This window comes from Brachymonas moutaii (nom. illeg.) (assembly GCF_049977365.1).
Taxonomy (GTDB): Bacteria; Pseudomonadota; Gammaproteobacteria; order Burkholderiales; family Burkholderiaceae_C; genus Brachymonas.
Genome location: NZ_JBNGEN010000001.1, coordinates 683,133 through 796,599, shown reverse-complemented (window position 1 = coordinate 796,599; position 113,467 = coordinate 683,133). Strand labels below are relative to the sequence as shown.

103 protein-coding genes and 4 tRNA genes (2 of these 107 only partly in view) are annotated in these 113,467 nt (G+C 64.3%); 74 read left to right on the top strand and 33 right to left on the bottom strand.

Features of this window, described 5'->3' with window-relative positions; translation table 11 throughout:
- On the top strand, positions 1–450 hold the 3' portion of the coding sequence (locus ACP2WS_RS03630) for a hypothetical protein (RefSeq protein ID WP_374492800.1). Its footprint begins 96 nt before the window's first position; the window shows 450 of its 546 coding nt (coding positions 97–546); its start codon lies off the left edge, out of view; the stop codon is at positions 448–450.
- Positions 451–546: 96 nt separating this feature from the next.
- Here the strand turns inward: ACP2WS_RS03630 and ntrC are convergent, their stop codons facing one another.
- The 3 genes from ntrC to ACP2WS_RS03615 form a co-directional block, all read right to left on the bottom strand.
- Positions 547–2,187: a nitrogen regulation protein NR(I) gene (ntrC, locus tag ACP2WS_RS03625; RefSeq protein WP_426459537.1), complete on the bottom strand. Its 1,641-nt coding sequence runs from the start codon at positions 2,185–2,187 to the stop codon at positions 547–549.
- Between the two features lie 79 nt (positions 2,188–2,266).
- Complete coding sequence (gene glnL / locus ACP2WS_RS03620) at positions 2,267–3,292, bottom strand: nitrogen regulation protein NR(II) (protein ID WP_374492980.1); 1,026 nt, start codon at positions 3,290–3,292, stop codon at positions 2,267–2,269.
- A gap of 261 nt (positions 3,293–3,553) precedes the next feature.
- Positions 3,554–4,081 carry a HugZ family pyridoxamine 5'-phosphate oxidase gene (locus tag ACP2WS_RS03615; RefSeq protein ID WP_426459536.1) on the bottom strand — a complete coding sequence of 176 codons (528 nt, stop codon included), beginning with the start codon at positions 4,079–4,081 and terminating at the stop codon, positions 3,554–3,556.
- A gap of 108 nt (positions 4,082–4,189) precedes the next feature.
- Here ACP2WS_RS03615 and phaR point away from each other — a divergent pair, with 108 nt between their 5' ends.
- Positions 4,190–4,744, top strand: coding sequence for a polyhydroxyalkanoate synthesis repressor PhaR (gene phaR / locus ACP2WS_RS03610; protein ID WP_374492793.1), 555 nt, complete (start codon positions 4,190–4,192; stop codon positions 4,742–4,744).
- Between the two features lie 86 nt (positions 4,745–4,830).
- Complete coding sequence (gene rimO / locus ACP2WS_RS03605) at positions 4,831–6,219, top strand: 30S ribosomal protein S12 methylthiotransferase RimO (protein WP_426459535.1); 1,389 nt, start codon at positions 4,831–4,833, stop codon at positions 6,217–6,219.
- Positions 6,220–6,248: 29 nt separating this feature from the next.
- On the opposite strand, the gene ACP2WS_RS03600 is transcribed toward rimO, so the two are convergent.
- From ACP2WS_RS03600 to ACP2WS_RS03570, 7 genes are all read right to left on the bottom strand, one after another.
- The gene (locus ACP2WS_RS03600) at positions 6,249–8,504 is read right to left on the bottom strand and encodes an FUSC family protein (protein WP_426459534.1); all 2,256 of its coding nucleotides are present in this window, start codon (positions 8,502–8,504) and stop codon (positions 6,249–6,251) included.
- Between the two features lie 349 nt (positions 8,505–8,853).
- Positions 8,854–9,447, bottom strand: a complete 594-nt coding sequence (locus ACP2WS_RS03595; RefSeq protein ID WP_374491551.1) for a response regulator transcription factor — start codon at positions 9,445–9,447, stop codon at positions 8,854–8,856.
- A 215-nt stretch (positions 9,448–9,662) separates the two neighbouring features.
- A complete protein-coding gene (locus tag ACP2WS_RS03590; protein ID WP_374491548.1) occupies positions 9,663–10,331 on the bottom strand; it encodes a site-2 protease family protein in 669 nt (222 codons plus the stop codon).
- Between the two features lie 164 nt (positions 10,332–10,495).
- Positions 10,496–11,131, bottom strand: a complete 636-nt coding sequence (locus tag ACP2WS_RS03585) for an L-threonylcarbamoyladenylate synthase (protein WP_374491546.1) — start codon at positions 11,129–11,131, stop codon at positions 10,496–10,498.
- Between the two features lie 20 nt (positions 11,132–11,151).
- On the bottom strand, positions 11,152–12,057 hold the full coding sequence (locus tag ACP2WS_RS03580) for a 3',5'-nucleoside bisphosphate phosphatase (protein WP_426459533.1): 906 nt from the start codon (positions 12,055–12,057) through the stop codon (positions 11,152–11,154).
- A 50-nt stretch (positions 12,058–12,107) separates the two neighbouring features.
- The gene (locus ACP2WS_RS03575; protein WP_374491542.1) at positions 12,108–12,764 is read right to left on the bottom strand and encodes a response regulator transcription factor; all 657 of its coding nucleotides are present in this window, start codon (positions 12,762–12,764) and stop codon (positions 12,108–12,110) included.
- The gene (locus ACP2WS_RS03570; protein ID WP_426459532.1) at positions 12,757–14,655 is read right to left on the bottom strand and encodes a sensor histidine kinase; all 1,899 of its coding nucleotides are present in this window, start codon (positions 14,653–14,655) and stop codon (positions 12,757–12,759) included. The genes ACP2WS_RS03575 and ACP2WS_RS03570 overlap by 8 nt, the downstream gene beginning before the upstream one ends.
- Positions 14,656–14,913: 258 nt before the next feature.
- Here ACP2WS_RS03570 and dsrO point away from each other — a divergent pair, with 258 nt between their 5' ends.
- The 4 genes from dsrO (at position 14,914) to ACP2WS_RS03550 (ending at position 20,778) form a co-directional block, all read left to right on the top strand.
- Positions 14,914–15,693 carry a sulfate reduction electron transfer complex DsrMKJOP subunit DsrO gene (gene dsrO / locus ACP2WS_RS03565; protein ID WP_426459530.1) on the top strand — a complete coding sequence of 260 codons (780 nt, stop codon included), beginning with the start codon at positions 14,914–14,916 and terminating at the stop codon, positions 15,691–15,693.
- 18 nt (positions 15,694–15,711) lie between these two features.
- Positions 15,712–16,806, top strand: coding sequence for an NrfD/PsrC family molybdoenzyme membrane anchor subunit (gene nrfD, locus ACP2WS_RS03560; protein WP_426459528.1), 1,095 nt, complete (start codon positions 15,712–15,714; stop codon positions 16,804–16,806).
- Positions 16,807–16,846: 40 nt separating this feature from the next.
- The gene (locus ACP2WS_RS03555) at positions 16,847–19,939 is read left to right on the top strand and encodes a molybdopterin dinucleotide binding domain-containing protein (protein ID WP_426459527.1); all 3,093 of its coding nucleotides are present in this window, start codon (positions 16,847–16,849) and stop codon (positions 19,937–19,939) included.
- 230 nt (positions 19,940–20,169) lie between these two features.
- Positions 20,170–20,778, top strand: a complete 609-nt coding sequence (locus ACP2WS_RS03550; protein ID WP_426459525.1) for a hypothetical protein — start codon at positions 20,170–20,172, stop codon at positions 20,776–20,778.
- 21 nt (positions 20,779–20,799) lie between these two features.
- Here the strand turns inward: ACP2WS_RS03550 and ACP2WS_RS03545 are convergent, their stop codons facing one another.
- From ACP2WS_RS03545 to ACP2WS_RS03505, 9 genes are all read right to left on the bottom strand, one after another.
- Positions 20,800–21,846 (bottom strand): M48 family metalloprotease, encoded by a 1,047-nt coding sequence (locus tag ACP2WS_RS03545; protein WP_426459523.1) that lies wholly within the window; start codon positions 21,844–21,846, stop codon positions 20,800–20,802.
- 36 nt (positions 21,847–21,882) lie between these two features.
- Positions 21,883–22,488: a LemA family protein gene (locus ACP2WS_RS03540; RefSeq protein WP_426459522.1), complete on the bottom strand. Its 606-nt coding sequence runs from the start codon at positions 22,486–22,488 to the stop codon at positions 21,883–21,885.
- Between the two features lie 181 nt (positions 22,489–22,669).
- The gene (locus ACP2WS_RS03535; protein WP_426459520.1) at positions 22,670–24,301 is read right to left on the bottom strand and encodes a peptide chain release factor 3; all 1,632 of its coding nucleotides are present in this window, start codon (positions 24,299–24,301) and stop codon (positions 22,670–22,672) included.
- 115 nt (positions 24,302–24,416) lie between these two features.
- Entirely contained in the window at positions 24,417–24,686 is a 270-nt protein-coding gene (infA, locus tag ACP2WS_RS03530) for a translation initiation factor IF-1 (protein ID WP_374491522.1), read from the bottom strand.
- A 9-nt stretch (positions 24,687–24,695) separates the two neighbouring features.
- Positions 24,696–24,956: a hypothetical protein gene (locus ACP2WS_RS03525; RefSeq protein ID WP_374491520.1), complete on the bottom strand. Its 261-nt coding sequence runs from the start codon at positions 24,954–24,956 to the stop codon at positions 24,696–24,698.
- Positions 24,957–25,305: 349 nt separating this feature from the next.
- The gene (locus ACP2WS_RS03520; protein WP_426459517.1) at positions 25,306–25,968 is read right to left on the bottom strand and encodes a histidine phosphatase family protein; all 663 of its coding nucleotides are present in this window, start codon (positions 25,966–25,968) and stop codon (positions 25,306–25,308) included.
- Between the two features lie 38 nt (positions 25,969–26,006).
- On the bottom strand, positions 26,007–27,008 hold the full coding sequence (gene ttcA, locus ACP2WS_RS03515; protein WP_426459516.1) for a tRNA 2-thiocytidine(32) synthetase TtcA: 1,002 nt from the start codon (positions 27,006–27,008) through the stop codon (positions 26,007–26,009).
- 154 nt (positions 27,009–27,162) lie between these two features.
- A complete protein-coding gene (locus ACP2WS_RS03510) occupies positions 27,163–27,573 on the bottom strand; it encodes a dihydroneopterin aldolase (RefSeq protein WP_374491514.1) in 411 nt (136 codons plus the stop codon).
- Positions 27,548–28,381, bottom strand: a complete 834-nt coding sequence (locus ACP2WS_RS03505) for an SDR family oxidoreductase (RefSeq protein ID WP_426459515.1) — start codon at positions 28,379–28,381, stop codon at positions 27,548–27,550. Before ACP2WS_RS03505 ends, ACP2WS_RS03510 begins: the two co-directional genes overlap by 26 nt.
- 151 nt (positions 28,382–28,532) lie before the next feature.
- On the opposite strand from ACP2WS_RS03505, the gene ACP2WS_RS03500 reads away from it, so the two are divergent.
- On the top strand, positions 28,533–29,597 hold the full coding sequence (locus ACP2WS_RS03500) for a class I SAM-dependent methyltransferase (RefSeq protein ID WP_426459587.1): 1,065 nt from the start codon (positions 28,533–28,535) through the stop codon (positions 29,595–29,597).
- A 25-nt stretch (positions 29,598–29,622) separates the two neighbouring features.
- Here the strand turns inward: ACP2WS_RS03500 and ACP2WS_RS03495 are convergent, their stop codons facing one another.
- The 3 genes from ACP2WS_RS03495 to ACP2WS_RS03485 form a co-directional block, all read right to left on the bottom strand.
- Positions 29,623–31,134 (bottom strand): sensor histidine kinase, encoded by a 1,512-nt coding sequence (locus ACP2WS_RS03495; protein WP_426459513.1) that lies wholly within the window; start codon positions 31,132–31,134, stop codon positions 29,623–29,625.
- Between the two features lie 83 nt (positions 31,135–31,217).
- Positions 31,218–31,919, bottom strand: coding sequence for a response regulator transcription factor (locus ACP2WS_RS03490; protein ID WP_374491508.1), 702 nt, complete (start codon positions 31,917–31,919; stop codon positions 31,218–31,220).
- Between the two features lie 503 nt (positions 31,920–32,422).
- The gene (locus ACP2WS_RS03485) at positions 32,423–33,736 is read right to left on the bottom strand and encodes a multifunctional CCA addition/repair protein (RefSeq protein WP_426459512.1); all 1,314 of its coding nucleotides are present in this window, start codon (positions 33,734–33,736) and stop codon (positions 32,423–32,425) included.
- 144 nt (positions 33,737–33,880) lie between these two features.
- Here ACP2WS_RS03485 and ACP2WS_RS03480 point away from each other — a divergent pair, with 144 nt between their 5' ends.
- From ACP2WS_RS03480 to ACP2WS_RS03440, 9 genes are all read left to right on the top strand, one after another.
- On the top strand, positions 33,881–34,723 hold the full coding sequence (locus ACP2WS_RS03480) for an enoyl-CoA hydratase (RefSeq protein ID WP_426459511.1): 843 nt from the start codon (positions 33,881–33,883) through the stop codon (positions 34,721–34,723).
- Between the two features lie 275 nt (positions 34,724–34,998).
- Positions 34,999–35,883, top strand: a complete 885-nt coding sequence (locus ACP2WS_RS03475) for a putative selenate ABC transporter substrate-binding protein (RefSeq protein WP_374491501.1) — start codon at positions 34,999–35,001, stop codon at positions 35,881–35,883.
- Positions 35,884–35,919: 36 nt separating this feature from the next.
- Positions 35,920–36,783, top strand: coding sequence for a phosphonate ABC transporter ATP-binding protein (locus ACP2WS_RS03470; protein ID WP_426459510.1), 864 nt, complete (start codon positions 35,920–35,922; stop codon positions 36,781–36,783).
- A gap of 110 nt (positions 36,784–36,893) precedes the next feature.
- A complete protein-coding gene (phnE, locus tag ACP2WS_RS03465; protein WP_426459586.1) occupies positions 36,894–38,399 on the top strand; it encodes a phosphonate ABC transporter, permease protein PhnE in 1,506 nt (501 codons plus the stop codon).
- A gap of 181 nt (positions 38,400–38,580) precedes the next feature.
- Positions 38,581–38,913, top strand: coding sequence for a DUF3579 domain-containing protein (locus tag ACP2WS_RS03460; protein WP_374491495.1), 333 nt, complete (start codon positions 38,581–38,583; stop codon positions 38,911–38,913).
- An 895-nt stretch (positions 38,914–39,808) separates the two neighbouring features.
- On the top strand, positions 39,809–40,738 hold the full coding sequence (locus ACP2WS_RS03455; RefSeq protein ID WP_374491493.1) for a branched-chain amino acid ABC transporter permease: 930 nt from the start codon (positions 39,809–39,811) through the stop codon (positions 40,736–40,738).
- A gap of 19 nt (positions 40,739–40,757) precedes the next feature.
- Entirely contained in the window at positions 40,758–41,951 is a 1,194-nt protein-coding gene (locus ACP2WS_RS03450) for an ABC transporter permease subunit (protein WP_374491491.1), read from the top strand.
- Positions 41,952–41,966: 15 nt separating this feature from the next.
- Positions 41,967–42,737 (top strand): ABC transporter ATP-binding protein, encoded by a 771-nt coding sequence (locus ACP2WS_RS03445; RefSeq protein WP_426459508.1) that lies wholly within the window; start codon positions 41,967–41,969, stop codon positions 42,735–42,737.
- A gap of 16 nt (positions 42,738–42,753) precedes the next feature.
- Positions 42,754–43,485, top strand: coding sequence for an ABC transporter ATP-binding protein (locus ACP2WS_RS03440; RefSeq protein ID WP_374491487.1), 732 nt, complete (start codon positions 42,754–42,756; stop codon positions 43,483–43,485).
- A gap of 182 nt (positions 43,486–43,667) precedes the next feature.
- On the opposite strand, the gene ACP2WS_RS03435 is transcribed toward ACP2WS_RS03440, so the two are convergent.
- Positions 43,668–44,726 (bottom strand): CDP-6-deoxy-delta-3,4-glucoseen reductase, encoded by a 1,059-nt coding sequence (locus ACP2WS_RS03435; protein WP_426459507.1) that lies wholly within the window; start codon positions 44,724–44,726, stop codon positions 43,668–43,670.
- 153 nt (positions 44,727–44,879) lie between these two features.
- Between ACP2WS_RS03435 and ACP2WS_RS03430 the strand changes: the two genes are divergently transcribed.
- The 9 genes from ACP2WS_RS03430 to tatC all read left to right on the top strand — a co-directional run bounded on the left by ACP2WS_RS03430 (position 44,880) and on the right by tatC (position 50,184).
- Positions 44,880–45,833: an SDR family oxidoreductase gene (locus ACP2WS_RS03430; protein WP_426459506.1), complete on the top strand. Its 954-nt coding sequence runs from the start codon at positions 44,880–44,882 to the stop codon at positions 45,831–45,833.
- On the top strand, positions 45,827–46,609 hold the full coding sequence (gene hisF, locus ACP2WS_RS03425) for an imidazole glycerol phosphate synthase subunit HisF (RefSeq protein WP_426459505.1): 783 nt from the start codon (positions 45,827–45,829) through the stop codon (positions 46,607–46,609). Before ACP2WS_RS03430 ends, hisF begins: the two co-directional genes overlap by 7 nt.
- Positions 46,610–46,625: 16 nt before the next feature.
- Entirely contained in the window at positions 46,626–47,042 is a 417-nt protein-coding gene (hisI, locus tag ACP2WS_RS03420; protein WP_374491478.1) for a phosphoribosyl-AMP cyclohydrolase, read from the top strand.
- A gap of 11 nt (positions 47,043–47,053) precedes the next feature.
- Positions 47,054–47,401, top strand: coding sequence for a phosphoribosyl-ATP diphosphatase (locus ACP2WS_RS03415; RefSeq protein WP_426459585.1), 348 nt, complete (start codon positions 47,054–47,056; stop codon positions 47,399–47,401).
- 84 nt (positions 47,402–47,485) lie between these two features.
- Positions 47,486–47,929 (top strand): DUF4870 family protein, encoded by a 444-nt coding sequence (locus tag ACP2WS_RS03410; protein WP_374491476.1) that lies wholly within the window; start codon positions 47,486–47,488, stop codon positions 47,927–47,929.
- Between the two features lie 65 nt (positions 47,930–47,994).
- On the top strand, positions 47,995–48,354 hold the full coding sequence (locus ACP2WS_RS03405; protein WP_374491474.1) for a histidine triad nucleotide-binding protein: 360 nt from the start codon (positions 47,995–47,997) through the stop codon (positions 48,352–48,354).
- Between the two features lie 127 nt (positions 48,355–48,481).
- Entirely contained in the window at positions 48,482–48,718 is a 237-nt protein-coding gene (tatA, locus tag ACP2WS_RS03400) for a Sec-independent protein translocase subunit TatA (protein ID WP_374491472.1), read from the top strand.
- Between the two features lie 27 nt (positions 48,719–48,745).
- The gene (gene tatB, locus ACP2WS_RS03395) at positions 48,746–49,255 is read left to right on the top strand and encodes a Sec-independent protein translocase protein TatB (RefSeq protein WP_426459504.1); all 510 of its coding nucleotides are present in this window, start codon (positions 48,746–48,748) and stop codon (positions 49,253–49,255) included.
- Between the two features lie 113 nt (positions 49,256–49,368).
- Positions 49,369–50,184 (top strand): twin-arginine translocase subunit TatC, encoded by an 816-nt coding sequence (gene tatC / locus ACP2WS_RS03390; RefSeq protein WP_374491468.1) that lies wholly within the window; start codon positions 49,369–49,371, stop codon positions 50,182–50,184.
- 83 nt (positions 50,185–50,267) lie between these two features.
- Here tatC and ACP2WS_RS03385 read toward each other — a convergent pair whose 3' ends face one another.
- Positions 50,268–51,440: a S1C family serine protease gene (locus ACP2WS_RS03385; RefSeq protein ID WP_374491466.1), complete on the bottom strand. Its 1,173-nt coding sequence runs from the start codon at positions 51,438–51,440 to the stop codon at positions 50,268–50,270.
- A gap of 70 nt (positions 51,441–51,510) precedes the next feature.
- On the opposite strand from ACP2WS_RS03385, the gene ACP2WS_RS03380 reads away from it, so the two are divergent.
- Complete coding sequence (locus tag ACP2WS_RS03380) at positions 51,511–52,269, top strand: Nif3-like dinuclear metal center hexameric protein (RefSeq protein WP_426459501.1); 759 nt, start codon at positions 51,511–51,513, stop codon at positions 52,267–52,269.
- Positions 52,270–52,349: 80 nt separating this feature from the next.
- The gene (gene pdxA / locus ACP2WS_RS03375) at positions 52,350–53,477 is read left to right on the top strand and encodes a 4-hydroxythreonine-4-phosphate dehydrogenase PdxA (protein WP_426459500.1); all 1,128 of its coding nucleotides are present in this window, start codon (positions 52,350–52,352) and stop codon (positions 53,475–53,477) included.
- Between the two features lie 41 nt (positions 53,478–53,518).
- Here pdxA and mscL read toward each other — a convergent pair whose 3' ends face one another.
- A complete protein-coding gene (gene mscL / locus ACP2WS_RS03370; protein ID WP_374491460.1) occupies positions 53,519–53,950 on the bottom strand; it encodes a large conductance mechanosensitive channel protein MscL in 432 nt (143 codons plus the stop codon).
- 163 nt (positions 53,951–54,113) lie between these two features.
- Between mscL and petA the strand changes: the two genes are divergently transcribed.
- From petA to ACP2WS_RS03290, 16 genes are all read left to right on the top strand, one after another.
- Complete coding sequence (gene petA, locus ACP2WS_RS03365) at positions 54,114–54,710, top strand: ubiquinol-cytochrome c reductase iron-sulfur subunit (RefSeq protein WP_374491458.1); 597 nt, start codon at positions 54,114–54,116, stop codon at positions 54,708–54,710.
- An 11-nt stretch (positions 54,711–54,721) separates the two neighbouring features.
- On the top strand, positions 54,722–56,137 hold the full coding sequence (locus ACP2WS_RS03360) for a cytochrome b (protein ID WP_374491455.1): 1,416 nt from the start codon (positions 54,722–54,724) through the stop codon (positions 56,135–56,137).
- A 32-nt stretch (positions 56,138–56,169) separates the two neighbouring features.
- Positions 56,170–56,937 carry a cytochrome c1 gene (locus ACP2WS_RS03355; RefSeq protein ID WP_374491657.1) on the top strand — a complete coding sequence of 256 codons (768 nt, stop codon included), beginning with the start codon at positions 56,170–56,172 and terminating at the stop codon, positions 56,935–56,937.
- A 130-nt stretch (positions 56,938–57,067) separates the two neighbouring features.
- Complete coding sequence (locus tag ACP2WS_RS03350; protein ID WP_374491453.1) at positions 57,068–57,679, top strand: glutathione S-transferase N-terminal domain-containing protein; 612 nt, start codon at positions 57,068–57,070, stop codon at positions 57,677–57,679.
- A gap of 41 nt (positions 57,680–57,720) precedes the next feature.
- Complete coding sequence (locus tag ACP2WS_RS03345; protein ID WP_426459499.1) at positions 57,721–58,224, top strand: ClpXP protease specificity-enhancing factor; 504 nt, start codon at positions 57,721–57,723, stop codon at positions 58,222–58,224.
- 88 nt (positions 58,225–58,312) lie between these two features.
- Positions 58,313–58,388, top strand: a tRNA-Thr gene (locus ACP2WS_RS03340).
- A 168-nt stretch (positions 58,389–58,556) separates the two neighbouring features.
- The gene (locus tag ACP2WS_RS03335; protein ID WP_426459497.1) at positions 58,557–59,144 is read left to right on the top strand and encodes a hypothetical protein; all 588 of its coding nucleotides are present in this window, start codon (positions 58,557–58,559) and stop codon (positions 59,142–59,144) included.
- A gap of 90 nt (positions 59,145–59,234) precedes the next feature.
- Entirely contained in the window at positions 59,235–60,623 is a 1,389-nt protein-coding gene (locus ACP2WS_RS03330; protein ID WP_426459496.1) for a phosphomannomutase/phosphoglucomutase, read from the top strand.
- A 151-nt stretch (positions 60,624–60,774) separates the two neighbouring features.
- The gene (locus ACP2WS_RS03325) at positions 60,775–62,157 is read left to right on the top strand and encodes a 3-deoxy-D-manno-octulosonic acid transferase (RefSeq protein ID WP_426459494.1); all 1,383 of its coding nucleotides are present in this window, start codon (positions 60,775–60,777) and stop codon (positions 62,155–62,157) included.
- Positions 62,158–62,400: 243 nt separating this feature from the next.
- The gene (gene fdnG, locus ACP2WS_RS03320) at positions 62,401–65,487 is read left to right on the top strand and encodes a formate dehydrogenase-N subunit alpha (RefSeq protein ID WP_426459493.1); all 3,087 of its coding nucleotides are present in this window, start codon (positions 62,401–62,403) and stop codon (positions 65,485–65,487) included.
- A 19-nt stretch (positions 65,488–65,506) separates the two neighbouring features.
- Positions 65,507–66,457, top strand: coding sequence for a formate dehydrogenase subunit beta (gene fdxH, locus ACP2WS_RS03315; protein ID WP_374491440.1), 951 nt, complete (start codon positions 65,507–65,509; stop codon positions 66,455–66,457).
- Positions 66,454–67,092: a formate dehydrogenase subunit gamma gene (locus ACP2WS_RS03310; protein WP_374491438.1), complete on the top strand. Its 639-nt coding sequence runs from the start codon at positions 66,454–66,456 to the stop codon at positions 67,090–67,092. Before fdxH ends, ACP2WS_RS03310 begins: the two co-directional genes overlap by 4 nt.
- Before the next feature lie 310 nt (positions 67,093–67,402).
- The gene (fdhE, locus tag ACP2WS_RS03305; RefSeq protein ID WP_426459492.1) at positions 67,403–68,509 is read left to right on the top strand and encodes a formate dehydrogenase accessory protein FdhE; all 1,107 of its coding nucleotides are present in this window, start codon (positions 67,403–67,405) and stop codon (positions 68,507–68,509) included.
- Positions 68,506–69,957 (top strand): L-seryl-tRNA(Sec) selenium transferase, encoded by a 1,452-nt coding sequence (selA, locus tag ACP2WS_RS03300; RefSeq protein ID WP_426459491.1) that lies wholly within the window; start codon positions 68,506–68,508, stop codon positions 69,955–69,957. The genes fdhE and selA overlap by 4 nt, the downstream gene beginning before the upstream one ends.
- Positions 69,954–71,906 carry a selenocysteine-specific translation elongation factor gene (gene selB, locus ACP2WS_RS03295; protein WP_426459490.1) on the top strand — a complete coding sequence of 651 codons (1,953 nt, stop codon included), beginning with the start codon at positions 69,954–69,956 and terminating at the stop codon, positions 71,904–71,906. Before selA ends, selB begins: the two co-directional genes overlap by 4 nt.
- A 39-nt stretch (positions 71,907–71,945) precedes the next feature.
- Positions 71,946–72,041, top strand: a tRNA-Sec gene (locus ACP2WS_RS03290).
- Positions 72,042–72,071: 30 nt separating this feature from the next.
- Here ACP2WS_RS03290 and ACP2WS_RS03285 read toward each other — a convergent pair.
- Complete coding sequence (locus ACP2WS_RS03285) at positions 72,072–72,875, bottom strand: TerC family protein (RefSeq protein WP_374491431.1); 804 nt, start codon at positions 72,873–72,875, stop codon at positions 72,072–72,074.
- A gap of 185 nt (positions 72,876–73,060) precedes the next feature.
- On the opposite strand from ACP2WS_RS03285, the gene ACP2WS_RS03280 reads away from it, so the two are divergent.
- From ACP2WS_RS03280 to ACP2WS_RS03270, 3 genes are all read left to right on the top strand, one after another.
- Positions 73,061–73,972 carry a LysR family transcriptional regulator gene (locus ACP2WS_RS03280; protein WP_374491429.1) on the top strand — a complete coding sequence of 304 codons (912 nt, stop codon included), beginning with the start codon at positions 73,061–73,063 and terminating at the stop codon, positions 73,970–73,972.
- A gap of 152 nt (positions 73,973–74,124) precedes the next feature.
- Complete coding sequence (locus ACP2WS_RS03275; RefSeq protein WP_426459489.1) at positions 74,125–74,559, top strand: glycine cleavage system protein H; 435 nt, start codon at positions 74,125–74,127, stop codon at positions 74,557–74,559.
- A 12-nt stretch (positions 74,560–74,571) separates the two neighbouring features.
- On the top strand, positions 74,572–74,973 hold the full coding sequence (locus tag ACP2WS_RS03270; protein ID WP_426459488.1) for a DsrE family protein: 402 nt from the start codon (positions 74,572–74,574) through the stop codon (positions 74,971–74,973).
- Positions 74,974–75,117: 144 nt separating this feature from the next.
- Here the strand turns inward: ACP2WS_RS03270 and glyA are convergent, their stop codons facing one another.
- The 4 genes from glyA to ACP2WS_RS03250 form a co-directional block, all read right to left on the bottom strand.
- The gene (gene glyA, locus ACP2WS_RS03265) at positions 75,118–76,362 is read right to left on the bottom strand and encodes a serine hydroxymethyltransferase (protein ID WP_426459487.1); all 1,245 of its coding nucleotides are present in this window, start codon (positions 76,360–76,362) and stop codon (positions 75,118–75,120) included.
- Positions 76,363–76,705: 343 nt separating this feature from the next.
- A complete protein-coding gene (locus tag ACP2WS_RS03260; protein ID WP_426459486.1) occupies positions 76,706–77,818 on the bottom strand; it encodes a transglycosylase SLT domain-containing protein in 1,113 nt (370 codons plus the stop codon).
- Between the two features lie 955 nt (positions 77,819–78,773).
- A complete protein-coding gene (locus ACP2WS_RS03255; RefSeq protein ID WP_426459484.1) occupies positions 78,774–79,940 on the bottom strand; it encodes an alpha/beta fold hydrolase in 1,167 nt (388 codons plus the stop codon).
- A gap of 78 nt (positions 79,941–80,018) precedes the next feature.
- Entirely contained in the window at positions 80,019–82,421 is a 2,403-nt protein-coding gene (locus ACP2WS_RS03250; RefSeq protein ID WP_426459483.1) for a plasma-membrane proton-efflux P-type ATPase, read from the bottom strand.
- Between the two features lie 423 nt (positions 82,422–82,844).
- Between ACP2WS_RS03250 and ACP2WS_RS03245 the strand changes: the two genes are divergently transcribed.
- From ACP2WS_RS03245 to ACP2WS_RS03220, 6 genes are all read left to right on the top strand, one after another.
- Entirely contained in the window at positions 82,845–85,925 is a 3,081-nt protein-coding gene (locus ACP2WS_RS03245) for a DUF349 domain-containing protein (RefSeq protein WP_426459482.1), read from the top strand.
- Between the two features lie 359 nt (positions 85,926–86,284).
- Entirely contained in the window at positions 86,285–86,695 is a 411-nt protein-coding gene (locus tag ACP2WS_RS03240) for a DUF1924 domain-containing protein (RefSeq protein ID WP_374491412.1), read from the top strand.
- A 47-nt stretch (positions 86,696–86,742) separates the two neighbouring features.
- A complete protein-coding gene (locus tag ACP2WS_RS03235) occupies positions 86,743–87,345 on the top strand; it encodes a diheme cytochrome c (RefSeq protein WP_426459480.1) in 603 nt (200 codons plus the stop codon).
- Between the two features lie 51 nt (positions 87,346–87,396).
- Positions 87,397–88,131 carry a cytochrome b/b6 domain-containing protein gene (locus ACP2WS_RS03230; protein WP_374491408.1) on the top strand — a complete coding sequence of 245 codons (735 nt, stop codon included), beginning with the start codon at positions 87,397–87,399 and terminating at the stop codon, positions 88,129–88,131.
- Between the two features lie 45 nt (positions 88,132–88,176).
- Entirely contained in the window at positions 88,177–88,842 is a 666-nt protein-coding gene (locus ACP2WS_RS03225) for a response regulator (RefSeq protein ID WP_426459479.1), read from the top strand.
- Positions 88,839–90,314, top strand: coding sequence for an ATP-binding protein (locus ACP2WS_RS03220; RefSeq protein WP_374491404.1), 1,476 nt, complete (start codon positions 88,839–88,841; stop codon positions 90,312–90,314). Before ACP2WS_RS03225 ends, ACP2WS_RS03220 begins: the two co-directional genes overlap by 4 nt.
- A gap of 125 nt (positions 90,315–90,439) precedes the next feature.
- Here ACP2WS_RS03220 and ACP2WS_RS03215 read toward each other — a convergent pair.
- A tRNA-Leu gene (locus ACP2WS_RS03215) sits at positions 90,440–90,524 on the bottom strand.
- A 138-nt stretch (positions 90,525–90,662) separates the two neighbouring features.
- Positions 90,663–90,747: transfer RNA gene (locus ACP2WS_RS03210), tRNA-Leu, on the bottom strand.
- Between the two features lie 51 nt (positions 90,748–90,798).
- On the opposite strand from ACP2WS_RS03210, the gene rnr reads away from it, so the two are divergent.
- Positions 90,799–93,195 (top strand): ribonuclease R, encoded by a 2,397-nt coding sequence (rnr, locus tag ACP2WS_RS03205; protein ID WP_426459477.1) that lies wholly within the window; start codon positions 90,799–90,801, stop codon positions 93,193–93,195.
- Between the two features lie 14 nt (positions 93,196–93,209).
- Here rnr and ACP2WS_RS03200 read toward each other — a convergent pair whose 3' ends face one another.
- A complete protein-coding gene (locus ACP2WS_RS03200; protein WP_426459475.1) occupies positions 93,210–94,916 on the bottom strand; it encodes an NAD(P)H-hydrate epimerase in 1,707 nt (568 codons plus the stop codon).
- A 181-nt stretch (positions 94,917–95,097) separates the two neighbouring features.
- On the opposite strand from ACP2WS_RS03200, the gene rpsB reads away from it, so the two are divergent.
- The 20 genes from rpsB to carB form a co-directional block, all read left to right on the top strand.
- Positions 95,098–95,847, top strand: coding sequence for a 30S ribosomal protein S2 (rpsB, locus tag ACP2WS_RS03195; protein WP_374491398.1), 750 nt, complete (start codon positions 95,098–95,100; stop codon positions 95,845–95,847).
- A gap of 97 nt (positions 95,848–95,944) precedes the next feature.
- Positions 95,945–96,835, top strand: a complete 891-nt coding sequence (gene tsf / locus ACP2WS_RS03190; RefSeq protein ID WP_426459474.1) for a translation elongation factor Ts — start codon at positions 95,945–95,947, stop codon at positions 96,833–96,835.
- A 105-nt stretch (positions 96,836–96,940) separates the two neighbouring features.
- Complete coding sequence (gene pyrH, locus ACP2WS_RS03185) at positions 96,941–97,663, top strand: UMP kinase (RefSeq protein WP_426459473.1); 723 nt, start codon at positions 96,941–96,943, stop codon at positions 97,661–97,663.
- A gap of 45 nt (positions 97,664–97,708) precedes the next feature.
- Positions 97,709–98,269: a ribosome recycling factor gene (gene frr, locus ACP2WS_RS03180; RefSeq protein WP_426459472.1), complete on the top strand. Its 561-nt coding sequence runs from the start codon at positions 97,709–97,711 to the stop codon at positions 98,267–98,269.
- A gap of 88 nt (positions 98,270–98,357) precedes the next feature.
- The gene (gene uppS, locus ACP2WS_RS03175; RefSeq protein WP_374491389.1) at positions 98,358–99,089 is read left to right on the top strand and encodes a polyprenyl diphosphate synthase; all 732 of its coding nucleotides are present in this window, start codon (positions 98,358–98,360) and stop codon (positions 99,087–99,089) included.
- Positions 99,089–99,931 carry a phosphatidate cytidylyltransferase gene (locus tag ACP2WS_RS03170; protein ID WP_426459471.1) on the top strand — a complete coding sequence of 281 codons (843 nt, stop codon included), beginning with the start codon at positions 99,089–99,091 and terminating at the stop codon, positions 99,929–99,931. Before uppS ends, ACP2WS_RS03170 begins: the two co-directional genes overlap by 1 nt.
- Before the next feature lie 18 nt (positions 99,932–99,949).
- A complete protein-coding gene (ispC, locus tag ACP2WS_RS03165; RefSeq protein WP_426459470.1) occupies positions 99,950–101,164 on the top strand; it encodes a 1-deoxy-D-xylulose-5-phosphate reductoisomerase in 1,215 nt (404 codons plus the stop codon).
- A complete protein-coding gene (gene rseP, locus ACP2WS_RS03160; protein WP_426459469.1) occupies positions 101,155–102,519 on the top strand; it encodes an RIP metalloprotease RseP in 1,365 nt (454 codons plus the stop codon). Before ispC ends, rseP begins: the two co-directional genes overlap by 10 nt.
- Before the next feature lie 39 nt (positions 102,520–102,558).
- Positions 102,559–104,901 (top strand): outer membrane protein assembly factor BamA, encoded by a 2,343-nt coding sequence (gene bamA, locus ACP2WS_RS03155; protein ID WP_374491381.1) that lies wholly within the window; start codon positions 102,559–102,561, stop codon positions 104,899–104,901.
- On the top strand, positions 104,901–105,458 hold the full coding sequence (locus ACP2WS_RS03150; RefSeq protein ID WP_426459468.1) for an OmpH/Skp family outer membrane protein: 558 nt from the start codon (positions 104,901–104,903) through the stop codon (positions 105,456–105,458). The genes bamA and ACP2WS_RS03150 overlap by 1 nt, the downstream gene beginning before the upstream one ends.
- A 210-nt stretch (positions 105,459–105,668) precedes the next feature.
- Positions 105,669–106,670, top strand: a complete 1,002-nt coding sequence (gene lpxD / locus ACP2WS_RS03145; RefSeq protein WP_426459467.1) for a UDP-3-O-(3-hydroxymyristoyl)glucosamine N-acyltransferase — start codon at positions 105,669–105,671, stop codon at positions 106,668–106,670.
- The gene (fabZ, locus tag ACP2WS_RS03140; RefSeq protein ID WP_374491375.1) at positions 106,667–107,122 is read left to right on the top strand and encodes a 3-hydroxyacyl-ACP dehydratase FabZ; all 456 of its coding nucleotides are present in this window, start codon (positions 106,667–106,669) and stop codon (positions 107,120–107,122) included. The genes lpxD and fabZ overlap by 4 nt, the downstream gene beginning before the upstream one ends.
- A gap of 16 nt (positions 107,123–107,138) precedes the next feature.
- A complete protein-coding gene (gene lpxA, locus ACP2WS_RS03135; RefSeq protein WP_426459465.1) occupies positions 107,139–107,927 on the top strand; it encodes an acyl-ACP--UDP-N-acetylglucosamine O-acyltransferase in 789 nt (262 codons plus the stop codon).
- 11 nt (positions 107,928–107,938) lie between these two features.
- Positions 107,939–108,772: a glycosyltransferase family 2 protein gene (locus ACP2WS_RS03130; RefSeq protein WP_426459464.1), complete on the top strand. Its 834-nt coding sequence runs from the start codon at positions 107,939–107,941 to the stop codon at positions 108,770–108,772.
- Positions 108,769–109,929 (top strand): lipid-A-disaccharide synthase, encoded by a 1,161-nt coding sequence (gene lpxB, locus ACP2WS_RS03125; protein WP_426459462.1) that lies wholly within the window; start codon positions 108,769–108,771, stop codon positions 109,927–109,929. The genes ACP2WS_RS03130 and lpxB overlap by 4 nt, the downstream gene beginning before the upstream one ends.
- Positions 109,901–110,551, top strand: coding sequence for a ribonuclease HII (gene rnhB / locus ACP2WS_RS03120; protein WP_426459460.1), 651 nt, complete (start codon positions 109,901–109,903; stop codon positions 110,549–110,551). Before lpxB ends, rnhB begins: the two co-directional genes overlap by 29 nt.
- A complete protein-coding gene (locus ACP2WS_RS03115; protein WP_426459458.1) occupies positions 110,548–111,336 on the top strand; it encodes a TrmH family RNA methyltransferase in 789 nt (262 codons plus the stop codon). The genes rnhB and ACP2WS_RS03115 overlap by 4 nt, the downstream gene beginning before the upstream one ends.
- Positions 111,337–111,538: 202 nt before the next feature.
- Positions 111,539–112,717 (top strand): glutamine-hydrolyzing carbamoyl-phosphate synthase small subunit, encoded by a 1,179-nt coding sequence (gene carA / locus ACP2WS_RS03110; RefSeq protein ID WP_374491363.1) that lies wholly within the window; start codon positions 111,539–111,541, stop codon positions 112,715–112,717.
- 10 nt (positions 112,718–112,727) lie between these two features.
- Positions 112,728–113,105: a hypothetical protein gene (locus tag ACP2WS_RS03105; RefSeq protein WP_426459457.1), complete on the top strand. Its 378-nt coding sequence runs from the start codon at positions 112,728–112,730 to the stop codon at positions 113,103–113,105.
- A 22-nt stretch (positions 113,106–113,127) separates the two neighbouring features.
- A protein-coding gene (gene carB, locus ACP2WS_RS03100; protein ID WP_374491359.1) for a carbamoyl-phosphate synthase large subunit crosses the window boundary here: on the top strand, positions 113,128–113,467 show its 5' end (the start). Its footprint extends 2,918 nt past the window's final position; only the first 340 of its 3,258 coding nucleotides appear in the window; it begins with the start codon at positions 113,128–113,130; its stop codon lies off the right edge, out of view.

Here is a 113,467-nt window from a genome sequence, read left to right as displayed (position 1 = left end):
GAATACACCAACAGTGCCGAGCGCATCCGTCAGGGGGGATGTGTAGCCCTGCGTGGCGGCAATGTGACCGTGGTGCGGGGTGGAACGATTCATGGGGTGACGGGGGGCAGTGCATCCGTGGTGCCTGCAGTGGCGAGTCCGCGCATGCGTGCGCAGAGCCGTCCTGCTCCTCTGAGCAACACCCCCACGCCACGGCGCATCGAGGATACGACCCAGCGTACCCGCGAGGCAGGGGCTCGCGCCATTCTGCAGGCCGAGTGGCAGCGCACGACCCAGAAGCTGGCCGATCTGCGCCGGGAATACAACAACGGCGAGCCTGAGCGCATGGGCTCTGAAACGCACAACTACCAGAAGTACCTGGAACGTGTGGCGGGCCTGCGTGCCAGCATCCAGCGTGCCGAGAGCGATCTGGCAGGGCTGCGCCGCGAACTGGGACGTGCGGGCGGGTAAGACTGCGTGATGCAGGGAGAGACTTCGCCTTCCTGCCATGCTCCCTTTGCAGGACGCAACCGCGCTGCAGGCTTTTGACCTGCTGCGCGGTTTTTGTTATTCCAGCCCGAGTTCCTGAATCTTGCGCGTGATGGTGTTGCGCCCGATGCCCAGCCGGTGAGCAGCCTCGATGCGGCGCTGGTGCGTCGAATGCAGGGCCGTGCGGATGAGGGTGCGTTCGCATTCGCCGATGAGCGCTTCCCAGATGTCGTTTCGTCCCTGCTCGAGCAGCAGCTGGGCTGCATGGGCCAGGCCCTGCTTCCAGTCTGTCGCCAGGGTTTGGGTGAGGTCCATCAGGGCATGTCCATCGGTGGTGGGCCAGCCTTGTGGCAGCGACATGGGCTCGGCCACCGGAGCGGAGACGGGGATCACCGTACCGCCTGAGACCGACGGACTGCCTGATGCAGTTGTGTCCGTGCCTTCGGGGGGCAGCGAAGAGCGCAGGGCAGCAGGGGCCGTGTTGAAGGACAGTGCGGCATCGGAGGCTGCCGAGGGGGCCGGGGCGCCTGCAGTGGCCGATTCGGTAAGGACTTCGGGAGGGAGATCCTTGACCTCGACGATCTGCGACGGGGACATGACGGTCAGCCAGTGGCAGATGTTTTCGAGCTGGCGCACATTGCCCGGAAAGCTGAAGGCGGAGAGGCGCTGCATGGCCTCGTCGCTGAGCCGCTTGGGTTCGACGCCCAGCTGCTGGGCACTGGTTTGGAGAAAATGACGCACCAAAATGGGGACATCTTCCCGGCGTTCATGCAGGGCCGGCAAACGCAGACGGATCACGTTGAGGCGGTGGAAGAGATCCTCGCGGAATTCGCCCAGGCGCACGCGGTCTTCCAGATTCTGGTGCGTGGCGGCGATGATGCGGACGTTGGCCTTGATGGCGCTGTGGCCACCGACACGGTAGAAGTGCCCATCGCTGAGCACACGCAGCAGGCGTGTCTGCAGCTCGAAGGGCATGTCGCCGATTTCGTCGAGGAAGAGGGTGCCGCCTTCGGCCTGTTCGAAGCGTCCACGGCGCTGGGCCTGTGCGCCAGTGAAAGAGCCTCGCTCGTGGCCGAAAAGTTCGCTTTCGAGCAGGTCCTTGGGAATGGCGGCCGTGTTGATGGCGACGAAGGGGCCCTTGGCGCGGGGGGAATGGCGGTGCAGGGCACGGGCCACCAGCTCCTTGCCCGTGCCGCTCGCACCGGTGACCAGCACCGTCACATGGCTCTGGCTGAGGCGGCCGATGGCGCGGAACACATCCTGCATGGCAGGGGCCTGTCCCAGGATTTCCTGGGGCATGACGTTTTCGTCGGCCTCTTCGGTGAATTCCTCGCGCTGGCTTTCCTGGGCGGCACGGCGAATGAGCTCGACGGCCTTGGGCACATCGAAGGGTTTGGGCAGGTATTCGAAGGCACCGCCCTGAAAGGCCGATACGGCGCTGTCAAGGTCGGAAAACGCCGTCATCACGATGACGGGCAGTGCGGGCAGGCGCTCCTGCACGCGGTTGAGCAGGTCCAGTCCCGAGAGGCCCTCCGGATCCGGCATGCGGATGTCGCTGACCAGCACCAGGGGCTGGCCATACTGGGCGGGCTTGTCGAGTGCGGCCAGCACCTGGCTGGGGCACGAGAAGCTCGTCACGGGAAGCTGGTCGCGCGCCAGCGCCTTCTGCAGCACGAAGCGGATGGACTCGTCGTCATCCACGATCCAGATTGATTTCATTGTCACCTTGGCCTCGCAATCCTGTGGCATTTTGCACAATTATGGTGCATATCGGTGCGATGCCCTGGCGGCTCCAGGACTAGAGCAGGGGAATCAGCACCCGGAATATGGTCTGGCCAGGCTCGCTTTCGCATTCGATCAGGCCGTGATGCTGCTGCACGTAGGTTTGTGCGAGCGTCAGGCCCAGACCGGTTCCGTTGGCGCGACCGGTGACGAGGGGGAAGAAGATCTGTTCAACAATGTCAGCCGGAATGCCTGGTCCGTTGTCGATGACAAGCAATTCCAGTGCCAATTTATGGCGCTGTTTACCCAAGGTAACCTGTCGGGCTACCCGCGTGCGCAGGGTGATGCGTGCATCACCGCGCGCAATGCGTTCTCCCAGGGCCTGTGCTGCGTTGTGGGCGATGTTGAGCACGGCCTGGATGAGATGTTCCCGGTCTCCGCGGAATTCGGGGATCGAGGTGTCGTAGTCGCGCACCACGGTGAGGCCATGCGGAAATTCGGCGACGATGAGTGCGCGCACCCGTTCGCAGACTTCGTGGATGTTGACTTCTCCCAGAGTGGGGGCGCTCCGATGTGGTGCGAGCAGGCGGTCTACCAGGGCCTGCAGGCGATCGGCTTCGCGGATGATGACCTGGGTGTATTCCTTGAGTGCCGGATCGGGCAGATCCATTTCGAGGAGCTGGGCTGCGCCCCGCAGGCCCCCCAGGGGGTTCTTGATTTCGTGGGCCAGGCTGCGTACCAGGGTCTTGTTGGCCATGGACTGGGTGACCATGCGGTCTTCCCTGTCATGACGGACCTGGGCTTCGAGCGGGAGGAGTTCGACGATGACCTGATCCGGATCGTCGGTCTGGGCGACCACGACGTGCACGGGCAGGGGGTCCTGCCCCTGGCGCATGAGCCGGGCTTCGTAGCGCAGGGCGGCGTAGTCGTTGCTGCTGGCCCCCCGGATGGCCTGCAGGAGTACGCCGGGGCGGGCAAAGAAGCTGGCCAGAGTGGTGCCCAGCAGGGTGTGGCGGGAGTGGCCCAGTGCGTCTTCGAGAGCCGCGTTGGCGAACAGCACGGCACCTTCCGGATTGACCACCGATACGAGGGTGGCCAGCATGTCGAAAGGGGCGTAGCGTGCTTCGAGTACCGGATCGGTGGGAACGGTGACCACGGGAGCGCCCGGAGGACGCAGTTGCGGGGACGGATGACGGGGCAGGATTTCGGAATGGGGAGGACGCGTCTCCCGGCGACCAGGGGGGCTCGATCTGTTCATGGACGGGATGGTAATGCAGAACCCCGGGATTGATACAGCTTGTAACAGCATATCCTGCCCGATCCGTGGGGCATGTGTCGTTGTCCCCACGGGTCTTCTTGCTCCTCAGGACTGGGGCGGAGCGGAGGCGAGCGCGAGGGCTGTGCGCAGGATGCCCTGCAGGGTACTGGCGTCAAGGGCGTGCGCCTTGCCGAAGCCGCCGTTGAGGCTCGCGGATTCGGGTGTCAGGCGCCAGAAGGCGAAGTCGGCAAAGTCGACATAGAGGGCTGCCTTGGGCTGCCAGGCCACGAAGGCGTCGCGGTGGATGGGCTTGTCCACATCCGGGATGCGCACGGCACGGCAGTCGACGCTGATGCGGGGGTGCGCCAGAGGGTCCCCGCTGCCGGATTCTCCCAGAAGCAGGCAGCAGCGCGGGTCATGCGACAGTGCGGCGAAATGCGCGGACAGGCCGGAGATCAGGATGAGGGGAATGCCCTCGGCATCCCGGCCCACGGCCACCCGGCTCACCTGGGGCCAGCCGTTGGAAGGAGACAGAAAGGCGAGGGCGCCCTGATGGGCATGAGCGAACAGGGAGGCAGCCAGGGACAGGGCCCGATCATCGACGGGTGTGAGAGCTTCTTGGCGAGAGCGCATGGTCAGGAGCAGGAAGAGGAGGGCAGAAGGGGATCAGGGCATAATCGGCACACACAGCGAGGGAGACACCCCCTCATTTCCGGGCACCGCACGATCCACGAGAAGTATATGGCGACCACCTCCAGCAAGACCCCCTCCACCTCTCTGCCCGAGCAGGCAGAAGCCGATCAGCCCAAGAGCGTGGACGAAGGACACCTCCGGATCATCAAGAAGTACCCGAACCGCCGGATGTACGACACCGAGACCTCCAGCTACGTGACGCTCGCCGAGATCAAGGCGCTGGTGATGGCGGGGATCCCCTTTGTGGTGCGTGACGCCAAGACGCAGGATGACCTCACCCGCAGCATTCTGCTGCAGATCATTCTGGAGGAGGAGGCTGGGGGCAGTCCGCTGTTCAGCGAGACAGTGCTTGCCAATCTGATCCGGTTCTATGGACACACCATGCAGGGATTCTTCGGAGCCAGTCTGGAGAGCAATATCCAGGCTTTTGCCGACATGCAGAAGAAGATGATGGAGATGGCGCCCGGGTTCGGGGGGCGCGATGCATGGCAGAAGATGATGCACATGCCCATGCAGGGCATGCAGCAGATGCAGGACCAGATGCAGCGGCAATACCAGAAGAGCCTGCAGCAGTGGCTGGCGGCCTTCCAGCCCAAGCGCTGACCGGGCAGGTGCTGCGGCGCGGGCACCACAAGGGGGTGCAGCGGGGCAGATGCGTGCCGGGCTGCAAGCTGCGACAATAGCGCCCCATGACTGCACCGCAAGTATCTTCTACCCCCAAGATCGGTTTTGTGAGCCTGGGCTGCCCCAAGGCACTGACCGATTCCGAGCTCATTCTGACCCAGCTTTCTGCCGAAGGCTACGAAACCAGCAAGACCTTTGCAGGCGCCGATCTGGTGATCGTGAACACCTGCGGTTTCATCGATGATGCCGTCAAGGAAAGTCTGGACACCATAGGCGAGGCCCTGTCGGAAAACGGCAAGGTGATCGTGACGGGATGTCTGGGCGCCAAGGCGGGGCATGTCGGGGACAATCTGGTGCGGGAAATCCATCCCAGCGTGCTGGCCGTCACGGGCCCGCATGCCACGCAGGAAGTGATGGAGGCCGTGCACCAGCATCTGCCCAAGCCGCATGATCCCTTCATGGATCTCGTGCCGGGGGGCTTTGGGGTGGCAGGCGTCAAGCTCACTCCCAAACACTATGCCTACCTGAAGATCAGCGAGGGCTGCAACCATCGCTGCACGTTCTGCATCATTCCAAGCATGCGCGGAGACCTGGTGAGCCGTCCCGTGGGAGATGTGCTGCGCGAGGCGGAGGCCCTTTTTGAAGGGGGTGTCAAGGAATTGCTGGTGGTGAGCCAGGACACGTCTGCCTATGGCGTGGATGTGAAATACCGCACCGGCTTCTGGAACGGTCGACCCGTGCGCACGCGGACGTTCGAGCTGGTGCAGGCGCTCGGCGAGCTGGCACAGCGGCACGGAGCCTGGGTCCGGCTGCACTATGTGTATCCCTATCCGAGCGTGGACGAGATCATTCCGCTGATGGCGCAGGGCCTGGTGCTGCCTTATCTGGATGTGCCATTCCAGCACAGCCATCCGGAGGTGCTGCGGCGCATGAAGCGTCCTGCGAGCGGCGAACGCAACCTGGAGCGTCTCCAGAAGTGGCGGGAGCTGTGCCCCGAGCTGGTCGTGCGCAGCACCTTCATTGCCGGTTTTCCGGGGGAGACGGAAGAGGAGTTCGCCCATCTGCTCGATTTCGTGCGGGAGGCGCGCATTGACCGGGCCGGCTGCTTTGCCTACAGCCCGGTCGAGGGTGCAGCGGCCAATGACCTGCCGGGTGCACTGCCCGATGCCGAACGGGAGGCGCGGCGTGCCCGCTTCATGGAAGTGGCGGAAGAGGTATCGGCTGCCAAGCTGCGCGAGCGCGTGGGCATGACCATGCAGGTGCTGGTGGACAGCGCCCCGAATCAGGGCAAGAAGGGGGCGGTGGGCCGCAGCTATGCCGATGCACCGGAAATCGACGGCATCGTGCGCCTGCTGCCTCCGCAGAAGATCAGCAAGATCCTCAAGGTCGGGCAGTTCACCCAGGCCCGCATCGTGGCGGCCGAGGGACACGATCTCGTGGCCATGCCCATCTGAGTCCAGGGGGCTGGCGGAGTGGGCCGTGCTCAGGCCGATGGGGGCGCGGTGGTGGATGCGGGACCCTGGAGTACCCGTGAGGCTCTTGCCGCCAGCGGAATCAGGCTCAGGGCGTCAGTCTGCAGGGAGCGAATGCGCTGCTGGAGCACTCTGCGCAGATGTTCGCTGCTGCCGGGCAGCGCGTCGGCGGTGAAGGCCATTTCTGCAGGTGAGGAGGGGGACGTGGCCCCTGAAGCTGTCTGGGAGGCTCCCTGCAGCGTGGTGCAGGCCTCGGTCAGTGCCTGGGTCGCCAGGTCCATGGCGGCAGACAGCTCGGTGCGGTAGCTTTCCTGTTGCGGAAGTTCGGGGTGTCGGCGCAGCATCATGCGCAGTGCCGCAACGTGGGACGTGATGAGGTAGGTGCGCACCAGCAGCTGATTGATCTGCCGCACACCATGCTGCCGATGGCGGGGCTCTTCGAGCATGCGCAGCAGTGCGGCATTGACACCGGCGATCTGGTCCAGGAAGCTCTTGCGGGCCAGACGGTAGTTTTCGTCGTCCATGGGGTGGTCGAGCAGCAGGCCACGACTCTCGTCCAGATAGAGGCGCGCGCTGCCGAGCATGCGGCGCAGCAGGGAGGGCAGGGCCTGGCGTTCCCAGTTGGGAAGCACGAAGCTGAAGATGCTGGCGATGAGCACGCCGATGCCTGTGTCGGCCAGCCGCTCCACGGCAATGCCGGCACTGCCGCCATGGTCGATGAAGTGCAGCAGGATCATGACGGTGAGCGTGGCGGCGGTGGCCGTGTAGAGATAGCGGATCTGCACAAAGGTGGCCGAGGTGGTGAGCGACAGGTACAGAATGACCAGCAGCGCCACTGGGCTTCGCACCCACCACAGCACCACACCCGCAAGCGCGCAGCCCAGCACGGTACCGAGCATGCGCTTGGCACGACGTTCCCGGGTCAGGGCGTAGCTGGGTTTCATGATGATCACGATGGTGAGCATGATCCAGTACGCGTGCGAGGCATAGGGCAGCAAGTCGCCGATGACGAGCGCGGTGGCCATGGCCAGGGTGATGCGCAGGGCATAGCGACAGATGGGGGATTGCAGGCTGAGGTTGTCGAGCAGCAGGGTGCGGCCCAGGCGTGGGCGGGAGACGAAAAGCCGGAGGTCGAGCGCGGGGAGGTCCACCTTCTGCAGCCGCGTGGCGGCGTGCAGTTCCCCGATGCAGCGGACGATGTCGCCGATCTTGACGAAGGCCGAGCGCAGCTGCGTGAGCGCCTCGGCAGGCATGGTGTGGGCCTGCACCTGCTGGGAGAGCAGGTGCAGTTCGTACTCCAGGGCACGCTGTTCGGCTGCGTAGCGTACCGGGCTGGACGACATGCGGTCGCGGGTGAGGGCATAGGCGATGGCTTCGAGATCGCGCATGGTCTTGAGCACCATGTCACGCAGGAAGATCAGCACATCGCCCTGGCCAAAGTAGAAGCGCAGGGCGGCGTAATCGGTGTGGGTGGACATCACCTGCTCATACAGGTCGAGCATGCCCAGATGGATCTGGATGAGACGGTCGTCGCCCGGATCCTGCTGGGGCTGCAGCACCATGTCGCGGGCGGCCTGCTGCTTCTCGGCCAGCACCACCTGCTGGCGGATGAGGGCGGTGTACTGGCTGTCGAGATCGGTGGCTGGATCGTAGAAACCAGCCTTGATGTCGAGATAGCGTGCCAGCTCGAACAGGCATTCGGCGAGCACCTGCTGCTTGACGCGGTGGCGCTGGCGGGTGGAGACAGCCATGGCATAGGCGAAATACAGGATGCTGCCGAGCAGGAAGGCCGCGGAGGTGCGCAGCGCCTCGTGGGGGGTACCGCCATGGGCGATCGACAGCGTCATGGCCAGCAGCATGGAAAACTGGATCGGCATGGCGCGCTTGCCATAGAGCAGCACGAAGGCCGAGGCAAAGGTCAGCAGCAGGGTGACGGCATCCTGGGCGAGAGGATGCGGCTGGAGCAGACCCACTGCGCACGAGGCCAGGGTATTGAGCAGCAGCGAGACGGCCAGTTCGCGCATCTTGCTGCGCAGGGGGCCGGTCTGGTCGACGAGGGCAAGGCAGGAGGCTCCGAAAGCCATGGCCAGTGCCAGCCCGAGAGGCAGCAGCCACAGCGCGGGCAGGGCCACTGCCAGAATGCCGCTGCTCGTGCGCAGCCCCGTGGACAGGTAGTGGCTGTACCAGAAGGTGCGCCGATCGAGCGCATAGCGCATGGGGCCGCGCAGGTCGGGAGTGAACAGGGTAACGAGCCGGTCGCGCAGCATGTCGGGAAAAAGGGCGGAAGGCGGGAGAGGGGTGGAGTTCCGGTCTGCACGGCAGGGGTGGCTCCGCATGCTTCAGGGGCATCCTGCGGAACAGGGAGGGTACAGACGAAAGATGCTTGTATTGTGAATGTATTAAATACTATGAAAGATTATTCGTGTTTTTATTATCCATTTGGTGAATGGACAAAACACTTTCGATGTGCAAGAGGGGCTCTGAAAATGCAACGATTCTATGCGACATAATCAAACGAGCATGCTATTCCCTCTCGGCGATTCAGGGGGGTGAAGGGATTATTCAGGCATGAAAAAGGAGCCTGTGCAAGGCTCCTGGGAGGATGAATATATGGCGTCAGGCCTTGATCAGGCCGTTGGCGCGTGCGATGTGGATGGCCTGCGTGCGGCTCTTGACGCCCAGACGGCGGAAGAGGCGCCAGAGGTGCACCTTGACGGTGTGCTCGCTGATGCCGAGGCGTTCGGCGATGTCGCGGTTGCTCAGGCCTTCTTCGAGGGCGGCGAGCAGCTGGGTCTGGCGCTTGGAGAGTTTGCTGTTGGCGAGATCGTTTTCTTCGATCGTGCTGTCGGGCAGCAGCATGGTACGCAGGGCTGCATACAGATCGCGGGTATCGACAAGCTTGGAGATGTAGGCATCAGCTCCGGCTTCGAGGCAGAGACTTTCGCATTCCTCGGCAGCCTGGTCGGAGATGACCACCAGCGTGGTCATGGGGAAGTGGTGCTTGATCTCGCGGATGCCGGAGAACCCGAGGGTGTCGCTGAGGGTCAGGTCCAGGCAAATGGCTTCCGGTTGGCCATGGGTCTTGACGGCCTCTGGAATGCTGCCCACGCGTTCGAGTTCCACGATGTCCTCGCCGGGGCGCAGACGCCGGACAAGACTGGCGAGTGCCTCGCGATACAGGGGGTGGTCTTCAACGATGAATAACGACATATTTCCAGAATCCGGAACAGTCGGAAGCGCCGGATGAAAGAGTAAATCGAATCTGCCTGGGCAGCTGCATGCAATTACGAATGGATGTAATCATAGCTTCAAATCTGTTTACATCTCCGGCAGCATGCGTGTGCTTTGTGCATATTGTGGGGCTGTCAGGCAAATTGGCGACGTATACGACTTTCATGTTGATACAAAAGTGTGTAGTCGCCGGCTCAGCGCACCAATATGGAAAGCGGGCTCAGTATCAAATCCACCACGGCATAGGTCAGGTTCATGAGCGGATACATCCACAGGCGCGAGGCGATGCCGGTCACCACGAGAGCCATGACGATGAAGAAGCCGTAGGGTTCGATCTTGGAATACTGCCAGGCGAGACGGGGAGGAAGGAGCCCTACCACGATGCGTCCGCCGTCGAGCGGGGGCATGGGAAAGAGGTTGAAGACGAACATGACCACATTCACCAGGATGCCGCCCTTGCACATTTGTAGAACGAAGGGCTCATGAAGACCCAGTCCGGCACACAGGTACAGTGCGGCGCCCCAGAGGATGGCCTGAGCCAGATTGGAGCCCGGTCCCGCCAGGGCGACCCAGACCATGTCGCGCTTGGGGTTGCGCAGCTTGCCGAAATTGATGGGCACCGGTTTGGCGTAGCCGAACAGCAGGGCGCCTCCGGTGAGCAGGTAGAGGACGAGCGGCATGGCGATGGTGCCGATGGGGTCGATGTGCCGCAGGGGATTGAGGGTGACGCGCCCCAGGTTCCAGGCGGTGTTGTCGCCCAGGTAGCGCGCGGCGTAGCCATGGGCGGCTTCGTGCACCGTGATGGCGAACAGGACCGGAATGGCGTAGAGGGTGATGGCCTGGATGGTTTGGGCAAGGTCCATGGGGAGGAGTGGCAAAAGGGAAAGGGGCAGGAAGGAGGCCGTGGCGATGAGGGTGGGGGCAGCGGCCTGGTGCATTCCTGCTGCGGCCTCGGTGCCGGCCTTTGTCGGGGCAGGCGCTGGTGCGCGCCTGTGCTGTGCAGTACCGGAGAGAGGCCCTGCCGAGTTTACATGCCGAGACGTGCCGGGTCGCCTGCGCCCTCTCGCACGAGCTCGGGGGCACCGCCGTGGCCCATGGGGGTGAGGTCCACCACGGTGACGGCCTGGCGCGGGCAGGCGCCGGAGTCGATCACGCCGCCGAGTTCATGGTCGAGTGCGTCGAGGATGGAATCGGCGTCGTGGAAGGCTTCGTCCGAGTCGGGCAGCAGCAGGGTGGTGGCGAGCAAGGGGCCGCCGTGTTCGGCCAGCAGGGCCTGCAGGGCATGGTGTTCGGGCACGCGCAGGCCGATGGTCTTGCGCGAGGGGTGGCTGAGCCGGCGCGGGACTTCCTTGGAGGCTTCGAGGATGAAGGCGTAGGGCCCCGGAGTGCCCTGTCGCAGCAGCCGGTACTGGCGATTGTCCACGCGGGCGTAGTTGGCAAGCTCGCTCAGATCCCGGCAGAGCAGGGTGAGGTGGTGCTTGTCGTCGAGGCCGCGGATGTGGCGCAGGCGGTCGGCGGCGGACTTGTCGTCGAGATGGCAGGCCAGGGCATAGCCCGAGTCGGTGGGCACGGCAAGTACCTCGCCCTTGTCGAGCAGGGCGCATGCCTGGCGCAGGAGCCGGGGTTGTGGATTGTCGGGGTGGATCTCGAAGAGCTGGGCCATGGGCAGAAGGAGAGGAGGGATCAGGCAAGTACCCGGCCTTCGGGCAGGGCGATGCGGGAGGCGAGTCGCTGCCACACGGGAGTGAGGTGCGCATCGAGCGGGGGCAGCGTGCCGAGGTCGAGCCGGCTCTCGCGGGGGGAGTGGAAATCGCTGCCGCGCGAGGCGAGCAGGTGGCTTGCAAGGGCACGGTCGCGGTAGCGCAGGCATTCGTCGGGGGTGTGGCTGCCGGTGACGACTTCCACCCCTTCGCCGCCCAGCGCGCAAAACTGGTCGAAGAGCGCATCTTCCTGCAGGGGAGGGAACCCATAGCGGGCAGGGTGGGCGATGACGGCGATGCCGCCTGCGCCACGGATCCAGCCCACGGCATCTTCGAGGGAGGCCCAGCGGTGGGGCACGAAGCCGGGTTTGCCTTCGGTCAGGTAGTGGTGGAAGACGTCGCCCATGTCCTTGCAGATGCCCCGCTCCACGAGGAATCGGGCAAAGTGCGAGCGGGAGATGAGGTCGGGGTTGCCCACGTAGTGCAGGGCGCCCTCGAAGGCGCCGGGGATGCCTGCCTGGGCGAGCTGCGCAGCCATGTCGCGGGCGCGGGCCTCGCGCCCGCCACGGGTGCGTCGGAGTCCTTCGACCAGGGTGGGGTTTTGCTCGTCCACGCCGAGGCCCACGATGTGGACGGTTTTGTCGGCCCAGGTGATGGAGATTTCGACGCCGGCAAGGAAGGGCAGGCCCAGCGCGAGGGCGGCGGCACGGGCGCGGGCAATGCCGCCCACTTCGTCGTGGTCGGTCAGCGCCCAGAGCTCCACGCCCTTGTCGTGGGCATGCTGGGCTAGCCATTCCGGAGACTGGGTGCCGTCGGACACCGTGGAGTGGCAGTGCAGGTCGGCATTGAGGCCGGCGGAGAGGGAGAGGGGGGCAGAAGAGGGCACCATGTTGCAGACCATTGTATGCAGATCGCGATGGGCCCGGGTGACAGGGGTGGTCAGTCGTCGAGGGCCTCGGGATCGGCGTGGAACATGATGCGTGCCAGTTCGGCAGCGCTGCCGATGTCGAGCTTGTCCATGACGCGCTGGCGATGGATGTGGACGGTCTTTTCGCTGATGTCGAGCGTCTGGGCGATGGCTCGGTTGGGGAGGCCGCGGGCCACGAGCCGGGCAACTTCGGATTCGCGCGGGGAGAGCCGGGTGAGGGCGTCATGGGCCTGGCGCGTGCGGCGGCCTCTGTGCAGGGCTGCGGCGCGCTGGCGCAGGGCGGCACCGATGACGTCGAGCAGATGCTGGTCGCGGAAGGGTTTTTCCAGAAAGTCGAAGGCGCCCTGCTTCATGGCCTGCACGGCCAGTTCCACGTCTCCGTGACCGGTGAGGAAGATGACGGGGATTTCTTCGGGATTCCAGCCGCGTGACACCAGGGCACGGAGCAGCTCCAGGCCGCTCATCTGAGGCATGCGAATGTCGAGCAGCAGACACCCGAATGTGTCCTGGGGCGAGGGGCAGGCGGCCAGAAAGTCGGCTGCGGAGGCGTGGGGTGTGACCTGCCAGCCCATGGATTCCAGCAGGAAGACCAGGGAGCGGCGGAACGGCGCGTCGTCGTCGACGACGTGCAGGTGCCAGTCGGGAGCAGGAAGGGAGACGTCATGCATGGCGGGAATCCGGGGCGGGAGAGGGCGGCGTGTCGGGGGTGTCCGGCAGGGAAGGCAGGGGCAGGCTCAGGGTGAAGCGCATGCCCCGGCTGCCGGGGAGGGGGTCTGCGGGGGTGGCATCGAGCCGGCCGCCGTGGGCCTCGGCGATGCCGCGGCAGATGGAGAGTCCCAGGCCGAGGCCTTCCGGTTTGGTGGTGAAGAAGGGTTCGAAGAGATGTGCCCGTGTGTCGGCATCGAGCGGCTCGCCGTCGTCGATGACCGCAAAGTGGGCATGGCGGGCGTCTGCCCACAGGCGCAGGGTGAGGGTCTGGTGGGCGGCGGGCAGCAGGTGGGTGACGTCGTAGGCGTTCTTGAGCAGGTTGATGAGAACCTGCTGGATGTGCAGGGCGTCGACTTCCACGCGCAGGTCGGGGGGGAAGTGGTCTTCGATGTGGATGGCCGGTGGGTGGGGCAGCATGCCGCAGAACAGCGCGATGGAGTCGCGCGCGATCTGCGACGGCGAGGCCAGGGTGCTGCTGCCGGGACGCTTGCGGGCGAAGTGGCGAATGCGGGCGATGATGTCGCCCGCGCGTTCGGCCTGCTCGGCCATGGCGTCTGCCGCTTCGCGCACGGCGGAGTCGTCGAGACGGTGGTGGTCGACGCGCAGGACCAGGCTGCGGGCGTAGTTGGCGATGGCGGCCAGGGGCTGGTTGAGCTCGTGGGCGAGCGTGCCGGAGAGCTCACCGAGCATGGACAGGCGGGCCAGGTGGTCGGCCTGTTCCTGGCTCTGGCGCACGCGCTCCTCCAGGGCCTTGCGTGCGTCGAGGGCATGGCGCAGGGCGGCTGTGCGCAGGTGGATGAGGTGTTCGACATGGACGGTGTAGAGAATCCAGCCGCACACCAGCGCGAGCAGGGCAGCAAGCCAGGGCCAGTAGCGGCGAGCGAGGCTCAGCAGGGTGGGTTCCGGCAGGCGCGCATAGGGGCCGATGTGCAGGGTGCGGAACAGTTCATGCACCGACTGGTAATCGGAGGGGACGGTGAAGCTGAGTCCGTCGCGGGGGGCTTCCATGCCGAGCAGGCTGGCAGTGACGGCGCGCGCCAGGGGCTGGGGTGTGCTGCGCAGGGTGGCGATGGGCCAGTCCGGGTACAGCGGGGTGGAGGTGGCGCAGTGCGAGCCCGGCAGGGTCTGTGGGGCGACCACGCGCAGGCGGCTCTGCCACTCGGGGTGGGATTCGAGCAGGCAGGTGCGCAGCACGCCGGCATCGGCGCGGCCGCTCAGCACGGCTTCGGCCACGCGCTCCATGGGCAGGCCGGTGGACAGGAGGGTGTCCTCCTCGGACAGGGTGATGTCCAGTGGCTGGAGCGCTCCGGCCAGGATCTGGTAGCCCGAGAAGGCTTCGGTGCCGACGATGGCGACGGTGAGATGGCGCAGGTCTTCGAGCCGCTGCAGGCCCCGGGCCTCCCGGCGGACCACGACAGCGGAGCCGATGGTGCCGGTGCGGGGACTGGGGGAGGCGCTGCCGCGCGAGGTGTCGAGCGTGAGCAGGCGGGTGACGCCGTAGCTGCTTTCGAGCTCCACGTACTGACCTGGGTTGGTGAGCACGAACTGCAGCGTGCCGGCGCGGACGGCACGGGTCAGGCCCTCGTGGTCCAAGGGCAGCAGCACGAAGTGATAACGGGGCAGGGCATGGTTCAGGTAGCGTGCCACCGGGCTCCAGTCCTGTGGGGGCTCGCTGCGCGTGAAGGCCAGCACACCGATGCGTACCTCGGGGCGCTGCTCGGTCGGCGCGGAAGCCGGGACCGCCGCCTGCGCCAGGCACCCCGTGAGGACGAGCAGAGCCGCCACGCCCAGGCGCTGCCATGCGAGGGGCACAGGATGCGGATCGCACCGGAGCGACAGAAGCCAGGCCATGCAGCAGCCAAAAAGAAGGGGGAGCATGAAGGCGATTCTAGGAGGAGGGGCGCTGCTGGCGCCGTTCCCTGTGCCGCTGGCAGGGGCAAAAGGGCGGCGCAGGCGGAGGACGCGGGTTTGATCTGGCGCAACAAGCATGTCGATACTGCGGCGGAATAGGGAAAACCGTCTATTCCGATGGGAACTAGCGCAGATGCGGCAGGGGCAGGGAGATTCCTACAGTCGGGGCAAGGTTTTGAACACGACGGAGGATCTTTCATGCACCAGCTCACCCCAGACCATGCCGCGGAATGCGTGCCGCGCGGCGAGGAGAATGCGCGCGTGGCCTCGCGCCGCAGCTTTCTGCGCGGCATTCCGGTGGTGACGGCGGCCGCCGTGGCAGCTCCCGCCCTGCAGGCTGCGCCCACGGCCAGGCACCACTGGGCCATGCTGGTCGATGTGCGCAAGTGCATCGGCTGTCAGGCGTGTACCGTGGCCTGCATCCAGGAGAACGTGGTGCCGGAGGGCAGCTTTCGCACCATCGTGTCGACCTACAGCGTGAAGCTCACCGATGCCCCGGCGCGGCAGCCGGCCGGCACCTATGTGCTGCCGCGCCTGTGCAACCACTGCGAGAACCCACCCTGCATTCCGGTGTGTCCGGTGGGGGCGACCTACAAGCGCCCGGACGGCATCGTGGTGGTCAACAGCGACCGCTGCGTGGGCTGTGCCTACTGCGTGCAGGCCTGCCCGTACGACGCGCGCTTCATCAACCACGACACCAACAAGGCCGACAAGTGCACGTTCTGTGTGCACCGCGTCGAGGCAGGGCTGCTGCCGGCCTGTGTGGAAACCTGTGTAGGCGGGGCACGCATGTTCGGCGATCTCAATGACGCTCATGGCGAACTGCGTCGCACGCTCGATGCCAACCGGGATCGCCTCAAGGTGCTCAAGCCCGAGATGGAAACCCACCCGCAGGTGTTCTACATCGGGCTCGATGAGCGGTTCGAGGGCAAGGTCGAGGGCGAGGGCACGCTGTGGAAGCCCCGCGCCCACGCGTGAGAACGAGGAGATGTCGAGATGAACACGATCGTCGAAACCGTCAACGTGACGCGCGCAGTGGCATGGCTGCCCTGGGCGGTGCAATATTTCTTTCTGATCGGGCTGTCGTATGGGGCCTATCTCTTGTCCCTGCCGGGGGTGGCTTTCCGCCGGCCGGGCTGGCAGGTGCCTTCGCGGCTGGCGCTGCTGGCTGCGCTGGTCTGCGGGCTGTGTGCGCCGGTGGCCCTGCTCTCGGACCTGCACCAGCCGGGGCGGTTCTGGCATTTTTACGCCTATTTCACGCCTTCCTCGTGGATGTCGTGGGGGTCGTTCTTCATTCCGGTCTATCTCATGGGGCTGCTGCTCTACGCATGGCTGGCGTTCCGGCCGCTGCTGCAGCAGCACGCCGACGCCCGGGGCCGGTTTGCCTGGGCTGCCCGCTGGCTGGCAGTGGGCGGACATGAAAGCCGTGGCCCGCTGCTCATGGCGGCGCTGCTGACCCTGGTGGGTGCGGTGCTGGTGGCGGTGTATACGGGAGCGGAAGTGATGGCCGTGCGGGCACGGCCCCTGTGGCACACGCCGCTGCTGCCGGTGCAGTTCTTCCTCACGGCCGTGGCGGGGGCGCTGGGGCTCGTGATGCTGCTCAACCGCTTTGGGCCGTCCCGACACGATGCTGCTCTCAACCGGCGCATGGCATGGGGCGTGGCCTGGCTACTGCTGGCTTCGCTGGGGGTGGGACTGGTGTGGCTGGTGCTGGGCATGACGGGGCTGTCTGCCAACGATGCCGAGGCGCTGCGAGAGGTTGGGCCATCGCAGAACTGGCAGACCGTGGCGATCTGGGCAGTGGGTGCCACGGGGCTGGCCTGGTGGCTGGGGTGGAAGCATCCCGATGCCAGCCTGCTCATCGGGCTGCTGGCCCTGCATTCGGCCTGGATGGTGCGCTGGGCCATCTTCATCGGAGGCCAGGAAGTGCCCAAGACCGGTGCCGGCTACTACAGCTACCAGCTCCCGCTCGGCCCGGACGGCCTGCTCGGGATCGTCGGGACGGCAGGGCTGTGGGTGTTCATCTTCATCGTGGTGACGAATGTGCTGCCACTGGATCGGGTAGGCCGGGCCACCCCTGGGCAGGTCTGAACCACCGCCTGCATGGACTGGAACAAGTAGGAGTTTTCTCATGAAAAAGATCGAACGCCGCGACCTGATCGCTGCCGGTGGGCTGGCTGCCTTCGGAGCCGGTTTTTCCGAAACGCTCGAACGCATGGCCGACGGCCTGCTGCACAAGCAGCCCGAGCGTGACCACATTGCCGGACGCGCTCCGGAGCCCGAATTCACCGTCGATCCCGCCACGGGCGCCCTCAGGCTCAATCCGCGCCAGCAGGTCAGCTACACCGCCTGTCTGGGCTGCACCACCATCTGCGGAGTGCGGGTTCGGGTCGACAAGGAAACCGGCAAGGTGCTGCGGGTGACGGGCAACCCCTACAACCCGCTGTCGACCAACCCCCATCTGCCCATGAAGGCATCGGTCAAGGAAAGTTTCGTGAGTCTGTCGCGCTTTCGCGACCAGGGGCTCGACGGGCGCTCCACGGCCTGCGGACGTGGCAATGCGGCCATGGACCAGATGGACTCCCCCTTCCGCGTGCTCACCCCGCTCAAACGGGTGGGGCCGCGCAATTCCGGTCGCTGGGAACCCATCAGCTTCGAGCAGCTGGTGCGTGAAGTGACCGATGGGGGCGATCTCTTCGGCGAAGGCCATGTGGATGGTCTTGCCGCCCTGCGGGACCTGCACACGCCCATCGACCCGCAGGCCCCCGAGCTGGGGCCCCGCGTGAACCAGGTGGCCCTGATGTCGAGCGTGGAGGAGGGGCGGGTGTCCTTCGTGCGCCGCTTCATCAACCAGTCCTATGGCAGTCTCAACTACGTGCAGCACGGCTCGTACTGCGGGGGGGCCTATCGTTCGGGATCAGGAGCACTGTTTGGCGATTTCAAGGCGATGCCGCACGCCCGGGTGGACATTCCCAGCGCCGAGTTCGCCATGTTCGTCGGAACGGCACCGGCCAATGCCGGCAATCCGTTCAAGCGCACCGGCACGCTGCTGGCCAAGGCCCGCACCGAGGGCCAGCTGGACTACGTGGTGATCGACCCGGTGCTCACCAATGCCGACAACCGCGCCGTGCCCACTCGCAGCCACTGGGTGCCCATCCGTCCCAATACCGATGGGGCGCTGGCCATGGGCATCATGCGCTGGATGTTCGACAACGACCGCATCAACAGCGACTATCTGGCCCATGCCAACCTCGCCAGCGCGCAGGCCGCCGGCGAGCCTTCGTTCACCAACGCCACCTGGCTCGTCATCACCCAGGAAGGCCATCCGCGCAAGGGCCACTTCCTGCGCGGCACCGATCTCGGCACCGTGCAGCTCGCCGAGGAGGATCGCTACAAGGAACAGGACCCCTATTACGTGCTGGGCGCCGACGGACTGCCTGCCGATGCCGCCACCTTCATGGGGCCGGCCCCGCTGGCCGTGACGGCACCTGTGGCTGTGGCGGGCAAGCCGGTCGAGATGAAGACTTCGCTGCAGCTGCTCCGGGCGTCGGCACAGAAGATGTCCGTGGCCGAGGCGAGCCAGATCACCGGCATCCCGCAGGACATCATCACCGCCTTGGCGCGCGAGCTCACCAGCCACGGGCGCAAGGCCTGCGTCGTCAGCCACGGCGGCATGATGGGCAGCAACGGCTTCTATGCTGCCTATGCGCTCATGACGCTCAACGCCCTCATCGGCAACCTCAACTACCAGGGTGGATGGGCCTACGGCGCGGGGGGCTTCAAGTACGCAGAGGAAGGCCCCCGCTACAACCTCTCGACCTTCCCGGGGCAGATCAAGCCCCGTGGCATACCCCTGGGCCGCAACGCGCCCTATGAGAAAACCAGCGAATTCAAGCGTCGCAAGGAAGCGGGCCAGAACCCCTATCCTGCCCGCGACCAGTGGTTCCCCAACGCCTCGGGACTCGCCACCGAATGGCTCACCGCCGCCATGAACGGCTATCCCTATGGGCTCAAGGCGCTGATGCTGTGGAGCTGCAACCCGATGTATGGGGTGCCGGGGCTGCGCACCCTCATCGAGAAGCCGCTCGCCGATCCCCGGCGCATTCCGCTCATCATCTCGATGGATCCGCTCATCAACGAGAGCAACGCCTTTGCCGATTACATCGTGCCCGACAGCATCATGTACGAGAGCTGGGGCTTCGTGGCGCCCTGGAGTGGCGTGTCCACCAAGTGCATGGTGGCGCGCTGGCCCGTGGTGGAGCCCCGCGCCGCCAAGACCCCCGACGGTCAGCCAATCGGGGTGGAAACCTTCCTGCTGGCTCTGGCCCGCAGGATGCACCTGCCCGGCTTCGGCCCGCAGGGCATGAGCGACGCTCAGGGCCACCCCCTGCCGCTCGAACGTCCCGAACACTGGTATCTGCGTGCAGGCGCCAACATTGCCTTTGGCGGCAAGCAGCCTGTGGGAGATGCCACCGACGAGGACATCCATCTCTCCGGCGTCGACCGGATCGCCCCTCTCCTGCATGCCAGCCTCAAGGAAGACGAGTGGCGCAAGGTCGCGTTTCTCTACACCCGTGGCGGCCGCTATCAGCCTGCTGGCCAGTCCCATGACGAGGAACGCGCCGACTGGCAGACCTGGCGCTTCGACAAGCCCCTGTGGCTCTGGAACGACCAGCTTGGCACCTCGCGCAACAGCCTCAACGGCAAGCGCCACAGCGGCTGCGCCACCTGGGTTCCCCCTTCGTTTGCCGATGGCACTCCGCTGCGCCAGATCTATACCCAGCAGGAATGGCCGCTGCTGATCGTGAACTTCAAGTCCGCCCTGCAGAACTCCTACAGCATTGCCACCAAGATCACCCGCGTGCATCCGGAAAACCCGGTCATCGTCCACCCCGTCGATGCCCGCAGGGCCGGGCTGCGCACCGGAGACCAGGCGCGCCTGCAGACGCCGGCAGGAGCGGTGAAATGCACGGTGATCGTGCATGAGAGCGTAGTGCCCGGCACCATGGCCATCGAGCACGGCTTTGGCCACCGCGAGCTCGGTGCCCGTGCCCACGTGCTCGGCCACGAGCGTCAGCCCGACCGCCCCGATCTCGGTGCCGGCGTGTGCGTCAACGAACTGGGTCTGGCCGATCCCACCCGGGGAAGTGGCGTGGTGTGGGTCGATGCCGTCTCCGGCACCGCCGTGCGCAACGGCATTCCGGCCCGTATCGCACGGCTCTGACGCACGCACCTGCCGCCCTTCATGGCCTTGCATGGGGGCAAGTCTCCACACCTCTGCCGGGGAGGCCTGAGCGTCCTCCTCCGGCTTGCCGCAGGCCTTTCCCGGTGCCTGCGGCTTTTTTGTGCGGTTCGCAGAGCCGGAGCACGCATCGGATGGGGGCAGGTCGAGGATGGGCCGCGAACAGGCCTACACTAGCCGGTTCGATCAACGCATACACAAAACGGGAACGCATGGATCACTGGAGTCTGGGCCTGCTGCTGGTGGGGATATGGATGGCGCGAGGGCATTTTCAGCGCAAGCGTGTGGCAATCCTGGCAGGCCATCTGCAGCACTACGAGATCGAGAAGCTCATGGAGTCCCTCATCAACGGCTACTTGCGTGCGGCAGGCGAGCACGATCCCGAGCGGCAGATGCAGCTCTGGCGGCGGCTGGAACCCGTGGAGGCTGCCCTGTGCAGCCAGTTCGACCGCTTTGCACGGGAGTTTGCCCAGGTGGGCGAGAGCGATGCGCGCGTCTCCCCCTGGGGCGTGCCGGGACTCGATCTCCTGCTGCCGGGGCAGGGGTTCGACGTGCGCCGTCTCTTCGAGCTGCACGCCCAGGGGCTGCGGGTCGCCTCCACCCATGCCGATACGGACACCGCGGCCCAGCGCAAGGCACAGGCCTACACCATGACGGCCGAAATGCTTCTGATGCAGCACACCTGCCACTGGTATTGCCGCTCCCGGGCCGTGGCCAGTGCCCGCATGGAAATCCGGCACCAGACTCCCTGGCGGCAGGTGGTGGAGCACGTCGGTCCCGTCACCCGCAGGGCCTATCTGGAGCTGGTCGGGCTGGCCTGATGCCGTTGCTGGCGGGACGTCTCAGGCGGGCATGTAGCCGTAGATGCGGCGGATGCGTTCGTCGAGCGGGGGGTGGCTGCTGAACCAGTGTTCGAGCCTGTGCTGCCAGCCCTGCGTGAGCGGCTCGGCCAGCAGCATGTGCGTGATCATGGGCTGCTGGCGCATGTAGGCGTCCACATCCCACAGGGTGTCGTCGTCCGCATCGTCCTCCACGAAAGGCGATGCCCCATCCTGCTGACGGAATTGCTGCGAGCTGATCTTGAGCAGCACCCCGCCGAGCCCGGCAGGGTTGCGGGTCCACTGCACGGCGCGTGCGTCCGCCAGAAATTCCCGCTGCCGGGAAACTGCCGCACACAGCAGCCGCCCGGCCACCCAACCGGCCGATCCCACGATCATCACCGGCAGGCCAAACAGCGCCCGCATCGCGCTGCCCCGTTCGTCGGCACGGATCTGGGCCAGCGCCTGTCCGAAGCGAAACACCATCTCCAGCCCGAACACCATGCCCGCAAGCCGGGTATTGAGGCGGGTATCCCCCTCGGCAATGTGGCTCAGCTCGTGGGCCACCAGTCCCTGCAGTTCCTCGCGGGTCAGGGCGTCGAGGGCACCGTCGGTGACGGCAATGGCGGCCTGGCGTGGTTCGAGCCCAGCCGCAAAGGCATTGATGGCCCACTGGCGCGGCAACACCATCACCGCCGGCATCGGCATGCCGGCCGCCACCGTCATCTCGTGCACGGTGTTGCGCAGCCGGACTTCTGTCGGGTGCTGGTCATCGAGCAGCAGCTCGCGTGCGCCGCAGCGGCGTGCAATGGCTGCCCCTCCCCGGGAGAGGTTGCTGCTCTCGATCCACCATCCCCCGAACACGAACAGCAGCACGAGCCCGGTATTGACCTGGAAGAAGAAGGGCGGCAGATAGGTCTGGCGGCTGTGCAGCAGGTGCGACAGCGCCCACCACACCAGCATCAGCCCCCCGTTGACCGCCGTCAACAGCAGCAGCACCGTGAGTCCGAACGCCAGCAGCAGGCGGCTGGTGGCCTGCCGGGCACTGCGCTGGTGTTCCAGAAAACGCATGGCGGTATGCGGACTCCGACCTCTGCCCGAGCGGGCTCAGACAGAGGAGCCGGAGAAGTTCACCCGGGGCGCATCGCGTTCTTCGGGCCGCTGGATGCTTTCGAGCATCGGCAGCAGCACAAAGCCGAACAGCCTGGCCACCACCGTGCTCGGAAACTGCACCACGGCATTGTTGTAGTCCAGCACGCTGTCGTTGTAGGCCTGGCGCGCAAAGCCCACTGTGTTTTCGGTATGGGTGATCTCTTCGGCGAGGTCGCGCATGGTCTGGTCGGCCTTGAGCTCGGGATAGGCTTCGGCCACGGCGAGCAGCTGGGTGTAGCGCCCCTGCAGCAGGGCCTCCGTCTGACCCAGCGCGGCAGCGGCCTGCGCGCTGGCAGGCTGACGCTGAAGTGCCTGACGGGCATCGCTGGCGGCATTGCGCGCAGCGGTAACTGCTTCCAGTGTCTCGCGCTCGTGCGCCATGTACTTGCGCGCCACCTCGACCAGATTGGGGATCAGGTCGTAGCGGCGCTTGAGCTGCACGTCGATCTGCGCGCGGGCGTTGGCAGTGGCATTGCGCAGGCGTGCCAGCTGGTTGTAGAGCGCCACGATGCCCAGCAGGGTCAGTGCCACCAGAAAGAGAAGGATCACGGTGAGGGACATGGGACTCCTTTGTCAGTCGCTGTGATGAGGGGCATGTGCCTGCTCCGTCTGCACTCTCTGTGGAGCCGGACACGGCAGGGTCTGTACCCATTGTGCCATTGCCCGACAGACTGCAGTCCTGTCGGGCAGGGAAACGCGGCCCGTACGCGACACGTCCGGGGCCTGTGCACGTATCCGTCTCTCAGTGGGCGCTGTCGAGCGTCAGCCCCGCGTGTTCGCGCAGCGGGTGGAAGTGGATGCGCGGGAAGCGCTCCTGTGCCAGCCGCACGTCATAGGGGCTGGTGCACAGGTAGGCCAGCGCATCGGCCGCATCGTGGGCCATGCGGGTGGGGTAGGCGTCGGTGAAGGCGCGCAGATCCTGCGGTGTGTCGGCGGAGATCCAGCGCGCGCCGGTGTACTGGCATCCTTCGAGGCGCACGTCGCAGTCGTACTCGGTCTTGAGCCGGTGCTGCACCACTTCGAACTGCAGCTGTCCCACGGCACCGAGCAGCATGTTGCCGCCCATGTCGGGCTTGAAGACCTGGATGGCACCTTCCTCGCCGAGCTGGGCCAGCCCCTGCTGGAGCTGCTTGGTCCGCAACGGATTCCTGAGCACCACGGTCATGAACATTTCCGGCGCAAAGAAGGGCAGGCCGGTGAACTGCAGGTTGGCGCCATCGGTGATGGTGTCGCCGAGCTGCACCCCGCCATGCGTGGTGAAGCCGATGATGTCGCCCGCATAGGCCTCGTCCACGGCTTCGCGGCGCTGGCTCAGGAAAGTGACCACGCTGGTGGGGCGCAGCTCCTTGCCGGTGCGCTGTACCCTGAGCTTCATGCCCGGGGTGTACTTGCCGCTGGCCATGCGCACGAAGGCGATGCGGTCGCGGTGGTTGGCGTCCATGTTGGCCTGCACCTTGAAGACCACGCCGGCAAAGGTCGGGTTTTCCGGCTGGATTTCCTTGTCCTGCATCTGGCGGTTGACCAGCACGTGGCTGACCCGGGGCTGGGGTGGCGGGGCCAGATCGACGAGCGCGTCGAGCACTTCCATCACCCCGAAGTTGTTGACCCCGGAGCCGAAGAACACGGGCGTCTGGCGACCGGCCAGAAAGGCGGCATGGTCCCATTCCGGCGAGGCGCCGGTAGCGAGCTCCATGCTTTCCTCGGCGTCCAGAAAGGCCTGGCCGAAGCGGGCGATCAGGGTGTCGCGCTCGGTCAGCGGGATGGTCTCGAAGTCCTGCGGGCGGCGCTCGCTGCCCGACTCGAACACCGTCATGGCCCGGGTGCGCAGGTTGATGATGCCGCCGAACGTCTTGCCCTGACCCACCGGCCAGGTCATGGGCACGCAGGGCATGCCCAGCTCGCGCTCCACCTCGTCGAGGATGTCGAGCGGATCGCGCACTTCGCGGTCCATCTTGTTGACAAAGGTGATGATGGGTGTGTCGCGCTGGCGACACACCTCGATCAGGCGGCGGGTCTGGGCTTCCACGCCGTTGGCCGCGTCGATCACCATGAGGGCTGAGTCCACGGCCGTGAGCACGCGGTAGGTGTCCTCGCTGAAGTCCTTGTGTCCGGGCGTGTCGAGCAGGTTGATGACATGGTCGCGGTAGACCATCTGCATCACGCTCGATGCCACCGAGATGCCGCGCTGCTTCTCGATCTCCATCCAGTCGCTGGTGGCGTGGCGGCTGGCCTTGCGGCCCTTGACGGCGCCGGCAATCTGGATCGCGCCGGAGAACAGCAGCAGTTTCTCGGTCAGCGTGGTCTTGCCGGCGTCGGGGTGGGAGATGATCGCGAAGGTGCGGCGGCGGCGGGTTTCGGAGGCGAAGGAGGACACGGCGCGGAAGAAGGGGAGTCTGAAACGGCAGGAGCCGCTGTGGGCGGCTCCTGGGGGGAAGTGCTGATTTTATCAGCGGGGCATGGTCTGCGGACAGGCATGCCGCGTGCGCAGATCAGTACCGGCGGCGTGGGCCCGGAGCGGAGGGGCCGCCCGGCTTGCGCGGTTCCAGGAAGCGGAACGTGATGCGGCCGCGGGCCATGTCGTAGGGCGACAGCTCCAGCGAGACGCGGTCGCCTGCCAGGATGCGGATGCTGTGCTTGCGCATCTTGCCGGCGGTGTAGGCAATGAGCTGGTGGCCGTTTTCGAGGGTGACGCGGTAGCGTGAATCGGGCAGGACCTCGTTCACGATGCCATGCATTTCAATCAGTTCTTCTTTGGTCATGGGATGCAGTCAGAGAGAGGAAATCGAAAGGGGAGCGGGCGTGGCTGCACCGGGATGCAGGTGTTCCAGCCCTTGCGCCAGAGCGTAGGCCCAGGCGGCAGCGGAAGTGAGAAAAAGCGGCTTGAAGCGCATGACCGTGTCATGCGTCGAGGTTCCCTGCCCACTGCGGATGGAAACGGAGGCGGCATATTGGCCGCACGACGTGGGACGGGAAGAGGGGGTCAGGACGTAGCGTCCTACCGAGAGAGTACGAGGAAAATGAAGATTCAAGAGAGAGTCAGAGTCTGCGCGGATCGTCGGGGGAACGGCACTTGTGGTGCCTGGCCTGACAAGGGCGCTTCAGTGTCGATAAAGGAAGGATTGTCCCACGGAGCATGCCGTTGTGGGAGCCGAAGGGTCTGGAACCGGAGCCTGGAGCGCGAGGCGCTCGCTGAGGACGGTGGACAGAATTCCAGTTTGTCCACCTGGGCGGCCGGCGGTGTCGATGCACGACCGGGCCCCTGCACATTGGGCATGCAGCCTGAGCATGCCAAAAGCCGTGCCATTATCGCCCCTTGTGCCGTTTTTGACAAGATGCCCTCCTTTGCAGGGCAGAAGGGGTGGGCGAGCAGGCGGTGATTCAGCGCACGCTGCTGTCGTGCAGCGGGCCTTCGGCCATGTCGTCGAGGTGACGGGTGTCGCCCCAGCCTATGAGGGTAAGGCCATCGGGTGTCCAGAGCAGGCGGTTGATGGCGCAGTTGGGCAGGTACCAGGTGCGCGCAGCCTGCAGTCCCTGCCGCGTGGCAGCGCGGTACAGGATGTCGAGCACGCCACCGTGGCTGACGATGGCGACATGCTGGCCGTTGTGCCGCGCACCGATGGCGTTGACGGTGGCCACGATGCGCTCGCGCAGGGTGAGCAGGGATTCTCCGCCCTCCGGAGGCGTCCAGTCCGGGGTGCGCTTGCGCCAGTGCATCGAGTCCTGCGGGCGCTGCACCTCGAAATCGAGGAAGGTCATGCCCTCGATGCTGCCGAAGCCGCGTTCGCGCAGGGCGGGCAGCGGGGTGACGGGCGCCTGATGGGGGGCAGCGATGATGCGGGCGGTCTGTTCGGCCCGCTGCAGGTCGCTTGTGTAGACCGCGTGGATCGGGCTGTCGGCCAGGGCTTCCGCCAGGTGTTCGGCCTGGGCTACGCCTGTGGCATCGAGCGGAATGTCGGTGTGGCCCTGAATGCGGCGGGCGGCATTCCAGGCTGTTTCGCCATGGCGGATCACCAGCAGTCGGGTTGCAGCAGCGGCGGTCATGTTTCGATGGTCTCCTTGCGCAGCGAGCGCAGCCGTGTTCAGGCTCCGGGCTCTTCGCCTGTCCACCCAGCGGGACCGCGGGGAGTGGTTTCGGGGAGCTGGATCACGGAAGCGGCAGGGAAGGATTCTTCGTCGAAGGCCTTGTCGCCGTCGGCATCCGGGACGCCGGTGGTGCGCAGGTGCTCGAAGTCATGGAGGGCGCGGTCCATCAGGTGGCTCGGCACCACGTTCTGCATGGCGTGCAGGATGCGTTCGGTGCGGCCGGGGTATTCCTTTTCCCATTCGCGCAGCATGTGGCCGACCTGCTTGCGCTGCAGGTGTTCCTGGCTGCCGCACAGGTTGCAGGGGATGATGGGAAATTCGCGGTAGTCTGCCCAGCGCTGGGTGTCGGCCTCGCGCACGTAGGCCAGGGGACGGATGACCATGAACTCGCCGTTGTCGCTCACCAGCTTGGGCGGCATGCCCTTGAGCTTGGCGCCGAAGAACATGTTGAGGAAGAAGGTGGCAACGATGTCGTCGCGGTGGTGGCCGAGTGCGATCTTGTTGCAGCCGAGGCGGCGCGCCACCGTGTACAGGATGCCTCGGCGCAGGCGCGAGCACAGGCTGCACATGGTCTTGCCTTCGGGGATGAGGCGCTTGACCACGCTGTAGGTGTCCTGGGTCTCGATGTGGAAGGGCACGCCGGTGCCTTCGAGATAGGCGGGCAGGATGTCGGGCGGGAATCCGGGCTGCTTCTGGTCGAGGTTGACGGCCACGAGCTCGAAGCGCACCGGGGCGCGGCGCTGGAGCTTCTGCAGGATGTCGAGCAGGGTGTAGCTGTCCTTGCCGCCGCTCACGCAGACCATGACGCGGTCGCCTTCCTCGATCATGCGGTAGTCCACGATCGCCTGTCCGGTGAGGCGGCACAGGCGCTTTTCGAGCTTGTGCATCTCGCGCTTGCGGCGCGAGACAGCCGGATCGGCAGGAGCATCGGTGGAAGACACAGCCGCATCGGGGCCGGTCACGGGGGCATCGGGGAGATCAAGGGAAAGGTCGGACATGGTCACAGGCACGCAGGAAAGGAACAGCACTGCGCTGAGGGGAGCGCAGCCGGGGCACGGACAGGCGATCGGGCTTCGGTGGCATTGTAAGAGCCCGATCCCGACCCCGCAGCGGGCGGGAAATGGGGACGAAAAGACAAAAGGGGGCTGGGGGTCAGGCCTCGGCTGCCGGCTTGAGCATGAACACCTCCACTCCCACGGCATCGCAGTCGGGGTATACGTCGGGCTTTTCGGTGGAGACGCGCACAGCCTGCACCTTGGGGTGCTGCAGCAGCGTGCGGGCCACGTCGTCGCAGAGGGTTTCCTGCAGCTCGATGTGTCCCGAGCCCACGCGGGCGGCGATGGTGCGGCGGATGAAGTCGTAGTCCACCACTTCGTGGATGCGGTCGGCCCGGGGAGTGGACTGGCTCAGGAGCACGTACATGTCGACGTTGACGCGCACGCGCTGCGGTCCACGCTTCTCGAATTCGTGCACGCCGATGTTGATGTGCACGTCGTAGTTGCGCAGGAACAGGCGGCGGCAGGTCAGGGCGAGGGTTTCAGTCCAGCTTTGGGGGGAGGTCATGATGGGAGAGATGGGATTGGAGCAGGTCGTCGACCACGAACATGATGTCGCGTGGCAGGGGCAGCAGGTGCTGGCCATTGTCCACGCACAGGGTGCTGCCGGTGATGGCGGGATTTTCCGCCAGAAACAGGCAGGCCCGCGCCACATCGGCCGGGTCGAGCGGGCGCCGCATGAGGTTGGCCTGGCGGGCGGCGGCAAAGTTGGCTTCGCTCTGGGGGCCGCTCACGAGCATCAGCCCGGGTGCCACTCCGCAGATGCGGGCACGCGGGGCCAGGGCCTGCGCCTGCAGGGATACAGCACGCTCCAGCGCGAGCTTGCTCACGGTGTAGCTGAAGTAATCGGGGTTGAGGTTATACACCTTCTGGTCGAGGATGTGGATGGCCACGCAGCTGCCGGCGGGCGCATCGTCGGGATGGGTGGCGGCCATGCGGCGGGCCAGGTCGAGCGGAGCCACCAGGTTCACTTCGAGCTGGCGGCGGGTGAGGGGGGCCGTGAAGTCGTCCCCGGTATCCGGCTCGAACAGCGAGGCGTTGTTGACCACGGCCTGCAGGGGGCCATGGGCGGCCTGCAGACGGGCGATCAGGTCGGCACGCTGGGTGGCATCGGCAAGGTCGGCCTGCACCGGTTCCACGGTGTGGCCCTCTGCGACCAGGCGCTCCTGCAGCGCATGGGCCTCGTCTGCGCTGCGCTGGTAGTGGCACCATACTTTCCAGCCAGCGCGGGCAAAGGTGGAGCACAGCACGGCACCCAGACGCACGGCGCCGCCGGTGATGAGAACATGGGGAGGGGCATGCAGGGCAGAAGACATGCCGCGATTATGCGGGGTGCGGCAGACACGGCGCGGCGGGTGAGGCGAAGGGTGGTAGATTCGCGGGATGTCGTCGTTCTCGCCTGCTTCTTCCTCCCTTTCTCCCTCTGTGTCTTCTTCCGGTGCCGCCGTGCCCGAGCTGCAGCAGCTCATGCGCGAGGAGGCACGCCGTGCAGGGGGCTGGCTGTCGTTCGAGCAGTTCATGCATCTCGCGCTCTATGCGCCCGGGCTGGGGTATTACGCCCATGACAGCGCCAAGCTGGGCAGGCTCCCGGACGACGGCAGCGATTTCGTGACGGCGCCCGAGCTCAGTGCGCTGTTTGGGCAGACGCTGGCTGTACAGGTGGCTGAGGCACTCGTGCGCACGGGTACCCGCGAGCTGTGGGAGTTCGGCGCCGGCAGCGGAGCCCTGGCGGAACAGGTGCTCGATGCGCTGCAGACGCAGGGGGTGGAAGTGACCGCCTACCACATCGTGGATGTGTCGGCGAGCCTGCGGGAGCGTCAGCAGAAGCGGCTCGCACGGTTCGGCGACCGGGTGTGCTGGGAGCGGGAGCTGCCGGCCCGCATGGAAGGGGTCGTGCTGGGCAATGAGGTGCTTGACGCCATGCCGGTGCGGCTTCTCGCGCGCACCGGGGGTCTATGGCACGAGCGGGGCGTTGTCTGGGGCGAGGGCACGGCCAGCTGGCGGTGGAGCGACCGCCTGACCGATGCGCGCCCACCCTGCGAGGTGCCGGGCAGTGGGGACTATGTGACGGAGATTCACCCCCAGGCCGAGGCTTTCATCGCGACGCTGGGGCGCCATCTGGTGCGCGGGGCGGCCTTTTTCATCGACTACGGCTTCGGTGAGGGGGAGTATTACCATCCGCAGCGTCACATGGGCACGGTGATGTGCCATCAGGCCCATCGTGCCGATGATGATCCGCTGGTGGCCGTGGGAGCCAAGGACATCACGGCGCATGTCGACTTCACGGGCATCGCCGTGGCAGCACAGAACGCAGGCTTCGAGCTGCTGGGCTATACCACGCAGGCCTGGTTTCTGCTCAATGGAGGCATGGCGCAGCGCATGGAGGCGGCGTCCCTGCCCGAACGCGCCATGGCGCAGAAGCTTCTCATGGAGCACGAGATGGGGGAGCTGTTCAAGGTGATCGGGCTGTGCCGGGGTGAGCCCTGGCCAGCCGTCGGCTTTGCGCGCGGAGACCGCACCCGCATGCTCTGATTCTGGGCATGGGGCGCCTTGGCTTTCAGCTGTCGGCCGGGGTGATGGGGCGCAGTCCGGCGGCGCGGCTCACGGCGTGGCGCCAGCGGGTATCCGGGATCGAGGAGTCCTCCATGCCCGAGGCGGTTTTGCCAAATACGGGGATCGCCATGGAAATGCGCAGGCCATGCGGGGTGAGGAGCCTGGCTCCTACCGTGGCCCGGTGCAGATCGGCCACCCGCCTGACCAGTGCCAGCCCCAGTCCGCAGCCGCCCGGCATGTTTTCATCCGCACGCCAGAAGCGCTCGAACAGCTTGCTGAGCGATTCAGGCGGTACGCCCGGACCGTTGTCCTCGACTTCCAGCAGCACGCAGGGCACGGGGTTTTCCACGGTCGGCATCCAGTCCATGGCCGGAGCAGACACCTTGACGGTGACGAGGGTGCCGGGGCCGGTGTAGTGGATGGCGTTGTCGATCATGTTGCCCAGTGCCTCGCACATCAGGGTGGGGTTGCCCCATACCCTGGCGTGTTCGTCCCCCTCGTAGCCCAGATCGACGGCGCTTTTCCAGGCCCGGTCGTTCCATTCGGAGGCGACCTTGCGGGCCAGTTCGGCCAGGTCATAGTGTTCCATGCGGCAGCTCGCGGATCCTTCCGTGCGGGCCAGTGCCAGCATCTGCTGCACCAGGTGGGCGCTGCGCTGGGCGGCGTTATGCATCTTCACGATGCGCTGGCGCATCTTTTCTGGGTCATTTTCGTTGAGCGCCAGCTCGGCCTGGCTGATGAGGCCGGCCATGGGCGTGCGGAGCTGGTGCGCGGCGTCGCCGATGAAGCGTTTCTCGCTGTTGACGTTGTTCTGCGCCTGGCTGAGCAGGTGGTTGAGTGCACGCAGCACGGCACGCACTTCGCGCGGGGCCTCGCGCATCACCACAGGGTGCAGGCTGCCTCCCGGTACGCCCTTGATCTCGCGGACCAGGCGCTGCAGGGGGCTGAGCTTGCGGCGGATGCTCCAGGCCAGCACCAGACTCTGCACGACTGCCACCACGAGCAGCGGCACCATCAGGAAGGTGACCAGCCGTGCTGCATAGGCATTGGAGAGGGCATCGGGCCGGGCCATGACAATTTCCAGCGAGTCACGGCCGCCCGACAGAGGAACACGCACGCAGGCCATCCGCCAGCTCTCTCCGTCGATGAACACGGTCGAGTGACGCACCTGACGGTCTGCAGGCGTATGGGCGATTGCCTGTTTCTGGTTCGAGGGCAGGGCAAGGTCTCCCGTGGAGCTGCCGTCCGACAGCCGGGTGACCCGATAGAGAAAGCGATGGGTGGCAGTGGTGGCGCGGAGAATGCTGATGGTGTCTCCGAGCGAAAGAAGGCCGCTGTTGAAGAGCTCGGCCCGCTGGGCCAGCGCCTGCAGCTGCCGTTCCTGAATATGGTCGATCTCGTTGCGCATGAACCAGAGCGCCACCACCGAAAAGCTCAGCAGACCCGCCAGCCAGATCAGAACCTGGGAAATCACCAGACAGCGCAGCAGACTCTGCAGGATGGACGAGCGTTTCATGGCAGCAGGAGCTATGGCACAGAACCCGCGAACGGGAAGGACGGAAAATGGCAGCAAGGGCAGGCATTTTCCGCCATGGGAGGCTATTCCGTCACCTGCAGGGTATATCCCAGCCCGCGCACATTGCGGATCTGGATGGTCGAGCTGGCGAGCTTGCGGCGCAGGCGATGGATGTATACCTCCAGTGCGTTCGAGCCGCCTGCGGTGGAGGGAGCCTCGCTGTCGTGCTGCCAGACGGCCATCACATCTTCGCGGCTGATGACCTGCCCCTTGCGTGCCACGAGCAGGGACAGCAGCGCCCATTCCCGCTGTGTGAGGTCGAGCGCCTCGTCACCCAGCCAGGCCAGGGGAAGCTGCGAGTCGAGGCGCAGCAGCCGGCCATGTCCTGCCGTGACCTCCAGGCTGCCCACAAAGGCCGGCAGCCGCGAGCGGCGCAGCAGGGCTGCCACGCGGGCCTGCAGTTCCTTCATGTCGAAGGGCTTGGCGAGGTAGTCGTCCGCACCGGCATTGAGGCCGGACACGCGGTCGTCGATGTCGTCCCGAGCGGTCAGGATCATGATCGGCAGTGCCCCGAAACGCTGCCGTGCCCACTTGAGCAGGCTCAGACCATCGAGGACGGGCAGACCCAGATCGAGCAGCACGCCATCGAAGCGCTGCAGCTCCATCAGCTGCTGCGCCTGCAGTCCGTCGGCTGCCACGGTCACGCTGTGCCCGGCATGGGCAAGCTGGTCTTTGAGCGCATCGCGCAGCAGGGCATCGTCTTCGACAATCAATAGATGGGACATGAGGCAAACAAGGTTTCTACATTCGGCAGTGCCTGACTGTCGTCCGTTGGCCCTCCGGGCAACAGACGTGCGCAATGCATGCCAGAGATCACCCAAGCCTGCGCCCTTGCCCTTACCTCCGCATCCTGAGAAACAGCGGCCGGACGAGATCAGGCTCCGGGCATCCCGGCCTGAGCACCAGGTGTGATGGCAGTGCAGGAACTTCCGTCAAACGCCGTCATGCATGCGCCTCGTTTGGGGAAATCCCGCATATCTCGATCCACTTTGACAAAAAGGACGCAAGTATGCATCGAAATATGCTGCCAACCCGCATATTTTGCGCTTATTTCAGCAATAAATATGCTTGCACGCAACGTTGAGAGGCATAACTTCGCTCGCCTGCACGTTTCTTGCAAGCCCTGGCAACATTTCTGCAACGAAACACGGGTAACCTCAGCCGTCCTGCGCTGTGTGCGGTGGCTGCAGGGGAGGCGGGCGAGCAAGCCCGTCAAGGAAGATCGCCTTCAGCCTGCGGCAGGCGGACGGTCAGGGGATGGCAGCTGGTCGGTCAGCAGATGCACGCGTGCCGCTGTCAGCCGCTCGCGGATGCACGCGCCCAGCGGCCGTGCAGGGGCCTCCGGGGCTGCCATTTCGCGCTGCACGGTGCGTGCAAGGGCGCCGGCATCGAGCGTCAGGAGAATGCCCAGGGCGTCTAGCAGATAGCGTCCCTGTGGGTAGTCATCTTCGGCATGCCCCTGGCGTCCCCGTGCGTCGCAGGCACAGGCGAGCACGATGGAGCGGAAGCGCTGCGGCTGCCGGAAGGCATCGCAGCGTTCCAGCAGGGCGACGAGATCTGCCGGCGTGCTGTGCAGACAGCCGTGAATGTGGCCATGCTCCCGGGTCACGACCTCGGCCAGTTCGCGGCAGTGCACCGGAACCCGCAGCCGCTGGCTGAGGATGCGCACGCGCACCAGACCGGCGGCCTCGTGACCGGGATGGTGGGGCCACGCCGTGCGGGGCGTGTCGGCCTTGCCCAGGTCGTGACACAGGCAGGCATAGCGCACTTCCAGTGGAGCTCCCAGACGGGCGGCCATGTCGATCACGCGCATGACGTGCAGGCCAGTGTCGATCTCGGGATGATGCTGTGCGCTCTGCGGCACACCCCACAGGGCATCGAGCTCGGGCAGGATGCGGGCCAGTGCACCGCAGGCACGCAGCACCTCGAACATGCGCGAAGGTGCACTTTCCATCAACCCTCGGCTGACTTCCTGCCAGACCCGTTCGGGCACCAGGTGATCCACCTCGCCCCCAGCCACCATGTCGCGCATCAGGGCCATGGTTTCCGGTGCAATCGAGAAGTCGGTGAAGCGTGCCGCAAATCGTGCGATCCGCAGGATGCGCACAGGGTCTTCCGCAAAGGCGGCTGTCACATGGCGCAGGATGCGCGCTTCCAGGTCGCGCTGGCCACCGTAGGGGTCGATGAGTCGCCCCTGTGCATCGGAGGCAATGGCATTGATGGTGAGGTCGCGCCGCGCCAGATCCTCTTCGAGCGTCACCTCGGGCGAGGCGTGCACGGCAAAACCGCGGTAGCCGTGCGCCGTCTTGCGCTCGGTGCGGGCCAGGGCATATTCTTCCTGCGTGTCCGGGTGCAGGAAGACCGGAAAATCCTTGCCGACGGGGCGGAAGCCCCGGGCCACCATGGCTTCGGGCGTGGATCCCACCACCACCCAGTCGCGGTCTTTCTGCGGCAGGCCCAGCAGGGCATCGCGCACGGCACCCCCCACGACATAGACCTGAAGAAGCGGGGTGGACGAGGAGGCAGAGAGAGAATCGATCATGGAACGATGGTACCGGACATCGTCCAGGCCCCACGCTGCATGTCTGTTGCGGCAAGGGCTGGGGTGGTGTTTCCACCAGAGAGGAAGGGCCCGGGCGTGCGCTATGGTGGGGGTTCCTCCTTCCCTGGCCTCCGGAACCTGTCCATGCCCCTCGAAGACGCTTCTCTTTCTTCCCCGCCGCAGTCCGATGTGTCGCCTCCCTGGGTCGAACGACAGATCCGGGACGGCATCTGCACCCTGTGGCTCAACCGGCCACTTCAGTACAACGTGCTGAGCGAGGGCATGCTCGATGCGCTCGATGCCGCGTTCAGGGATGTGGCGGCCGATCCCGGCATCCGCTGCGTGGTGCTCGCCGCACGGGGCAAGGCATTTTCCGCCGGGCATGACCTGCGCGAGATGCGGGCACAGTACCGGCTCGACTACTACCGGCGGCTTTTTGCACGCTGCTCGGCCACGATGCAGACCCTCATGGCACTGCCCGTGCCGGTGATTGCCCGGGTGCAGGGCATAGCCACGGCCGCCGGGTGCCAGCTGGTGGCGAGCTGCGATCTGGCCGTCGCGTCGGAGTCGGCACGCTTTGCCGTCTCCGGCATCCGGGTGGGGCTGTTCTGTGCCACGCCTGCGGTGGCACTGAGTCGCAATGTGGGAACCAAGCGTGCCTTCGACATGCTCAGCACAGGGCGCTTCATCGACGCCGCCACGGCCGAGGACTGGGGGCTCGTCAACCGCGCCGTGCCCGACGAGCAGCTCGACGAGGCCGTGGCTTTCTACACCACGCAGCTGTGTGCCAGGAGCCCGGCAGCCCTGCGACGGGGCAAGGCCATGTTCTATCGCCAGCGCCAGATGCCCCTGCAGGAAGCCTATGCCTTTGCAGCCGAGGCCATGGCCCACAACATGATGGAAGCCGATGCGGCCGAAGGCATCGATGCCTTCTTCGAGCAGCGCACACCGGTATGGGGACAGCCGAACGGGGGCTCCAGGCGCTGACAGGGCCACAACAGCCTGCTGGACGAGTCCCTGGCCCTTGGGCCAGGGTTGCCAGCCGCCTGCAGAGCATGCAGGTGGACGGGGAAGAGCCCATGGGCAGGTCAGGTGCTGTACGGTGTGCTGCACGGGATGGCCAGCCTTTTTATAATTCCCCCCGGTCTTGGGCCCGGAGTCCGCCATCGGAACATGGGTGCAACATCGCTGGTTTTTTCTTCTTCGCGTAAGCCGTCCGGGATCCGCCGGATGGTGGCTGTCGTCCAAAACGGAGTCCTTCCATGTCCTTTTCCGCATCGCGCCGCCAGGCGCTGCTGGGCAGCGCTGCCCTTGCCTGTGCTTCCCTGACTTCCCTTGCTGCGGCGCCTGCCGTGGCCGCACCCAATGTGCTGCGTGTGTCGGCCATTCCCGACGAATCTCCCACCGAGCTGCAGCGCAAGTTCGCCCCTCTCGGCAAGTATCTCGAAGCCCAGACCGGCATGAAAGTGCAGTTCGTCCCGGTGTCCGACTATGCGGGTGTCGTCGAGGCGCTGGCCACCCATCGGCTCGACATGGCCTGGCTGGGCGGCTTCACCTTCGTGCAGGCCCGTCTGCGCACCCACGGCAAGGTGGTGCCCATCGTGCAGCGCGCGGAAGACGCCAAGTTCACCTCCCGTTTCATCACCACCGACCCTGCGGTGCACAAGCTCTCCGACCTCCGGGGCAAGACCTTCGTCTTCGGTGCGCCTTCCTCCACGTCGGGCAGCCTGATGCCGCGCTATTACCTGCAGCAGGCCGGCATCCATCCCGAAAAGGATTTCAAGACGGTTGCCTATTCCGGCGCCCATGACGCCACCGTGGCCTATGTGGCTGCAGGCAAGGCCCAGGCCGGCGTGCTCAACACGTCGGTATGGAGCAAGCTGGTGGAAGAGAAGAAGGTCGATCCGGCCAAGGTGCGCGTGTTCTACACCACGCCTCCCTACCATGACTACAACTGGACCGTGCGCAGCGATCTGAGCCCGGCGCTGATCCAGAAGATCACGCACGCCTTCCTGCAGCTCAATCCCGCACGCCCCGCGGATCGCCAGATCATGGAGCTGCAGCGGGCCAGCAAGTTCATTCCCACCACGTCCTCGAACTACGACACCATCGAGAAAGCCGCGCGCAGTGCCGGCCTGCTGAAGTAAGCCATGGGCACGGGGCACTCCCCGGCGTCCGATCCTGTGGCCTCTCAGACTCCCGCCTTCCAGCTGGAAGGAGTGGGGCTGACGCGGGCCAACGGCTATCGGGCCCTGGACGGGATCACGCTGGCAGGGCGACGCGGCGAATGCATCGCCCTCATCGGGCCCTCCGGAGCCGGCAAAACCACACTCCTGTCCGTGCTCGGCACGGCACAGGTGCCGACCGACGGAGCGGTGAGGGTGCTGGGGCAGGCTGTGCCTGCAGGCGCTTCCGACCGGCGCCTGCGCGCTCTGCGCAGTGCGATCGGCATGGTGCACCAGGCGCCTCCGCTGCCGCCGCGTCAGCGCGTGGTCACGGCGGTGCTGGCGGGCCGGCTGGGCCTCTGGCCCTGGTGGAAGTCACTGGCTTCGCTGCTGTATCCCCTCGACATCGCCGGCGCGCGAGCCGTGCTCGACCGTGTGGGACTGGCCGATCGGCTCTTCGTGCGCTGCTCCCAGCTCTCGGGAGGGCAGCTGCAGCGTGTGGGCATTGCCCGCGTTCTCTATCAGGAGCCTGCGCTTTTGCTGGCCGATGAGCCGGTATCGGCACTCGATCCCGTGCTTGCGCGGGCCACAGTTGACCTGCTGGTGCAGGAAGCGCGTGCGCGCGGCGTGACGCTGGTAGCGAGTCTGCATGCCGTGGATCTGGCGCTGGACCGATTCGACCGGGTGATCGGACTGCGTGCCGGTCGGGTGCAGTTCGACCTGCCGGCTGCAGCCGTCGATGCGGCACGGCTGCAGGCGCTGTATGCCACCGAGGCTTCGACCACCACGCTTCCTGCCCCGATGGCGGAGGGGGCTGTCGATGGCAGCGATGCTTTCGTGTGTGATGGCGGTGCCGCCGCCGCTTTGCCGCCATGCTGTTGAATTCTCCTTCTTCCCCCCAGCCGGCTGGGTCGAGTCTGACGCCTGCCCATTCTTCGGCGCAGCGCGACCCCGATGCCTGGCGGCGTCTGCTGGGGCTGGTCATCGGGGCGATGGTGCTCTGGCCGCTGTGGCGAGGGGCGCATATCCGGCCTGCAGACCTGTTCGATCCCGCCAATGTCCAGGCCATGGGGCATTTTCTGTCCGGGTTTCTTCCGCCCGACGTCAGCCCCGACTTCCGTGATCTGCTGTGGCAGTCCACCCTGCAGACATTGGCCATCGCCAGCTGCGGCATGCTGGGGGCCTGGCTGCTGGCGGTTCCCCTGGCCTATGTCGTGACGGCAGCCGCCCGGACGCGCTTCACGCTCCACCCTTTCAGCCGGGCCCTGCTCACCATCTTGCGGGGCGTGCCGGAACTGGTCTGGGCGCTGCTGTTCGTGCGCATCTTCGGGCTGGGGCCGGCGGCCGGCGTACTGGCGCTGGCGCTCACCTATGGCGGCATGCTGGCCAAGGTGTATGCCGACATTCTGGAGTCGATCCCGCCGCAGCGCGCGCTGGTGCTGCGCCATGCAGGAGCGCCCCGCAGCATGGCGCTGCTGTACGGTCTGCTTCCGCAGGCGTCGCGCGAGCTGGTCTCCTACACCGTCTATCGCTGGGAGTGCGCCATTCGCGCCTCGGTGGTCATGGGCTTCGTGGGCGCCGGCGGTCTGGGGCAACTCATGGATCAGGCCATGAAGATGCTCGACGGCGGACAGGCCGCCAGCATCCTGCTGGCCTTCATGGTTCTGGTGCTGATGGCCGATCTGGTCTCCCTGATCCTGCGTCGCTGGATGGATGCCCCCGCGCAGCCGCGTGCCTGGCCCATCGGCTGGCGTACCCTGGTGTCCCTGGGGGTCATCGGCTGGGGTCTGGTGGCGAGCTATCGGTTCCTGGAGCTCGATCCGGCTCCCCTGTGGAGTGCGGATGCCGCGCAGTCGGTGCAGGAATTCCTGACCGGGTTCTTTCCGCCCGATCTCTCGGCAGACTGGATGCGGCAGATAGTCAAGGCCACGTGGGAAACGCTGGCCATGTCCGTCATGGGGACACTGATTGCCGCAGTGATCGGGTTCGGACTGGCCTTGCTGCGCAGACAGCGGGGCTGGATGGGAGCTCCGCTGGCCGTGACCCTGTGCAACATCCTGCGTTCCGTACCCGAGGTGGTCTGGGCCACGCTCACCGTGCTGGCTGCAGGACTGGGGGCCTTTGCCGGCACCCTGGCCCTGGCGCTGCACACGGCTGGAGTGCTCGGACGCCTGTATGGAGAAGCCCTGCAAAACGCGACCCCGCAGCCTGCGCAGGCCCTGCGGGACAGCGGTGCGGGCGGCGGCATGGCCTTTCTGTATGGCACCTGGCCGGGAGTATCGGCGCAGCTCATGTCCTATACCCTCTACCGCTGGGAGATGAATATCCGCATGGCGGCAGTGCTGGGCTTCGTGGGGGCGGGGGGACTGGGGCAGCAGCTCTATGTCGAGCTCTCGCTGTTCCACCAGGATCGGGCCTGCACGGTCATCATGGCCATGCTGGCGCTGTCCATTCTGGTCGACGGACTCAGCACCTGGCTGCGCAGGCGCCTTGTCTGAAGGCGAGGCCTCCCTTCGGCGCGCAGCATGCAAGCACCCCACTGCAGCACTTGGGCTATGACACCTTCCGTCAGCCTGGGTAAGGGCGATTGAGTAAAATTGCCAGCTTCAGTCGATCCCTGCCTGCTTCGGGTTCAAGGCATTTCAGAGCCTGCGTCAGCCTTCATTCATTGCCCGCCCCATGAACTCCCCCCATACCGCAGAAGAAGTCTTCATTCTTGGTCTCACCCAGGAGGGGCGGACCTTCCGCCCCAGCGACTGGGCCGAGCGTCTCGCGGGAGTCATGAGCCAGTTCCGTCCCCAGGGCAGTCTGCCGCGGCAAGGCGGCCATCTGGTCTATTCGCCCTGGTGCACGCCCAATGTCATGAACGGCGTCAAGTGCATCATCGTGCAGCGCGAGCTGCAGGTGCACGAACCCATGGCCTGGGATTTCGTCATGAATTTCGCACGGGACAACCGCCTCCAGATCGTCGACGCCTGCCTGCTGCCGGATCAGCCGGGCGCATCGGCCTGATTCTTCGCTTTCCTCACTCTTCCTTCACCGAGTCGCTCCGTCTTGCATGCTGAACTGCGGCTCGGCACTGCCGTGCAGAAGTGCGGTGCAGTGTGCACCTGTCTGGTGCCAGAACTGATGGAGTTCCATTCCCTCGCGTTCCGGGCTGACTCCCGTCTGTGCATGCCTGCCGCGGCCACCAGAAGCGGTGACACGACATCCGCTGCCTCCATTGCTGGGCTATCGCCCTCTCTGTTCCCTCGGCCTGATCGGAGCTTCGGCTCGGCCTTTTATGGCATCGGGTGATACCCCCCGGAGAGGCATGGTGCAACCCGTGCATGCACGCGGTCTGCCGCTGGAGGCAGTCAAGTGCAAACGTAAGATTGCGTTCAGTTTCAAAATATCAGCAGCACGCACCTGCTTTTCTTAACCGGAATTCCTTGCGGCCCGGCGGCAAATTGCAGAGCGCTGCGCGTCTGTGCATGGCCCATGCGGAGTTGCGCCCGACAGCGCCTTCTGGCCGTGGCAGGCTGCTCCCCTCGGTACGTGGTGACCGTGTGGCTGCCGCTGCCGTGAACCCCGGTGCAACCAGATCCTCGCAAAGTTAACCAGATTGCAGGGTTGGCACGATTCCTGCTGTGGTGAGTGGCGCGGGGAGTTGCGTTCTTTTTTTGCACCCATTCTCTCAGTGTGTTCGGTTTCTATGGAAAACCCGAAGCGCTGTGCATGTTTGTGGTGCATGCAAGGAGTGCAAGTTCGCTACAATGCGCCCCACCAGTGCTGGTTGTAAGGTATTTGAAACAATTACATGCCAGTTGTTTCGTTGATCGTGAAAACAGGTTCCAAAAAAACTGTTGAGCGGTTGCTGTGTTGGATCTGGCCCGCACACCCGATGGGCCGGAAATGGAGCATCTACATGGATATCTTGCTGCAACAGGTCATCAACGGCCTCGTGCTTGGCAGCATGTACGCCTTGGTGGCCTTGGGCTACACCATGGTGTACGGCATCATCAACCTGATCAACTTCGCCCATGGTGAAGTCCTCATGGTGGGGGCTCTCACGAGCTGGTCAATGATCGGAACGATGCAGAAGAGCATGCCGGACTCTCCCGGCTGGCTCATCCTGCTGATCGCCACGGTGATTGCCTGTGTCGTGGCCGGGCTGCTGAATTTCGTGATCGAGAAGGTCGCGTATCGTCCTCTGCGCAACAGCCCCAAGCTGGCCCCGCTGATCACCGCCATCGGCATGAGCATCCTGCTCCAGACGCTGGCCATGATCATCTGGAAGCCCAACTACAAGTCCTATCCGACCCTGCTGTCCACGACGCCGCACCACATCGGAGGGGCCGTGATCACGGTGACGCAGATCACCGCGCTGGCGGTGACGGCGATCTCGCTGGCCATCCTCATGTACCTGGTCAACATGACCCGGCTCGGACGGGCCATGCGCGCCACGGCCGAGAACCCCCGTGTGGCTTCGCTCATGGGGGTGCGGCCCGATACGGTCATCTCTGCCACCTTCATCATCGGCGCCGTGCTCGCAGCCATTGCCGGTGTCATGTTCGCGGCCAACTACGGCACGGTGCAGCACACCATGGGCTTCCTGCCCGGGCTCAAGGCCTTCACGGCAGCCGTGTTCGGCGGCATCGGCAATCTGGCGGGGGCAGTGGTCGGCGGTTTCCTGCTCGGCCTCATCGAATCCATCGGTTCCGGCTACCTGGGCCCCCTGACGGGGGGCGTGCTGGGGAGCAACTACACCGACATTCTTGCCTTCATCGTCCTGATCGTGACCCTGACCCTGCGTCCTTCCGGTCTGCTGGGCGAGCGGGTGGCCGATCGCGCCTGAGCCACGGAGAAATCTCACCATGCAGACCACCAAAAACAAACTCCTGGTATTCCTGCTCTCCGCAGTCGGCCTCATCGTGCTGCCGCTGGTGCTGCAGGGCTTCGGCAACGCCTGGGTGCGCATCGCCGATGTCTCGCTGCTCTACATCATGCTGGCTGTCGGCCTGAACATCGTCGTGGGCTATGCAGGCCTGCTCGACATGGGATATGTGGCCTTCTTCGCCGTGGGGGCCTATCTGTTCGGCCTGCTGGCCTCGCCTCACCTGACCGAGACCTTCCCGGCCATTGCGGCCATGTTCCCGAACGGGCTGCACCTGCCGCTCTGGGGCGTCATTCCGATCTCGGCCGCCCTGGCTGCCTTCGCCGGGGTGCTCCTGGGGGCACCTACGCTCAAGCTGCGCGGAGACTATCTGGCCATCGTCACCCTGGGATTCGGTGAAATCATCCGGATCTTCATGAACAACCTCGACCAGCCCGTCAACATCACCAACGGTCCCAAGGGCATAGGGCAGATCGACGCCGTGACCGTGTTCGGCTATCCGCTGTCGCAGTCCCTCACGCTCGGGGGCTTCACGATCCAGTCGGTGACGCTGTACTACTACCTCTTTCTGGTGCTGGTGGTGTTCATCGTGGCCATCTGCTATCGCCTGCAGGATTCCCGCATCGGACGCGCCTGGATGGCCATACGCGAAGATGAAGTGGCCGCCAAGGCCATGGGGCTCAACACCCGCAACCTCAAGCTCCTTGCCTTCGGCATGGGCGCGAGCTTCGGCGGGGTGTCCGGCTCCATGTTCGCAGCCTTCCAGGGCTTTGTCTCGCCCGAGTCATTCAGCCTGATGGAATCCATCATGATCATCGCCATGGTGGTGCTGGGCGGTCTGGGACACTTGCCGGGGGTCATCCTGGGGGCCGTGCTGCTGTCTGCGCTGCCAGAGGTGCTGCGTTATGTGGCCGATCCTCTGCAGGCCATGACCGATGGGCGTCTCGATCCGGCCATCCTGCGTCAGCTGCTGATCGCGCTGGCCATGATCATCGTGATGCTGGTGCGTCCGCGTGGCCTGTGGCCCTCTCCCGAGCATGGACAGGCTGCCGCCCCCGAGCCGGTCGGCAAGATCCAGCCCGAGACGGCACAGCAGAATCCTCCGGGCATCGACTTCCCGTCCGACGCAGTGCCCGAGACGACCGAAGTCCGCCAGTTTTCCGTCAATCCCTGAGGCGCAGAGACCATCATGAGCAAGACGATTCTCGACGTACGCAATGTATCCAAGCGGTTTGGCGGTCTTCAGGCATTGAGCGATGTGCGCCTGCATATCGAGCAGGGTCAGGTCTATGGCCTCATCGGCCCGAACGGTGCCGGCAAGACCACCTTCTTCAACGTGATCACTGGCCTGTACACCCCGGACAGCGGAACCTTCGAGCTCGGCGGCAAGCCGTACGAGCCCACCGCCGTCCATCTGGTGGCCAAGGCGGGCATTGCCCGCACCTTCCAGAACATCCGTCTGTTTTCCGACATGACGGCCCTGGAAAATGTCATGGTGGGCCGCCACATCCGCACCCGTGCCGGGGTAATCGGAGCCATCTTCCGCACGCCTGCCTTCAAGGCCGAGGAAAAGGCCACCCGCGACCGTGCCCGCGAACTGCTCGACTATGTGGGCATCGGGCGCTATGCCGACTTCCGGGCCCGCACCCTGAGCTACGGCGATCAGCGCCGGCTCGAAATTGCCCGTGCGCTCGCCACCGATCCCGAGCTCATCGCGCTCGACGAGCCTGCTGCCGGCATGAACGCCACCGAGAAGGTGCAGCTGCGCGAACTCATCGACCGCATCCGCAAGGACAACCGCACCATCCTGCTCATCGAGCATGACGTGAAGCTGGTGATGGGGCTGTGCGATCGGGTCACCGTGCTCGATTACGGCAAGCCCATTGCCGAGGGTGCACCTGCCGAAGTGCAGAAGAACGAGAAGGTGATCGAAGCCTATCTCGGCCCCAACAACCACTGAGCACAGGATGACCCAAATGACGACAGCGACGAACAGCGACGTATTGTTGAAGGTGAAGGGGCTCGAAGTGGCCTATGGCGGCATCAATGCCGTCAAGGGCATCAGCTTCGAGGTGTACGGCAAGGAACTGGTGTCGCTCATCGGCTCGAACGGAGCCGGCAAGACCACCACCATGAAGGCGATCACCGGCCTGCTGCCGATGCGCGCAGGAGACATCGAGTTCCTGGGCAAGAGCATCCGGGGGCGTGGCGCCTGGGATCTGGTCAAGGACGGCCTGGTCATGATTCCCGAAGGGCGTGGCATTTTCACGCGCATGACCATCACCGAGAATCTGCAGATGGGCGCCTTCATCCGGCACGACAAGGCGGGGATTGCCGAGGACATCGAGCGCATGTTTGCGCTCTTTCCCCGTCTCAAGGAGCGCAAGGACCAGCTCGCAGGCACCATGTCCGGTGGCGAGCAGCAGATGCTGGCCATGGCTCGCGGCCTCATGGCACAGCCCAAGCTTCTGCTGCTCGACGAACCCTCCATGGGCCTGTCCCCGATCATGGTGGACAAGATTTTCGAGGTGGTCGATGACGTGCACCGACAGGGCGTGACCATGGTGCTCGTGGAGCAGAACGCCAGCCGAGCCCTGGGCATTGCCGACCGCGGCTATGTCATGGACTCGGGCGTTCTCACCATGACGGGCGATGCCAGGACCATGCTCGACGATCCCAAGGTGCGCGCCGCCTATCTCGGCGAATGACACCCTCGCGGAGGGCGCGCCGTTCCTGCATGTGAACAGCACGCGCGCTTCCCGCTGTCCCCAACGCAAGGCCCGGCATTTCTGCAGAGGAGTGCCGTGCCTTGCCCTGTGGGATATGTGCGATGCAGGAGAAAGACGCAGGTCATCTCACTCCTGCGATGCGATTCGCCTGCGCCTCTCGATCACTCTGCCGTGGCTTCCGGGGCCGTCTGCTTGTCGCGCAGCGACGTGAAGGCATCTGCATGGAAGCGGTCGTCGGCCAGTCCCGCTTCCTGCACGCAGCGGGCGTGGGCAGCCTGAACCATGGCCGGCGAGCCGCACACATAGGCATCGTGGTCGTGCATGTCGGGCACATCCGCCAGCATGGCATCGAGCGCCAGCCCGGTACGTCCCTGCCATCCATCCTCGGGCTGGGCCTCGGAAATCACGGGCACATAGCGCACATGCGGATGCGCGCTGCAATAGTCGAGCATCCACTGGTGCATATACAGGTCAGCCGGACGGCGGGCGCCCCAGTAGAGCACGGCGGCGCGCGGACTGTTCTGGTGAGCCATCTGTTCCAGAATCGCCTTGACAGGAGCAAATCCGGTCCCGGACGCCAGAAACAGCAACGGACCGGCACTGTCATCGCGCAGGAAGAAGCTGCCATAGGGGCCTTCGATGCGCAGGATTTCCTTTTCCTTCATGCTGCCGAAGACATGGTCGGTGAACTTGCCTCCCGGCATGTGACGGATGTGCAGATCAATGCGCGGCAGGGCCGGATCGACCTCATGGGGCGCCGTGGCCATCGAGTAGCTGCGCCGCTGCCCATCGGCGAGCAGGAAGTCGATGTATTGGCCCGCATGGTATTGCACGGGCACATTGGCAGGCAGCTGCAGTGTGACCCGCATCACGTCGGGCGAGAGCTGTTCGAGGTGCATCACCCGTACCGGCATCTTGCGCACGGGGAACGCTCCTTCCGAGGTCACCTGGCGCGATTCCAGCACCAGATCGCTCCGGGGCAGCGCACGGCAGGTGAGGATGTAGCCTTCTGCGGCTTCCGCATCCGACAGGGCATTCTTCTGATAGGGGCGGTGTTCCACCTCGCCACTGAGCTTGCGGCATTTGCACGACCCGCAGGCTCCATCCTTGCAGCCGTAGGGCAGCCCGATGTTCTGCCGTATGCCGGCATCCAGCACCGTTTCGTCCGCAAGCACCTCGAACTGACGACCACTCGGCTGTACGTTGACCTGAAAACCCATTTGGGATCACGCTCCTGATATATAACAACGGCAGAACCCTGCGGCAAAATCCTCGACACGCGGGACCTTGCCCATTGCTCCGCACTCCATACAACGGACCGGGGCAGGATCTCCGCTTCCTTCACCTGCCCCTCACGCCTATTATCTCCGACCATGTTCAGCCTGTATCCCGTGCGGCCAGCCCTTCCTGCCCGATTCCGTCGTCCCCGAGTGCTCATTGTGGGCTGCGGGGATGTGGGTATCCGGCTTGCCCGTCTGCTGGTGGCCCCTGCGGCCCATGGGCCGCGCGCAAGGGTGCTTGTTCGCGATCCTTCGCAGGTCCCTGCACTGCGGGCACTGGGGGTAACGCCCCTGCAGGGCGATCTCGATCGGCCTGCCAGCCTGCGGCGCCTGGCCGGGCTGGCCCAGTGGGTCGTGCACCTTGCCCCACCTCCTTCCCATGGGGACAACCGAGATGCCCGCACCCGGGCGCTCGTGGCAGCCCTTCGGCGCCACGGGGCTCCCTCCCACTGGGTGTATGGCAGCACAAGCGGTGTCTACGGCGATCGCCGGGGACAGTGGACTCCGGAAACCACGCCCCTGCAGCCCCTGACGGCTCGCGCCCGGCGCAGGGTGGATGCGGAGCAGGTACTGCTGCATTGGGCACGACAGGCCCTGCAGGTCCCTGCCATGCAGATCCTGCGCATTCCCGGCATCTATGCGCCCGACCGTGAAGGCGGCACACCGCGTTCCCGCCTGGAACGAGGGACTCCGGTGCTCTGTGCCGATGAGGATGTCTACACCAACCACATCCACGCCGATGATCTTGCGCGCGCCTGCCGCATCGCCCTGTGGCGCGGCCGTTCCCTGCGTACCTACAACGCCAATGACGATTCCGTGAGTACCATGGGGGCGTATTTCGACATGGCTGCCGATCTGTATGGTCTGCCCCGCCCGCCCCGCATCACGCTGGAGCAGGCGCGTGAGCAGCTCTCTGCCGTCTCCCTGAGCTTCATGCAGGAATCCCGGCGGCTCGACAATACCCGCATCCACCGCGAACTCCGGCTCGCATGGCACCACCCGACCCCCGCCGAGGGGCTCCGCACCGTACAATCCTCCGCATGTTAGCCAAACGCATCATTCCCTGTCTGGACGTCACCGGCGGCCGCGTCGTCAAGGGCGTCAATTTCGTCGAACTGCGAGACGCCGGTGACCCCGTCGAGATCGCTGCCCGCTACAACGAGCAGGGTGCCGATGAAATCACCTTCCTGGACATCACCGCCACCAGCGACGGCCGCGATCTCATCCTGCAGATCATCGAGGACGTGGCCAGCCAGGTCTTCATTCCCCTGACGGTAGGAGGGGGCGTGCGCACCGTCGAGGACGTGCGTCGTCTGCTCAACGCAGGCGCAGATAAAACCAGTTTCAATTCGGCGGCCATCGCCAACCCGCGCGTCATCCGCGAGACCTCCGAGCGCTATGGTTCGCAGTGCATCGTGGTCGCCATCGACGCCAAGCGCCGCACCGCGCCCGACGAGCTCGCGGCTCGGGGAGAGGGCTGGGACGTCTACAGCCATGGCGGACGCCGCAACACCGGACTCGATGCCCTGGAATGGGTACGCAAGATGGCCGATTACGGAGCCGGAGAAATTCTCCTCACCAGCATGGACCGCGATGGCACCAAGAGCGGCTTCGATCTGGCCCTGACCCGTGCGGTCAGTGATGCCATCGATATTCCCGTCATTGCCTCCGGTGGCGTGGGATCGCTGGACCATCTTGCCGAGGGCATCCGCGAAGGCGGAGCCGATGCCGTGCTGGCTGCCAGCATCTTCCACTATGGCGAATTCACCGTGGGCGAGGCCAAGCGGCATCTGGCTGCCCAGGGCATTCCGGTCCGCCTCTGAACAGGAAACCCTGCGTATGGATACTTCTTCCACCTCCCTTGCCCCTGCCTGGCTCGACGCCGTGCGCTGGGATGACAAGGGCCTCGTACCTGTCATCGCCCAGGAGCGCGACAGTGGCGACGTGCTCATGTTTGCCTGGATGAACCGCGAAGCACTGGCCAAGACTGCCGAGCTGGGCCGGGCTGTGTACTTCAGCCGCTCGCGCCAGCGTCTGTGGTTCAAGGGTGAAGAGAGCGGCCACGTGCAGATCGTGCACGACATCCGTCTCGACTGCGACAACGACGTCATCCTGCTCAAGGTCACACAGACGGGGCACGAGCCCGGCATTGCCTGCCATACCGGGCGACACAGCTGTTTCTTCCAGAGTCTGCAGCAGGGTGCCTGGCAGGCCGTCGATCCGGTCTTGAAAGACCCGCACAGCATCTACAAGTGAGTCCCATGAACATGTCCGTCACAGACACGCTGGCCCGGGTGGCCGACGTCATCGAATCCCGCCTGCCTTCCCATGGAGGTGATCCGGGGCAGAGCTATGTGGCCCGTCTGTTCCAGAAGGGGCCCGATGGTTTCCTCAAGAAGGTCGGAGAAGAAGCCACCGAAACCGTCATGGCCGCCAAGGATGTGAGTGCCGGCGGCGACAAGAACAAGCTCGTGTACGAAGTCGCCGATCTGTGGTTCCACACCATGGTGGCGCTCGCCTATTACGGATTGCGCCCGGAAGACGTGGCACGCGAGCTGGCACGACGCGAAGGCGTGAGCGGCCTGGTGGAAAAGGCCAACCGTACCGCGTCCTGATTTCACGCGGGTACGCATCTTTCTGACGCGGTGCGGCACAGTTCCGCACAGTCCAGCACAGTTCACTTTACGCAGGAGAGCTTCATGAAGGATGACATCATCGACGTGCAGGCCCGTGAATTCCGTGCGCAGCCTCCCGAACAGGGGGGCACCGGGTCCCAGGCGCAGACAGGCGCTGACCGGCTGGATCGGCTTGTGTCCGTGGGGTGGGTCAGCTATGTGCTCCATCTCATTGTGGCCGTCTCGGCTGTGCTGCCCGGCACGCAGGTCGGAGTCGGGTTGCTGATCGTCGCCTTTGTGCTGGATCTGGTCATGCGGGACGATGCCGCCGGCACCTGGCAGGAGAGCCATTTTCGCTGGCGCATCCGTACGGTGATCTGGGCGGCCCTGTGGTATGCCATCACCGCACCTCTCTGGATCATGCTCATTCCCGGCTGGGTGGCGTGGAGTCTGGTGTCGATCTGGTTCCTCTATCGCATCGTTCGGGGCATGGTCTGCATGCGGGATGGGCGGCCTGTACTTCCCTGATGCAGTTTTGTCATTCCAGGGTGGCGTGTTCCACGCCATTTCCTTTCTCTTCCTCTTTCATTGCCATGACACACGATCCGGACTGCATTTTCTGCAAGATAGTCGAGGGCCAGATTCCCTCCAGCAAGGTCTACGAGGACGAGGACGTCTACGCCTTCCATGACATCCACCCCTGGGCGCCGGTGCATTTCCTCATCGTGCCCAAGCGACACATTCCGTCCATGGCACAGCTCACAGCGGAAGATGCCGCTCTCATGGGCAAGATCATGACCCTCGCCCCGCGCCTGGCGATGGAGCAGGGCTGCGAGCCCTATCCCCAGGGAGGCTTCCGCATCATCATCAACACGGGGGAGCACGGTGGACAGGAGGTTCAACACCTGCACGTGCACGTCATCGGTGGCCCTCGTCCCTGGCTCAAGGGCTGAACAACCTGGATTCCGCACCATCTGCAGGGCGGAGCGCCTTGACGCGTGCAAAGGGCAGTGCAGGGGAGCCTGCGCATCCGGGCCTGCCCCATTACAATCCCCTCATTGATTCTGCTAGGAGAGCGACATGGGTTCTTTTTCGATCTGGCATTGGCTCATCGTGCTGCTGATCGTGGTGATGATCTTCGGTACCAAGAAGCTCAAGAACATCGGTTCCGATCTCGGAAGCGCCGTCAAGGGCTTCAAGGAAGGCATGCGCGATGGCGAAACGCCGGCTGCCGATCAGCCCAAGGTCACTGCGGACTCTTCCGCTGCCAGCAATGCGGCACGCACCATCGATGTCGAGGCCAAGAACAAGTCCTGAGTCTTCGGGAGCCGGGGGTAGGCGGACGTGATCGATCTGGGTATTTCCAAGCTGGCGCTGATTGGCGCGGTGGCGCTCATCGTCATCGGGCCGGAGCGTCTGCCTCGCGTGGCACGCACTGTGGGCACGCTGCTCGGGCGCGCGCAACGCTACGTGAACGACGTCAAGTCCGAAGTGGCTCGCACCATGGAAATGGAAGAGCTGCGCAAGATGAAGGATTCCGTCGAGCAGGCTGCTCACGATGTCGAGCAGTCCTTTCATGCCACTGCCGGAGAGATGCAGGCGGGGCTGGAAGGCACCGAAGGCGCTGCGCAGTCTCCTCTGCCGACCGGTGCTGCCGCGGGCAGTGCCGCGAGCGGGATGTCCTGGGCCGATGTGGGGCACACCGCCTACCAGCCTCCCCGCAAGAACTGGCGCATCAAGCGCACCGCCATGCCGCACTGGTACAAGACACGGCAGGGCGTGCGTACCCATGTGCAATCGGGGGCGGCCCGGGTGGCGCGCTTCCGTCCACGCAAGCCCACGCCCCGCGTGTAAAGGCAGGGCCATTCCGCGCCGCTTCCATGCATCCGTGTTTCCTTGGCGCAGACTTCTCTGGCGCGTCCTTCTGGCGGCGCCAGCCTTCATCGTGACTGATTGACCCTTCCACTATGGCAGATCCTTCCCAGGAAGACGAACTCACCGGCTCCGAACAGCCTTTCGTCGAACACCTCATCGAGCTGCGTGACCGTCTGCTCTACAGCCTGTACGGCATCGCGGCCGCTGCGATCGTGCTGGCGATCTATCCGGGGCCGGATGGGCTGCTCAACTTCATCGCGCACCCCATCCGCGCCCACATGCCGCCCAACGCCAGACTCATCGCGGTGGATGTGTTCTCGCCCTTCTTCATTCCCCTGAAGGTGCTCATGATCGTGGCGGTGCTGCTGGCTCTGCCATGGGTCATGTACCAGCTGTGGTCCTTTGTGGCGCCAGGCCTCTACAGGCACGAGAAGCAGTTTGCACTTCCCCTCATCATCTTCGGGAGTTTCCTGGCTTATTGCGGCATTGCCTTTGTGCAGTTCTTCGTGCTGGACAAGATGTTCACCTTCATCCAGCGCTTCACACCGGCTTCCGTGGCGGCCACTCCGGACGTAGCTTCCTATGTAGAGGCCATTCTGTCGCTGTACCTGGCATTTGCACTGGCATTCCAGGTGCCCATCATCGTCATGCTGCTGGTGCGCTTCGAGATGGTCACGGTCGAGAAGCTGCGGGCGTTCCGGGGCTACTTCGTGGTGGTGGCCTTCATCGTGGCTGCCGTGGTGACTCCTCCCGATGTGATGTCGCAGCTGGCACTGGCCATTCCCATGTGCCTGCTCTATGAAATCGGCATTCTGGGAGCGCGGTGGTTCTCGCATGTGGGCCGTGCTCCCGAAGACGCAGAAGAAGCCCAGACTTCTGCGTCGACCGACGTCACGACAGGCAAGTAGGTCCACGTTCCGTATCCAGGATTCGGCGTTCTGCCCAGCGACACTGCAAGGTGCCGAACGTCAATCCGTAGGGTAGGGGCTTTCTATTCCGTCACTCCTGGAGCGTTCTGTATTGCTGCCTTGGGCGGCCGAGGCCGCTGCTGGATCGTGACCTGCAGCACCACCGTCGCTCCCTTGCGCATGACCCCGAACGGGGCTGTCCTGCCCGGCTTCAGGCCCGAAACGGTGGACAGCAGACTCTGCACACTGTCCACCCGGGAGCCATCGACCGTGGTGATCAGGTCCCCCGGAAGCATGCCGGCACGGGCAGCCGGTCCGCCCTGGATGACCCCCGTCAGCAGCACGCCACTGCCCTCGGGGACATGGAAGGTGCTTGCCATCTCCGGAGTCAGGTCGGACGGTTCCACGCCGATCCAGCCCCGCGTCACATGCCCGTCGCGAATGATGCCTTCAAGCACCTGGCGTGCCGTGGCGGCAGGCGTGGCAAACCCTATGCCCATGTATCCCCCGGTGCGGGAATAGATGGCCGTATTGATGCCGATCAGCTTGCCATGGATGTCGACCAGCGCACCACCGGAATTGCCCGGGTTGATGGCTGCATCTGTCTGGATGAAATCCTCGAAGGTGTTGATGCCCAGCTGGCTGCGGCCCAGCGCGCTCACGATGCCGCTCGTCACGGTCTGGCCCACTCCGAATGGATTGCCGATGGCCAGCACGGGGTCTCCCACCTGCAAGGCAGTGGAGTCTCCGAAGGCAATGGCAGGCACCTGTCCGAGATCGATCTTGAGCACGGCCAGATCGGTATCAGGATCGGTTCCCACGGTGCGCGCATTCGCATGCCGTCCATCATTGAGGACCACTTCGATGGTCCGCGCCTCCTGCAGCACATGGTTGTTGGTGAGGATGTAGCCGCGCGGGTCGACGATCACCCCGCTGCCCACTCCGGAAAAGATATCGTCTTCGCCGTCTTCGCTCGATGCCGCAGCAGCAGGAGGCGACAGCCTGTCTCGACCGTCCCCCGTGCGCTGATCGGGATTGGTGATGATGCTCACCACCGCAGGCGAGGCCGTGCGTGCCGCGCTCCGCAGCGTTTCGGGGGGAGGCTGATGCGAGGAGGGGGTCACTTCGATGGGAGCAGATGCTCCCGATGTGCGCGCCATGCCGCCAAGCCATTGCGGACGCATCGCCGCCACGACCAGATACACGGCGAGAACCACGGTCACGACCTGCGAAAATAACAACCAAAGACGTTTCATGACCGGAAGGTGACGGCAAAACGGGGCCGTGCTTCATTCACAGACGCCCCTCTTTCAGGAAGGAGAATTCATGCACCGCAATGAACTGCTGCAGACGTTGGACCAGATACTGCAACCAGGCGGCTTCCGCGATTATGGCCCCAATGGACTGCAGGTCGAGGGCAGGGCGCAGATTCGTCGGCTGGTGACGGGAGTCACGGCAAGCCGTGCACTCATCGAGGCGGCCATCGCGGCAGGAGCCGATGCCCTGCTGGTGCACCATGGCCTGTTCTGGCGTGGACAGGATGGTCGCGTCACTGGCTGGATGAAGGAGCGACTCCGGTTGCTTCTGCAGCATGACCTCAATGTGTACGCGTACCACCTTCCCCTGGATGCGCATCCTGAGCTTGGCAACAATGTTCAGCTGGGGCAGCAGCTCGGTCTGCGGGTGGACGAGCGAACGGGCGAACAGAACCTGCTTTGTCTTGGGGAGCCGGCCGGAGACGTGTTTCCCAGCGCAGCCCTGTTTGCCCAGCACGTGGAGCGCGTGCTGGGCCACCGTGCCCTGCTGGTCGAGCCTTCAGAATCCCACCGTTCCGTACGGCGCGTGGCGTGGTGCACGGGAGGCGGGCAAGGGTATTTCGAGGCAGCCATCGCAGCAGGAGCGGATGTGTATCTGACCGGCGAGATTTCCGAGCCCCAGGTGCACTATGCACGGGAATGTGGGGTGGCGTATATTGCCTGTGGGCACCATGCCACCGAGCGCTACGGCGTACAGGCACTGGGGCGTGCCGTTGCCGACCTGCACGGGCTTGAGCACCAGTACATCGAAATCGACAATCCGGCATGACCGGTGCGTCACTGCCGTGAAACTTCCCGAACTGTTCCCCTATGCACGGGGACGTCTCGTACCCGTGCTGTCAGAGACTCATGCAATCTTCCTCGCCTTTCATTGCGTCGGCGTTTGCCGAACCTCCCATCGTCATCAGCATGGGGGATCCAGCCGGCATCGGCCCAGAGATCATTGTCAAGGCCTGTGCCGCACGGCCAGAACTTTTTCGGGATGCGGTGGTGGCGGGCGATCGACGCATCATGGAGCGCGCACTTGATGTCTGCAGGCGTCATGGCCTTCCATCCCAGAATATCCCCCGTCTGGTGCCTGAAAATGAAGCGCCTCGGCAGGGCCTGGCAGGGCAGCCGATCCTGCGTGTGTCGCAGGTGGGAGAGCCGTGCTCCGACTTGCCCGCATGGGGACAGGTGCAGTCCCTGGCAGGCCACATGGCCGCGCAGGCCATTGAGCATGGAGCGCGAGGCGTGCTCCAGGGACGTTACCGTGCCCTGGTCACCGCGCCCATCCACAAGGAGGCGCTGGCCCAGGCAGGATATCCATGGCCGGGGCATACCGAAATGCTGCAGGCGCTGGCCGCGGAACATGCAGGGGTTTCCGTGTCCGACATGCCGGTGCGGATGATGCTGGCCAATCCGGATCTGCGCACTGTCCTCAACAGCATCCATGTCAGCCTGCGCCAGGCGATCGAGGCAGTGACAGCTTCCCAGGTCGAGGAAACCCTGCGCATCACCCATGATTTTCTGGCGCGTACCGTGGCGCGGCAGGCCCATCGCCCTCCGAACATCGCCGTGGCGGGGCTCAACCCCCACGCTGGAGAGGGAGGGCTGTTCGGCACCGAGGAGCAGGAGGTGATCATTCCTGCGGTGGCGCGTGCGCAGGCCTTGGGCATGCATGTGCATGGTCCCTATCCACCCGACACCGTCTTCATGCAGGCCCATGCTGCTGCACATGCACCGATTCCGTTCTGTGACGTCGTGATTGCCATGTACCACGACCAGGGACTGATCCCTGTCAAATACCTCGGAGTGGAGCAGGGCGTCAACGTCACGCTCGGCCTCCCGCTTGTGCGCACCAGTCCAGACCATGGCACCGCCTTCGATCTGGCGGGGACTGCCAGGGCCGATGCGCAGAGCCTGTTGGCTGCACTGGACATGGCACGCATGCTGAGTGCCTCGGACTTCTCACCGGCACACGGCGCGGGGAGCTGAAAAGCGCCCGCTTCCTTGTACGGCAGCGGGCGCAGAGGGCATCACTGGCGATTCAGGCTGTCGCGGATCTCACGCAGCAGAACCACTTCTTCCTTGGGCGCCTCGGGTGCCGGAGCGGCCTCGGGTTCGGCGTGCTTGAGGCGATTGATCTGCTTGACCATCAGAAAGATGATGAAGGCCAGAATGAGGAAGTTCACCAGAATGGTGATGAAGTTGCCGTATGCGAAGACCGGTACCCCTGCTTTCTGCATGGCGTCGAGCGTGTGTGGAGTTCCTGCAGGAACCGTGCCCAGCACGACGTAGAGGTTGGAAAAATCGATCTTGCCGATCACCATGCTGATCACGGGCATGATGATGTCCTTGACGAGGGAGTCGACGATCTTGCCGAAAGCCCCCCCGATGATCACGCCGACCGCGAGGTCAACGGCATTTCCTTTGACGGCGAACTCCTTGAATTCATTGAGCATTCCCATATCGAACCTTTCTGGATGAAAGCAGTGTGAATGGTGGGAGTATGGCATACGGAGGTTGGGGCCTCCTTCCCGGGCTACATTGAATTACAGACTGTCACTGAGCTACAATAACAAGGTTAACCCTGCTGTGAACATGCGTAACAGTACATCTTGAGGATTCCCTATGAGTGATACACCAGTGGACGCCAGTAAACGCACCTGGCTGATTGCATCGGGCTGTGCCGGTGCAGTAGGAGCGGCCGGCGTTGCCGTGCCCCTGATCAGCAGCTTTGAGCCGTCGGAGCTGGCAAAGGCTGCTGGTGCGCCCGTGGAGGCCGACATCTCCGACATCAAGCCCGGCGAAATGAAGACCGTGGAATGGCGCGGCAAGCCCGTGTGGATCCTGCGTCGCACGCCCGAGATGCTGGCATCGCTCAAGAAAGACGAAGCCCAGCTGGTCGATCCCCAGTCCGATCGCACCAACATTCCCACCCCCGAATACGCCAAGAACCAGTGGCGTTCGCGCAATCCCGAATTCATGGTGATGATCGGGATCTGCACGCATCTGGGCTGCTCCCCGAATTCCAAGTTCGCGCCAGGTGCGCAGCCGTCGCTGCCCACCGATTGGCCGGGTGGCTTCCTTTGCCCCTGCCACGGCTCCACGTTCGACCTCGCAGGTCGCGTGTTCAAGAACAAGCCCGCACCGGACAACCTGGAGGTTCCTCCCTACATGTTCCTGTCCGAGACCAAACTGCTCATCGGCGAAGACAAGAAGGCTTGAGGTGACACAACATGGCTGAATTCAAAGAAATTTCTCCCAATGCACCGGCCGGCGCCAAGCTGACGAACTGGTTCGAGAACCGTTTCCCGACCATGTTCTCTGCCTACCGCGTGCACATGTCCGAGTACTATGCGCCGAAGAACTTCAACTTCTGGTACATCTTCGGCTCCCTGGCACTGCTGGTTCTGGTGATCCAGATCGTGACGGGGATCTTCCTCGTCATGCACTACAAGCCCGACGCACGCCTGGCGTTCGCCTCGGTCGAGTACATCATGCGCGACGTGCCCGCAGGCTGGTGGATCCGCTATACCCATTCCACGGGGGCTTCGGCCTTCTTCGTGGTGGTGTATCTCCACATGTTCCGCGGTCTTCTGTACGGCAGCTACCGCAAGCCCCGCGAGCTGGTGTGGCTGTTCGGCTGCGGCATCTTCCTGGCGCTGATGGCCGAAGCCTTCATGGGCTATCTGCTTCCCTGGGGGCAGATGTCCTACTGGGGTGCACAGGTGATCGTGAACCTGTTCTCCGCCATTCCGTTCATTGGTCCGGATCTCTCCCTGCTCATTCGCGGTGACTATGTGGTGAGCGACGCCACGCTGAACCGCTTCTTCAGCTTCCACGTCATTGCCGTTCCGCTGGTGCTGCTGGGCCTGGTGGTGGCTCACTTGCTGGCCCTGCACGATGTGGGTTCCAACAACCCTGACGGTGTCGAGATCAAGCAGGGTCCCAAGGGCAACCGCTGGTCCGCCACTGCGCCTGCAGATGGCATTCCCTTCCATCCCTACTACACCGTCCATGACATCCTGGGCGTGGCCGTGTTCCTGTTCGTGTTCTGCGCGGTGGTGTTCTTCGCTCCCGAAATGGGCGGTTACTTCCTCGAGTACAACAACTTCATCCCGGCTGATCCCATGACCACCCCGCTGCATATTGCGCCGGTCTGGTATTTCACCCCGTTCTATTCCATGCTGCGCGCCATGACGACCCAGATGGTGTATGTGGTGATGGGCATTACCGTAGTGGCAGCCCTGTTTGCGGTCACCAAGTGCAAGCTCTCCGCCATTGCCAAGATGGTGACGGTGGGTGGCGCTGCGGTGCTGTGTGTGCTGTTCCTTGCCATCGACGCCAAGTTCTGGGGTGTGGTGGCCATGGGTGGTGCCGTGATCATCCTCTTCTTCCTGCCGTGGCTCGACAACAGCCCCGTCAAGTCGATCCGCTACCGTCCGGACTGGCACAAGGTGGTCTATGGCGTGTTCGTCGTCGACTTCATCGCGCTGGCCTACCTGGGTGTTCAGCCGCCCTCTCCGGTCTACCAGTTCATCTCCCAGGTCGGTACCCTGATCTACTTTGGTTTCTTCCTGCTCATGCCCTGGTGGAGCCAGCTGGGTGATCCCAAGCCCGTTCCGGCTCGTGTCACCTTCAAGCCCCACTGAGAATGAGCACAGGAGAAAGCATCATGAAACAAATCAAGAATGTGATCGCTGGCCTGCTGTGCGCAGCCGGCATGCTGGGCAGTGTGGCGTATGCCAACGAAGGGGGCGACATCAAGTGGGACAAGGCTCCGGTCGACAGTTCCAACCTGCCCTCGCTGCAGAACGGTGTCAAGCTGTTCGTCAACTACTGCCTGAACTGCCACTCCGCGAACTTCATGCGTTACAACCGTCTGAAGGACATCGGTCTGAGCGACCAGCAGATCAAGGACAACCTGATCTTTACCGACCAGAAGGTGGGTGAGACCATGTCCGTGGCCATGACGCCCAAGCAGGGCAAGGCATGGTTCGGTACCACTCCTCCCGATCTGACCGTGATTGCCCGTTCCCGTGCAGGGGCTGGCCGTACCGGTGCGGATTACCTCTACACCTATCTGCGCAGCTTCTACCGCGATCCCAACAGCCAGACCGGCTGGAACAACACGGTGTTCCACAACGTGGCCATGCCCAACGTGCTGTGGGAACTGCAGGGCGAGCGCAAGCCGGTATTCCACACCGTCAAGGAAGGTTCCGGTCCGGCAACCGAGGTGTTCACAGGCAAGTGGGAACAGGTCAGCCCGGGAACCATGGATCCTGCCGTGTTCGATCAGAACGTCGGTGACCTGGTGAACTACATGCAGTGGATGGCCGAGCCGGCTCAGAAGACCCGCAAGACCATCGGGATTTTCGTGCTGGCTTACCTTGCGATTTTCGGGCTCATCGCCTGGAAGCTCAATCGTGCCTACTGGAAGGACGTGAAGTAAGCACGTGAGGTCAATCCCTCGCAGTCTGCGGGGGACAGGAGAGTGGGCGCACCGGCACTGACGGTGCCCACTCTTTTTTGGTTTATAGGCTGTCATGCCCCATGGCAGCGCAGAAAGGGACTTTCCCATCATGATGGTTCTGTATTCCGGCACTACCTGCCCCTTCTCTCACCGTTGCCGATTCGTGCTGTTCGAGAAGGGCATGGACTTCGAGATCCGCGATGTCGATCTGTACAACAAGCCCGAGGACATCAATGTGATGAACCCCTACGGGCAGGTGCCGATTCTCGTCGAGCGTGATCTGATCCTGTATGAATCGAACATCATCAATGAATACATCGACGAGCGTTTTCCGCATCCCCAGCTCATGCCTGGAGATCCGGTGGACCGCGCGCGCGTGCGTCTGTTTCTGCTGAACTTCGAGAAGGAACTCTTTACGCACGTCTCGGTGCTGGAGGATCGCAGCATCAAGGGCAACGACAAGGCACTCGACAAGGCACGCAACCAGATCCGCGATCGCCTGACGCAGCTGGCGCCTGTGTTCCTCAAGAACAAGTACATGCTGGGAGACAATTTTTCCATGCTGGATGTAGCCATTGCACCGCTGCTGTGGCGCCTCGACTACTATGGCATCGAGCTCAGCAAGAATGCCTCTCCGCTGCTGAAGTATGCGGAGCGGATTTTCTCGCGTCCTGCCTACATCGAAGCGCTCACGCCTTCCGAAAAGGTCATGCGCCGCTGATTTTTCGTGGCTTTCCACTTCCCTGACTGAAGGATCCTCCCATGTCCCAACCTGCCTTGACATCCACGCGTCCCTACATGATTCGGGCATGGCACGAGTGGTGTTCGGACAATGGGCTGACTCCCTATCTGCTCGTGAAGGTGGACCATACGGTCTCGGTCCCCCGTGAGTTCGTGCATGATGGCGAGATCGTGCTCAATGTCGGCATGGATGCGACTGGAGGCTTGAGCCTCGGCAACGAGGAGGTGCGTTTCAAGGCACGCTTCTCTGGCAAGGTGCGCGAAATCATCGTTCCTGTGGAGCGGGTGCAGGCCATCTATGCCCGGGAAACCGGGCAGGGCATGGGTTTCGAGGTGGAGGATGCGCCGGATGACGGTCAGTCCTCCTCTGAGCAGCCCTCGCAGCCATCCACGCTGGAAGTGCATGGGCATGATCCGATGGGAGGTGATGAGCCGCAGGCTGATGCTTCGTCTCCTGCAGCTGGAGAGGGTGGCATGCAATCGACGCCTGCCCGCAAGGTCAGCTCCCTGCGTGTGGTGAAGTGAACACCTGCATCATTTCTTCGAATGAAGTGCCATCTGGCATCAGGCAGGGTGCAGGACGTTGTCCTTTCTTCCCTATAATGCACGCGTTGCCGGTTTAGCTCAGTTGGTAGAGCACCCGCCTTGTAAGCGGTAGGTCGTCAGTTCAAATCCGACAACCGGCACCAGCGATCGCTTCGATCAAGCCCTGCAGACCTCGGTCCTCGCGGGGCTTTTTCATGTCTGTTTCCGAAGTGTGGGAGTCACTGTCTTGACCAGCGAGGAAGTTCCATCTTCCCTGTGAGGCTCTGGTATGTCTATGATGCCTGTCACGGACATTTCAGGATGGAGACACCATGAAGCGTTTTCTGGCTTTGGGAATGATGTGGATGGGGCTGTTGCCGGGGGTGCAGCCGGGATATGCACAACCCATCTATCGTTGCGGAAACTCCTATTCGACCGAGCCGCGGTGTGCAGCGCCCAAGGCGATGGATGCGGCGCCGGTTTCCACCTACAGCAACGAGCCTCCTGCCGGGACCGTGTTTCTGTATCGCTGCAGTGCCTACAGCGGAGGAGGTTTGTTCTGGTCGTTGCGCCGATGTGCCGATCAGGCGGGGCTGACGACTGACATCTTCAGCGTTCCTGCGGCAATGTCCTTCCAGGATCAGGTGGTCTATGCACAGCAGCAGTGGCAGGCGCGACAGCCGGCTCCCGAACCTGTCACCGCGGTTGCAAGAGGATCTTCTGCATCGCAGACAGGCCGGGGCGCGGTGGTGGTGCAGGGAGCACAGGCTTCCTGGCATGACCGGCAATGCCGTGCACTGGACGCGCAGATCCGCAATCTGGACGCCATGGCGCGTCAGGGCGGAGGGCCGCAGAAAATGGATCACATCGCACGCCAGCGCAGGGAGGTGCGTGACCGCATGTTCCGTTTGCACTGCTGAGAAATGGGGAGGGGAATGTGTGCCTGTGAGCGCAGAAACAGGATTTTTGGCTGATTACAATGGAGAAGTTATTCCTTCCGTAATCGAATCATGCAAATACCTGCTTCCATCTTCAAGGCGTATGACATTCGTGGTGTGGTGCCTTCCACACTGGATTCCGACATGGCCCGCGCCCTGGGGCGGGCTTTCGGGACCCGGGCCATGGCATTGGGCAGCCGCAGCGTGGCCGTGGGCCGCGATGGACGGCTGAGTGGCCCGATGCTGGTGGAGGCGCTCAAGCAGGGGCTGCAGGAGACGGGTGTCGAGGTGATCGACATCGGCATGGTGACGACTCCCATGCTGTATTTCGCAGCCCATACCGAGTGCGACAGCGGCATTCAGGTGACAGGCAGTCACAATCCCAAGGACCACAACGGCTTCAAGATGGTGCTGCAGGGACGTGCCATTCATGGAGAGGAGATTCAGCAGCTGCGCACCCTCATCGAGGAGGAAAGCTGGAACCTCCAGCCCGGAGGCCGTGTGCGGACGGTGGATGTGTTTCCGGCCTATCGCGACCGCATCGTGAAGACCATCGCGCTGGCGCGTCCCATGAAGATCGTGGTGGATTGCGGCAATGGTGTGGCAGGTGCCTCGGCACCGGAGATTTTCCGCGGGCTGGGCTGCGAGGTGCAGGAGCTCTACAGCGAAGTGGACGGGAATTTCCCCAACCACCATCCCGATCCCAGCAAGCTGGAGAATCTGGAGGATGTCAAGCGGGCGCTGCGCAACTCGGACGCTGAACTGGGGCTGGCCTTCGATGGCGATGGGGATCGCCTGGGCATCGTCACCAAGGACGGGCACGTCATCTATCCGGATCGTCAGCTCATGCTGTTTGCACGTGATGTGCTGTCGCGCGTTCCAGGGGGCACCATCGTGTTCGATGTGAAATGCACGCAGCAGCTTGCGCCCGCCATCGAAGCAGCAGGTGGGCGTCCACTCATGTACAAGACAGGGCATTCGCTGGTGAAGGCCAAGATGAAGGAGCTCGATGCCCCACTGGGTGGCGAAATGAGTGGCCACATCTTCTTCAAGGAGCGTTGGTACGGCTTTGACGATGGCACCTATGCCGGGGCGCGTCTGCTCGAAATCCTGAGCCATTCCGATGATCCTTCGGCGGTGCTCAATGCGCTGCCCACCAGCTGCTCCACCCCGGAAATCAATGTGTCCTGCGCCGAGGGCGAGCCCCACCGTGTGGCCGCCGAGCTGCTCCCGCTGGCCGAAGAAGCATTTGCAGGGCAGGCGACCATCACGGGAGTGGATGGTGTGCGCGTGGACTGGGAGGATGGTTTTGGGCTGATTCGGGCCTCCAACACCACACCGGTGCTGGTTCTGCGGTTCGAGGGGCAGACGCCTGACGCACTGGCACGGATCGAAGCAGCCATGATGGCGCTGCTGCGCCGGGTCAAACCCGATGCGCAGCCGGGAGCTGCAGCGCACTGAGCGCGGCAGACGATGCATGTCCCCGCATGATGCGAGAACCGCAGCCGCAGCGACGGACGCCAGGGGCGTGCTCCGCATGGGAGCCCCTGCCCCGGACTCTGTCAGGCGGGCGGAGAGCCGAGGCCTTTCCTCGGCTGAGGAGTGAGCAGGCATGCTGATGTCCATCTACCGGGGGCTGACCACACTGGCCACGCCCCTGCTGCTGCGCAAATTGCACAGGCGGGGACGCAGCGAGCCGCTGTACCTGCATGCCATTCCCCAGCGCTTCGGGCGCTACACCGTCGAGGAACAGCAGCTTGCACGGGCGCATGCGGGGCAGTGGGTGTGGATCCACGCCGTGTCGCTGGGCGAGACGCGTGCGGCCGGGCTGCTGCTCGCGGCGATCCGGGCAGCACAGCCGGACGTGCATGTCCTGCTGACGCACGGCACGGCTACGGGCAGGCAGGAGGGAATGCGTCTGCTGCAGCCGGGCGACATGCAGGTGTGGTTGCCCTGGGATGCGCCGGGGCCGGTGCGGCGCTTTCTGGAGCTGTTTCGGCCTCGGGTGGGATTGCTCATGGAAACCGAGATGTGGCCCGAGCTTCTCGCGCAGAGTCGTCGCCACGGGGTTCCCATGGCACTGGTCAATGCCAGAGTGAACGATCGAACCTTCCGCAGATCCTTGCGCCTGCGCGGACTGGCCTTTGCAGGATATGGGGGCTTGGCGGTGGCCTATGCCCAGACCGCGCAGGATGCCCGGCGTCTGCGTGCGCTGCATGCACCCGAAGTGCAGGTCACAGGCAATCTGAAGTTCGATGTGCGGCCGGACGAGGCACTGTCCGTTGCCGGCCATGCCTGGCGTGAGCAGCTCGAAATGCAAGGGCCGGTATGCATGCTGGCGAGCAGCAGGGAAGGGGAGGAAAAGCTTTTTCTGGATGCGCTTGCGGCCCTGCCGTCGGATGCGCTGCATGGCGTGCACTGGATGCTGGTGCCGCGTCACCCGCAGCGGTTTGATGCAGTGGCGGCCGAGGCACGGGCAGCTGGCTGGGAGGTGCGGCGACGCAGCCAGTGGGGGCAGGTGGTGCATTCTGTGCCCTCGGAGGCGCCCCGGCCGGTGCTGTGGCTGGGGGACAGCATGGGCGAGATGCAGATGTATTACGCCATGGCCGATCTGGTGCTCATGGGGGGCAGTTTTGCGCCGCTGGGAGGACAGAACCTGATCGAGGCCTGTGCCTGTGGCTGCGCCGTGCTGGTGGGGCCCCACACCTTCAATTTTGCGGAGGCCAGCGAACAGGCTGTGGCGGCGGGAGCGGCGCGGCGCTGTGCGGACATGTCCGTCGCGGTGCATGGCGCAATGGAATTGCTGCAGCCGGGCGGATCGGCCCCTCTTTCCCCGGAGCTGCTGGCCATGCGGGAAGCGGCTCGGGTGTTCGGAGCGGAGCATGGCGGGGCGGGCCAGGCTGTGGTGGCAGATATGCTGCACAGGGGATGGCTGGTGTCAGGGGGAGATGCACCGCGCGGTGCTTCAGGGAATGTTCAGTCGGAATTGGTCTGAAAACCTGACCAATTTACCAGAGAACCTGGATGTGGATATGCATGTTTCGGAGCGCTGCATATCATCGCGCCTGCAACGTCGAGAAAGCGCGTCCGATGTGGCGCGCACTGCATGCAGCCGGGTAGGGAACAGGTCTTGTCCAGACTCACCGGGAAAACCCGGCAGAAAGAAAGACACGTTCGCCTTAGGATGCGGCTGTATGCAGGTTCGGACATCACTCTGACAGACAAGGAGAAAATCCCCATGGACATGGACCGGAGGCAGTTCTTCCGGGTCAGCGCGGCGGGGCTGGTGGGATCGAGTCTGGCGGCTCTGGGCTTTTCGCCCACGGCTGCCATGGCTGAGACCCGCGGCTTCAAGCTGGCCCGTTCGACCGAGACCCGCAATACCTGCACGTACTGTTCCGTGGGGTGCGGGCTCATCATGTACACGCAGGGTGATGGCGCCAGAAATGTGCGCGGCAGCATCATTCACATCGAGGGAGATCCCGATCATCCGGTGAGCCGGGGATCGCTGTGCCCCAAGGGAGCGGGGTTGCTGGACTTCGTGCACAGTCCCAGCCGCCTGGAGTATCCCGCCGTGCGGGAGCCGGGCAGCACCGAATGGAAGCGCATTGGATGGGATGAGGCGCTCGACCGCATTGCCCGCCTGATGAAGGAAGACCGGGATGCGCACTTCCAGGCCACCAACGAAGCAGGACAGACGGTGAACCGCTGGCTCTCCACGGGGTTCCTGGCAGCCTCTGCTTCCTCGAACGAGGCCGGCTATCTCACCCACAAGGTGATGCGCAGTCTGGGACTGCTGGTATTCGACAACCAGGCACGTGTCTGACACGGCCCGACGGTAGCCAGTCTGGCTCCGACGTTTGGCCGCGGCGCGATGACCAACCACTGGGAGGACATCAAGAACGCCGATATCGTGCTGGTCATGGGAGGCAACGCCGCCGAGGCGCATCCCGTGGGATTCAAGTGGGTGATCGAAGCCAAGCAGCGCAACAAGGCGAAGCTGGTGGTGGTCGATCCGCGCTTTACGCGCTCGGCTGCGATGGCCGATTACTACGCCCCTATCCGGGCGGGCAGCGACATTGCCTTTCTGGGCGGCGTGATCAACTATCTGCTCACGCACGACAGGATCCAGAAGGAATACGTGCGCAACTACACCAATGCCGCGTTCATCGTGGGCGAGGGGTATGGCTTCGAGGACGGTATCTTCTCGGGATACGATGCGGCCACGCGCAAGTACGACAACAGCAGCTGGGCCTACGAGAAGGATGGCGAGTACGCCAAGGTCGATCCGACCCTGCAGCATCCGCGTTGCGTGCTCCAGCTCATGAAGCGCCACTATGCGCGCTATACGCCCGAAAAGGTCGAGCAGATCACTGGCACGCCCAAGGACAAGTTCCTGCATGTGTGCGAGACGATCGCCAGCACCAGCACCACCGATCGGGTGATGACCATCCTGTACGCCCTGGGCTGGACACAGCACAGCATGGGTACGCAGATCATCCGCACGGCGGCGATGATGCAGTTGCTTCTGGGCAATATCGGCCTGCTGGGTGGAGGCGTCAATGCCCTGCGTGGGCACAGCAATATCCAGGGTCTGACCGACCTGGGCCTGCTGTCGACGAATCTGCCTGGCTACATGACGATTGCCAAGGAAGCCGAGCAGGATTTGCAGGGCTATCTGGCGGCGCGCGCGCTCAAGCCCCTGCGGCCCAACCAGATGAGTTACTGGCAGAACTATCCCAAGTTCTTCGTGAGTCTGCAGAAGGCGTGGTACGGCGATGCGGCACGGGCCGACAACGACTGGGCTTTCCAGTATCTGCCGAAGTCCAACGAGCTCTACGACGTGCTCAAGGCCTTCGAGATGATGAACCAGGGGCGGCTGACGGGCTACTTCTGCCAGGGCTTCAACCCAGTGGCTTCCTTCCCGAACAAGAAGAAGATCATCGCCGGGCTCTCGAAGCTCAAGTTCCTGGTCACGATGGATCCGCTCAACACCGAAACGGCGGAGTTCTGGAAGAACTACGGCGAGCACAACGACGTCAGGAGCGAGAGCATCCAGACGACCGTCTTCCGGCTGCCGACCACCTGCTTTGCCGAGGAGGAGGGTTCCATCACCAATTCCAGCCGCTGGCTGCAGTGGCACTGGGCCGGAGCACGTCCACCGGGTGAGGCGCGTCCCGACATCGAGATCATTGCCGAGCTCTTTGTGCGCCTGCGTGCGGCCTACCAGAAGTCGGGAGGGGCTTTCCCTGACCCGATTCTCAATCTGGACTGGAAATACCGGCTGCCGAAGTCACCCAGTCCGTCCGAGCTGGCCATGGAGTACAACGGCAGGGCTTTGACCGATCTGGTGGCGCCAGCCGATCCCAAGCAGCCCGGTGCACAGCCGCAGCTGCTGGCCAAGGCGGGGGAACAGCTCGGGAGCTTTGCGTGGCTGCGCGATGACGGCAGCACGGCAGCGGGGTGCTGGGTCTACACAGGGGCCTGGACCCAGGCCGGCAACCAGATGGCACGCCGCGACAACAGCGATCCCTGGAACAACGGTCAGACGCCGAACTGGGCCTGGGCCTGGCCGGTGAATCGCCGCATCCTGTACAACGCGGCATCCGCTGCGCCCGACGGCAAGCCCTGGGATGCACGGCGCAAGCTGGTGTTCTGGAACGGGACCAAGTGGGCCGGCTCCGATGTGCCGGACTTCAAGGTGGATGCCGATCCGGCAGAGGCCGAACGCATGATGCCGTTCATCATGACGGCCGAGGGGGTGGGGCGGCTCTTCGCGCCGACCGGCCTTGTGGACGGACCACTGCCCGAGCACTACGAACCGTTCGAGACGCCGCTGGAACGCAACCCCATGCACCCTCAAAATGTCCGTGCCAAGTCGAATCCGGCTGCGCGGGTGTTCAAGGGCGACATGGAGGCCTTCGGCAAGCCGTCCGAATTCCCCTACGTGGCCACGAGCTACCGGCTCACCGAGCATTTCCACTACTGGACCAAGCACGCACGCATCAACGCGGTGCTGCAGCCGCAGCAGTTTGTGGAGATCGGCGAGGAGCTGGCTCGCGAAAAGGGCATTGCCCACGGCGACATGGTGAAGGTGTCGAGCAATCGGGGCTACATCAAGGCCGTGGCCGTGGTGACCAAGCGCATTCCGCAACTCTCGTGTGACGGCAGGAAGGTGCATACCGTGGGGCTTCCCAATCATTGGGGCTTCCTCGGACAGACCAAGCCCGGCTATCTGGTCAACACGCTGACGCCCTTCGTGGGGGATGCGAACACCCAGACGCCCGAGTACAAGAGCTTCACCGTCAATATCGAGAAGGCCTGAGCGGCAGGAGAGTTGTGACATGTCATCTTTGCAATCCCTCGACATTGCCAAGCGCTCGGCCACGACCACGCCGACGCCACAGGTGCGCAATGCCATCCCTGAAGTCGCCAAGCTCATCGACGTCTCCAGCTGCATCGGCTGCAAGGCCTGCCAGTCGGCGTGCATGGAGTGGAACGACCTGCGTCCGCCCGTGGGGGTGAACGTGGGGGTGTACGACAATCCGGCCGATCTGGGGCCGGAGGCCTGGACCGTGATGCGCTTCTCCGAAGTGGAAGTGGAGAAGGGCCGGCTCGAATGGCTGATCCGCAAGGACGGCTGCATGCACTGCGAGGACCCGGGTTGCCTGAAGGCCTGCCCTTCGCCCGGAGCCATCGTGAAGTACAGCAACGGCATCGTGGACTTCATCAGCGAGAACTGCATCGGCTGCGGCTACTGCATCAAGGGATGCCCCTTCGATGTGCCCCGCATCAGCGAGAAGGACCACCGCGCCTACAAGTGTTCGCTGTGTGCAGACCGCGTGACCGTGGGGCTGGAGCCTGCGTGCGTGAAGACCTGTCCGACCGGGGCCATCCGCTTCGGTGCCAAGACCGACATGCTGGCCTTCGGCGAGACGCGTGTGCAGGATCTGAAGGAGCGCGGCTTTGGCCAGGCCGGGGTCTACAACCCCGAAGGCGTGGGCGGCACCCACGTCATGTACGTGCTGCAGCACGCGGATCAGCCAGAGCTGTACAGCGGCCTTCCCAGTGAGCCGCGCATCAGCCCGCTGGTGGCGCTGTGGAAGGGGCTGGCCAAGCCGATTGCCCTGGCCGCGATGATCGGCGCGGCCGTGACGGGATTCTTCCACTACGTCAAGGTAGGCCCCGAGGAGGCCCCCGAGGATGAGGACGATGTGCCCGATCCGATTCGACGCGCCGATGGCGAGCTGGTCCAGGTCATCCCTGCCCATCCCAAGGAAGGAGGCAACGAATGAAACGCTACTTTCTCCGTCACAACGGCCTGACGCGCTTCAACCACTGGATCATGGTGATCCTGTTCGGCATGGCTGGGTTCTCGGGGCTGGCCCTGTTCCATCCCAATCTGTTCCCGCTCACCAACCTGTTCGGTGGGCCGCAGTGGACGCGCATCGTGCATCCGTATTTCGGCATCTGCGTGTTTGTGGCCTTTCTGTTCATGTTCGTCCGTTTCTGGCGCGACAACGTGCCGGTGCGCAGCGATTGGGAATGGGTAAAGCATTCCTCGGACATGCTGGCCGGCAACCAGGCCGCCATGCCTCCCGTGGGCAAGTACAACGCGGGGCAGAAGGGGGTGTTCTGGGGCACATTCGTATGTCTGCTGCTGCTGTTCGTGACGGGCGTGCTGTTCTGGCAGGCCTGGTTCGCCCATGCGGTTCCGATCCCTGTGCAGCGGCTCGCCGTGCTGGTGCATGCGGTGGCTGCCTTTCTGATCTCCCTGACGGTGGTGATCCACATCTATGCTGCGCTGTGGGTGAAGGGCACTGTCCGTGCCATGACGCAGGGGACGGTGTCGTCGGGGTGGGCCAAGCAGAACCATTACCTCTGGTACCGCAAGGTGGCCAACGACCCGGCCGCACAGGCCGACAAGTGATGCCGATGCACGGCGGGCGGCGCCTGGCCGGTCTCCGTGCACGGTCTGCGCCGTGCATGCGCCATGCATGGGTGCAGGTGCCGGCATGATCCGCATGGTTGAAGGCCTTCTCCTGCTTCGCGATCGACCGTGGTCGGGGAGGGCATGCCTGCATGCCCTCTTGAAAGACCCGAGGCACCGGAGTGGGGCTGAGTGACAGCTGCCTCTGCGGGTGTGCAGAGCGGTCCTTTTCTTTGTGTGTCTTTTCCCTTGCCGTCTTCCTTATCCCCGGGTTCCGGGGCGGAAGACTGTCTGTAGTATTCTGCCGTTCATGAGTTCCCCGCTTTCTTCGTCCCATCCTGCCGCAGAGGATATTGCTGCGCGCGAGCCCCGTGAACCCGGCTTTCTGATCCTGCCTGAAGCCTCGACCTGCTTTGCCGAGCGGGAGATGCGCCTGCGCCAGCTTGCTGCCGGTCACCCCATGGGGGACTTTCTGCGGTTCGTGGCGGACATCGCCCACCTTCAGCAGGAGGCACTGGACCGCTTTCCGGCAGTGCCCCTGCCGGATGCCGAGGCTCTCCGGCAGGCAGCCCTGTTCGGGCAGCCCCCTCTGCCTGCGGCGCACTGGCCGCGTGATCCAGCCTGGCAGGCCTGTGTGCGCGACATGGCGCATGCTCTGTCGCACAAGGCACCCGAGGCGGCACTTTCGGCCCTGAAGACGCTGGAGCAGGCCTCTGGTGAGTGGCTGGAGACACAGGCAGACCGTCTGCTCAACGGAATTTCCACCGGGCTGGATGTGGCGGCAGCTCCGCTCATCGGAGCTGCCCTGCAGGTGTACTGGACGCACCTCGTGCGGGCCGTTCAGGCCGTGGAACTGCCCCCGGGGCAGCCGACCGCCTTTGGCCGCATCGACGATGCCAGTGTCTGTCCTTGCTGTGGCAGTCGGCCGACCGACAGCATCGTCAAGGCCGGGGGCGACCATGCGGGGCAGCGCTATCTGCACTGCAGCCTGTGTGGCACCGAGTGGCACATGGTGCGCATCACCTGCACGCACTGCCATACCACCAAGGGGCTGGTCTACCAGTCTCTGTCGCGGGTGCTCCCCGGGCAGAGCGAGGACGATGCCGAAGACGATGCGCGAGAAGCCGCGACCCATGCCGTCATCCAGGCAGAAACCTGCGAGTCCTGCGGGCACTATCTCAAGCTGCTGCATGCCGATCGCGATCCCATGGTGGAACCGGTGGCCGATGACCTGGCCTCGGTCACGCTCGATCTGCTCATCGGCGAGACTGGCGTGGAACGGCAGGGGGTGAATTTCATGCTGATGTTCGGGGATGCCGAACCGGATGCGGAATCTGCGGCCGCTGCAGCCGCCCAAGCGGCAGAAGACGGTCCTGAGGCTCCCGTGACAAACGGAACTGCCGGGACTGCCCCATGAGCCTGGCTTCGTCGACCGAGCCCATGCAGGGCGCAGCGGAGCTGGCACAGGCCCGCGATCTGCCGTCGGTGGACCGCCTGCTCCATCTGCCCGAAGTGGCGGCGCTCGTGACCGAACACGGGCACACCCTGGTGGCGGCGGAGACCCGCAGCTGGCTCGACGCACTGCGGGCCCGTGTGCTGCAGGGGCAGGTGCTGCGCAGCGACATGACGCCATCCCGCTGGACGGTCGGCGTGCGAGGACAGGTGGTGGCTGCATTGGCTCCCCGCATGCGGGGGGTGCTCAATCTCACAGGGACTGTCATTCACACCAATCTGGGTCGGGCCCTGCTCCCCGAGGCGGCACTCGCGCATCTGCAGACCCTGATGGCGAGCCCGAACAATCTGGAATACGACCTTGCTGCCGGTGGCCGGGGGGATCGCGACAGCCTGATCGAATCCCTGCTGTGCCGCCTCACCGGGGCAGAGGCCGCCACCGTGGTCAACAACAATGCCGCCGCCGTGCTGCTGACGCTCGCGGCGCTGGCACGCGGGCGCGAGGTGGTGCTGTCGCGCGGAGAGCTGGTCGAGATCGGGGGTGCCTTTCGCATGCCCGACGTGATGGAGAGCGCCGGCGCCCAGCTGGTCGAGGTAGGGACGACCAACCGCACCCATCTGCGTGATTACGAGGCGGCCATCGGAGCGGAAACGGCCCTGCTCATGAAGGTCCACACCAGCAACTACGCGATTCAGGGGTTTACCAAGGCGGTGCCCGAGGCAGAACTGGCGGTTCTGGCCCATGCCCGGGGGGTGCCGCTGGTGAGCGATCTCGGCAGCGGTTCGCTCATCGACCTGGCCGATCATGGCCTGCCCCGGGAACCGCTGGTGCAGGAAATGCTCGCTGCAGGCTGCGACGTGGTGACCTTCAGCGGCGACAAGCTGCTGGGAGGGCCACAGGCGGGGCTCATCGTGGGACGGCGCGATCTGGTCGAACGCATCCGCAGGCACCCCATGAAGCGCGCCCTGCGCATGAGCAAGCTGCCTCTGGCCGCGCTGGAAGCGACTCTGCAGCTGTATCTGCGTCCCGAGCGGCTGACGCGTGATCTGCCCACGCTTCGTCTGCTCACGCGTTCTGTGGACGATATCCGTGCCATGGCACAGGTGCTGCAGCCTCTGGTGGCGCAGGCGGTGCAGGGACGGTATGTGGTAGAGGTGGCAGAGCTGAAGGGACAGATCGGCTCCGGCTCGCTGCCGGTGGAATCGCTGCCTTCGGCGGGGCTGACGCTGGCTCCGCTGTCACGGCAGGGCGGTGGGCGTGCGCTGGAGCTCCTGGCATCGGCCCTGAGACGTCTGCCCCTGCCGGTGATCGGGCGCATTGCCGAGGATCGGCTGGTGCTCGACCTGCGTTGCCTCGAAGTGCCGGATCTGCTGGTGTCGCAGCTCGCACAGCTGCGGGAGGCGCTCGCATGATCGTGGGCACCGCAGGCCATATCGACCACGGCAAGACCACGCTGGTGCGTGCGCTCACCGGCGTCGATACCGACCGCCTGCCAGAGGAACGTCGGCGTGGCATCAGCATCGAGCTGGGCTATGCATTCATGGAGGTTCCGGGCCTGGCCGAGCGCATCGGATTCATCGACGTACCAGGCCACGAGCGTCTGGTGCACACCATGCTGGCAGGAGCGACCGGCATCGACCATGCCCTGCTGCTGGTAGCGGCCGATGACGGCGTCATGCCCCAGACGCGGGAGCATCTGGCAGTGCTGTCGCTGCTGGGCTTGACTTCGGGAGCCGTGGTCATCACCAAGGCCGATCGTGTCGATGCGGCACGGATCGAGGCCGTGCGGCAGGAGGTGCAGGCACTGATGGCACAGACTCCCCTGCAGGATGCTCCCATCCATGTCGTCTCTGCCGCCACCGGGGCAGGGGTGGCTGCGTTGCGCGAATCGCTGGCTGCGCTCGCACGGGACCGTGCCACGCGGCAGACCGGCGGTGCGGCGGCACCGTGTGCGGAGCCGGAGCCTGAACAGGGCTTTCGGCTCGCCATCGATCGCGCATTCACGCTCACCGGTGCCGGCACCGTGGTGACAGGCACTGTGCATCGAGGGCGGGTCCGCGTGGGCGACACGCTCACGCTGGTTCCCGCACAGAAGACCGTGCGGGTGCGCAGCCTGCATGCGCAGAACCAGCCCGTGGACGAAGCCCATGCCGGACAGCGCTGTGCCGTGGCCGTGGTGGGGGTGGACCGCGATGCGATTGCACGCGGAGACTGGCTCGTGTCGCCCATGCTCGCCCATGCCACCCAGCGTGTCGATGCACGGCTGACCCTGTGGCACGAGGAATCCAAAACCCTGCGTTCCGGAAGCCCGGTCACCCTGCACCTGGGAGCCTGCGCGGTACCTGCCACGGTGGCGATTCTGGATCGGGACGTGCTGGCGCCCGGACAGTCTGCCTGCGTGCAGATCGTCACGCGCCGCCCCATCGGGGCCTGGCATGGAGACCGAGTGGTACTGCGGGACGGTTCCGCCACACGCACTCTCGCGGGAGGCACGGTGCTCGATCCCTTTGCGCCGGTACGCTATCGGCGTACCTCCCAGCGGCTGGCCGAACTGGAGGCCGCTCTAGCTCCCCAGGCGGACCAGATGCTCGCTCTTTTGCTGAAGCTCGCTCCCCATGGCGTCGATCTGGAGCGATTCCGTCGGGCGCATGGGCTCCTGAACCTGCCCGGGGTGCCCGCCGATGCGCTCGTGTACCGGGACGCGCAGGGCACCTGGGCCATGGGTGCTTCCGCCATGGAGCAGGCGCGGGCTACCGTGGTGAAGGTGCTGGCTGAATTTCACCATCAGCAGCCCGATGAACTGGGGCCAGCCTCCTCGCGCCTGCGGCGACTGGCCCTGCCGCGTCTGCCCGATCCCTTGTGGCAGGCCCTGCTGGCGCGCTGGATGCAGATGGGCGTGCTGGTAGGGCAGGGCGCCTTCGTGCACCTGCCGGAGCATGGGGTGCGTCTGTCCGCTGCCGAGCAGCGCCTGTCGCAGAAGGTGACTCCCTGGCTCGAACAGGCCGCGTTCGACGGCATCTGGGTGCGCGATCTGGCGGCCCGCATCGGCGAACCCGAGCCCCTGCTGCGCTCGACCCTGATTCGCATGGCGCGGCGTGGGGAATTGCACCAGGTGGTCAAGGATCTTTGCTTCGCACCCGCTACCATACGGTCCCTGGCACGCAGGGCCCAGGAGGTGGCTACGCGTCACCAGGGGGAGATTCTGGCAGCGGATTTTCGCGATGCCACAGGGCTGGGCCGCAAGCGCGCCATCCAGATCCTCGAATACTTCGACCGCATCGGCATCCTGCGCCGGGTGGGCGATGTGCACAGGCTGCGCACCGACAGCCCCGTGCTGGAGGAGAGCGAAGCCCCGGTCTGAGCTGCACAGGAAGCAGTCCGATCGTGGCAGTTCCATGAAGGAAGGGAAACGACCCCGGTGGGTCGGCCGGGCTTCAAACCCGGTGGGTGGCGCCATGCGCTGCCGGGCAGGTCCGACTCCTGTTCCCTTCCGCCACCCAGGGCAGCTGAACGTGCATGCAGCAGCTCAATGATCGGAGGCGGGGCTGGCCGGCCGATCGCCCGGCATCGGCAGGAGGGCCAGTGCGGCGGGACGGCGCTTGCCGCGGGCACGGATGTTGAGCATTTCCACCGTCAGCGAGAACGCCATGGCGGCGTAGAGGTAGCCCTTGGGCATGTGGACATCGAAGGCTTCGGCCGTGAGGGCCATGCCCACCATGACCAGAAACGCCAGCGCCAGCACTTTCACCGAAGGATGCCGGTCCACGAATTCCCCGATGGGGGCTGCGGCAAACATCATCACCCCGACCGAGCACACGACGGCAGCCACCATGACGCCGATGTGGTTGACCATGCCCACAGCCGTGATGACCGAATCAAGCGAGAACACGATGTCGATCACCGCAATCTGTGCAATCACGGTCCAGAACACGCGTCCGCCGGTTTCGCGCAGGATGCGCCCGTCGCCCTGCACCTCGGCCGGAATGGCCTCCTCGCGCGCCTCCACCTCCACGAAGATCTCGTGGGCTGCCTTGTAGAGCAGGAAGAGTCCGCCGCCGAGCAGCACCAGGTCGCGCCCGCTGATGCCATGTCCGGCCAGCGTGAACAGATCCCGGGTAAGCCCCATGACCCAGCTCAGCGAGAACAGCAGCAGGATGCGCGTGACCATGGCAAAGGCCAGTCCGAGTCGCCGGGCCCGATTGCGCACGGCAACCGGCAGCCGGCCGACCAGCACCGACAGAAAAATGATGTTGTCCACACCAAGCACGATTTCGAGTGCGGTGAGCATGGCAAAAGCCATCCAGAGCTGGGGATCGAGCAGAAATTCCATGGCAGAGAGCATCAATGGGCAACAGAAGGAGACGGAACGCCGGCAAAAGCAGGTTTGCGCTTTTCCGTACAGAGGGAGCAGGGCCTGACTGGGCAAGACATGCTGGAAGCCATTCTAGGAATCGACATTCATCAAGTAAATTCTAAAATTCACGATGTTTATTCAATGGAAATTGACGATTACCCATGATCAACTTCAAGCATCTCCACTACTTCCAGCAGGTGGCCGAGCTGGGCGGCGTGACGCGCGCGAGCCGGGTGCTGCATGTCAGCCCGCAGGCGATCAGCATGCAGCTCGCCGAACTGGAGGAGCGGCTCGGGGTCGAGCTCTTCGCGCGGGTGGGCCGCTCCCTGCAGCTCACGGATACGGGCCGCATGGTGCTGCGGTATGCGCAGGACATCTTCACCACCGGGGCCGAGCTGGAGGCCGTGCTGCGCGACCAGCGAGAGCAGGGGCGCACTCCGGAGCTGCGTGTGGGGGTGTCGGACAGTCTGGCCAAGACCGTGGCCTTCCGGCTGCTGGAGCCGGCACTGACGCTGTCCGACCCGGTCCGGCTCATCTGCCGCGAAGGCCCCCTGGAGCGGCTGCTGTCGGCGCTGGCCCTGCATGAGCTCGATCTGGTGCTGGCCGACCAGCCGGTGCCTGCTGCAGTGAGCGTGCGGGCCTATGCACACCGCCTGGGGCGCTCGCATCTGGCATTCTTTGCCAGTCCCCGGGTGAGGGCGGCTCATCCGGGAGCGTTTCCGGACTGTCTCGACGGGGCTCCGCTCCTGGTGCCCGGTGCTGCGGCAGCCACCCGTCCCCTGCTGCGTGCATGGCTGGCCCGGACGGGGGTGCAGCCGCAGGTGGTGGGCGAATTCGATGATGCCGCACTGGCACAGGCTTTTGCCGAGCGTGACCAGGGCTTCTGCCTTGCGCCGGCGGTGGTGGGGCAGGTGCTCGAACGGCAGTCCGGTTTGTGCTGTGTAGGGATCGCCACCGGGGTGCAGGAGGACTACTACGCCTTGTCCATCGAACGCCGCATCACCCATCGTGGAGTGGTGGCCATTACCGAGGCTGCCCGGACGCTGCTGGACGAGGGGGGCGCCGACCGATAAGGGCCCGGGTTCCGACATCGGAAGCGTGCAGTGACGGGCATGGCAGGGGACTTGCCGGGCAGGCGCATGCCCGGTGGAGCCGGCCGCGCTACACTGGCGCCCGGCCCATGCGCGGGGCCCCTGTTTCATCCCCGATTCCTGGAGTGACCTTCATGCAAGCCTGCGGCCTGGAGTTTCCCGATGCACTGCATTACTTCGTGCCCCATCAGACCTGGGCGTCTCCCGAGGACGATGGACATGTGCGCATCGGCATCACGGCGCTGGGCATCCGCCTGGCGGGCGATATCTACATGTGCCGGCCCAAGCGGGTGGGCAGCGGCATCGTGCAGGGGGGCTCGGTGGCTGTGGTGGAACTGGCCAAGTCCATCGTGTCGGTCAAGTCGCCCGTGAGCGGCGTGATCACGGAAGTCAATCCGCTGCTCGAAGACGCCCCAGAGCTCGTGCACCGCGACCCCTATGGCAAGGGCTGGCTCGTGCGCCTGCGCCCCACCGACTGGGCGGCAGACACAGCACAGCTGGTGCATGGGCACGCGGTGATGGCTGCCATGGAGCACCATGCCTGGCTCGAACGCGCCCAGACGCGCTGAAGGAGTGCAGTGATGACGGGATTCGTGGACGAAGGACAGGCGGTGGAGGGCGTGGCCATCCTGCTCTGGGCAGCAGACGCCAGCCGGCCGGAGCTGCTGCATACCCCCTTCTTCTTCGCGGCAGCGGCTGCCGCCATGGAGGTGCCGGTGGAAATGTACTTCACGGCCGCCAGTGTGCGTCTTCTGGTGCCCGGGGTGGCCGAGGGGCTGCGGGCAGCATACCACGCCAAGGACGTGGCCACGGCCATGCACGAGGCGGTGGAGCAGGGGGTGCGGTTTATGGCATGCAGCGATGCCCTGCGTGCGCAGGGGCTCACGCTCGAAGCGCTGATACCGGAGTGCCGGGGCCATGGCGGAGCCGTGCAGTACATGGCCCGGGCCGCCGATCGCCGCTGGCGGACTCTGGTGTTCTGACGGAAGCTTCTCCTCCACACCAAAAAACCGCTGCCGGTCGTCTGGACCGGGCAGCGGTTCTTGTATGTGCCGATAGGTTCCAGCTTCTGGGGAACCGGACATCTTTCAGCAGGGAAAGACGTTCGCCCCCGTTGCCGGACTGAATCAGCGGTAGACCGGGAAGCGGCTCGTCAGGGCCTGCACCTTCTCGCGCACAGCCGCAATATGGGCCGGATCGCGCGGGTTGTCGAGCACATCGGCAATCAGGTTGGCCGTGGCGCGGGCTTCTTCTTCCTTGAAGCCGCGGGTGGTCATGGCCGGAGTGCCGATGCGGATGCCGCTGGTCACGAACGGCTTTTCAGGATCGTTCGGGATGGCGTTCTTGTTGATGGTCATGTGGGCTTCGCCCAGCACGGCTTCGGCTTCCTTGCCGGTAATGCCCTTGCTGCGCAGATCGACCAGCATCACGTGGCTCTGCGTACCGCCGCTGACAATGCGCAGACCGCGTGCGGTCAGGGTTTCTGCGATGACCTGGGCGTTCTTCTTGACCTGAATGGCATAGTCCTTGAACTCGGGAGCCAGGGCTTCCTTGAAGGCCACGGCCTTGGCTGCGATGACGTGCATGAGCGGGCCGCCCTGCAGGCCGGGGAACACGGCGCTGTTGATGGCCTTTTCGTGCTCGGCCTTCATCAGGATGAAGCCGCCACGCGGGCCGCGCAGGCTCTTGTGGGTGGTGGAGGTCACCACGTCGGCATGGGGAACCGGGTTGGGATACTGGCCAGCGGCGATCAGGCCGGCGTAGTGGGCCATGTCGACCATGAAGATGGCGCCGACGTCCTTGGCGACCTTGGCGAAGCGGGCAAAGTCGATTTCGAGCGAGTAGGCGCTGGCGCCGGCAATGATGAGCCTGGGCTTGGTCTCGTGGGCCTTGCGCTCCATTTCGTCGTAGTCGATGGCTTCCTGGGCGTTGAGGCCATAGCTCACCGCGTTGAACCACTTGCCGCTCATGTTGAGCGCCATGCCGTGGGTCAGGTGGCCGCCTTCTGCCAGGCTCATGCCCAGAATGGTGTCACCGGGCTTCAGGAATGCGAGGAACACGGCCTCGTTGGCGCTGGCGCCGCAGTGCGGCTGCACGTTGGCAGCTTCTGCACCGAAGAGCTGCTTGAGGCGCTCGATGGCCAGGCGCTCGGCCACGTCGACGAATTCACAGCCGCCGTAGTAGCGCTTGCCGGGATAGCCCTCGGCGTACTTGTTGGTGAGCTGGGTGCCCTGGGCGGCCATGACGGCCGGGGAGGCATAGTTCTCGCTTGCGATGAGCTCGATATGGTCTTCCTGGCGCTGGTTTTCGGCGCAGATGGCAGACCACAGTTCGGGATCGGTTTGTTCGATGAGGATATTGCGCTGGTACATGGCAGGCTTTCGTCAAAGGATGTTGACGCCTCCAGTGTGGAGGCTGCCCAGGCGAACGGCGGGTAAACGCAGCGTGGCACGATGGCGCAGGGCCATGGCATGACAACGACATGCGGCGCACTTCCCCGTGGTGAATGAGGCGGAACACGGTTCCGCTGGAGGCTCCACGTCAGCTGCCGGCAAGGCAGCCTATCGCCAGTTGTGCGCGGGTGTTAGTGTAGCGGAAGATGGCACCAAGCCCAACAACAGCCAGCGATGGAGGGGCCCGGCTGGCGGGCCGGCGTGGCGAGTCAGGTGCGCAGTGAGAGGGTTTTTTCTATGGCAGGCATGGCCTGCCGATCCGTCACTCGGTCATCGTGGAGGCATCGGCTGCGCCGGTTTCCACACCATGGGAAGGGGTGGCAGCAGCGAGCTGCTGCCCAGCGGAGGCAGCCCGCGAGCGCAGCACGGCCACTTCGACCGGATGCGAAGAGCCTGGAGTGCGGGCTGCTGCATGGGGCGGGGTATGCCGGGCCGAGGCCACGACGGCAGGCGCCACATGGACAGGTGCGGTGCCTGCATGTGCGACCTGTGTCTGTGCGGGATGGAGGGAGCGTCCTTCTTCCGGAATCGGCAGGCGGGCATCGTGGGCCACGGTGCGTCCCCTGGCCACGGCGCGGATGCGGGCATATTCGCGCAGCACCTTCTCGCCATATCCCTGGTCGTCAGGCAGTTTGGCTGCCCCCACGTAGTATTTGAGTCCGCCGCGCAGGGTGCCTCCCGAGCGGGAAATGGTTTCCTTGAGCACCTTGGCCCCCACACGCAGATTGGTCAGGGGATTGAAGGCAGCCTGCTCGCCCCCGTAGCTGCCGTATTTGTCGGAGTGGATGTGGGTCATCACCTGCATCAGGCCCTGGGCGCCGACATGGCTCTGTGCAAAGGGATTGAAGCTCGACTCGATGGCCATGACGGCCAGCAGCAGGGCCGGATCGATGGCTTCCTGCTTGCCGACGGCATAGGCTTCGTGCACCAGCAGCCCCACAGGCTCGGGCGCGACATGGTATTTGCTGGCCAGCCAGTGCGTGACGGCTGCCTGGCGGGCTGTGAGCGCCGCGGCAGGCGCATCATCCTGCAGCTGCTCGCTGGTGGCCGCAAGAGCCTGGGCGAGCTGGATCGTGGGGGGCGTTTCCATCTGTGCGTCCGAGGGGGATGGGCTGTCTGTGGGGGTGGCCAGCGGTTCGAGCAGGGCCATTGCGTGGGTGGCGGCCGCGGCACGCCAGCCCGGCTGTGTGGCGAGCAGCGCAGCAGCGGACACGACACCGATGCCGACCATGGCCATGCCGTTGTGGGTGATGAGCCAGCCCACGCGTGCCAGCCGGCGGGCCAGCGAGGTGTCCTTGCGGGACGGGGTGGATGGCGCATCCATTCCGGGAGCGGAAAGCGGCATTGTCAGAACGGCAGAAGAGGCAGTGGTCATGGTTGTTGTTCTCGTCGGACATGGACCTCAGGGCCCATGGGCTTGCGGGAGCCGTGGCTCCTGGGGAAACGCATGCCGGATCGGGACATGCCCGGAGTCTCTGCGCTGTGAGCGGACAGGGCTTCCGGTGGCGCCTGTGCAGACACCTGCGAGGTCTGCGGGACCGGGGCATCGGGCTGGTGGAGAGCTGCGCGCCTGCGGTCGATACCGCGTGCCAGGCGTGTCCTCCAGACCAGTCGATGCACGGACTGGCGGGATGCCGATCCCCGGAGGGAGCGGCGCCTTCCTGCTTGTGGAAGGGATTTCGGCGCGATTGTAGAAGGCGTCAAAATTACCAGTCAAGCATAAGGGTTGTTTTTATATTATTTATTAAAATATCAAAGCGCCGTGCAGCCCCTGATCGGGGAAGGCTGCAAGAGCTGTTACAGAATCCAAATGCGTGACGCTGCGCGCACTTGCGCGCATTCTGCAAGCCGCCTGAAGTCAGAAACGGAAGCCCATGGACGAAAGCGGGACGAAGCACCAGAAGATGTATCAGACGCGCAACATATTGCTTTTGGGTATATGCGAAAGCGCTTTTGCTATGGGCTGCAAGTGGTGGCCCGCAAAGCCTTTCGCAGGCGTCCTGCCATGCAGTGTCTGAGCGAGCGCCTGTGGACTGGAGCGCGTGGCCCTGCACGGGAGGTCAGGAGACATGCAGCCCGAGCGCAGGGCAGCCTGTCCTGTGGGTGCACGGCCTGCGCGGGGATTGGCAGCGCGGTGATCTGCGGATCCCCTCAGGGCAGGTCTGCAACCGTGTGCAACGGGATGTGAAATCGGCAAAAAAGAAGTACAGCGTGCTGCACCAGGCATCCTGCTGCACCTGCCCGGAGCACTGGGGACGATTCCAAGCAGGAACCAGACTGTCGGCGCCGGTCTCGGACAGTCTGGATGCTGCGGGAGCTGGATCAGGGCCTCAGGCCGATACCCGGGCGATCCATTGGGCAATGCCGGGCCAGGTGTCGCGCAGGGTGTGGCTGCCCATGAACAGGCCGATGTGGCCACCGGGGACGAGCAGCTTGACGATGTCCGAGGCAGGGGTGCCGAGATACTTGTCGGCGTCGAAGACCTGTTCCTTGGTGGTGATGTCGTCGGACTCGCCGGCCAGCAGCGTGACGGGGCAGTGGATGTCTCCGAGCGAGAGACGCTTGCCGAGTCCGACGAAGGTGCCCTTGGCCAGGCGGTTCTCCTTGAAGAGCTGTTCCACGGCTTGTAGATACCATCGTCCCGGGAGGTTGATGGGGTTTTCGTACCAGGCCTCGAAGGCTTCTTCCTTGTGTACGTAGGCAGGGTCGTTGATGTTCTCGAACAGATCCACGTACTTGCGGAAGTAATGCTGTTCGGGATGCATGTTTTTCCAGGCGGCAAGCATGAAGCGTCCCAGCATGAGTCCCCCTCCGAGCCGCACCAGACGCTGAAAATCGGACATTTTCATCTTGTGGGCCATTTCGCGGATCGGGCCATGGCCGGCATTGGTGTCGATGGGCGAGCCTGCGAGCACGAGGCTGCGCACCTTGGCGGGGTAGCGTGCCGCGTACATGGCAACCATCCAGCCCCCCTGGCACAGGCCCACGAGGTTGACCTGTCCGCCGAGCTCGTCGACCACCACATTCAGTTCGGCAAGGTAGTGGTCGATGTTGTAGTCCTTCATGTCCAGAGTGGCGCTGCGCCAGTCGGTGACGTAGACGCGGCGCAGCCCGTTGGCCATCATGGTCTCGACAAGACTTTGGCCCTTGGTGTAGTCGGCGATGGTGGAGGGGTGGCCTGCAAAGGGGGCATCGATGAGAGTGGGGATCTCGGTGCTGGTTTCGCCCTCGACCGAGAAGTCGCGCAGCCGCATGGTGTTGAGTTCCAGCAGAATGCGGTTGGGGGTGGCGAACTTGGCTTCGAGGCCCACGTTGAGCTTCAGGGCTTCGGTGGCGGTATCGAAGCCGCGCATGACGGTCTTGAAGCCTTCCTGTCCCAGGGCCGTCATCAGTTCCAGCGGCCAGAACACCGGAAGGGAATAGTGCGCCTGGGCGGGGGAGTGCGTCCTGGTGGGAGGGGTGCCGTGCTCAGCAGTGGCGGCAGAGGCTGTGGTCATGAGGAAATCTCCTGTGGATGAAGGAAATGAAGAGAGCCCGTGGCAGAACGCAGGCGCAGGAATAAGGGAAAACCCGCATCACAGTACCACGGGACGGAAAGAATGCCGATCCCAGAACCGCAGCACGGCCCGCTTGACCATGTTGTTGAACAGGAACCATGCAAAGGCATAGATCCAGACGATGAGGGCCAGCCGCCATCCGATGGGATGCACGAACCAGCCGTAGACGGCAGCCAGGGTGCCTGCCACCTGCGTGGCTTCGGTGGTCAGGAAGAGACGCAGGCTGGGCCAGGGCTTGTCCCAGAAATGGCCGTCGTTGCGTGCGAGGTACAGCGTCATGTGGCCCGCAACGAGCAGCTTGAGAAAGATGAGTGTCTGAGTGACTGGCCGAGGCAGCTGCCAGACGTTTTCGGCAAGCCAGAACATGCCGAAACTTGAAATCAGGCCGAGGCCTCCGAGGATGCCGGCGAGCATCAGGATGCGGTGCATGTCCCAGCGGACCGGATCGGGAGCGGGCACGGCATTGTCGTAGGCGATCATCATGATCGGGAAATCGTTGAGCAGCGCGAGCAGCACGATCATGATGGCAGTGACCGGATAGAACTGGAACACGATGATCGAAAGGCTCATGAAAAGCATGACCCGTACCGTTTCGCTGATGCGGTAGACCGCATAGGCGGTCATGCGCTGAAAAATGCGTCGCGATTCTTCTACCGCACTGCGGATGACGCCGAGCCCTGGTTCGGTGAGCACGAGGTCGGCTGCCGCACGGGCTGCGTCGGTTGCACCACTCACGGCAATGCCTACATCGGCCTGACGCAGGGCGGGTGCATCGTTGACGCCATCGCCGGTCATGCCGACCAGATGGCCGCCGGATTGCAAAGTTTTCACGATGCGGAACTTGTGTTCCGGGAAGACTTCGGCATAGCCGTCATGGGACAGCAGAGCGTGTGCATCCGGCCCGTGCTGGTCCGGGAAGGCTTGGCTTGCCGTCACGAAATCATCGCCCATGCCGAGCTTTCGTCCGATCTGGCGTGCAATGGCGATGTGGTCTCCGGTCACCATGCGCACCTGGATGCCCAGTTTGCGCAGGGCAGAGAGTGTGTCGGCACTGTCGGGGCGAGGGGGGTCGAACAAAGGCAGGAGGCCCAGCAGGATGCGCTGTCCCTGCGAGTCGGCCATGCCTACTGCCAGAGCGCGGTAGCCGCCTTCTGCCAGCTGTTCCACAAGGGCACTGACCCGGGCATGCACCGCATCGTCCGCACCACACCAGGCCACGATGGCCTGAGGGGCTCCCTTGGCCACGGTGAGGGGATGCCCGTCGAGGGTGACACGTGCTTCGGTGAGCTTGCGCACCGGATCGAAGGGGTGAAAGTCGATGGGGGTGACTGTATGGTGCTGCAGCGTGTGGGCTGCAGCTGTGAGGATGGCCGAATCTATGGCGTCGGTACTGGCAGGAGCACAGGCCAGTCCGGCCACCAGCAGCACCTGATCTGCCGAAGCGCCCGATACGAGCTGAGGAGTGGCCACCGTGAGCCTGTTCTGGGTCAGGGTGCCGGTCTTGTCCGAGCACAGTACATCCATGCCGGCGAGTTCCTCGATCGCTGCGAGCCGCGATACGATGGCTCCCAGCCGACTCAGGACGGAGGCGCCCACGGCCATCGTCACCGACAGCACCGCAGGCAACGCGACCGGAATGGCTGCTACGGTCAGGATGAGTGCGAATTTGAGCGAGTCGAGCATGGGTTCATGACGCCACCATGCCACGGCCAGCACAATGGCCACGAGCACCAGCGTGCCGACAATGAGGGCATTGCCGATTTTCAGCACAGCCTGCTGGAAATGCGAGGGAGCGCCGGCGGTTTCGACCAGTGCGGCCGTCCTGCCGAAATAGGTACTCATGCCGGTGGCCGTGACCCGCGCTGTCATCTGCCCCATGCGGACGATGGAGCCGGAGTAAGCCGTTTCGCCCACGCCTTTGTCGACCGGCAGCGATTCCCCCGTGAGGGTCGATTGATCGATCGACAGGGTATTGCCCGAGAGCAGAACGAGATCTGCCGGCACGATGTCGCCCAGCTCCACATGCACGATGTCGCCAGGAACCAGCTCGCTTGCCGGCACATCGAGCCAGTGGCCGTCTCGCAGCACCCGGGCCTGCGCTGCCAGTTTCTTTCTGAGCAGGGCAATGGCGTCATCGGCCTTGTGTTCCTGCCAGAAGGCCACGCCGGCATTGACTACCAGCATCAGCGCAATGATGGCAAAGTCGGACCAGTCCCCCGCAATGGCCGACAGGATCGCAGCCGCCTCGATCATCCAGGGAATGGGGCCCCAGACATACGAAAACAGCTTGACCCACACACTCTGGCGCTTTTCGGCCAGTGCATTGGGACCGTGTTCGGAGAGCAGGCGGGCCGCCTCGACCGAACTCAGGCCGCCGGGCGGTGTGGATGAGGGGGATGCAGGATCAGAAGTGGACGGCATGGCGTGGGGTGCTCCGGGCGACTGGACATGGCATGCAGACAAGAAGATGCCGGTTCTGTAGGGGCCTCTCTTTTCTTTGCGCGGAGCCGGCAAGAGGCCTGTGACTGCCTTCACCTTACTATGGCGCAGCACCGGGTGGACTCCCTGATACAAGCGGATACCGACATGTCATTCAGACGACAGCAGGCGTTCTGTTTCGGGTGTGACACTCCTCCCCAGCGGGGCTGTCGGGCATGGCGGAGCGCTCGCATCACGCGGAGGCTGCTGCCGCCGCTGGCGGTGTCTGCAGGGCCTTGCTCGGCCCCAGTTGGGCGGCGTGCGCCAAAAAGCGGGCAAAATACTCTTTTGTCCGCCAGTCGAGTGCTCCTGTTTTGCAGTTCGCGCCCACGGTGGACATGTACTGATTTCTGGAATGCAACCGTCATGATCCGTTTCCCCCTCTTTGGTGATTCCGACAAGGCCGAATCCCGCGAGCCTTCCGCAGTGCCGGCTGCCGATCAGGCCGCTGGCAAGCCCGTGTCTGCCACGCATCCCCTCGACGCCCTGACCGGGGGAGTGTTTTCTGCCCCCACGTCCGGTGATCGTGCAGCGCGCGTGCGCGCATGGATGGCCACCGATCCCGATCCCGCCGACATGCAGCAGGTCTACAAGGAGCTGAGCGCGCGCGACAAGGGTGCTGCCAAGGCCTTGCGCGAAAAGCTCGATGAGATCAAGCGCAGCAAGGGCCAGGAGCAGCTCGGAGTCGAGTGGGCAGCCAAGGCCGAGGCGCTGCTCGATGCACGTCGACTCAACATTGCAGACGCCATGGCCTGGCAGCGCGATGCGGCCAAGGCCGGTGCTCCTCTCAGCAAGGAGCCGCTCGCATCCCTCAAGCAGCGTCTGGCCGAGCGCGTCAAGGGCATCGAGGATCTGCAGACCCGTACCCAGATCCAGCGCGAAGCCGCCGTGCTGCTCGCCCAGCGCGTGGAAGTGCTCTCCACCAAGAGCTGGCAGGATGCCGACGCCGCCCAGGCCGCCCTGCAGGCCGACGTGGCCCACTGGCAGACCCAGGTGCAGGAACTGCAGCAGGATGCCAACTGGTCGAGCGTCGATCCGCGTTTTGCCACCCAGCTCGACAGCTCCACGCAGCAGCTCCAGCTGGTCGTACAGGCTTTCGACGAGGCACTGGCGCAGACCCGTGCTGCCGTGGCCGATGCCGCACAGCCCCTTCCGGCCGTGCCCGTCTGGGCCGACGAGCTGCGCGCGCTGCGCGGAGAAAGCGTGGAGCCTGCTGCGGAAACGCTCAGTGCCGAAGACCAGGCCGCTGCCGCCGAAAAGACGGCAGCGCAGGCCAAGCGCCGTGAAGAGGCGCAGGCTGCCGTGCTGGCAGCCATCGCTCGCCTCGAGCAGGAACTCAAGGGCGGACACAGCAAGGCTGGCGTGACTGCTGCACAGACCCTGCGCCAGGCCCTCAAGGAGCATCGCAAGCTGCTGGGAGCCGAGGTCGAAGGCAAGGCCCATGCGGCACTCGCTTCGGCTGGCGAGCTCGAAGGCTGGCAGCGCTGGCGTGCCGACCAGATCCGGCAGGAGCTGGTGCAGAAGGCCGAAGCGCTCATAGAACGCGCATCCCCCCCTGCACCGCAAGAGGCCCCGGAAAGTGCGGCTCCCGCCCCTGTGGCCGAGGCCGATTCTGCTGCCGCAGTGCAGGCACAGGCTCCGACGGGCGAGGCTGCTCCTGAGGCGTCGGTGGCTGAATCCATGCCCGACGCGGCAGCAGCGGCTCCGGGTGAGGCAGTCGCCGCTGCCGCGGAATCTGCTCCTGGGCAGGAGCCTCCTGCAAGTGCCAGCACTGCAGAGCCAGCCGAAGCCCCCGCCGCAGTGCTCGCACAACCACCTGCGGCACCGTCCGGCGACGCTTCCGCAGCGGCACAGACCGCCACTCCGGCGGAAGGCTCGCAGGCCGAGGCTCCGCGTGCCCTGCCCGTGAGCAAGCTCACTCCCCGCAAGCTGCAGGAAACCCTGCGCCAGCTGCGTGAACAGTGGAAACAGACCGACCAGGGTGGCACACCCAATCACGCCCTCTGGAAGCGGTTTGATACGGCATGCAACGACGCCTACCGCATCGTCGAGGCCTGGCTGTCCACCATGAAGGAACACGCTGCCGAGCACAAGGCTGCCCGCGTGCGTCTGATCGATGAGCTGCGCCAGTGGGGCGACAGGCTCACCGCGCAGGCAGAACAGGGTGCTGCCGACTGGAAGACCGCCCACCGCGAACTGCTGGCTTTTTCCCGCCGTTGGCGCGAGGCTGGGCATCTGAGCGAAAAGGTGTTTGCCGACCTGCAGCCTCGCTGGAAAGCCGCAGTGGCCCAGGCCAGTGCGCCGCTCGAAGCTGCCCAGAAGGCCAGCATTGCACTGCGCCAGGCCATGATCGAGGAAGCCGGCAAGCTCGGCGAGGCCGCGAGTCTGCGCATCGATGCCGTCAAGGCGCTGCAGCAGCGCTGGCAGCAGGAAGCGCAGAACGTGCCGCTCGATCGCAAGCACGAGCAGAAGCTCTGGGATGCCTTCCGCAAGCCCATCGACGAGGCTTTCCAGCGCAAGAGCCAGCAGCGCGAACAGGTGCAGGCTGCCCTGAGTGCCCACGACCAGCAGGTGCTGGACGCATCGCGTGCCCTCGAAGCCGCCAACGCATCTGGCGATGCCCAGGCCATTCTGCAAGCCGTGCAGGCACTGGAAGACGCCATGCGCCAGTCGGCAACCTCGCCACAGACGGCCGAGGGAGCTGCTGCGGCTGCCCCGCATGCAGAGGCAGCCACTGAGGCTGCTGCACCCGAAGCAGCTGCTGCCGAAGAAGGTGCACCCCGCGCTCCTGCGGCCAGTGCCGTTCAGCACCGTCCGGCCATTGCCGTGCGGGGAGATGATCGGCCTCAGGCTCGCGGTGCAGCGGGAGCGGGCAGCTCTGCCGCTGCTGCAGGGCAGGAGCGCCGGGGTCCAGCAGGCCGGGGAGCCCGTCCTGGGGATCGAGGTGGCCGTTTCGGAGATCGCCCCGAACGCGCCCCGCGTGGCCCGCGCCTTGGAGATACCGCCTTCCGAGCCCAGCGTGATGCCATGGATCATGCGCAGGCAGCCCTGCGCAAGCTCAGCGAGCAGGCGCATGGCGCCACGCTCACCCATCTGCTCGGTGCCTGGGAACAGCGCCAGGCGGATGCGCTTCCTCCGGCCAGCGAGTTGGGCAAGCGCGTCACCGGCGCTCTGCGCAACCAGTGGGTCGCTGCGCTGTCTGCCGCTCCTCACGGCGAGGCTGCCACAGCCCTGTTGCGTCTGGAAATGGCAGCCGAAGTGCCTACGCCGGCCGATCAGCTCGACGCACGCCGTGCCCTGCAGCTGCAGCTGCTCACGCGGCGCAACGATCCGAGCCCCCGGGAAACCTGGGGAGCCGATGTGGCCACAGTGCTGGGCAGTGGCTACGACGCTGCCCAGGCGCGGCGTCTGCAGCAGGCGCTCAAGGTGTTGATGCGCAAATCCTGACGCGGGCAAAGGCGCAGCCCACCCTCCACGCCGGTTCTTTGCAGCTGCCGCAAGGTGGCTGCAGCCGGAGGGGGGCGAGCCGCGTCCTTCCTGTTTCCACTACCTCGCGGGCCGATGACATCGGTCCGTTTTTTTTGCGTGTGGCACACGGTACTGCAGCCCATATCCGGCCTGTCGATTTAAGAGCCGCTTCAGATGCAAAGACCATGATCGCGTCATGCCCTTTGAGGCGTGACGACATGTGCAGGACAGTTCCCAGCGGCCCACCCGTCTTGGCTGAATCGGTCTGGATCTTCCTGATCTCTGCAGTGCGCGCATGCCCCCGGGGCCTCATGTCTTTATCGATCAGGAGGTTTTCCATGCATGCGCGTTCATTTTCGTGGTCGCTGGTTCTGGCGGGGCTGGCGGCACTTTCCGGCGTCTCCCCGGCCTTTGCGGCAGACACCAGTCCCGCACAGCAGCTGCAGCGCTGGCAGCAGGCCGCCGGTGGGGTGGGAGTCGCCGCGCGCGGGCAACAGTTCTATGCCAGCCGCCACGGTGCGGAATGGAGCTGTGCCTCGTGCCATGGCACGACTCCCCGGGGCATGGGCAAGCATGCTTCCACCGGCAAGAGCATCGAGCCCCTGGCTCCTGCGGCCAACCCGCGTCGCTTCACCGAAACCGCCAAGGTGGACAAATGGTTCCGCCGCAATTGCAACGATGTGCTGCATCGCGAATGCACGCCTCGCGAGAAGGCCGACTTTCTGGCTTACGTCACCACGATCCGCTGAAGCGGGCTGATGTCCCTTCTTTCTGAATTTTCCTACGGAGCATCGCCATGCGTTTGATCGCACGAATTCGTTCATGGACTCCCGGCCGCTGGGCCCTTCTGGCCATTCCCATGCTGGTGGCTGTCGCTTCGGGACTGACCGTACTGGCCACCAGCGCCCATGCGGACGACGACGAGCATGCAGAGGGAAGTCACTTCTCCTCGCGCCACGAAGGCCGGGAGGAACACCATGGACACGAAGGCCGTCCGGCTGCCGCGTCCCGCGTGGCCGCCATGCCCCCCGCCTACCGGCAGGAATGTGCCGCCTGCCACATGGCCTACGATCCCCGCATGCTGCCGGCCAGTTCCTGGAATGCCATCATGGGCTCCCTGTCCCGCCACTACGGCACCGATGCTTCCGTGGATGCGGCCACTGCACGCACCATCAGCCAGTACCTGCAGAAGGAAGCCGGCCAGGGACGCCGCACGGACACGGAGCGTCCTCCGCAGGACCGCATCACGCGCAGCCGCTGGTTTGTCCACAAGCACCACGAAATCGCTGCCAGCACATTCAAGCGGGCTTCCATCCGCAGTCCAGCCAACTGCATGGCCTGCCACCGCGGTGCCGACAAGGGCGACTACGACGAGGACCGCGTGCGCATTCCACGCTGAGGCCGCGCGGTATTGCATCCCGCATCCCGTCGCATCTTCCGGAGTTTTTTCATGTCCCTGTTGCATTTCCCGCCCGGCCCCCATTCTGCCGGGCAAAGGGAGCGCACCCCTGCTGCTGCCCTTCATCCCGGCCCGGGACGTCTCGTCAAGGACGCCCCGACCCGCGTGGCCCATGCCGGCATGGCCCTGTCCTTTCTCGTGGCCTATCTGACGGCCGAAGGGGAGGCCTGGCGCCTTTGGCATGTGATCGCGGGCTACGTGCTGCTGCTGGCGCTTGCCTTCAGACTGGCATGGGCCGTGGTCGGGCCGCCATCGGCCCGCTTCACGGCTTGGTGGCTGCGCCTTCGGGCGGGCTGGCAATGGCTGGCAGCCCATCGCCATCGGGTGGTATGGCAGGAATGGCGTCGCCAGCCCGCCGCACGACTCCGCCAGGCACTGGCCCAGCTGTCCCAGATGGTCATCCCCACCTTGCTCGTGCTCAGTCTGGCAGCAGGGCTCAGCGGCTGGTTCGTCGAGTTCGATTGGGCGAGCGAATCCATGGCCGAGTGGCATGATGCGCTGGGCAACGCCTTGCTCGTGGTCGTGCTGCTGCATCTGGCCCTGCTGCTGACCCGAAGCTTCTGGCAGCGCCAGAATCTGATGATAGTCATGTGGTCGGGCCGCCTGCCCGGCAGAGGCCCTGATCTCGTCCCCTCCCATCGCAGTGGACTGGCCTGGGCACTCGCCCTGAGCCTGATCGCCTTTGCCGCATGGTACTGGTGGCAGGCACAGGCGAGCCTGCTGTGAATCCCGGCAGAATGATGTCCCCAACGCACCTCAAGGAGAACACAGATGCGTATCCTGCTCGCAGAAGACGATGACCTGCTCGGCGCCGCCATCCGAGCTGGCCTGCAGCAGCAGGGCTTCCAGGTGGACTGGGTCCGCGACGGACAGGCTGCATTGCGCGAGGCTTTGGCCTCGGACTACGAAGCCCTGGTGCTCGACCTGGGCCTGCCGCGGCTCGACGGCATGGAGGTGCTGCATGCGCTGCGGGAGCGGCGCCAGACCCTGCCCATCCTCGTGCTCACTGCCCGCGATGCCGTCCGGTCCCGCATCGACGGGCTCGACGGCGGTGCCGATGACTACGTCGTCAAGCCCGTGGATCTGCACGAGCTTGCCGCCCGTCTCCGCGCACTGGTGCGCCGTGCCCATGGATTGCCCCATACCGTGCTTCGGGTCGGCGACCTCATGCTCGACCCCGTGGCGCACCAGGTCACCCAGCAGGGGCAAATCCTCGATCTTTCCCAGCGCGAATTCGATCTGCTCCATGCCCTCATGCGCAACCGTGGACGGGTCATGAGTCGCACCCAGCTCGAACAGCAGATCTATCCCTGGGGCAGTGAAGTTGCCAGCAATGCGGTCGAGGTCCACATCTACCATCTGCGTCGCAAATGCGGCAGCGATCTCATCGACACCGTGCGTGGCGTGGGCTATCTCATTCCCGCCGAGGCGGCATGAGCGCTCCCGCCGTCTCTCCTCCGTCCGATGGGGCGTCTGCCCAGGCACCGGGGCACCAGCCCCGGCTCTACAGCATGCAGGGGCGCCTGCTGGCCCTCCTGCTGGGCATCCTGTCCGTCATCTGGATCCTGGTCAGCCTCGGCACCTACCAGCACAACAAGCAGGAAGTCGGCCATCTGCTCGACATGCACCTCGCACAGACGGCCAATCTGCTGGCGGCACAGCCCGTGGATGACATCCGCGACGAGGAAATCGAATGGCGCCCCCTTGGGGACGAGGAGACAGCCGACCACCATCGCTACCGGGTGCCCGTGATCTTTCAGGTCTGGCAGGGGGAACAGTTGCTCGTGCGTTCGGCACAGGCTCCCGATACCCCCCTCGTGCCGCCCGCCCAGACCACCGGTTTTTCCACGGTAGGGGAGGGGCATCATGGCTGGCGTGCATATGCCCTTCCGGGGCGGGAGCACGATGTGCGCATCATCGTGGCCGAACGCATCGAGGCGCGCCAGCAGATCGTCCGTGCCAGCGTCGAAACCCTCATGGTCTCCCTGATAGTGGCCTATCCGCTGCTGGCCCTCGTGCTCTGGTGGGGCTTGCGCCGCGCCATGCGCCCCCTGACGCAGATCGGGCGCCAGATTGCCGGCCGCACCCCGCAGGACCACAGCCCGCTGGCCATCGACCGCATGCCGCGCGAGGTCGCTCCTCTGGTGCAGGCCCTCAATGAACTGTTCGGCCGCATCGGCGAGATGCTGCAGCAGGAGCGCCGCTTCACCGCCGATGCCGCACACGAGCTGCGCACGCCCATTGCGGCCATTCGCATGATGGCCCAAGTGGCAGAAGGGGCCCGCACCGAACCCGAACGTGCCACGGCTCTCGCAGGCGTGCTGCAGGGCTGCGACCGTGCTACCCGCCTCGTGGAGCAGCTGCTTCAGCTTGCCAGGCTCGAATCGGACCGGCGTGCCGAAGCCGCCGTGGAAAAAGGGAGCTGCGGTGCACACCCTGACGTTCCCCAGACGGTCGACGTGCTGCCTGCCATGCGACAGGTCGTGGCGGATCTGACCGCCACCTGGGCCGTGCCCCATCATCAGACCATTGCATGGGAGGCGCCTCCCGCGCTCTACGCCACCCTGACACCGGCGCTGGCCGCCGTCCTGCTGCGCAACCTGCTCGACAACGCCCTGCGCTACAGCCCGGACGGTGCCCAGGTGCAGGTCACGCTCTGCCAGCAGGGGGCCGACGCCCTGAGCTGCACCGTCGAGGACAGCGGTCCCGGCATGCGCGATGAAGACATGCAGCAGCTCGGCAAGCGGTTTTTCCGTGTGCTCGGCAACCAGGCCACCGGCAGTGGGCTGGGCTGGTCCATCGTCCAGCGCATCGCTGCCCTGTACGGCTACATGCCTTGTGTGTCGCGCAGCGAGCGGCTGGGGGGGCTGAAAGTGACCTTCGCTCCGCGCGACCGCCGTGCACCCTGATGTCTCGTGCCGGGGGAAGGCTCCGGCACGCATGCACGGAAAATCCAGCAGGCAACAAAAAACCGCCTTGCGGCGGTTTGTTTGCAGGTGCATGCCGATCATCGACCGGATGCTGTCTTGTGTGCTGGTGCCCAGGAGAGGACTCGAACCTCCACGATGTTACTCGCTAGTACCTGAAACTAGTGCGTCTACCAATTCCGCCACCTGGGCCAGCTGTGGATGCGCGATTGTAGCAGGGCCTGTGCCGTTTTCAATGACCTGCAAGCGGATCATCGATACTTTTCTGCTTTTATGGCATCACCACAAAAAAGCCACCTTTCGGCGGCTATGATGATTCTTTGCAGTCGCTGGTGCCCAGGAGAGGACTCGAACCTCCACGATGTTACTCGCTAGTACCTGAAACTAGTGCGTCTACCAATTCCGCCACCTGGGCAGCAACTGAAAGAAGCTGCTATTCTAGCAGTCAAATATGAAAAAAACAAACATGGAACGAAAAATCGAACAGGAAATCATCGGTGTGGTGCAGGGGCATCGCGACGGACATGGTTTCCTCATCCCTGACGACGGGGGCGTGGATATCTATCTGCCGCCGAATGAAATGCGGGCTGTGCTCCACAAGGATCGCATCAAGGCGCGCGTGGCGCGCTACGACCGCAAGGGGCGCCCCGAAGGCAAGGTGCTCGAAATTCTCGAACGCAGCACCCAGCCACTCATCGGTCGCCTGCTCCAGGAAAACGGAGTCTGGCTCGTCGCCCCCGAGGACAAGCGCTATGGCCAGGATGTGCTCATCCCCCGTGACGCCATCGGCGCGGCCAGTGCCGGGCAGGTGGTGGTGGTCGAACTCACCGAGCCTCCGGCGCTCTATGGCCAGCCCGTCGGACGGGTGGCCGAAGTGCTGGGCGAGGTGGACGACCCTGGCATGGAAATCGAGATCGCCGTGCGCAAGTACGGTGTGCCCCACGTGTTCTCCGATGCCTGTCTGCAGGTTGCCAAGGCGCTGCCGGCCACCGTGCAGCTCCGCGACTGTCAGGGCCGCGTCGATCTCACCGATGTGCCGCTCGTCACCATCGACGGCGAGGACGCCCGCGATTTTGACGATGCCGTCTACTGTGAGCCCGCCACACTGGGCGGGCGCGGCAAGTCTGCCCGCAAGGGCTGGCGGCTGCTGGTGGCCATTGCCGATGTGAGCCATTACGTGCACACCGGCAATGCCATCGACATCGATGCCTATGAACGTGCCACCAGCGTTTATTTCCCGCGCCGCGTCATTCCCATGCTGCCCGAGAAGCTCTCCAACGGCCTGTGTTCCCTGAACCCCGAGGTGGATCGCCTGTGCATGGTCTGTGACATGCTGATCACCTCCGAGGGCGAACTGCACGCCTACCAGTTCTATCCGGCCGTCATGCACAGCCATGCCCGTTTCACCTACACGCAGGTGGCGGCCATTCTCTCCAATACCCGCGGCATCGAGGCGCGTCGGTTCGCCGAGCGCGTCGACGACCTGCTCAACCTGCACGGCGCATACCAGTCTCTGCTGCACGCACGCGAGGCCCGCGGAGCCATCGATCTCGACACGGTCGAAACCCAGATCGTCTGCGACGAGAACGGTCGCATCGAGAAGATCGTCCCCAGGGTGCGCAACGAGGCACACAAGCTCATCGAAGAGGCCATGCTGGCGGCCAACGTCTGTGCATCCGATTTCATCGCTCGCAGCAAGCGCCCCTGTCTGTACCGTGTGCACGAGGGGCCCACCCCCGAAAAAGTCGAGGTGCTGCGCAATTACCTGCGCACCATGGGCGTGGCCATGAGCGTGAGCGATGAACCAGAAACCCATGAGTTCGCGGCCATCGCCGAGGCGACGAAGGATCGTCCCGACGCCGAGCAGATTCACACCATGCTGCTGCGGAGCATGCAGCAGGCGATCTACACCCCCATCAACAGTGGGCACTTCGGGCTGGCCTACGATGCCTACACCCACTTCACCAGCCCGATTCGACGCTACCCCGATCTGCTGGTGCACCGTGTCATCAAGTCCATCCTGCGCAACGAGCGCTATGAGCTTCCCGCGCTGCCCACTCCTGGCGAAGCACAGGAAAAACTCGCCCGCCGGCTCGAAAAGACCGCAGCAGCACGTGTCAAGGCTCCCGGCATCAAGCCGCGCAAGAAAACGGCCGAAGTGCAGGCCTGGGAGGCTGCGGGCTTGCATTGCAGTGCCAATGAACGCCGCGCCGACGAGGCAAGCCGTGATGTCGAGGCGTGGCTCAAGTGCAAGTACATGCGCCAGTTCCTGGGCGAGGAATTCAGCGGCACGGTCAGCGCGGTGACGGGATTCGGTCTGTTCGTCACGCTCGATTCCATGTATGTCGAGGGTCTGGTGCACATCACTGAACTCGGAAGCGACTATTTCAGATTCGACGAGGCACGTCAGGAGCTGCGCGGCGAGCGCACCGGCGTGTGGTTCTCGCTCGGTGCACGGGTCCAGGTTCAGGTCATCCGGGTCGATCTCGATGGGCGTCGCATCGACTTCCGGCTCGTGCATGCCGGGGAAGCGCTCGACGATGCCGATGCACCTGCGCGCAAGTCGGCACGGCGAGGCGCAGGCAGGGCAGGCACACGTCCCGCGAAGCCGGTCCAGCCAGCAGAGGCTGCGGCCGATGCCTTGCCGGACGTGCCTCATGGCGTCGAGGAGGAAGTCTGGAACCCCGCTTCGAGCCGCCGGCGCAAGGCGACCGATGCAGGTTCGGCGCGGGACGACACCGCAGCAGGCAAGCGTGCGAAGCCCGGAGCCAAGTCCGCCGTAGCCCAGCGCAAGTCCGCAGCGCGCAAGAAGTCTTCCTCAGGCAAGCCGGCACGCGGCGCCCAGAGCTCCCGCAGGGGCTGAACGCTGTCTGCGCTTCAGGCCCCGACGTGCAATCGGGGAATGTGACGGGCCACCGCACCTGCCGTCAGAGTCTCGGACAAGGCCCAGCCATCGGCCACGCTGCCATGGGCCTGTACCCCCAGGCTGCTGGCACGGCATGCGGCGGACAGTGCGCACGCCGGTGTCGAATGCGTATCGACCGATGAGGTCAGCTGTGCCCAATATCCGGCAATGCACCCTGCCAGAACATCCCCTGTGCCCGCAGTCGACAGGCGGGCATTGCCAGCCAGGTGCACTAGAGGCAGATGGCGGTGCAGGAGGGGCATGCACGGATGGGCATGGCTGTGCATCGGAGCACGGGGGGGCTCTGGCGAGACCGCAGGGGCCCACACCACGGTTCCGGAACCCTTGAGCACCACCACGGCCTGCAGCCGTTCGCCGAGCTGCTGCGCGGCTCGCAGTCGATCCGCCTGGACGGCGGCCGTATTCGATTTCAGCAGGCGAGCCGCTTCCGTAGGGTGGGGGGTCAGGATCGTGACCTGACCGCGTTCCAGACGACTGCGCACCGCCTCCTGCAGGACATCCGAACCAGCCACGGCATTGAGTCCATCGGCATCCAGCACGAGGCGGGGAGCTGTCAGGCATACCGTTTCTGTCCAGGCGGCCACGGCTTCTCCGCCGCCGCATCCCAGCACCACTGTGGACGTGGTCCAGGGACATGCTGATGCGACACCTGCACCCGGGGTCTCGCCTATCGAACGGATCATCAATTCCGGTTGCAGCGACAGGGCTGCATCCGTGGCCCGGCGGTCAGAGGTCAGAAGTCCGACATACACCCTGCCGGCTCCCGCATGAAGGGCAGCGCTGCCCGCCAGCAGGGCTGCTCCCGTCATGCCACGGGCTCCTCCTGCCACGCATACATCCCCAAAACTGCCCTTGTGGCTGGCATAGGGGGGCAGCAGGGCGGCGGACGCGCTGGATGAATGACTCTTTCCATTCAGGCAGGCTCCCTGCAGATAGGCCACGGCGTGCGCATCGGCAGGGCCTTGCGGGCAGATGCCCAGTCCGTCCCACCACACCTGTCCGCAGGCATCGCGCCCATGCCCCGTGAAGAATCCCGGCTTGAGCGTCAGCATCGTCAGGGTATGCTGGGCATGCACTGCATGGGTGCCCTGTGCCGCATCGTCGAGCCATGTGCCCGTATCCGGGTGCAGACCTGTGGGAACATCGATGGCCAGGACCGGGCAGGGAGCATGCTGCAAACCGAGGATGCTGTCGAGCATCCGTCCCGCAGGTGGGCGCTGTGCGCCTATTCCCAGCAGGGCGTCGATGCAGAGATCCCCGGGCGTCAGCGCAGGGGCGGCATCCACAAAGGCAACGCCTGCAGCACGGGCATCCTCCCATGCGCCACGTGCGTCGCTGGGCAGCCGGTCGGGTTCTGCCAGCAGGGTGATCTGGACATTCTTGCCTGCCTGACGCAGGCAGGCAGCCGCCTGCAGACCATCGCCGCCGTTATTGCCTGGGCCGCACGCGATCCATATCTTCTGGGCATGAGGGGCAATCGCCAACGCCACGCGTGCCACGGCCATGCCGGCGCGGCGCATCAGCGTGCGCGGGGGAACCGTGGCCAGTCCCTGGGCCTCGATCGTGCGGGTGCCGGCCACATCATGCAGAGGCAGCTGCTGCAGGGCATCACCGGCTGTCACGCGCAGGGGAGGGGGGAAACAGGGCTCGCTGGACATGGGTTTCCTTGTCTGTGGTGCATGCTATAATTCGCAGGCTTTGCTGCAGCTTTGAATGCACTTTAGTGGTGCAGTGCTTGGCAAAGTCAATCGCAAATCCGCTGATCCGGGTGCTGGTCGATCCCATGGACATGGGGGCCAGACGCAGCGGAATTTTAGACCTAACCTCTGGAGTCAAATCATGTCCATCACCATGCGCGAAATGCTGGAAGCCGGTGTCCACTTCGGCCACCAAACCCGTTTCTGGAACCCCAAGATGGCCCCCTTCATCTTCGGTTCCCGCAACAAGATTCATATCGTCAACCTCGAAAAAACCCTGCCGATGTTCGAGGAGGCGATGAAGTTCGCTCGTCAGCTGTCTGCCAACGGCGGCACCATTCTGATGGTCGGTACCAAGCGCGCAGCCCGCGAGATCGTGGCCGAGGAAGCCACCCGTGCCGGCATGCCCTATGTGAACCAGCGTTGGCTCGGCGGCATGCTGACCAACTTCAAGACCGTCAAGACCTCCATCAAGCGCCTGAAGGACATGAAGGCGCAGCAGGAAGCCGGGCTGGAAAGCATGAGCAAGAAGGAGCAGCTCATGTTCGCCCGCGAACTCGAAAAGCTCGAAAAGGACATCGGTGGCATTCAGGACATGAACAGCCTGCCTGACGCCATTTTCGTGATCGACGTCGGCTACCACAAGATCGCCGTGGCCGAAGCGCAGAAGCTTGGCATTCCCCTCATCGGTGTGGTCGATACCAACCACAACCCCGTGGGCATCGACTATGTCATCCCCGGCAACGATGACTCCGCCAAGGCCGTGGCTCTGTATGCGCGCGGCATGGCAGACGCCGTGCTCGAAGGGCGCGAAAATGCCGTGAATGAGGTGGTTCAGGCCGTCTCCGAAGGCGAAGACGAATTCGTGGAAGTGGATGCCACCCAGGCCTGATCGTACAGACCCTGGTCATTCACGGAAAAGGGGCATGCATGCCCCTTTTTCACAAGTGTCACATGATTGAATAACCCAACGAACAACGGAGAAACACATGGCAGCAATTACCGCAAGCATGGTCGCCGAACTGCGTGGCAAGACCGATGCCCCGATGATGGAATGCAAGAAGGCGCTGACCGAAGCAGAAGGCGACATGGCCAAGGCCGAGGAAATCCTGCGCATCAAGCTGGGTACCAAGGCAGGCAAGGCCGCTTCCCGCATCACCGCCGAAGGCGTGGTCGCCGCCTATCGCGATGACCAGTGCGGCGCCATCATCGAAGTCAACTGCGAAACCGACTTCGTCACCAAGAACGACAGCTTCCTGGCACTGGCCCAGGCAGCGGCCGAGCTGGTGGCCAAGCACAATCCCCAGTCCATCGAGGAACTGGGTGCCCTGGCCTACGAACAGGACGGCTTCGGTCCCACGCTCGAAGACGTGCGCAAGGGCCTGATCGGCAAGATCGGCGAGAACATGTCCTTCCGCCGCTTCAAGCGCTTCACCGGCGATGCCAAGCTGGCTTCCTACCTGCACGGTACGCGCATCGGCGTCGTGGTCGAATACGAAGGGGATGACCAGGCTGCCAAGGACGTTGCCATGCACGTGGCTGCCATGAAGCCTGTTGCCCTGTCCAGCAGCGAGGTGCCCGCCGACCTCATCGAGAAGGAACGCACCGTGGCTGCTGCCAAGGCTGCCGAATCCGGCAAGCCGGCCGAGATCGTGACCAAGATGGTCGAAGGCTCCGTCCAGAAGTACCTCAAGGAAGTCGCGCTGTTCAGCCAGCCGTTCGTCAAGAACGACAAGCAGAGCGTCGAACAGATGCTCAAGGAAAAGCAGACGACCGTGAAGGGCTTCACCCTCTATGTGGTGGGCGAAGGCATCGAGAAGAAGGTGGACGACTTCGCAGCCGAAGTGGCTGCCCAGGTCGCTGCTGCCAAGCAGGGCTGATCCTGCCCAAGGCCTCGGTGACAGAGCGATGACGCATCGTTCTGCACCGTGGCTTTTTTTTCGCTCCCTCACCCGTCATCTCTCATCTCCCAAGGAGAATCTGCCATGAGTACTGCCCAACCTGCCGTTCAACGAGTCCTGCTCAAACTCTCTGGGGAGGCTCTGATGGGCGATGATGCCTACGGCATCAACCGCGAGACGATCGTGCGCATGGCGCGCGAAATCGCGGAAGTGACCGAGCTGGGGGTGCAGGTGGCCGTCGTGATCGGCGGGGGCAACATCTTCCGTGGCATGGCAGGCGGTGCCGTCGGCATGGATCGTGCCACGGCGGACTACATGGGCATGCTCGCCACCGTGATGAACGCGCTGGCTCTGGCCGACACCATGAACCATGTGGGGCTGACGGCGCGGGTCATGTCTGCCATCTCCATCGATCAGGTCGTGGAGCCCTATGTGCGTCCCAAGGCGCTGCAATATCTGGAGGAAGGCAAGGTCGTGGTGTTCGGCGCAGGCACCGGCAACCCCTTCTTCACCACCGATACGGCGGCTGCCCTGCGGGGGGCCGAGATTGGGGCCCAGGTGGTGCTCAAGGCCACCAAGGTCGACGGTGTCTACACGGCAGATCCCAAGAAGGATCCCTCCGCCAAGCGCTATGACCGTCTGACCTTCGATGAAGCCATGGCGCGCAATCTCGGCATCATGGATGCCACGGCATTTGCCCTGTGCCGCGACCAGAAGCTGCCCATACGCGTCTTTTCCATCTTCAAGGAAGGCGCGCTCAAGCGGGTGGTCACTGGCGAGGACGAGGGCACTCTCGTTTATATTTGACCCTTTCATTCCTCATTCGCTGATCTTTCGATTCTGGAGAGCACCATGTCGCTTGCCGACGTCAAGAAGAACATGCAGGCCAAGATGGAACAATCCATCAACGCCTTCAAGCACAACCTCACCAAGATCCGCACGGGACGTGCCAATCCGGCCATTCTCGATACCGTGCAGGTCGAGTACTATGGATCCATGGTGCCGCTCAGTCAGGTGGCCAACGTGGCTTCCATTGACGCACGCACCCTGAGCGTCCAGCCGTGGGAAAAGAACATGGGCCCCAAGATCGAGAAGGCGATCCGCGAGAGCGATCTGGGACTCAATCCTTCCAGTCTGGGCGATTTGATTCGTGTTCCCATGCCGCCGATGAGCGAGGAACGCCGCAAGGAGATGACCAAGCTCGTGCGCCATGAAGGCGAGCAGGCCAAGATTGCCATCCGCAATCTGCGCCGCGATGCCAACGAGGCGGTCAAGAAGCTGGTCAAGGACAAGGAAATTTCCGAGGATGACCAGAAGCGTTCCGAAGCGGACGTGCAGAAGGCCACCGACAAGGAAATCGCCGCCATCGATCAGCTCGTGGCCTCCAAGGAACAGGACATCATGGCCGTGTGATGCCGTGGGTCCGAGGAAGGCGTGCCTCGTGGAGGCTTCCGACATGGACCCCGTGAGGCGTTTCCCTTCCTTGTGACTCTATGTGCAGATGAAAGCAAAATCTCAGAACACCTCTCCCATCGTGCCCCACCATGTGGCCATTGTCATGGACGGCAATGGCCGCTGGGCGTCCAAGCGGTTCATGCCCCGGCTCATCGGCCATCGGCAGGGGGTGGAGTCGCTCAAGCGATGCGTGCGCGCCTGCGACAAGCGGGGCGTCAAGGTGCTGACGGTATTTGCCTTCTCTTCCGAGAACTGGAATCGTCCGGATGACGAGGTTTCCGGACTCATGGAGCTGCTGGCCAAGGCACTGGCGCGTGAGCTTCCTGCCATGCATGACGAAGGCGTGCGTCTGCATTTCATAGGAGCCCGTCAGGCTCTTTCGCCGAAAGTGCAGCAGATCCTGACGGACGCCGAGACCAAGACGGCTGCCAACCCGGGCGTCATTCTCAATGTCTGCTTCAATTATGGTGGGCGCTGGGACATTGCACAGGCGGCTGCTGCGCTCGCAAGCCGTGGGGAGCCGATCACCGAGCTTTCCCTGCACGAATCTTTGGCACTGAGCCATGTGCCCGATCCTGATCTGTTGATCCGCACTGGCGGCGAGTATCGGATCAGCAATTTCCTGCTCTGGCAGTCCGCCTACACCGAACTCTATTTCACCGATTGTCTGTGGCCTGACTTCGATGAGGCGGCCCTGGATCGTGCTCTGGAGGATTATGCCCAGCGGGAGCGCAGGTTCGGCAAGACCTCCGCACAGGTCAAGCAGGGACATTCCTGATGCTCGGTCCCCGCATTCTGACTGCGATCGTTCTGGTTGCTGTGCTGCTAGGGGCTCTGTTGGCCCCGGTGACATGGCCCTTCACTGCCTTGATGGGGCTGATCATCCTGCTCGCAGCTTGGGAATGGTCCCGTCTGTCGGGTTATTCCACTCCCCTGACGTATGCCTGGGCTGCTGTGGCATGCGCAGGCTGCGTGGCCATGTCATGGGGGGAATGGCCTGTTGCGCGGTCCGGATTCGCACCGATATTTCTTTTCGTGATGGGGGGAGTCTGGATCGTGGCTGGAGCAGGGCTTCTGCATGCGGGGGTGCCTTCCTGGAGCCGAATTCCCAGAGGGTTGCGCATGCTGGGGGGGCTGTGTGCACTGTGGGCCGCCTGGTTGGCGGCCGTGGCGCTGTTCGCACGCTTTGGGGCGTGGTATCTGGTGTCCGTGCTGGCGCTGGCGTGGGCGGCCGACATTGCAGCCTATTTTGCAGGGCGGGCCTTCGGACGCCGCAAGCTGGCTCCGACCATCAGCCCGGGCAAGAGCTGGGCCGGTGTGGTGGGGGGGCAGCTGGGGGTGTTGGCCATGGTGGCTCTCGTCGTGGGGTATTTCCCCCGCGGCAATTTTTATTCCGACCTGATGCACCATGCCGGGTGGCTGGGCGGCGCGCTCCTTGTGATGGCGCTGGCTGCCATGAGCGTAGTGGGTGATCTGGTCGAATCGCTGATGAAACGCAGCATGGGGATGAAGGACAGCAGCCACTTGCTCCCGGGGCACGGTGGCGTGCTCGACCGCATCGATGCGCTTTTGCCCATACTGCCCCTGTCCATGGCGTTGGTTCAGGGGCTGCAGTTCTGACACTGGAAGGAAATTGACATGGTGGCGACACAAGCTCCCCGTCAGCGTGTGACGGTATTGGGGGCCACCGGGTCCATCGGGACCAGTACCCTCGACGTATTGGCACGACACCCGGATCGCTTCGAGGTGCTGGCGCTGACTGCATCCACACAGGTCGATCGCATGGTCGAGCTGTGTCGTGTGCACCGGCCCCGCTATGCGGTCATGGCTTCGGTCGAGCATGCCGTGCAGCTGCGCGAGGCATGTCGCCATGGCAACCTCTCCACAGAGGTGCTGGAGGGACCGGCAGGCCTCGTGGCCATGGCCGAGCATCCCGATGCCGATGCCGTCATGGCCGCCATTGTGGGAGCGGCCGGGCTGGCTCCCTGTCTGGCGGCAGCGCGCGCAGGCAAGCGGCTGCTGCTGGCCAACAAGGAGGCGCTCGTGGTGGGAGGCCGGGTCTTTCTGCAGGCTGTCCAGGATGGCGGGGCCACCCTGCTGCCGATCGACAGCGAGCACTCGGCCATTTTTCAGTCGTTGCCGGAAGACCGGGCGACCTGGCAGGCCAGAGTCGACAAAATCATCCTTACTGCTTCGGGGGGGCCGTTCCGTACCGCCGATCCGTCTATTCTGCATGAGGTCACGCCCGATCAGGCCTGCGCGCATCCCAACTGGCAGATGGGGCGCAAGATCTCGGTCGATTCCGCCACCATGATGAACAAGGCGCTCGAAGTCATCGAAGCGCACTATCTTTTCGGCATGTCTCCGGAGCAGATGGACGTGGTGATCCATCCGCAGAGCATCGTGCACTCCATGGTGCAATACCGCGACCATTCCATCGTGGCACAGCTCGGTACACCGGACATGCGCGTGCCCATTGCCTATGGTCTGGGGTGGCCGGAACGCATCGAGAGCGGGGCAGCGGCCCTGGACTTTGCCCATCTGCCTGCCATGACCTTCGAGTCGGTGCGCTCGCATGGGCACCCCGAGCGTTTTCCGGGGCTGGCGCTCGTCTGGGATGTGCTGCGTGCCCCGAACGGCAGCACGGCAGTGCTCAATGCGGCCAATGAAGTGGCAGTGGCCGCCTTCCTTGAAGGTCATATCCGTTTCACGGACATCGTGGCCGTCAATGCGGCTACCCTGGATGCGGTGCATTTCGCTCCCCCCCAGGGGCTGGACGACCTGATGGCCATCGACGCGCAGGCCCGTGCCCATGCCCGTGAGGAGGTCAAGCGGAGAGGTGCATGCTGCTGACGGTGGCTGCCTTCCTGGTGGCGCTGGGGCTCCTCATTGCCATCCATGAATTCGGCCACTATCAGGTCGCCCGGTGGTGCGGCGTCAAGATTCTCCGCTTCTCCATCGGTTTCGGAAAACCGCTGCTGCGCTGGACTTCCCACAGCACTGGCACGGAGTTCGTGCTGAGCATTCTGCCCCTGGGTGGCTATGTCCGCATGCTCGATGAGCGGGAGGGAGAAGTCCCGGCGGCCGAACGCCATCTGGCCTTCAATACCCAGCCGGTCCACAAACGCTTTCTGATCGTGGCAGCGGGGCCGGTTGCCAATCTGCTGCTGGCCATCGTGCTCTATGCTGCGGCTGCATGGCAGGGAATGCCACAGCTGCAGCCTGTCATCGCGGCACCGCCACAGGGCAGTGTGGCAGCTCGGGCAGGACTGCACGGGGGCGACGTGGTCGTGGCACTGCAGCGGGCGTCCGGAACCGGGGAGTCCATGACAGTGGCATCCCTGGATGCCCTGCGCTGGCATCTGGTGCGTGCTGCACTCGCCCATGAGGATGTGGTGCTGACCGTTCATCCTTCGGGAAGCGGAAGGACCGAGCAGATTCCCCTTCGGCTGCGGGATGCCGCACTGGAAGATGCCGGCGGAGCCATTGAGCAGCGCCTGGGCATTGGCGCCCCCTGGATTCCTGCAGTGGTGGGTGAGGTGCTGCCAGATTCGCCTGCGCAGAGGGGTGGCCTGCGCATGGGCGATCGGGTGGAAGCCGTGGATGGTGTGCCGGTGCCGGATGCCATTCAGCTGCGTCAGCGCATCCGTGCGCATGTCAGCCCACAGGCGCAGCATTGGCGTGTCCTGCGAGGGGGCAGCGCACTGGATCTGAATGTGCTGCCTGAGGTGCAGACCCAGGGAGGCGTGTCCTTCGGACGCATCGGTGCCGTGCTGGGCAACCTTCCAGCCACTACCATCGTGCGCCTCGGATTTCTCGATGGGCTGGAGGAGGGCGTGCAGCGCACATGGGAAATCGCCTCCATGAGCCTGCAGACCATGGGGCGCATGGTGCTGGGACAGGCCTCGCTCAAGAACCTCAGTGGTCCGCTCTCGATTGCCGACTATGCAGGGCGTTCGGCACAGGCTGGATGGACCAGTTACCTGCTCTTCGTGGCCCTCATCAGCGTCAGTCTGGGGGTATTGAATTTGTTGCCAATTCCCGTTTTGGACGGTGGGCACCTGATGTATTATCTCTGGGAATTCCTGACCGGCAAGCCCGTCTCAGCCCCCTGGATGGAGCGGTTCCAACGGGTGGGAATGGCGTTTCTTGGTGGTCTGATGCTGATCGCCCTGTTCAACGACGTCGCGCGCATGCTGGGATCCTGATTCCGACGTGCTGTGCAGACGTCCATTTCTTTGTGATTTATGAAACGTAGTTTCCAAACCCCATTCCGCCGCACGGCGATTGCCGGTGTCGTCGGTATGGCCTTCTGGATGAATGCAGCCTGGGCAGTCACCCCCTTCGTGGTCAAGGACATCAAGGTGCAGGGCCTGCAGAAGGTGGACGCCGGAACCGTGTTTGCCACGCTTCCGGTCAAGGTCGGCGAACAGTACGATGACGACAAGGGGGCTGCAGCCATCCGTGCCCTCTACGGCCTGGGCCTGTTCAACGATGTACGCATCGACACGCAGGGAGACAATCTGGTCGTGGTGGTGCAGGAGCGTCCGACCATCGATCAGGTGGACATCACCGGTGCGCACCAGTTCGAGAAGAAGCAGATCCTCTCCGGCCTTGGCAACACGGGCATCTCGTCGGGGCGCCCCTATGACAAGTCCCTGGAAGATGCCGCCGTCCAGGAGCTCAAGCGCCAGTATCAGGCCAAGGGGTATTACGACACCGACATCGTGGTGACGACCACCCCAGTCGGACGCAATCGCGTCAATGTCAACTACACCATCAGCGAAGGGGTTCCCGCCCGCATCCGCAGCATCCACATCGTGGGCAATCATGCTTTTGGCGAGTCCACTCTGCTGGGCCAGATGTCGCAGGATACCGGTGGGTGGATGTCCTGGTACACCAAGTCCAATCGCTACACGGACACCAAGCTCAACGCCGATCTGGATGCCCTGCGTCAGTACTACCTCAACCGTGGATACATGGAGTTCCAGGTCAACTCCTCCCAGGCGGCTCTGTCGGCCGACAAGAAGGGCATCGACATCACGGTCAACGTCACCGAAGGACCGCGCTATGTGGTTTCAGGGGTGTCGCTGTCGGGCAATTACCTCGAGAAGGAAGACGAGTTCAAGTCCCTGGTGAAGATCAAGCCGGGTGCGCCCTACAAGCAAAGCGACGTCGATGACACAGTCAAGGCCATGACCGAGCATTTTGGCACCTATGGGTACGCCTTTGCCAAGATCACGCCCCAGCCCGTGATCAACCGCGACAAGCAGGAAGTGGCGCTGGTGCTTGCCTCCAACCCGGACCAGCGCGCGTATGTGCGCCGCATCAACATCAGCGGCAACACCAAGACGCGCGACGAAGTCATCCGCCGCGAATTCCGTCAATACGAGTCTTCCTGGTACAACGCCGACAAGCTGCGTCTGTCCAAGGAGCGCATCGACCGCCTCGGTTACTTCACCGACGTGGCCATCGATACCCAGCCCGTTCCAGGTACCCCTGACCAGGCCGACCTCAATGTGGCCGTCAAGGAGCGCCCCACCGGCTCCATCCAGCTGGGGGCAGGGTATTCGACGAGCGACAAGGTGTCGGTCACTTTCGGCATCAGCCAGGAAAACATCTTCGGCTCCGGGCAGTCGCTCTCGCTGGATGTCAATACCAGCAAGTACAACCGTACGCTGTCCATCAGTTCGACCGACCCCTATTTCACCAACGATGGGGTGTCCCGCACTTTCAACCTCACCTACAGCCGCACCACGCCCTACAGCTCTCAGGGTTCGAATGTGTTCGACTACTACCTGCAGCGCATCTCGGGCAGTGTTAACTTCGGTATCCCGGTGACCGAGAACGACACCATCTATGTGGGCGGCGGACTGGAACACTACAAGATCGACCAGAAAAGTCTGGCCCTTCCGGCGGAATACCAGGACTTCATCGATTCCAACAAGGGCAAGTCGAGCGCCTATGGGGTGCCACTGACCATCGGATGGTCCAAGGACAAGCGTGACAGTGCCCTGGCTCCTACCAGCGGAACCTATCAGCGTCTGTGGGGCGCCATCAGCCCCGCCGGTGATCTGCGCTACGCCCTGGCTACCTACAACTTCCAGTATTTCTATCCGTTGAGCAAGCAGTACACCTTTGCCTTCAATACGGATCTGGGATATGGCAAGGGGATCGGAGGTAAGGCCTTCCCGGTATTCAAGAACTTCTATGAAGGGGGCCTGGGCTCGGTGCGAGGCTTCGAGCAAAGCGCCATCGGTCCCTATGCCACGGCCAGCGACGGTACCACCTATGCCGTGGGCGGCAATCGCAAGTTCAACGTCAACCTCGAGCTGGTGACTCCCTTCCCGGGCGCTGGCAACGACAAGACCTTGCGTCTGTTCGGTTTCCTCGATGCAGGCAATGTCTATTCCGAAGTGGCCCAGTTCAACACCGACCCCAATGTCAAGAAGGTACGCGTCTCAGCAGGCATCGGTATCCGCTGGATCTCCCCGATGGGGCCGCTGAGTATCGCGTTCGGACGCCCTCTCAAGAAGTATTCGGGTGACAAGACCCAGCCAGTGCAATTCCAGATCGGGACCTCGTTCTAATGAAAGCTCGCACATCTCTCCTCTCTTCGATTCTTTCGGCAGCTCTCGTGGCCGGCGGCATGCTGTCGGGGACCAGCGTACAGGCGCAGGAAGCGGCCCCCGCTTCGGCTGTGGCAGGCGCCAGAATTGGCTTTGTCAACACCGATCGGCTGTTCAGCGAATCCAAGGCAGCCCAGGATGCCCAGAGTCGCTTGAAGCAGGAATTTGCTTCGCGCGAAAAGACCTTGGCCAATCTGGGGCAGCACGTCAAGCAGGCGTTTGATCAGTTCGAGAAGCAGGCGCCCAAGCTCAGTGATGCCGAGCGCATCGACCGGCAGAAGCAGCTGGTGGAGATGGATTCCGATTTCCAGCAGAAACGACGTGAATTCCAGGAAGATCTGAACAACCGCAAGAACGAGGAACTGCAGAAGCTTCTCGACAGGGCCAATCGGGTGGTCATCCAGATTGCCAAGGCGGAGCATTACGACGTGATCCTGCAGGAAGCGGTGTATGTGGATCGCCGTCTGGATATCACCGACAAGGTCATTGCCGGTCTGAACACCACTTCCGGCAATTGAGTCCGGAAACGGGCAGGGCAGGCCACCTCTGCGCCTGCCCGGGGTTTCCATTTCCTTGTTTCTCGCCATCAAGCAGACAGGAGCAGGAGGCGATGCCCACCCAGGGGCATGTTTCCACTGGACTGCTCCTCCCCCCAGCGGCCCCGGCCTGCATCCATGTCGCAAGGCGCATGGCAGGCAGGGCCTTTGTTTTTTCAGGAGAAGGCAGACATGTCGGTACGTCTTGGGCAGATTGTCGAGGCCATGCGCGAGCACGGAGGGGTATTGCATGGCGACGCCGCACGGATGATCGCGCGTCTTGCGCCGATCGACTCCGCTACGCCGGACAGCATCACTTTCCTTTCCGATCCGAAGCTGTCGGCTGCGCTGGAAACCACGGAGGCAGGATGCGTGATCGTGGCGCCTGCCATGGAGGCGCATGCCCTTGAGAAAGGGCTTTGCTGTCTCGTGGTTCCTCAGCCTTATGTGTGGTGGGCCTATCTGAGCCAGTGGTGGCGTGCCACACACCATCCTGTTCCCGAGTATCACATCCATCCTTCTGCCGTTGTGGAAGAGGGGGCGGAGGTGGATCCGACCGCTATCATCGGGCCTTTGTGCGTGGTCGAGCGGGGCGCGCGCATCGGGGCATACACCTGGCTCAAGTCGCGGGTCACCGTGAGCGCAGGTTGCCGGATCGGAGCGCACTGCATTCTTCATCCTGGTGTGGTGATCGGTGCCGATGGGTTCGGATTTGCCCACGAGAAGGGCGACTGGATCAAGATCGAGCAGCTCGGAGCTGTGCGCATCGGGGATCATGTGGAGATCGGTGCCAATACCTGCATCGACCGGGGAGCCATCGAAGATACCGTCATTGGCGATGGCGTCAAGCTCGACAATCTGATCATGATTGCCCACAACGTCCAGGTGGGGGAACGCACGGCCATGGCAGCCTGCACAGGCATTGCCGGCAGTGCCCATATCGGTGCGCACTGCACCATCGGCGGTGCGGTGAACATTGCCGGACACCTGACCATAGCCGATGGGGTGCATGTGTCCGCCACTTCCATGGTGACCCATTCGCTTCTCAAGCCGGGAGCCTATACCGGCTTCTTCCCCATCGACGATAATGCGACATGGGAAAAGAATGCGGCCACTGTGCGCCAGCTCTACAAGCTGCGCGAGCGCATCCGCTCCCTCGAACGACAACTCTCTACTCTGACTGCCTCAAAATGACTGCCCCCGTGATCGACATCCACCAGATTCTCAAGCGCCTGCCCCACCGTTATCCGTTCCTTCTGGTGGATCGCGTGGTGGAGGTCGATGCCGGCAAGCGGATCAAGGCCCTCAAGAATGTCACGATCAACGAGCCGTTCTTCGTGGGGCATTTTCCGCACCGGCCTGTCATGCCGGGAGTGCTGATTCTGGAAGCGCTCGCGCAGACCTCCGCACTGCTGCTGCTGCCCCCGGACAGTAACCGCATCGATCCGGATGTGGTGTACTACTTCGTCGGTATCGACAATGCGCGATTCAAGCGCCCGGTCGAGCCCGGGGATCAGCTCGTGATGGAAACCACGTCGGAGCGCGCGCGCGGCGGTATCTACAAGTTTCATGCAGTCGGCTCTGTCGATGGCGAGGTGGTGTGCGAGGCCGATCTGATGTGCACCGTGCGCCGCGTCGAGATCTGACGGGAGGGGGCGCTGCATGGCCATCGTTCATCCTACCGCGCTGGTGGATTCCGGGGCCGAGCTGGCTTCGGATGTCGAGATTGGGCCCTATGCCGTCGTGGGAGCCCAGGTCCGCATCGGCCGGGGCACCCGGGTGGGAGCCCATTGCGTTCTTTCCGGACATACGACCATCGGGGAGGACAATGTCTTCCACCCCTTCAGTTCCATAGGCGGCGTACCGCAGGACAAGAAGTATGCGGGGGAGCCGACCCGCCTGGAGATCGGTGACCGCAACATGGTGCGTGAATACTGCACCTTCAACACCGGTACAGCCCAGGACAGCGGCTGTACGCGCATCGGCAACGACAACTGGATCATGGCCTATGTGCATGTCGCGCATGACGTGCAGCTGGGCAACCACGCCACGCTGGCCAACAATGCCACGCTGGCAGGGCATGTGCGTCTGGGTGACTGGGTGACCGTGGGGGGATTGAGCGGTGTGCACCAATTCGTCAAGATCGGTGCGTATGCCTTCATCGGGTTTTCGTCGGCCATCAGCCAGGATGTGCCGCCGTTCATCATGGCGGACGGCAATCCCTCTTCGGCGCGTGGCTTCAATATCGAGGGCCTGCGTCGCCGGGGATTCGGGCCAGCACGCATGGCTGCAGTCAAGCGCATGTATCGCCTGCTGTATCGCGAGGGACTGACCCTCGATGATGCCAAGATCCGCATGGCGGCTCTGCTGGAGGAGTATCCCGAGGCGCAGGAGGACGTGCAGCTCATGCTGGGGTTCCTGGCAGAATCCACGCGCGGCATCGTGCGCTGAGAGTCAACGCAGTGAGCGTACCGCCGGTACTGGATGTCGTCATCCCCTGCTTCAATGCGGAGTCCACTCTGGATCGCGCTGCCGAGAGCGCCCTCGGCCAGCCCGGCGTGCGCAGCGTCTGGCTGGTGGACGATGCTTCCACCGATGGCACTGCTGATCGCATGGCGGATTGGGCACGCTGCGAGCCTGCGCGCGTTCGACTCTGGAGGCAGCCCTGCAATCGCGGGGTGGCTGCAGCCCGCAATGTGGGGGCATGGCAGTCCGATGCAGACTGTCTGGCATTTCTGGATGCAGATGATGCGTATGAGGCACATGCCCTGGATGCAGCCTTGATGGCGCTGCACCTGCATGCACACATTGGCATGGTCCGTCTCCGGCTCACCCCTGTGGATTTTCCTGAGGTGTATGTACAGCATGCGCAATTCGCCCATGCCTGGCAGGTGCTGTCCATGACGGTCGGGGGCAATATCGTCTGTCGGCGTTCCCTGTTTCTGGCGGCTGGGGGATTCCCGGAGGATGCCCTGTTCCGCCGACTGGGCGGTGAGGATGCAGCGCTCGGCATTGCGCTCACGCGGTCTTCCGTGGTCGGTACCCTGTGGGAGGGGCCCGGTGTACGGCATTATTTCCATGCCGGCATCCATGCGGAGCGGCTGTTGCGCCAGCACCTGTGGGGGGAGTCGGATGATCGCATCCAGCCCGCCGACAGGGAGCAAGCGGAACAGGTGACTCTGGACATCTGTGCACGCCTGTCCTCTCTGCAGGCTGTGCTCGATGCGCCTCGCAAGGGCATCTGTCCCTTGACGGTTGAATATGCCCCTTCTGGCGGGCAGGGGCTGCAGCCATGACTACTTTCAGCATCCCACAGGCCCTGCGCATGGCGCTGGTGGCTGGAGAGGCCTCGGGCGATCTTCTGGCCAGCCTGTTGCTGCAGGGGGCAAAGGCGCAATGGCCCGCGCTGACCAGCTTTGGCATCGGCGGCGCCAGAATGCGGACCGAGGGATTCGAGGCCTGGTGGCCGAGCGATGCGCTGGCCGTGCACGGCTACAGCCTCGAAGTGCTGCGCCGCGTGGCAGGCATCTGGCGCATCCGCAACCGGCTTCGGGAGCGGCTGCTGGCCGCTCGGCCCGATGTGTTCGTCGGGGTCGATGCCCCGGACTTCAATCTCGGGCTCGAGAAGTCGCTGCGCGCACGTGGAGTGCGCACGGTGCATTTCGTCTGTCCGTCCATCTGGGCCTGGCGCCCGGAGCGGGTGCATAGCCTGCGCGAGGCAGCCGACCACGTTCTGTGCATTTTTCCGTTCGAGCCTGCGCTTCTGGCGCAGGAGGGCATCCCGGCGACCTATGTGGGGCATCCGCTGGCCGGAGTCCTGCCGCTGGAGCCTGATCGTGCGGCGGCACGGACCCTGCTGGGGTTGCCTCAGGATGCGGAGGTGCTGGCCCTGTTGCCGGGCAGTCGCAATTCCGAGGTGCATTATCTGGGGGATCGCTTCGTGCAGGCCGCACAGCGGCTGCGAGCCATGCGCCCCGGTCTGAGGGCCGTGTTGCCGGCCGTGCCTGCACAACGGGAACGGCTGCAGGATCTGGTGCGCGCAGCAGACGCAGAGGACTGGCTGCAGGTGCTGGATGGACAGTCGCACGAGGCACTGACCGCCTGTGACGTCACCCTGATTGCCAGTGGTACGGCCACGCTGGAAGCCGCCCTGCTCAAGCGCCCCATGGTCATTGCCTACGCCATGCATCCCCTATCGGCGCGTCTGATGCGGCGCAAGCAGCTGCAGCCCTGGGTTGGATTGCCCAACATTCTGTGCCGCGACTTCGTGGTTCCAGAACTGCTGCAGGATGCGGCCACCCCCGATGCCCTGGCCGATGCGCTGGGGCAATGGCTCGATGATCCGGGCCGGGTAGCAGCCCTTCAGCATCGATTCCTTGACCTCCATCTTCTCCTGCGGCGCGATACGTCCGCACTTGCCACCCATGCGATCGCCGAACTTGTTGCACGCTGAACAGGCCACCCTGCCATGGGATGTGCCAGGCCTCATGGCCGGAGTCGACGAAGCCGGACGCGGCCCTCTCGCGGGGCCCGTCGTGGCGGCTGCGGTCATTCTGAATGCGCATGCGCCGATCGAGGGGCTTGCCGACTCCAAGAAGCTCAGTGCCGCACGGCGCGAGCTGCTCTATGACGAGATTCTCCACAAGGCGTTGTGCTGCAGCATTGCCCAGGCCAGCGTTGAGGAGATCGATACCCTCAACATCCTGCAGGCCACCATGCTGGCCATGCGCCGTGCCGTGGAGGGGCTGCGTCTGCTGCCTGCCAAGGTGCTGGTGGATGGCAACCGTCTGCCTGTGCTCAAGGTGCGGGCGGAAGCCATTGTCAAGGGCGATGCGAAGGTGCCAGCCATTTCGGCTGCTTCCATCCTCGCCAAGGTCACTCGCGACCGCATGTGCCAGGAGCTTGAAGCGGCCTATCCCGGATATGGATTCGCTCGGCACAAGGGCTACGGCACGGCTGTGCATCTCCGTGCCCTGCAGGCGCTCGGGGCCACGCCCGCTCACAGGCGCAGCTTTGCCCCTGTGGCTCAGGTGCTGGTCGTTCCTCCTTTGCTCGAAGTCAGGAAGACCTCATGACCACCGACAGTCGCCTTGTGCACATCAGCTCTGCCCACAATCCCCTGTTGGCCGAATTGCGCCGTCTGTCCCAGGACAATGGCGCCTACCGGCGTTCCGGAAAAGTCTGGATCGAAGGAGACCATCTCTGCCGTGCTGCACTTGAACGGGGTGTGCGACCGGAATGGGCTGTGTTTTCCGCATCGGGGCATGCACGGGCTCCCGCTTCCTGGTCGGCAGCCGCAGAGCGGGTCGCCATTCTGGACGATGCCCTGTTCGCGCGGATCAGCGGGCTGGAATCTCCGGCATGGATGGGGTTCGTGGTGCGGCTCGGGGATCTGCGCCATCCCCTGCGGCTGCAGCAGAACACGGTGGTGCTCGACCGCATTCAGGATGCCGGCAATGTCGGCTCCATTCTGCGGACTGCGGGGGCCATGGGCTTCCGCCAGGTGCTGGCGCTCAAGGGTACGGCGGCCCTGTGGTCTGCCAAGGTGCTGCGCGCTGGCATGGGCGCGCATTTCGGCCTGCAGCTGCACGAGGGACTGGATGCGGCGGATGTGCTGGCGCTCGAAGTGCCCCTGCTCGTCACCCATCTGCAGGGTGACCGCTGGGTGCACGACACCCTGTTGCCTTCGCCCTGCGCGTGGGTGATGGGGCATGAAGGGCAGGGCGTGCAACCCGCCTTGGTCGAGCGGGCTGACCTGCTGCTGCGCATTGTGCAGCCTGGGGGAGAGGAGTCTCTCAATGTGGCCGCTGCCGCTGCCATATGCCTGCATGCCAGCGTGGTCGGCACCGGGAGGCCCTGATCCCGAAAGGGGTAGGGTGAAAGTGCCTCGGCTATAATGGGGCGCTTCACAGCACACCCGGCGCTTGCCGCGATTTCCGAGTTCACATGCTTTTTTGGTGCTGAGACCATGCACCCCGCAAGGGCATGGTGGTTCTTGGGTGACGCAGGCAGCCCGTTGTCTTCATTCAACGATTCCTTCCTCCCCCCATACGGAGAACCACGTGCTCTTGTCCCAACAGGCGCCTTTCCCCACTGCCATCCTGGCTCTGGCTGATGGCACTACATTTGTCGGTCAATCCATTGGTGCACCCGGCAGCACCATCGGCGAAGTCGTTTTCAACACCTCCCTCACCGGCTATCAGGAAATCCTGACCGATCCCAGCTACAGCGGCCAGATCGTTACCCTGACCTATCCGCACATCGGCAACTACGGCACCAATTCCGAGGACATCGAGTCCGCACAGGTCGCTGCCGCCGGGCTCATCATCAAGAACCTGCCCCTGCTTGCCTCCAACTTCCGCAGCACTGCCACTTTGCAGCAATACCTGCAGCAGGCGGGCACCGTGGCCATTGCCGGCATCGATACCCGACGCCTCACGCGGCATCTGCGCACCCATGGGGCACAGAATGGCTGCATTCTGGCACTGAACCACAGTCAGGCGCCGTCACAGACCGAGCGCGAACAGGCCATTGCAGCAGCCCAGGCGGCGCCCCACATGGCAGGGCTTGATCTTGCCAAGGTCGTGACCTGCAAGGCTGTCTACGAATGGACGCAGACCGAGTGGCATCTGGGCAAGGGGCACGGCACCCAGCAGGCTCCTGAGTTCCACGTCGTGGCCTACGATTTCGGCGTCAAGTACAACATCCTGCGCATGCTCGCCGAGCGTGGCTGCCGCATCACCGTGGTGCCGGCCCAGACACCCGCTGCCGACGTGCTGGCGCTGCATCCGGACGGAGTGTTCCTGAGCAACGGCCCCGGCGATCCCGAGCCCTGCACCTATGCCATCGAGGCCATCACGCGCATCATCGACAGCGGCGTACCCACCTTCGGCATCTGTCTGGGACATCAGCTCATGGCGCTCGCCAGCGGCGCGAAGACCTTCAAGATGAAGTTTGGCCACCATGGGGCCAACCATCCCGTCAAGAACCTGGACAACGGGCGCGTCAGCATCACCAGCCAGAACCACGGTTTCGCCGTGGACGAAAAGACCCTGCCTGCTACCCTGCGCCCGACCCACGTCAGCCTGTTCGACAATACCCTGCAGGGCCTTGAGCGCACCGATCGGCCGGCTTTCTGCTTCCAGGGCCACCCCGAGGCCTCTCCGGGCCCGCACGACATTGCCTACCTGTTCGACAAGTTCACCGGTCTGATGCGCGAGCACAAGACCGTGGCGGCCTGAGGCGCGGGCCATGAAGCTCTTCAGCTTTCCTCTGGCAGCGCTCGAAAGGGCGGTCAACAAGCGGATCCTGACCCTGGAGGGTGCAGATCGCGACTGGTTCTCCGCGCGCTGGCAGCAGAAGCCGTACAAGAAACACTTTCTCGAAAAGAAGGCCATGCCTCTGGTGATCTTCATCGCCAAGGGCAAGAACTGGACCGACGAGGAATTCCAGGCCGAGCTGGCCGACTGGAACGAGACCTTCCATCCTGCCGAGGTGCAGGTGCTGCGCCCCATGATCGAAGGCGATGGTCTCATCCAGCTCATGCAGAAAAAGGTTCCGCCGGATCGCATCCAGGCGCTGCATGCCAAGCTCGACCAGTTCCTGGCAGCACCTCCCCAGGCCGATTAACCGCATTCCATTTCACCGCATCATGCCCAAGCGTTCAGACATCAAAAGCATTCTCATCATCGGCGCCGGCCCGATCATCATCGGGCAGGCGTGCGAGTTCGACTATTCCGGCGTTCAGGCCTGCAAGGCCCTGCGCGAGGAAGGCTACAAGGTCATCCTGATCAACAGCAACCCTGCCACGATCATGACCGATCCGGACACGGCCGACGTCACCTACATCGAGCCCATCACCTGGAAGACTGTCGAGAAGATCATCGCGCGCGAGCGGCCCGACGCCATCCTTCCCACCATGGGAGGGCAGACCGCCCTGAACTGTGCCCTTGATCTGTGGCGCAACGGCGTGCTCAACAAGTACAAGGTCG

Coding starts and splice junctions, on each gene's coding strand:
- ntrC (WP_426459537.1), bottom strand. CDS start 2,187: ATGAAATCAATCTGGATCGTGGATGACGACGAGTCCATCCGCTTCGTG.
- glnL (WP_374492980.1), bottom strand. CDS start 3,292: ATGCTGGCCACCCTCGTATCGGTGGTCAATCCGGAAGGTGCCGTGCTG.
- ACP2WS_RS03615 (WP_426459536.1), bottom strand. CDS start 4,081: ATGCGCTCTCGCCAAGAAGCTCTCACACCCGTCGATGATCGGGCCCTG.
- phaR (WP_374492793.1), top strand. CDS start 4,190: ATGGCGACCACCTCCAGCAAGACCCCCTCCACCTCTCTGCCCGAGCAG.
- rimO (WP_426459535.1), top strand. CDS start 4,831: ATGACTGCACCGCAAGTATCTTCTACCCCCAAGATCGGTTTTGTGAGC.
- ACP2WS_RS03600 (WP_426459534.1), bottom strand. CDS start 8,504: ATGCTGCGCGACCGGCTCGTTACCCTGTTCACTCCCGACCTGCGCGGC.
- ACP2WS_RS03595 (WP_374491551.1), bottom strand. CDS start 9,447: ATGTCGTTATTCATCGTTGAAGACCACCCCCTGTATCGCGAGGCACTC.
- ACP2WS_RS03590 (WP_374491548.1), bottom strand. CDS start 10,331: ATGGACCTTGCCCAAACCATCCAGGCCATCACCCTCTACGCCATTCCG.
- ACP2WS_RS03585 (WP_374491546.1), bottom strand. CDS start 11,131: ATGGCCCAGCTCTTCGAGATCCACCCCGACAATCCACAACCCCGGCTC.
- ACP2WS_RS03580 (WP_426459533.1), bottom strand. CDS start 12,057: ATGGTGCCCTCTTCTGCCCCCCTCTCCCTCTCCGCCGGCCTCAATGCC.
- ACP2WS_RS03575 (WP_374491542.1), bottom strand. CDS start 12,764: ATGCATGACGTCTCCCTTCCTGCTCCCGACTGGCACCTGCACGTCGTC.
- ACP2WS_RS03570 (WP_426459532.1), bottom strand. CDS start 14,655: ATGGCCTGGCTTCTGTCGCTCCGGTGCGATCCGCATCCTGTGCCCCTC.
- dsrO (WP_426459530.1), top strand. CDS start 14,914: ATGCACCAGCTCACCCCAGACCATGCCGCGGAATGCGTGCCGCGCGGC.
- nrfD (WP_426459528.1), top strand. CDS start 15,712: ATGAACACGATCGTCGAAACCGTCAACGTGACGCGCGCAGTGGCATGG.
- ACP2WS_RS03555 (WP_426459527.1), top strand. CDS start 16,847: ATGAAAAAGATCGAACGCCGCGACCTGATCGCTGCCGGTGGGCTGGCT.
- ACP2WS_RS03550 (WP_426459525.1), top strand. CDS start 20,170: ATGGATCACTGGAGTCTGGGCCTGCTGCTGGTGGGGATATGGATGGCG.
- ACP2WS_RS03545 (WP_426459523.1), bottom strand. CDS start 21,846: ATGCGTTTTCTGGAACACCAGCGCAGTGCCCGGCAGGCCACCAGCCGC.
- ACP2WS_RS03540 (WP_426459522.1), bottom strand. CDS start 22,488: ATGTCCCTCACCGTGATCCTTCTCTTTCTGGTGGCACTGACCCTGCTG.
- infA (WP_374491522.1), bottom strand. CDS start 24,686: ATGACCAAAGAAGAACTGATTGAAATGCATGGCATCGTGAACGAGGTC.
- ACP2WS_RS03520 (WP_426459517.1), bottom strand. CDS start 25,968: ATGACCGCCGCTGCTGCAACCCGACTGCTGGTGATCCGCCATGGCGAA.
- ttcA (WP_426459516.1), bottom strand. CDS start 27,008: ATGTCCGACCTTTCCCTTGATCTCCCCGATGCCCCCGTGACCGGCCCC.
- ACP2WS_RS03510 (WP_374491514.1), bottom strand. CDS start 27,573: ATGACCTCCCCCCAAAGCTGGACTGAAACCCTCGCCCTGACCTGCCGC.
- ACP2WS_RS03505 (WP_426459515.1), bottom strand. CDS start 28,381: ATGTCTTCTGCCCTGCATGCCCCTCCCCATGTTCTCATCACCGGCGGC.
- ACP2WS_RS03500 (WP_426459587.1), top strand. CDS start 28,533: ATGCGCGAGGAGGCACGCCGTGCAGGGGGCTGGCTGTCGTTCGAGCAG.
- ACP2WS_RS03495 (WP_426459513.1), bottom strand. CDS start 31,134: ATGAAACGCTCGTCCATCCTGCAGAGTCTGCTGCGCTGTCTGGTGATT.
- ACP2WS_RS03490 (WP_374491508.1), bottom strand. CDS start 31,919: ATGTCCCATCTATTGATTGTCGAAGACGATGCCCTGCTGCGCGATGCG.
- ACP2WS_RS03485 (WP_426459512.1), bottom strand. CDS start 33,736: ATGATCGATTCTCTCTCTGCCTCCTCGTCCACCCCGCTTCTTCAGGTC.
- ACP2WS_RS03480 (WP_426459511.1), top strand. CDS start 33,881: ATGCCCCTCGAAGACGCTTCTCTTTCTTCCCCGCCGCAGTCCGATGTG.
- ACP2WS_RS03475 (WP_374491501.1), top strand. CDS start 34,999: ATGTCCTTTTCCGCATCGCGCCGCCAGGCGCTGCTGGGCAGCGCTGCC.
- phnE (WP_426459586.1), top strand. CDS start 36,894: ATGGTGCTCTGGCCGCTGTGGCGAGGGGCGCATATCCGGCCTGCAGAC.
- ACP2WS_RS03460 (WP_374491495.1), top strand. CDS start 38,581: ATGAACTCCCCCCATACCGCAGAAGAAGTCTTCATTCTTGGTCTCACC.
- ACP2WS_RS03455 (WP_374491493.1), top strand. CDS start 39,809: ATGGATATCTTGCTGCAACAGGTCATCAACGGCCTCGTGCTTGGCAGC.
- ACP2WS_RS03450 (WP_374491491.1), top strand. CDS start 40,758: ATGCAGACCACCAAAAACAAACTCCTGGTATTCCTGCTCTCCGCAGTC.
- ACP2WS_RS03445 (WP_426459508.1), top strand. CDS start 41,967: ATGAGCAAGACGATTCTCGACGTACGCAATGTATCCAAGCGGTTTGGC.
- ACP2WS_RS03440 (WP_374491487.1), top strand. CDS start 42,754: ATGACGACAGCGACGAACAGCGACGTATTGTTGAAGGTGAAGGGGCTC.
- ACP2WS_RS03435 (WP_426459507.1), bottom strand. CDS start 44,726: ATGGGTTTTCAGGTCAACGTACAGCCGAGTGGTCGTCAGTTCGAGGTG.
- ACP2WS_RS03430 (WP_426459506.1), top strand. CDS start 44,880: ATGTTCAGCCTGTATCCCGTGCGGCCAGCCCTTCCTGCCCGATTCCGT.
- hisF (WP_426459505.1), top strand. CDS start 45,827: ATGTTAGCCAAACGCATCATTCCCTGTCTGGACGTCACCGGCGGCCGC.
- hisI (WP_374491478.1), top strand. CDS start 46,626: ATGGATACTTCTTCCACCTCCCTTGCCCCTGCCTGGCTCGACGCCGTG.
- ACP2WS_RS03415 (WP_426459585.1), top strand. CDS start 47,054: ATGTCCGTCACAGACACGCTGGCCCGGGTGGCCGACGTCATCGAATCC.
- ACP2WS_RS03410 (WP_374491476.1), top strand. CDS start 47,486: ATGAAGGATGACATCATCGACGTGCAGGCCCGTGAATTCCGTGCGCAG.
- ACP2WS_RS03405 (WP_374491474.1), top strand. CDS start 47,995: ATGACACACGATCCGGACTGCATTTTCTGCAAGATAGTCGAGGGCCAG.
- tatA (WP_374491472.1), top strand. CDS start 48,482: ATGGGTTCTTTTTCGATCTGGCATTGGCTCATCGTGCTGCTGATCGTG.
- tatC (WP_374491468.1), top strand. CDS start 49,369: ATGGCAGATCCTTCCCAGGAAGACGAACTCACCGGCTCCGAACAGCCT.
- ACP2WS_RS03385 (WP_374491466.1), bottom strand. CDS start 51,440: ATGAAACGTCTTTGGTTGTTATTTTCGCAGGTCGTGACCGTGGTTCTC.
- ACP2WS_RS03380 (WP_426459501.1), top strand. CDS start 51,511: ATGCACCGCAATGAACTGCTGCAGACGTTGGACCAGATACTGCAACCA.
- pdxA (WP_426459500.1), top strand. CDS start 52,350: ATGCAATCTTCCTCGCCTTTCATTGCGTCGGCGTTTGCCGAACCTCCC.
- mscL (WP_374491460.1), bottom strand. CDS start 53,950: ATGGGAATGCTCAATGAATTCAAGGAGTTCGCCGTCAAAGGAAATGCC.
- petA (WP_374491458.1), top strand. CDS start 54,114: ATGAGTGATACACCAGTGGACGCCAGTAAACGCACCTGGCTGATTGCA.
- ACP2WS_RS03360 (WP_374491455.1), top strand. CDS start 54,722: ATGGCTGAATTCAAAGAAATTTCTCCCAATGCACCGGCCGGCGCCAAG.
- ACP2WS_RS03350 (WP_374491453.1), top strand. CDS start 57,068: ATGATGGTTCTGTATTCCGGCACTACCTGCCCCTTCTCTCACCGTTGC.
- ACP2WS_RS03345 (WP_426459499.1), top strand. CDS start 57,721: ATGTCCCAACCTGCCTTGACATCCACGCGTCCCTACATGATTCGGGCA.
- ACP2WS_RS03335 (WP_426459497.1), top strand. CDS start 58,557: ATGAAGCGTTTTCTGGCTTTGGGAATGATGTGGATGGGGCTGTTGCCG.
- ACP2WS_RS03330 (WP_426459496.1), top strand. CDS start 59,235: ATGCAAATACCTGCTTCCATCTTCAAGGCGTATGACATTCGTGGTGTG.
- ACP2WS_RS03325 (WP_426459494.1), top strand. CDS start 60,775: ATGCTGATGTCCATCTACCGGGGGCTGACCACACTGGCCACGCCCCTG.
- fdxH (WP_374491440.1), top strand. CDS start 65,507: ATGTCATCTTTGCAATCCCTCGACATTGCCAAGCGCTCGGCCACGACC.
- ACP2WS_RS03310 (WP_374491438.1), top strand. CDS start 66,454: ATGAAACGCTACTTTCTCCGTCACAACGGCCTGACGCGCTTCAACCAC.
- fdhE (WP_426459492.1), top strand. CDS start 67,403: ATGAGTTCCCCGCTTTCTTCGTCCCATCCTGCCGCAGAGGATATTGCT.
- selA (WP_426459491.1), top strand. CDS start 68,506: ATGAGCCTGGCTTCGTCGACCGAGCCCATGCAGGGCGCAGCGGAGCTG.
- selB (WP_426459490.1), top strand. CDS start 69,954: ATGATCGTGGGCACCGCAGGCCATATCGACCACGGCAAGACCACGCTG.
- ACP2WS_RS03285 (WP_374491431.1), bottom strand. CDS start 72,875: ATGGAATTTCTGCTCGATCCCCAGCTCTGGATGGCTTTTGCCATGCTC.
- ACP2WS_RS03280 (WP_374491429.1), top strand. CDS start 73,061: ATGATCAACTTCAAGCATCTCCACTACTTCCAGCAGGTGGCCGAGCTG.
- ACP2WS_RS03275 (WP_426459489.1), top strand. CDS start 74,125: ATGCAAGCCTGCGGCCTGGAGTTTCCCGATGCACTGCATTACTTCGTG.
- ACP2WS_RS03270 (WP_426459488.1), top strand. CDS start 74,572: ATGACGGGATTCGTGGACGAAGGACAGGCGGTGGAGGGCGTGGCCATC.
- glyA (WP_426459487.1), bottom strand. CDS start 76,362: ATGTACCAGCGCAATATCCTCATCGAACAAACCGATCCCGAACTGTGG.
- ACP2WS_RS03260 (WP_426459486.1), bottom strand. CDS start 77,818: ATGACCACTGCCTCTTCTGCCGTTCTGACAATGCCGCTTTCCGCTCCC.
- ACP2WS_RS03255 (WP_426459484.1), bottom strand. CDS start 79,940: ATGACCACAGCCTCTGCCGCCACTGCTGAGCACGGCACCCCTCCCACC.
- ACP2WS_RS03250 (WP_426459483.1), bottom strand. CDS start 82,421: ATGCCGTCCACTTCTGATCCTGCATCCCCCTCATCCACACCGCCCGGC.
- ACP2WS_RS03245 (WP_426459482.1), top strand. CDS start 82,845: ATGATCCGTTTCCCCCTCTTTGGTGATTCCGACAAGGCCGAATCCCGC.
- ACP2WS_RS03240 (WP_374491412.1), top strand. CDS start 86,285: ATGCATGCGCGTTCATTTTCGTGGTCGCTGGTTCTGGCGGGGCTGGCG.
- ACP2WS_RS03235 (WP_426459480.1), top strand. CDS start 86,743: ATGCGTTTGATCGCACGAATTCGTTCATGGACTCCCGGCCGCTGGGCC.
- ACP2WS_RS03230 (WP_374491408.1), top strand. CDS start 87,397: ATGTCCCTGTTGCATTTCCCGCCCGGCCCCCATTCTGCCGGGCAAAGG.
- ACP2WS_RS03225 (WP_426459479.1), top strand. CDS start 88,177: ATGCGTATCCTGCTCGCAGAAGACGATGACCTGCTCGGCGCCGCCATC.
- ACP2WS_RS03220 (WP_374491404.1), top strand. CDS start 88,839: ATGAGCGCTCCCGCCGTCTCTCCTCCGTCCGATGGGGCGTCTGCCCAG.
- rnr (WP_426459477.1), top strand. CDS start 90,799: ATGGAACGAAAAATCGAACAGGAAATCATCGGTGTGGTGCAGGGGCAT.
- ACP2WS_RS03200 (WP_426459475.1), bottom strand. CDS start 94,916: ATGTCCAGCGAGCCCTGTTTCCCCCCTCCCCTGCGCGTGACAGCCGGT.
- rpsB (WP_374491398.1), top strand. CDS start 95,098: ATGTCCATCACCATGCGCGAAATGCTGGAAGCCGGTGTCCACTTCGGC.
- tsf (WP_426459474.1), top strand. CDS start 95,945: ATGGCAGCAATTACCGCAAGCATGGTCGCCGAACTGCGTGGCAAGACC.
- pyrH (WP_426459473.1), top strand. CDS start 96,941: ATGAGTACTGCCCAACCTGCCGTTCAACGAGTCCTGCTCAAACTCTCT.
- frr (WP_426459472.1), top strand. CDS start 97,709: ATGTCGCTTGCCGACGTCAAGAAGAACATGCAGGCCAAGATGGAACAA.
- uppS (WP_374491389.1), top strand. CDS start 98,358: ATGAAAGCAAAATCTCAGAACACCTCTCCCATCGTGCCCCACCATGTG.
- ACP2WS_RS03170 (WP_426459471.1), top strand. CDS start 99,089: ATGCTCGGTCCCCGCATTCTGACTGCGATCGTTCTGGTTGCTGTGCTG.
- ispC (WP_426459470.1), top strand. CDS start 99,950: ATGGTGGCGACACAAGCTCCCCGTCAGCGTGTGACGGTATTGGGGGCC.
- rseP (WP_426459469.1), top strand. CDS start 101,155: ATGCTGCTGACGGTGGCTGCCTTCCTGGTGGCGCTGGGGCTCCTCATT.
- bamA (WP_374491381.1), top strand. CDS start 102,559: ATGAAACGTAGTTTCCAAACCCCATTCCGCCGCACGGCGATTGCCGGT.
- ACP2WS_RS03150 (WP_426459468.1), top strand. CDS start 104,901: ATGAAAGCTCGCACATCTCTCCTCTCTTCGATTCTTTCGGCAGCTCTC.
- lpxD (WP_426459467.1), top strand. CDS start 105,669: ATGTCGGTACGTCTTGGGCAGATTGTCGAGGCCATGCGCGAGCACGGA.
- fabZ (WP_374491375.1), top strand. CDS start 106,667: ATGACTGCCCCCGTGATCGACATCCACCAGATTCTCAAGCGCCTGCCC.
- lpxA (WP_426459465.1), top strand. CDS start 107,139: ATGGCCATCGTTCATCCTACCGCGCTGGTGGATTCCGGGGCCGAGCTG.
- lpxB (WP_426459462.1), top strand. CDS start 108,769: ATGACTACTTTCAGCATCCCACAGGCCCTGCGCATGGCGCTGGTGGCT.
- rnhB (WP_426459460.1), top strand. CDS start 109,901: ATGCGATCGCCGAACTTGTTGCACGCTGAACAGGCCACCCTGCCATGG.
- ACP2WS_RS03115 (WP_426459458.1), top strand. CDS start 110,548: ATGACCACCGACAGTCGCCTTGTGCACATCAGCTCTGCCCACAATCCC.
- ACP2WS_RS03105 (WP_426459457.1), top strand. CDS start 112,728: ATGAAGCTCTTCAGCTTTCCTCTGGCAGCGCTCGAAAGGGCGGTCAAC.